This is a genomic window from Deltaproteobacteria bacterium HGW-Deltaproteobacteria-2, assembly GCA_002840505.1.
In the GTDB taxonomy this organism is placed as follows: Bacteria; Desulfobacterota; Syntrophia; order Syntrophales; family Smithellaceae; genus Smithella.
In genome coordinates, this window is the sequence record PHBC01000004.1 from 1 (window position 1) to 115,343 (window position 115,343).

The window sequence follows — 115,343 nt, forward strand, 5'->3', positions numbered from 1 at the left end:
ACCGAAGCGGACTTTCTCGTACGACTTGCATGTGTTAGGCACGCCGCCAGCGTTTGTTCTGAGCCAGGATCAAACTCTCCAGTTTTAATCCTAGAAGAAAGATTTCTCTTTCTTTTTTCTCGCGTTATATCTCAAATAAAATTTGTTTGGACCCACAAATTCATTTTCCCACTATTCAATTTCCAAAGAGCCATATTTAAAAAAGAGTCTGTACTTAAAATTTAAGCAGCTAGATTCTTTTGTCAATATCGATTTCAAAAAACTTTAATGTTCAACCCGTTATAATTGGAAGTATCCGATACCTAAGAATTATACTACCGGTGAACCTATTGAAAATTTCAATTTAATTTCAAAAAACTTCAATCGAACAGAAGCGGACTTTTACTCCCTCTTTACGAATGTGTCAAGAAAAAAATTAAATTATTTTTATATTATTACTGAATAAGTTTTTATCTTTATTTTTCAATCACTTATCGAGCAGCATTTTATCACGTAATTCCCCCCAAAAAGTTGATACCAACATTTATTAAAAGAAACAATTATTAATTTTTCTTTCATTGGCAATATCTTAAGCTTGGTTATGACATCATTTGTTCGGGAATGGTGGTCACTTTTTTATTTGCAAATACAAAGCATTATGCAATACTGGCAGCACCTGCATGACCATCACCATCCTAATTGTTAGGAGTACGAATATGAAAAAATCATATATTTTGTCTCTTGATCAGGGAACTACCAGCTCACGTGCTATCTTATATGACCGTAATGGAAATGTTGCGGGCAAAGCACAAAAAGAATTTACGCAAATCTATCCTAAAGCTGGATGGGTAGAGCATGATCCGATGGAAATATGGGGATCGCAAAGTGGAGTTATTAGCGAAATTCTAGCTACTACCGCCATTGCTCCGAATGAAATAGCCGCCATCGGCATAACAAATCAACGCGAAACAACGGTGGTTTGGGATAGACAAACGGGAAAGCCTGTTTACAATGCTATTGTCTGGCAGTGCCGCCGCACAGCAGGAATATGCGACGAATTAAAATCTAAGGGATTAGAAAATTATATAAGGGAAAACACAGGATTGGTCGTAGATGCTTATTTCTCGGGGACTAAAGTAAAATGGATACTCGACAATGTTGAAGGGGTCAGAAAAAAAGCACAAAACGGCGAGCTGCTTTTCGGCACTATCGATACGTGGCTGATCTGGAATCTGACAAAAGGGAAAGTTCACGTGACCGACTACAGCAATGCTTCCCGCACAATGCTTTATAATATCAAAGAACTGAAATGGGATAAAAAAATATTAAAAGAATTGGACATTCCGGTGTCAATGTTACCGGAAGTAAAGCCTTCCAGTGAGGTTTACGGTTATACGGATGCCCGGCTGTTTGGAGTGGAAATACCCATAGCCGGAGACGCTGGTGATCAGCAGGCGGCCCTTTTCGGACAGGCCTGCTATACTCCGGGCATGGTTAAAAATACATACGGCACAGGCTGCTTTATGCTGATGCTGACGGGTGAAAAGCTTGTTCATTCGAAAAACGGCCTTTTGACCACCATCGCCTGGGGAATAAACAACAAGGTTGAATACGCACTGGAAGGAAGCATTTTTGTTGCCGGCGCCGCCATCCAGTGGCTGCGCGACAGCATGAAACTCATCTATGATGCAAAAGACAGCGAGTATTTTGCGACAAGGGTTGAAGATTCACTCGGTGTTTACGTTGTTCCAGCATTTGTCGGCCTGGGCGCTCCTTACTGGGATATGTATGCGCGCGGCGCGATTCTGGGATTGACCCGGGGAACGACAAGAAATCATATTATCCGCGCGACACTGGAATCCATTGCCTATCAAACCAGGGATGTTCTGGAACTAATGCGCAATGAATGCGGATTGGATTTATGTGAACTGCGCGTGGACGGCGGCGCCTGTGCCAATGATTTTCTAATGCAGTTTCAGTCGGATATTTTGGGCGTTCCCGTGGAACGGCCAAAAGTTATTGAAACCACGGCAATGGGCGCGGCCTATCTGGCGGGTTTGGCGGTGGGCTTCTGGAAGGATCAATCCATGATTGCTCAAAGACGCAAGATAGATCGTCGATTTAATCCGGCAATGAGTGAAGATAAAAGACAGGCGCTCTATGATGGCTGGAAAAAAGCCGTCGAGCGTGCAAGGCACTGGGAAACGGAGGCATAACAAATGTTCAAAGTTCAATGTTCTACGTTCAATGTTTAAGGACAACGAAAAATAAATAAAAATGATTAAAACGGATGTGATAATAATCGGTGGTGGAGCGACTGGATGCGGGATCGCCAGAGATCTGGCATTGCGCGGCATTCCTCATTGTCTTGTGGAAAAGGGCGACTTTGCGGCGGGAGCCACAGGTGCCTGCCATGGTCTTCTTCACAGCGGAGGAAGATATGCGGTTACCGACCCGCAGGCTGCCCGCGAATGTTACGAAGAAAATATTATACTCGGGAAAATCGGTAAAAAATGCGTCGAACAAACAGGAGGACTTTTTGTTCGCCTGCCCGGCGATTCCAAACGTTTCCGGGAAGTATTTCTCAGAGGTTGTGAAAACGTCGGGATTCCCGCAGAATCTATCTCTTCAACCAAAGCTTTTGAACTAGTGCCCAACCTGAATCGGGAAATCGAAGAGGCTATTAAAGTACCAGATTGTTCTATTGATCCGTTCCGCCTTTGCCTGCTCAATATTCGAACTTCTCAGCTTCAGGGCGGTATTATTTTCACGCGACATAAGGTTACGGAAATTATCAAATCACACGGCCGTTGTATCGGCATCAAAGCTATCGATCAGACCACAGGAACTATCAAAGAAATTCACGGCAATATTATCGTAAACGCAACCGGTGCATGGGCTAACATGGTTGCGTCTCTTGCCGGCTGTGAAGTGCCGATGACTCTGGTCAAAGGATCTCTGGTCATCACGAATCATCGTCTGACCAATATGGTAATTAACAGATTAAGACAACCGGCAGACGGCGACATCGTAGTGCCCAATGAAGCTGTTTGTCTGGCCGGAACAACATCGCTTGCCGTGGAAGACCCGGACAAAATAGATACTGCATCCGATGAAGTGGACACCATAATCGGCGAAGCAGGAAAAATGATTCCTCATTTCAATAATACCCGTATTATCCGGGCGTTTTCCGGCGTACGGCCCCTGCTCAAATCCGGTAAAACAGACAGCCATGAGATTTCCCGCGGCTTTCAGATTATCAATCACGAAAACGGCTTATACAGCATTGTGGGAGGAAAGCTTTCGACTTTCAGACTGATGGCAGAAAAGATGGTTGATACCATCATGGTTTCTTTTAATCTCAAAAAACATTGCGAAACTGCAGAAATACCACTTGACGGGCAGGAGGAATTGAGCGGCTACCCTCTCTCCAAACGCCTCGCCGATATAAAAAATATAGTATGTGAATGTGAACTCGTTACCAGACAGGATGTAGAAAGAATAATCAAACAAACCTCAACGCGCAATGTAGGCGATATTCAGCATCGGACGCGCCTGGGCATGGGACCGTGTCAGGGAGGTTTTTGTACTTTCCGCGCGCTCGGCATAATGAATGATATGAGCGTTATATCACCCGAACAATCCATGGAAATACTGCGCAGTTTTCTCCAACGCCGTTATAGAGGAATCAGGCATGCTCTCTGGGGTGATCAACTCCGCGAAGAACAACTGGTGGAATATATATATCTGGGAATTCTGGCCATGGAGAAATCCGAATGAGCGTTATCGAATATGATGTTGTTATCATCGGAGCGGGTGTGGGTGGTCTTACCGCCGGAGCACTTCTTTCCGAACGCGGTTTCAAAGTTGCCCTGGTTACCACCGGAGAACCAACCGCCTGTCTTTCCACCGGCTGCGTTGATGTCTGTTCCCGCACCGACAATCCCCTGCCGGGCATCAAAGAACTACCACCCGAACATCCTTTTCACCTTGTTGACGAAAAGATTATCAGGGAGTCTTTGAATTATTTCCAAACAGCAATGAAGGATATGGGTTTGCCATACACGGGTTCTATCGAAAAAAACCGTTTTGTTGTTTCCGCTCTGGGCACTTATAAAACTTCCTGCCTTGTACCCTCAACAATGGAAGCGGCGCCCCAGAATAACACAGACAGTGTTCATATCGTAACTTTCAAAGGGCTGAAAGATTTTTATCCCGGATATATTGTATCAAGACGCAAGAATACCAATTTCTCAGTATTCGATGCCGGTGTTTACTCCATCATGGGTATCGCCTCCCGTTTCGAGGATAAAAATTTCTTTGAAAGATTTATCGTATGGATGGACAAGCTTCATATTGATGAAGACAAAATCGGTTTGCCGGCCGTTATCGGTCTGGAATCGGCAAGTGAAATTGTTAACGCTATAGCGACTCTCATGGCTAAGCCTGTCTTTGAAATCCCGACTATTCCTCCCTCTATGCCCGGAAGAAGACTTTTTAACGCTTTGAAAAAATATTTCCGTAAAAAAGGCGGCACTATTTACTGGGCATGGCCGGTAATTGGATCAGAAAAAACAGGGAATCTCATTGAAGCAGTGACTACATACTCTGAAGGAAGACCTAACAGCATTAATGCCAGAGCTTTTATTCTAAGCACAGGTTCTTTTGTCGGCGGCGGTTTAACTGCCATGCGTGATGGTATCGTGGAAAATGTGTTTAATCTGCCTGTACACATTTCCGGCCCGCGCGAAACCTGGTTCGATAACGATTATTTTTCTTTGAATCATGGTATAGGCAGAGCAGGCATCATTGTTGATTCATCTATGCGTCCGGTTGATTCTCCCTGGGAGAATATATTCCTTTGCGGTGGAATTCTCGCCAACACTCAAATACTGAAAAACGGCTGCGGTCATGGTCTGGCTCTGGCGACAGCCCATACAGCGGCAAAGTCCTGTGCGGAGTATTTGTCTCATGACCTATGAACATTGCATACGCTGCACAATTTGTGTGGAAAATTGTCCCGTCTTCAGGGTGAATCCTGATTTCCCGGGGCCGAAACAAGCCGGACCTGACGCTCAGCGTTTCCGGTCGGAAAAGGAAAAAGTCCAGGATGAATGGGTTTTCCTGTGCAGCCAATGCAAACGCTGTGAAATGGCCTGTCCGTGCGGTGTGGAACCGGCACAAATTATTCTCCGGGAGCAGCAGAGATACGGCAAGGAACATCCACAGACTGCGGCTTATTTGCTTTTTGCCAACAATTATTATTTAAGCACTCTCGGTTCTTTTACGGCTCCGATAGCAAACAAAGTTGCTTCTATGGAACTGGGCAAGAATTTTATGCGTAAAATAGGAATATCAACATACCTGCCCTTCCCCAAATTCAGTTTCCGGACAATGAGCAAAGAGAAAAAGATTTTGAGTAAAAACATAAAAAAAGTCGCCTTTTTTTACGGATGTTTTATAAATTTCTACCGTCCTGATATTGGGAAAAAAATTGTCCGCCTTCTTGCCGCCATGAATGTGGATGTTGTCCTGCCGCCGCAGTGGTGTTGCGGACTACCCGCGTTGGGGAATGGAAATCTGGCGCTGGCCAGATACTTCGCGCAAAAAAATGCCTCTTCATTATCCGACTACATAGATGCCGGCTATGATATTGTTTATACGTGCACTTCCTGCGGACTTTGCCTTCTTCATGATTACCCCGGTATTATGGAAATTCCGCAGGGTAAAAAAATAGCCGAAAGCAGCTATAATCTTCATGAATATGTTATCAAACTCATTGATGAAGGATACTCCAAACCTGAATTTGAAAAAGTAAAGCGTAAAGTAGCCTATCACATTCCCTGTCATCTCAGAGCACTAAGAATCGGTTATCCGGCCCAGAAACTTATGTCATTGATCCCAGGTTTGGAATGTGAAATTTTTGATGACACCTGCTGCGGACTTTCCGGCAGTTACGGCTTTAAAGAAAAAAACGAGTTCACGGCCATAAAGATTGGTAACAGGGCTGTCTCTATAATCAAAAATTCCGGAGCTGAAAATATTGTTGCGGATTGCGGTTCCTGCCGGATGCAACTAAGTGGGCTCTCCGGTATAACCGCCCTGGATCCAGCGGAGATACTTTGCGAATCTCTTGGTATTAAAGATCAGAAATAAACCTTACGGCAAAACAACGTTCAAAATCCATAAGCGCTATTCCAAATCTTTTTTCATCCGGTCGAATTCCTCTTTGTTAATCTCGCCCTTGGCATATCGTTTTTTAAGAATATTCAGAGGCGTTTCCTGCTCCGAACCAACAACATTCTTAGCTTTCAAAGTCTGAATTATAAAATAAATCGCTATACCTAGAACGATTAAAAATATTAACCACATAAACATACCTCCGTATCCGTAACCATAGTTCATCATATATCCGTTTCCCCATTCGCGCATTGGCCCATAAGGACAACAACCTGCGACCAGGATTGGTAAGAACGACAAAAGAATAAAGAAAAATAATTTTTTCATTATCTTTGACTCCTTTCTACTTTATCTAAATATTCATCTCTTTAATTTTGATTCTACTTCTCGCAACAGGAAAAAGTTATTTACCATAGTTTAAACATCTATTTCCTAAAAGCAAGACCTGTTCAAACGCAATATTCCCGTAACGCCTGAGTATAATTTTATACTTTCTTGTCTGCCGACAAGATTCCTTCCTAAAGCAAAATTGACGAATTTTAAAAAATATGCAAGATTGCATCAAATAAGACAAAGACTAAACCAACTTCTTTAAGAAGAAAGGAGAGCACAAGATATGCCGGATGCGGATGGAATCAAAGAAGCCAAAATGTTTCATTGCGATATGCCTCAGCAAACACAGGGATTTTTTCTCAAAGGATCGAACTCTCTGGATTGGGGAATGAAAAACAGACTGGCCAGGATATTTAATCCAGTCTCCGGCCGGACAGTTATGCTGGCAATAGATCATGGTTATTTCCAGGGACCAACGACCGGCCTGGAAAGGGTTGATATTAATATCCTTCCTTTAGCGCCTTATGCGGATACCCTCATGCTGACAAGGGGAATTCTCCGCAGTGTGATACCACCTTCCTCTTCTCAGGCTATCGTACTGCGGGTTTCCGGAGGTGCCAGCATTCTCAAGGAACTCTCTAATGAAGAAATCGCTGTTGATATCGAAGACTCCATCCGTTTAAATGTCTGCGCCATGGCTGTACAGGTGTTTATCGGCGGTGAATATGAAAGACAGTCTATCATCAACATGACCAAAATGGTTGATATCGGTAACCGTTATGGAATTCCCACTCTCGCGGTCACGGCTGTAGGAAAGGATATGGCCCGCGATGCGAAATATTTTCGTCTGGCTTGTAGAATTTGCGCGGAACTTGGCGCCCACTACATTAAGACATATTATATAGATGAAGGTTTCGAAACCGTAACAGCTTCCTGCCCTGTGCCGATTGTCATGGCCGGCGGCAAGAAGATACCGGAGTTGGAAGCCCTGACCATGGCCTATAATGCCGTTCAAAAAGGTGCCGCCGGTGTGGATATGGGACGTAATATTTTCCAGTCAGATGCGCCGATTGCCATGATTCAAGCCGTGCGTGCTATCGTTCACAACAACGAGACTCCTAAAAAGGCTTTTGAGCTTTTCAAGACTTTGAAAAGATCAAAAGGATGAAATATTAATCCGAACCCCGCAGCGCTTGAAGCTTGCGGGATAATTCGATCAACAAACTTCAGCGCACTTTGTTTCTGAAGTTTGGGTCTCATTAAAAATGAAAGTCGCTCTCTGGTATAATAATAAAGATATCCGTATCAAAAATGTGCCGACTCCAAAGCCGAAGCAAAAGGAGATGCTGGTCAAGGTTATTTCCTGCGGCATCTGCGGCAGCGATATTGTAGAATGGTATCGCCTTCCGCGAGCGCCGCTGGTGCAGGGACATGAAATAGGCGCTGAAGTTGTTGCTGTCGGTAAATCAGTAAAGAAATATCGACCGGGTGACCGTGTCTTTATCGCTCCCAAAGTGCCCTGCATGAAATGTTCTTATTGCCGGAATGGGCACTACCCTCAATGTTCAGAAGTTAAAGAACGCCTTCCCGGTGGCTTTGCCGAATATATTCTTGTTCCGGAGATTTTAATAGAAAACGGAACTTATCTGCTTCCTCAAGACATTTCCTTTGATCAAAGCACCTTTATCGAGCCTCTGGCCTGCGTGGTGAGAGCGCAAAGGCTGGCCGGCGTAAAAAAGGGGCAAACCGTTTTGGTCATCGGTTGCGGAATGTCCGGTTTGCTTAACGTTAAACTGGCCCGAACAAAAGGATGCAGGATAATCGCCGCCGACATCAACCAAACAAAACTGGAAATTGCCAAACAAATGGGAGCCGATATTACCATCAATGCGGCGGATGATATTTCAAAGCAATTAGTAAAAGAAAGCTGTAAAAAAGCCGACGTCGTCTTTTTATGCGCCTCAGCTGATTCGGCGGTGGAGCAGGCATGGAAATGCGTGGATAAGGGCGGAGTTGTCGTGTTCTTTGCTGTTCCCGGACCGGATAAAAAAGTGGTTGTTCCGGTTAATGATTTCTGGATGAAGGAAATTACAATTCTCACTTCTTATTATTGCGGGCCACCGGATATTGTCGAAGCAATGAAATTAATAGAATGGCGCCATATTGTCGTGGACGACATGATTACGCACCGGCTTCCTTTAGCAAAAATTGTCAAAGGTTTTCAATTGGTTACAGATGGCAGAAAATCGATTAAGGTGATCATTAAGCCTAATGATGGTTAATTCTTCTTTACATTAATAGATATTTTTGTTACTAATTTACAAGCGGTTTTTGCAGTTCAATATAAGATTTTGCGTTAATTCTGTTTTATCTCCTGTGAAAATTCATTTTACGTTTTGAGTACCGCATTTAAAAAATTTTGAGAGAATACCCTGCAACAAAAAACAGGGGTATACTATAAAATATTTTTTTGGAGGATATTATGAAAAAATTATTAATTACGCTACTATTGACCTTATCTTTAGCCCTGCCCTGTTATGCCATTACCAGCAATGGTGTCGATTTCCCTGACACTTTAAAAGCCGGTAAAACGAACATAATATTCAACGGCTCCGGCATTCGGACAAAGGCATTTTTAGATATGTACGTGGCAGCGCTGTATCTGACAAAAAAACAGAGCAACTATACCGCTATTTTGGAGGCCGATGAACCTATGGCCATAAGGATAAACATCGTTTCCCACCTCATCAGTTCCGGTACTTTTATCAGTGCAACCAGAGCCGGCTTTGAACGCACCACCAACGGAAACACGGCCCCCATAAAGACCAAAATCGATATGCTGTGCGACGCGTTTAAGGACAAGATAAAAAAAGGAAGTATCTTCGATTTGATCTATGTACCCGGTGAGGGAACTTATATCTATCGTGACGGCACACTGAAAACAACAATTGAAGGCCTTGAGTTCAAAAAATATCTTTTCGGAATATGGATCATCGATAAGCCCTCGCACGGATGCGAATCGCTCCGCCGAGGCATGCTGGGATTACAGTAAACACCTTGTAAATAAAATACGTGAGGGGGCAAGCCCCCTCACGTATTGCTAGATTATATTTCTAATGAGCAATAGCTTCTTTAAGCTTCTGTGCTACCATTTTTTCTGTAAATAATTTTTCAATGGCATCACCAAGAGCAATGCCTGCCTGTTCTCCCAGAACTTCTTCAGAAAATAGAGCATATTCCTTTGAATAATTGCTTTCCACTTTACCTTCATAAAATATTTTGCCCTTAGTCACATCGGCGAAAACAAAATTTAATTTTATATTGGCTTTGCAGGAGTTTGTAGGAAATCCTTTAAGGCAGGAAATCTCCAACTCCTCTATATTGCCACCGATAAGTATATTGGCGATTCCCTGCGGCATGTTTTGTTCCTTTAAATTCCATTGTTCAATTTTATCGGGAACTTTATATCCAGCCTTTCTTAAATATTCTTTTATGCCATTGGCTACAGCCTTTGTTGCTTTGACATTCTTGGGCAATAGCAATACTTTTGTTCCGTCTGACTCCGTCACACGTCCAATTACAAGCCGGTCGTCCATCTGACGCGTATCGGTAAATTCAGCAACGGAAATAATGGCGCTAGAGGTTTTGTCGGCCTTTAAATATGCAGGGATAGCAGCCTGCTCCGCATCGTAGTATATATTAACGCTGTAGAGACTGGGACCGACGCAGCCCGTAAAAATGAAAATAGAAACCAGAAATATCCATTTCCATAAATAGTATAATTTGTTTACTTTCATGATTTACTCCTTTTTTATGCCAGACACTCTTCAGAAAACTGTTTTACATTTTCATCTTCACCCATTGCGATTAACCTGTCGCCTTCGGCAATAATATAATTGGCCATAGGATTGAAAATCATCTTTCCGGAATCCTTTTTCACGGCAACAATTATCAGTCCATAACGCTTGCGTATTCCTGAATCTTCCAGTGATTTAGAAATAAACTGTGAGTTTTTACAGACAGAAACTTCTTCCATGCGCAATTCCAGACTTTGCTGGCGGGTGGTAATTTCAATGAAGTCCAGCATAGCCGGACGCAAAATAGCCATAGCCATCCTGACACCGCCCAGTGTGTAGGGCGACATAACCCTATCCGCCCCCGCTCTAAGAAGCCTGTGCTCTGATTCTTCTTCCTCGGAGCGGGATATAATATACACTTGTTGATTGAGTTCTTTTGCCGTCAAAATAACGTAAAGATTTTCCGCGTCCGAAGGTAAAACACAAACAACGCCTTTAGCTCGTTTGATCCCAGCTTTAATCAATATTTTATCCTGTGTCGCATCTCCTTTGAAGCAAATAAAACCCTCATCCTGAGCCTTTTGAATTACCTCCGGACTGTTATCAATGACCACACACGGCATTTTCCCCGCCATTAATTCACGGCAAATCAAAAAACCTATACGACCGCCGCCGCATATTATATAATGATTATGCATTTTGTCGATTATTTTTTCCACTTTTCCCCTCCCCAATAGATTGCGCAGACGCCCTTCAATAAAAGTCTCCGCCAAAAGGACCAATGTATAAAACATCATGCCCACGCCAAAAATAATTACGAAAACCGCAAATAATTTGCCTGCCGTTGTTTCCGGTGAGAAATCCCCATATCCCACCGTAGATAAAGTAGCAATTGTAGTATAAAATGAATCAACAAAACTCCATCCTTCGATAAAATGAAAACCGAAGGTGCCAATTATAAAAATGGTTAATAAAATTATGAGGGCGATTTTTATTTTACTGGTAAATATCAAAAGTTTGTTTTCTCCTTTATGCTTCTTTATAATTGATCCGGAAATTTTCAAACATATTATTTATAAAACAATTAACAGCCGAAGAAAAATTATGGATACTTATACAAGTAATGCATAATTAATTCAAGTATTCAATTCTTCTCAGCATTATTGCCTTGACACACAGGAATACCTTCACCTATACTTAAAAAAGTTTTTTAAATCTGTTGTATATTTTAATCTTTTCATAAAGTGTTGTATTTATCTTATGGGCATTGCTGAAGACATTGTAATTATCGTTATGGCCGCGTTAGTAGGTGGTTTGATTGCCCGGACGCTGAAACAGCCTTTGATTCTTGGTTACATCCTGGCCGGAATTGTCGTGGGACCTTATACCGGAGGCATCACGATTTCGGATATTAATAATATCGAAAAGCTGGCGGAAATCGGTATAGCTCTTTTGCTTTTCGCGCTGGGTCTTGAGTTTTCATTCAGAGAACTAAAACCAGTCAAAACGATCGCATTATTCGGCACACCTCTGCAAATAATTCTGACAATGCTTTACGGGTTTGGCATCGGTCAACTGTTTGGCTGGACATGGACGCCTTCCGTATGGTTCGGAGCCTTGATTTCTCTATCCAGTACAATGATTATTTTGAAAACTCTGGAGAATCAAGGTTTGATGGGCACGCTTTCCAGCCGCGTGATGATCGGTGTATTGATTATCCAGGATCTGGCCATTGTGCCGATGCTGATTATTCTGCCGCAGTTGAACAATATTCAATCCGGATTTTCTATTTTGCTAATTGCCGCCGTTAAAGCCGCTATATTTCTTCTGGCAATATTTTTTATCGGCACAAAAGTCATTCCACGCCTGATGAGATATATCGCGAATTGGAATTCGCGCGAACTTTTTCTGATTGCCACGGCTGCTATAGGTTTGGGTATCGGATATGGCACTTACATTTTCGGCCTTTCTTTCGCCTTTGGTGCATTCGTGGCCGGCATTATTCTTAGCGAATCAGATTATGGTTATCAGGCGCTAAGCGACATTATCCCATTGCGTGATGTTTTCAGTTTGTTGTTTTTCACATCCATCGGCATGCTGCTGGATATTGGATTTCTTTTTGCCCACTGGCAAATGATAGCACTTCTGGTGGTTCTTGTTATGCTGGGCAAAGCACTGATTTTTGTCGTGTTAAGCCGGGCGTTTGGTTATCGCAATGTCATTCCTCTGGCAATGGGATTAGGACTGTCGCAGGTTGGAGAATTTTCTTTTATTCTTGGCAGGGTCGGTGTCGGAACAAAATCGATTTCCGCCGAATTCTATTCTTTAGTGTTGGCAATGACAATTGTTACTATGCTGTTGACACCTTTTATATCGGGTCTGACAGCGCCGCTTTATGCTTTTGCCAGACGTTTTATAAAACCGCTTAAGCTTATGCCTTTACATTTTCCGAAAAGCGGTCTGAAAGATCATATCGTTATCGCAGGCGGAGGAAGGGTCGGCATGCACGTTGCCAATGTTCTGCACCACTCCGGTATACCTTTTGTCATTCTGGAACAGAATTCCCGGCGTAGTCAGGAAGTAAAAGCATGCAGATACCCGATTATTTTCGGAGACGCCACCAAGAGAACAATTCTGGAAGCCGCAGCCCTGCGCAAAGCGAAACTTTTGTTGATTACGACTCCTGTGGCGGTTGTTTCGCTGGGAATTGTCGCGCAAGCTCAAAAACTAAATCCTGATATCCATATTATCGCCCGTGCGGAAGGCGTGGAACAAATGAAAGCCCTTTATCAAAAAGGTGTGACGTATGTTGTTCAGCCGGAATTTGAAGCCAGTCTGGAAATCATCAATCAAACATTTCTTAATCTTGGTATCCCCACCGAGCAATTGAAAACATTTACGGAGGAAGCGCGCCGGGAGCTCAACAACCCTTTATGCATTTAAGTCTTTCGAAGTGAAAATTTATAATTTTTTCAGTAAGAGAAAACGAGACAATGTTTATTCAGCCGTTTTTTTCACCGGTGTATTTTCCCTCGGTGCGAAGCCGGTCAATTTCCCGTTTCTGCAATTCCGTATAGGCGATTTTCCCGACTCTGGTCTTCGGTAGTTCGTCGATAAACTCGACTTCTCTCGGACAACTCCATTTAATCAGGTCTTTGCGGCAGTGATTGATGAGTTCTTTGGCCATGTCCGGCCCGGCTTTGACGGTGAATTCTTTTTTCAGCACAACGAACGCCTTGACGCGCTCGACCTGCTCCTCGTCGGGTATGCCGACAACACAACAATCAGCTACTGCTTCATGCTTGTAGAGATGACCTTCGACCTGGGCAGGATAAACGTTCATTCCCGAAGATTTGATCATGCGTTTTTCGCGCAGTTTGAAATAAAAAAACCCGGCCTCGTCCATGGAAACGATATCCCCGGTGTGCAGCCATACCATGCCGTCAGAATGTGATTTGAGCACTGCTGCCGTCTCCTCGGGCTGGTCGAGGTATCCCAGCATGACCGCCGGGCCGTGCAGGCAGAGCTCGCCTTCCTCTCCGGCCGGGACTTCTTCAGTCGTTCCTTTTTTCACAACTTTGCCCAGCATATTCGGGAAGGGAATGCCGATGCTGCCTTCGCGATATTCTCCTATGGGCATGGCCATGATTGCTGTTACCGCCTCAGTCAGGCCGTATCCCTCAAGGAGCTTGACGCCCTTTCCACCCTGCCGTTCCACGATGCTTTCGAAGCGTTCCTTGACCACCCTGGGCAGTGTGTCGGCGCCGCTGAAACAAGCATAGAGGCAAGAGAGATCACTCTTGTTGAACTTTTCGTTTTTAATTAGAGCATCATACAGTGTCGGGACACCGATAAGGACGTTGGGTTTCTTTTTTATCATTTTCGCGGCCAGGTTGGCATCGAACATCGGCACCATGATGCACTTTCCTCCGTTGGACAGGGCGGTGTTCACGCACACCCCGAGGCCAAACCCATGAAAGATGGGCAGCATGGCGAGAATGTCGGAGTATTCCGGGTTCATCCCCACCCAGTTCGCGCACATGAGGCCTTCGGACACGAAGTTATAATTGGACAGCATAATGCCCTTGGGCGTTCCTGTGGTGCCACCGCTGTAGAGAATGACGGCCATATCTTCCGCGTTGACATTCGCCCTGAGAGCCGGAGGATGTTCGGTTTCCAGTACCCATTTTTTCCAGTCCACTATCATGGGGTCATTTGTTGGAATTGGGGGGTTCTTTCTTCCGGCTTTCAGCCAGTAAAGTTTCGACAAGTGCCACGGCAGATAGTCCTGCATTTTGCAGATCAGAAGCTTTTCCACGCCGGCCCGCCTGGCAGCGGGGGCGAAGGTATTGAGCCACATGTCCATGGTCAGGGCGAAGCGGCTTTTGCTCACCCGGCAGTAAAATTCGATCTCGCTTTCCGTCGAAAGGGGGTGGATCATGCTGGCGACCGCACCCAGTTTGTTCACCGCGTAAAAGCAGACGACTCCAGGAGGTGATGTGGGCATGGATATGGTCACCCGATCTCCTTTCTTCAATCCCAGGGCGGCAAGCGCGTTGGCGCATTGATCGATCTGTTTTTTAAAATTGAGGTAGGTGACTTTTTTCCCCATGAAATCGTAAGCCACCCGGTCGTAACAATCGGAGACGGCCAGGGCAACGGATTCATACATGCTGATTTTTGGGAAATTCAATTCATGGGGCACATTGCCGTAATATTTAAGCCATGGTTTTTTTTCATACATGCCGGTCTGCCTCCCTTGTTCGAAAAGCTTATTATTATTACTATAATAACGTATAATATTCTATTATAAATTTGAAATAACGAGAAAATCATTTTTGTTGATTGAAGTATAGGAAGCGTCGTATAATACAGGAATAAGATATTGACTACACCTTAGACACAAGGAGGTCCTATGACAGAAGCAACCCAACAAGCTTTATGCGGACTGAGGGATCTTTCCATGATCAAATGGTACATAATTCCACTTATGGCTATCGTCTTTTATATTTACACCCGGGAAATAAAAGAGGCGAAACAAACTAAAAACTGGGATGCTGTTCTGGCCGGTCTGACAATTTTCGGCGTGGATTTCTTTAACGAAACATGGAACGGCTGGGTTATGTATCTCACCCAGCGTTCGGCTGTCTGGACAACGCCCGGCGACACAGCCCTACGCACACTGGTGGGCTGGAATATCGAAATCATGTTCATGTTTTTAATTATTGGAATTATTTACTATCACACCTTATCCGAGAGCAAAAAAGAGAAAATTTTAGGCCTGCCTGAGAAATGGTTCTGGGCCATAAGTTACAGCGCTTTTTGTGTTTTTGTCGAGTGCCTGCTCAACATCGGCGGACATCTTGTGTGGGAATACCCCTTCTGGTATTTATCCTTTAAAGGCGTCTGGCTCATTTTCGTTTTCGGCTATTTCCACTTCTTCTGCTTTACTATTTTAGTTATTAGCCTGAAATCAATGAAAGCCAAATTAACAACAGTTGGAATAATATACGCCGTACCGATAATTATGAATACTCTTGCGTTCGGATTCTGGGGCTGGAATTACTAAATGCTTAGGCTTGAGTAATCGTCAAATATTTTATTATATTTTTCGTGAATCATTTTGCGGTCGAATTCCCAGAATTCGGCAAGCATTTTGGCTTGTTCATCTTTGTCAAAATATTCCTGACAGGGATAGAAGAAGTGCTTGTCTTCCTTCTCGATGTGTTTGGGATAAAAATTGCCTAACTGCCGCGCGAAATCTATTATGCGTGGTAATTCGTCTTTGTCGCCTTCTAAATATTTTACTTTGGCCGCAACCAGCGCTGCCGTCGTCTTTCTTCCCCAAACATGCTCGTCCAGCAGTTCCTGCATGATTTTTTTCAATTCCGGCGTAAGATCTTTCTTGGCCAGATCTCTGAAGAGAATTTCCTCTTCCTTACCATGATGAGTGCGGTCGGCGTAAGTGCGCACGAAGTCAACGGCTATATCTATGATGAGAGGATTAACTTTCTTGCTTTTTTCAATATTGTCAATATGAAGCATCATCGAAGAGAGCATTTTTTCAATCAATCTATGTTCCCACATTAACGGTCCGATAGGTTTCATAAACAATCCTCCTTATTAAAATGTAGTATTAATTTATAGCATGAATTTGATTAGTCAATGTTATTTTTATATTGTCTGTCATGACACTACTTATAATTGTTGCAACTCGGTTGCATCTTTGATAATAGTTCGCCATGGTTATAAATTCAAATCATAAAAATGCCCTGCTTACTTTGCAAAACGCCGGCCTTTCTAAAACTTCACAGCGTATTGCTGTTTTGAATATTTTACTCAAAGCAACAAAACCGCTTAATGTAAGCACTATTCGCCAGTCGCTGGAAAACAAAGCCAACATTGATAAAGTAACAATTTATCGCATTTTATCTCTTTTCAGACAACGTGGTATCATCCGGGAAATTGCTTCCGCAGGCGGCGCTAATTATTTTGAAATGGTCAATTTAGAAAAACCATTGCATCCCCATTTCAGCTGTCGCAACTGTGGAGAATTTACCTGCCTGGAGCCATTATCTTTTACACGGGCATCGGAGCTGATTTTATATAAAGATGATTACAGCATTGATCATATCGAAATTAATATATCCGGCCTTTGCAGCGATTGCCGTACGTCAGCAAAAACAAAAATATCATTGTATAAATAGGAAATATTATCATGTCTCTAAGAAAAATATCTCTTATCTTTCTCCTTTTGTTATCTTTACTTCTGTCCTCCTGCCAACCGGCAAAGGAATCAGACAGGGGAGATAAAAAACTAAAGGTAATTGCCACAATTTTTCCCATCTACGATTTTGCATGCAATATCGGAGGAGATAAAATCAAAGTAACCATGCTTCTGCCACCGGGAACAGACGCGCACCATTACGAATTAAAGCCCGAAGATATAAAAAAGGTCAGCAAAGCTGATATTTTCCTTTTCACCAACTTTGAAATGGAACAGTGGGCATATAAAATCATCAACGCCGCCGAAAAAAATACCAATATGCTGGCCGTAGAGACCGGAGCCGGAGCTGTCTTGCTGCCGTTCAATGAAGAGGATGGAGTTCGTGGAGAGCATGGAAATCATATTTCCAAATTTGATCCGCATCTCTGGCTGGACCTGGATAACGCACAGAAAATGGTTGATAACATTGCCGCCACATTTATTAAAAAGGATTCTCGCAATAGTGATTATTACTTAAGAAATGCTCGTGATTACAAGCTTAAGCTAACCGCTCTGGACCAACGATATCGTACAGAATTAAACGGTTGCAAAACAAAAATAATTTTGCACGCCGGTCACTGGGCGTTCGCTTATCTGGCTAAAAGGTATAATATAAAATATGTTGCTGCTTATAACATATCGGCGGATGCCGAACCTTCGCCGCAAAAGACGATTGCTTTGATCGAACAAGTAAAGAGTCAGAAAGTTCCTTATATTTATTATGAAGACATGATTAGTCCCCGTCTGGCCCGAATGATTGCCGCAGAAACAGGAGCCGGTTTACTGAAACTCAATAACGGGCATGACCTAAGTAAAGAGGATATTAAAAACGGTGCATCTTTTATTTCATTGATGGAAACAAATCTGACTAGTTTAAAAAAAGGAATGCGATGTCCATGAACGTCATCAACGTTGATAATTTGACCTTCTGCTACAACGGCCTGGAAGCTATCAGTAATATTTCCTTTACCGTAAAAAAAGGCGATTATCTGGGCATTGCCGGGCCCAACGGATCCGGCAAAAGTACGCTGATTAAAAATATTCTGGGCATCCTGAAGCCGCAAAAGGGGAATATTAATATTTTTGGTCAACCTTTAATTTTTTTCCACCAGTGGGATAGAATCGGTTATCTGCCTCAGCGAATAAGCTCCTTGAATAATCACTTCCCCAGTACTGTAGAAGAAATAGTTCAATTGGGCATGAAAAAAAGAAATACAATAGCTTTAAAGCGTACTCTGGGAATGATGGGAATCGCGCATCTTGCCGACCGTCTGATCGGTGAACTCTCTTATGGCGAACAGCAGCGCACAATTTTAGCGCGAGCTTTAATCAGTCAACCGGATTTACTCATTTTCGATGAACCAACAACAGCTCTTGATCCGGAAACAAGAGAAATTTTTTATTCATTGACCAGCGAAATGAACCGAACCTATGATACTACTATTATTCTTGTTACTCACGACACAGGTATTATTGGAAAGTACGCCCGTAATCTTCTTTATCTTGACAAAAAAGTAATCTTTTACGGAACATTTGAAGATTTTTGTACTTCACCTGATATGGCCGGATTTTTTGGATCGACCAGTCAGCATATGATCTGTCATCAGCACGATAAAGCGGAGAGCAACGTTTGATGGGCTTAGGCGATATACTTAATTATGAATTTGTTCAACGCGCCATTTTGGCGGGTATGCTGATCGCTGCCATTTCCTCCATACTGGGAGTTTTTCTTGTCTTACGTCGTTTCTCTCTGATTGGCGATGGACTTGCTCATATTACCTTTGGCAGTGTTGCAATTGTAATCCTGATCGGAGTCAGTCCTGCCTATATTACCTTGGCGGCCCTGCCCCTGGTGATGCTTTCATCGCTAGCTATTCTCAAACTGACTCATTCCCAGCGCATCCACGGAGACGCGGCCATCGGCATCGTCTCTTCACTCGGAATCGCTACAGGTATTATTCTGGCCGGATTATCCGGCGGTTACAATCTTGATTTATTCAGTTATCTTTTCGGCAATATTCTAACCGTAACACAAACAGAACTCTGGCTTTCATTTATTGTTTTTTTAATTACAGTAGCCACGGTAGTTATTTTTTATAATGATTTTTTGGCAATTACTTTTGACGAAGAGCTGGCCCAGACAATGGGCATCAAAACAAAAAGAATCAATGTGCTTCTCTTTCTATTGACGGCAGTCGCAGCAGTTTTAGCTATGAAAGTAGCAGGCATTATGCTCGTTTCAGCTATGCTGATTTTACCGCCTCTAACTGCTTTGCAGCTATCCATGAGCTTCAAAAAAACCATTATAGCCGCTGCTTGTTTTTCTATTTTATCAGTAATTTGCGGTATTATTCTCGCTTTTTTGTTGAATTTACCGGCGGGAGGAACTATAGTTATTTTTAACATCTGTTTTCTCTTGCTTATTTCCGGAGCTAAAATAATCTGGCATTTGCCCCGTTAGAAGGCTTCTGGCCATTTAGCGGGACGACTCCAAATAGAAGCAAGGCTTCTCACAAATGCAAGCAATGAGATTTTCTAACGGGGTAAAAAATAAATGGCTCTTTCTACTAATCTTTTTTACCGCTCCAACTTAATTTTTTTGCTGGCTCTGATTTGCGGTATAGCCCTGCCCCAGGGATTCCCCATCGGTAAAACACTGATCTTTCCCGCACTGATTATAATTTTATCCATTACCCTGCTGAGATTTCCCCGCGGTTTCTTCCGCCACCCCGGCCCGCTTTTATCCGCTTCCATTCAAGGCAATATTATGAATTATCTTGTTTTGGGAAATTTTATAATTTTGACCAGTATTTTTTTGATCCAAAAACAGGAGTTTTGGATAGGCATGATATTAATCGCCGCCATGCCGCCTTCGTTAGACATAATTCTTTTGGGCAATTTATCGCGCATTGAAAAGAATTCCGTCTTTACCAGCCTGGCCGGGGCTTATTTAGGCGCTCTGCTGATCATACCGTTAATAGGCTTGGGATTCCTAAAATATATAATTCCGAACTATTGGAACATAATTGTTATAGTACTGGGATTGATTTTACTGCCACTCATCCTATCCAGACTTGTTATTGATAAAGGATGGGATAAAATAATTGAACCATCCAAAGAAACAATTATAGATTACTGTTACTTTGTAGTATTTTACACTATAACGGCAAGTGGCAGAAATCTTCTTATGCGATGGTCTTCCGATCTTTTTGTTATCGCTTTCATTGCTCTTGTCAGCACTTTTATCTTCTCCTTTGCGATCAGGAAAATTGGACTTTATTTCCATAGTAATGAAAATAAGATTATCTCTTTTCTTCTTATGGGCACATTGAAAGACTGCGGATTAGCCGGTGGCATTGCCCTTATTTTATTTAGCCGTGAAGTTGCTCTTCCATCATTGATTTTCGCTGTCTTTACCTTTATTCATATCAACTGGCTTAAATATAAAATGAGTCATATTGATAAAGTTGCAAATATTAATTAAAAAAGATGCAATCTAAGTTTGACAAACTTAAAAATCGACCTATTATAAAAAGAACAATCTGACATTATAAAAACACAGAAAGGAGAATAACTATGGCCATATCATTACCGGAACTCCCCTATGGGAAAGATGCATTAGCGCCTTTTATCAGTGCCAATACCCTGGATTTTCATTATGGTAAGCATCACAAAGCTTATGTGGATAATCTAAACAAATTAATCGCCGGCACTGATCTTGAACAAAAATCGTTGGAAGAAATTATTAAGATTGCCGCTAAAGATCAGGCAAAAGCCGGCATCTTCAACAATGCTGCCCAGACATGGAACCATTCCTTTTACTGGCAATGTCTGAAGAAAGCAGGAGGAGGAGTTGCTACCGGAGCAATCGCGGCAAAGATTAACGCTGTATGGGGAAGTTACGATAAATTTGTTGAAGAGCTGAAAAATGCCGGCGCGACTCAGTTCGGCAGCGGCTGGGCATGGCTGGTTCTGGAGGGAGATCAGTTAAAAATAACAAAGACAGCAAATGCCGATACACCTCTTGCCCACGGTCAAAAAGCACTCCTGACAATTGATGTATGGGAACACGCCTATTACCTGGATTATCAAAACCGGAGGCCTGATTATCTTGCCGCTGTGATTCAAAATTTGATTAACTGGGACTTTGTCAATGCCAATTTAAGATAATATAATTTAAAAGTAACAATCAATAAAAAAAGGGGGCTTAGATCAAGCCTCCTTTTTATTTATAAAAACAGGGGGGTTATTTCTTTTTATCAACGCGCACTTTAAGTTCTTTGCCTACTTTAAAGAAGGGTAATTTTTTAGGTTCAACCTGTATCTTAGTGCCGGTTTTAGGATTTCTTCCCGTGTACGATCCGTATTTTTTTACCACAAAGCTGCCAAAACCTCTGATCTCGATACGCCCATTTTTTTTCAATTCATCGGTGAAACCTTTAAAAATAAGATTAACAACGTCAATTGCCTTTTTTTCCGTCAAGTTTAACTTACTGCTTAAAGTTTCAATAAGACCGGATTTATTCATAGACCCTCCTTAATACTATTTACAACAATGAATCGCTAATATGACAATATATGTTTATTTTCTCTATGTTAGACGTTATTATTTATTTTTTAGCGAATGTCAAGAAATTTTTACCTATTTTCGTTTGATACATTATCCAGCAGTTGGTCTATTTCTTTTTTGGTCAAATGCCGCCAGTCGCCTTCTTTTAAATTGCCTAAATTAAGACCTCCGATGGCTTCCCGCACCAAAAGAGCTACACGATGGCCGGCAGTTTCAAATCCTCTCCTGATGATCCTATTTTTCCCCTCTCTCAGAGTAAGTCGCAACCAACAGCTTCGATCATTAATTTTTTCTACTTTTAAATTTTCCGGCTTAAAAACACCATCGGGTAACTTAATCCCTTTACCCAATAGTTTTAACTCCTCTCTGGACAAGTGTCCTTGAATTTTTACTCTATATACCTTTGGTTTCTGAAAACGGGGATGCTGCACTTTTTGAGCAAAATCACCGTCATTAGTCAAAAGTAAAAGTCCTTTCGAATCATAATCAAGCCTTCCTACCGGATAAACCCTTTCCTGCATATCACTTAGTAAATCCACAACTGTCGGTCGGTTCTGAGGATCATGAAGGGTGGTAACAAATCCGGCCGGTTTATTCAAAGCAATATAATATTTAGTTTTTCCTAAAGAGATTGTTTTGCCGTCAATTCGAATAATATCTTTTTCGGCATCAGCCTTCTCTCCAAGTTTGGTGATCACAACATTATTAACGCTGACACGACCTTCAGTTATCAGCTTTTCAGCATGGCGTCGCGAGTCAATACCGGCAGTCGCAATAATTTTTTGTATACGTTCTTTCATAAATCAGGAATATCTTCGATATCGATTTCTATTTCTGCGATTTCCTGTTCCGCTATTTTCTGCTCTGTGACTTCATGATTTACAATTCCCTCTTCCAAAATTTCCTGCTCTGTGATTTCCTGACCTTCGATTCCCTGATCTTCAATGTCCTGCTGCTGGTTGAGTTCTTTTAATTCCCGCAAATTCGGCAAATCAAGGAGATCTTTCAGATTGAACACTTCCAGAAATCTTCTGGTTGTCCCGTAGATAATGGGCTTGCCGGGCACGTCCTTGCGTCCGACAATGCGCACAAGCTTTTTATCCAAAAGGCTCTTGAGCGGACCTCCTACATCTACTCCGCGAATGCTTTCGATTTCGGATTTAACAATGGGCTGTTTATAAGCGACGATTGCGAGCGTTTCCATCGCCTGCGGAGATAAGGAATGAGGTTTTGAGCTTTTCAACTTTTTAATCCACTGGCCAAGTTCAGGATTGGTTCGGAACTGAAAACCGCCGGCAACTTCCTGCAAAAAAATACCCCCATCCCGTTCATTATATTCCAATACAAGCTGATCAATTATTTCTTTAATTTCCTTTTTTTCCACTTCCGGAAAAACAACACGAATTTTTTCAGGCGCCAACGGCGTATCGGAAGCGAAAATCAGAGATTCAATTATTGCTTTAATTTTTTCCATTTATGACTCCACGGCCGGAAATATCCGGATAACCCCAAAAATTGAAGTTTGATAAGCTTTAATCATTCTCAACTTAATTAATTCCAGTATAGCCAAAAAAGTATAGATGATGCGCCGGCGATCTCTTTTCCCTTTGAGCAAATCTTCAAAAGTCGAGCTTTTTGTTACGGATAAATGATCCATTACTTCGTTGATTATATCAGTAAGAGACAGTTTTTCCAAATCAATTTCCAAAAGTTCCTTTCTATCCAGTTGCGAAACAACGCGATGAAAAGCCTCTATAAGCTCGAAAACGCTTACTTCGATGAGCTCTTCTTCCTCCGTGGTTGTCTTTTCAGCTTCTTCCGGCAGTAGCGCGGCCCGGGTAAACACGTCTCTCTCCAGGAGCGGTCTTTCTTTTAGATTTTCTGCTGCTTCCTTAAATGTCTTATGTTCAAGAAGCTGCCTGACCAGTTCGGCTCGGGGATCTTCCTCTTCTTCTTCCGGTTCATCAGGCGGAGGCAGGAGCATCCTGGATTTAATATGAATAAGCGTTGCAGCCATGACCAGATATTCTCCGGCCAGATCGAGATTAAGCTCTTTGATAATTTTCAGGTATTGGAGATATTGCTCGGTAACCAGCGCTATCGGGATATTATAGATATCGATTTCATTTTTCTTTATCAGATACAAAAGAAGGTCCAGCGGACCTTCAAAGATGTCCAGTTTAACAGCATAATTTGATATTTGTTCATTATCCATAATGTTGATGATATAAGTCAGTTTATAGATACGGCAACGCCGTCTTAATCATTTAATTAATCCGAGACTAAAATCTCTACATCCGGAAACGACTTTCAGTGGACAAAATTTTTCACCTTTAATCAATTATATATTAACCGCGGCACGCACTTCATTCATTGTCTGACGTGCTATTTTTATCGCTTTTTTGTTTCCTTCTTCTATGATCGCGTTAATTTCATCCATATGACTTATGTAGTAATCCATACGTTCATGAACGGGATTAAGTTTTTCGGCTATCTGCTTGGCCAGTATCTTTTTGCAGTCCGTGCAACCAATTCCAGCTTTCCGGCATTCAACATCAATCTCTTTGACTTTGTCCGGCAAAGAATACAATCCGTGAAAAGTGAAAACATTGCATATTTCAGGATTTCCGGGATCACTCTTCCTCATCCGCTGAGGATCGGTAAACATGGAGCTAATTTTATGCAGCAGCGTCTTTCCCCGGTCGCTGATGTAAATAGAATTATCGTAGGATTTGCTCATCTTTCTCCCGTCAATTCCCAGCAGTTTGGGCACGCTGGTTAAAAGCGGTTCCGGAACAGGAAATATTTCTTTATAGAGAAAATTAAAACGGCGGGCTATCTCGCGGGTAAGCTCAACATGGGGAAGCTGATCAATACCGACAGGCACACCATAGGCTTTATACATGATAATATCGGCGGCCTGCAGCACAGGATAACCCAGAAAACCGAAAGTGGATAAATCCTTGCTGGACAGTTCCGATTTCATTTCCTTGTAAGTTGGATTTCTTTCCAGCCAGGCCAGTGGAGTAATCATCGAAAGCAGCAAAAACAATTCGGCATGTTCCTTAACCGCTGATTGAACAAAAAGCGTGCTCTTTTGCGGATCCAGACCGGCACTGAGCCAGTCTATCACCATATTGACGATGTTATCCTTGATGCCTTCAGTGGAACTGTATTCACTGGTAATCGCATGCCAGTCAGCAACAAAATAAAAACAATCATATTTGCCGCTTTCCTGCAATTCAATCCAATTTTGCAAAGCTCCATGCAGATTGCCCAGATGCAGTTTGCCCGTCGGTCTCATTCCACTGAGAATTCTCTTTAATTCCAAAACAAAACTCCTTGTAAACTATTTTTTCATGGTAAATGCACTAAGGCCTCCGGATATTACGCTGAAAATGCGGAGGCCTTAGTTGTACTATAACTGAATAATTTATTATTTTACTTTACTGGCCAGATCCTTGCCTGCCTTAAATTTTACGACTTTCTTTGCGGGAATCTTGATAGCTTTTCCGGTCTGAGGATTCCTGCCCTCTCTCGCCTTCCTCTTCACTACCGAGAACGTACCAAATCCTACAAGAATAAGTTTACCGCTTTTCTTAAGCTCTTTGGCAACGGCTACTTCGTATGCCTCCAGTGCTTTTGCCGCTTTGTCTTTGGTGACACCTGCCGATTTTGCTATAACCCCGACTAATTCTGCCTTCGTCATTTTCTAAAATCCCCCTTTCATAAAATCAAATTCCTGTTTTTATTATGAACCGTTTTTGCGGCCATCTCCAAAGCTTTTAACATTCAACCCGGCGAAACACCTTTATCAATTTCATTAAAGAAGCACAAACTTCTTGAGCGTCCATCGAAAGTAAATTTGATACTTCTACTGCTTGCTTATTTGTTTGGATAGCTGTCTTTCTTCTTAAATTAGCGCAAGAACTAGCACAACTAAAATTAACAATCAAGGGAAAAATGATTTTTTCCTGTTAATATTTCAATCGTTGAAGGGCTTTCTTAATTGATTATGCTCATTATAGCAATAACTTTTTTAACTGGAAGATTTACTGTATACGGATCGAATGCACGCTTCTTTACAAAAAAGAACCTTTATGTTAAGACCCGTCGCAATGGATTCAGGTATGTTATGCAAAGCTCCAATATAGAAAAAGTAAAGACATGGTTTGTCCTGTCCCGTCCGCCTTTCCACACTGTCGGTATACTTCCTTTTGTACTGGGAACACTTCTGGCATACAAAATCAATGCTACATTCAATATGGAGATTTTCCTGCTCGGGGTTATAGCGGTTATCCTGATTATGCTGTCAACTTATCACTTGGGAGAATATTTTGATTATAAGGAAGATGAAATATCCCAGCGTTTATATAAAAGTAATTTTGCCGGTGGTTCAGGCGTCATTCCGGCTGGGACCATGCCCCGTTCTGTAGCTTTATGGACCGGTTTGATTTCTTTTCTCCTTGCTGGCGCCATTGGTGTTATTCTGCAATTTGTTTTAAAAACAGGCCCCTATACTTTGCTTTTAGGCTGCCTGGGCGCCTTCCCGGGCTTTTTTTATTCCACGAAACCGATCAGACTGGTGCAAAGAGGCTTTGGTGAAATATTCATCGGCTTCTGCTACGGCTGGCTTCCTGTCGCCTCGGCTTATTATATCCAGACAGGAGCAGTTCACCCCGTTATTCACTGGATGGCTATACCCATTGGCCTGACGATATTTAATGTAATTCTGCTTAATGAATTTCCGGACTACGAAGCGGATAAAGCTACGGACAAAAAAAATCTGCTTTATCGTATCGGGAAGAGAAACGGAAATTTTCTATATATCGCCTTTTCCTTACTGGCCTCAGCGGCAGTGCTTGCCTCACCATTCTTCGGCATTGCTTCTAAGATTGTCTATCTCTATCTGCCTGTATTAAGTATTTCTTTATTTATTGTTGTGATGATGCTACGCGGCAAGTATGAAGACAAGAAAATGATGGAGAAATTATGCGGCTTGAATATAGCAGTCAATCTGGGAACGTCTCTTGTTTACATTCTGACATATATTTAAAATTCAAATGAAGACTAAAAACAAAGTTAAAGCATTTTATAATCCACCCTCATTGTTGTTTAAACAACTGGGCAGTTCCATGCTCATGGGATATCTGAACCGCTGGCAGAATTTCCCCGGGTGGGTATTGAAATACGGTTTTCGATCCATACCTGTAGCCAACGGTTCCTGGGGTATGGGTTGTATCGGATATCCGGGACATCCTGTCTGGGAAGTAACCGGAGCATGCAACCTAAGATGCATTCATTGCCACGCCATTAGCGGTAATGCCGATCCCGATGAACTTACCACTGATGAAGGAAAAAGACTCATTGACATGATCGCCTCCGTCAGCGAATTCCGCACATTAATATATACAGGCGGCGAACCACTGGTGAGACCGGACATCTTTGAATTGCTCAGACACTCTCAAAAGGCGGGGCTTGCCAATATCGTCGCCACCAACGGAACATTAATCGATGAAGAAATGGCTTTTAAATTGAAAGATCACGGCGTCGTCTGCAATGCCATCAGTATTGACGCAGCAAATCCTGATATTCACGACATGGTCCGCAACAAACCGGGAGCATTTGACCTGGCGCTTCGCGCTATTGAAGCCACTAAAAAAGCAGGTATTCTTTTACAAATAAACACTACAGCAATGGAATACAATATACCTAATTTACCTGAGCTCATCGATTTCGTTGACAACTGCGGTGCCGGAATCATGCTGATGTATCAGCTCGTTGCTGTCGGTCGCGGAGAAAAGATTGAAAAGGCCACATTAAAGAAAGCTGCCAATCAATACCTGAGTGAACTGATCGCGCTCAAACAAAAAACAGCTCATACAATAATAGAACCGGTCGCCGGCCCTCAATACTGGCCTCATCTGCTGGAGAAAAACGGTATCCGCGATGGCCTCATGCTGAAACTTGCCGGCAAGGTTTTCCATGGCTGCGCGGCCGGGCGAGGCTTTGTTTACGTTAAAGCCAACGGCGATGTCTGGCCATGTCCATTTGTGGAAGTAAGCGCCGGCAATGTCAAAAAGATGGATTTCAAAGATATTTACTATGAATCAACTGTTTTTCGGAATTTACGTAACAGAGAAAAACTCTTAAAAGGCGTTTGCGGTGAATGCAACTATAAAACGGTATGCGGCGGCTGTCGTGGACGAGCGTTGGCCTATAGCGGAGATTATCTGGCAGAAGATCCTCGCTGCTTTATACATGAAACAACAAAACACCACCCGTAAAGTAAGTTCATCCTGGTAAGAGAGGTAATATGAATACGATAGAAATCAATAAGGATCAGTTCATAGAATTGCTGAAAAATCACAACGACAAACCTTTCGTTATGTTGAACCTCCTGAAGTTTAAAAAGATGGCGGCAGGAATTCATACGTTCGTTATATCAAAGAAGCATCAAGATTTGTGGAAGAAGAATAAATAAACAAGCATTTTGAAGTAATAAGGCATTTTGAAAAAAAATTATTTCTTCAATAATAAATACAATTCTCCATCTTCCTTGAGAGTGCCGGCTGTATTTTCTGCTTTCGTGCCAAATCCGCAGAAAATATCCACCCTACCCGGACCTTTTATTGCCGAACCTTTATCCTGACTGAGCACAAAACGCGAAAAGTTTACCCGTTCTTTAATATTGCCATCTGCATCGAAAACCGGTTTGCGCAAACTGATAAAGGCCAGTGCTCCTTCCGGAAAATAATCCGGATCGGTCGCTATTGTTCTGTCCGGGGTTACTGATTCTCCTAAAGAACCGACAGGGTCTTTTTCCAAAAAGCGAAAGAATGTATATCTTTCATTATGACTCAAAACATCATAAATTTCCTGCTCACTCTTACCTTTTAAGAATTCGTGGCGATAAGAAGCTTCAAAGCTTTGTATCCTGCCACCTTCCAGCATATATTTGGTTACACTGCGGAAAGGTCTGCCATTGGTCTGCGCAAAACCAACTGTCAAAATAGTACCATCTTCCAGTTTAATTTTACCGGAACCCTGTATGTGCAGAGAAAACAACTCCACCGGATCTGATACCCAGACAAGTTCCAGGTTTTTTTCCTGTAAAACCCTCTCAACGTCAATTTCGCGGCGGCTGTAATAGGGAACGAATTTACCGTTATTCATCCGGCCGATCTGGCTTTCTTTTTTAACTAAATCAGGCGGTACACGATAAAGCGGATACCTGTATTTCTCGGTGCGTTTAAGAGAACCTTCGAGCAAAGGCTCGTAATAACCGGTAAAAAGCACACCGTTGGTGGTGGAACCGGCAACACGATACACATTAAATTCTGCGACAATTATTTTGTTTAAATCGGCTTTATTGCCCGTCTTGCGCACAATTGCGTGAAATGTTTTAAGTGTTTCCTTTAATTGTTGCGCGCTGATCAACCTGTCTGCGACACGGTAAACTTTGTTGCGTCCGGCATTTTCATAATAATTAATACTGCGTTCAATCGCCAATTCCAGCGAATCCGTATCAAGATCATCGGCAAAATCAATGTCTTTGGCGGCAATGGGAATAAAAACATCGGAAGGCTTTACCGGATATTTCGGAACGCCGCGTAAACAACCGCTAAGCGACAAGACAAATATTAATAACAAAATGACATTGAGCCAGCGTTTCATACCATTTCGTTTTCGAAGGATAACGAGGCGGCAAGGAGGAGGCGACGAGGCGTATTGTACATACGTTGAGGAAGCCGAAAGATCCCGCATTCGCGGGACAGGCTCCGCCAACAAAGTTAGCCGAATAAAACGAGATGGTATCATAGTTCCACAATCATCGCCACTTCATCGCAGTAGTCGGGATATTTGGAACAGCGGAAACAATCCGCCCAGATCTTTTCCGGCAGCAAATTCTTGTCAATCTCCTTAAACCCTAATCTAATAAAAAAATCCCTTTTGTAAGTAAGTGTGAATACTTTAAAAAGACCCAAAGTAATGGCTTCGGAAATACATGCTTCCACGAGTTCTCGGCCAATACCTCTTTTGCGATAATTTTCATCTACATAGAGTGAACGTATTTCCGCAAGATTTTCCCATATGATATTCATTGCGCAAATACCGGTCACCTGTGATTTGTCTTCATCATAATAAACAAAAAAATCTCTCAAAGAATTATAAATATCCATTAGAGAACGGGGCAGCATTTCGCCTTTTCCGGACGACAAATTTATCAGGCGGTGAATAGTTTTCACATCATCAATGCGCGCTTTTCTCAGCATTTTTTATCTCCTAAATTAAAATCCAGATGCTTTAGATCCTTTTATCATTTCCCGGGCATGCTCCCGTGTTGTTTCGGTTACATTCACACCACCAAGCATGCGACTGATTTCTTCAACTTTCTGTTCACCATCAAGTTCTTTTATAAATGTTATCGTCCTACCCTTAGTAACCTTTTTGGAAACATGCAGATGATTATCTCCAAAACAGGCAATTTGGGGTAAATGTGTTATACAGATAACCTGATGATTGGCGGAGACAGCTTTCAATTTCCGGCCGACAATCTCAGCCACGGCTCCTCCGATTCCATTATCCACTTCGTCAAAAACAATTGATGCCACGGAACCGGTGCGCGACAAAACATTTTTCAAAGCCAGAATTATCCGCGATAATTCACCACCAGACGCAATACTGTTTAGTGGTTTTGACTCTTCGCCTTTATTCGCTGTGAGGTAAAATTCAATCTCGTCTCCTCCCGTTTGCTCGAATGATTCAACGTTTTTATCAGCGGCACATTTATTAAAATTAACATGGAAAGAAGCATAAGGCATATTCAATTCGTGTATTTCTTTATCCACCGCCTCCTGCAATTTATTCGCCGTCTGTTTTCTGATTCGGGAAAGTTCGAGCGCCTTTTGGCGTAGATTCTTTTTTATTATTTCTTCTTCCCTGTTTAGCTTTTCCAGCTCTTCCTCCACCGAAGAAACCTTGTTCAAATCTTCTTCTATTTCCTGCTTCCGGCGCAGAACATTTTCCAGAGAGCCGCCGTGTTTGCGTTTAAGCCGGTTCAGAACTTCAAGGCGCTCATCGATAAGTGCCAGCCGCTCTGAATCAAAAAAGAGAGCTTTACCGTAATCACGCAACGCCAGAGCTGTTTCCTGCAAAGTGATAAAGCTTTCATCAATATCCTTGTCGGCAAGCTGGAAACTGACGTCTATTTTCTTAATTTCTTTTATCTGACTCTGCACTTCCTTCAATTTAACAATGGCGGAATCCGTTTCTCCATAGAGCAAATCATAGGCATGATTAGCCCAACCGGACAATTTCTGAAAATTAGCGATAACTTTTTTTTCATCGGCCAGCGCTGCGTCTTCCGCCGGTTGGGGATTAATATCCTGAATCTCTTTTAGCTGAAATTTAAACAGATCAGTTTTTTCTTCCCGGCTTTTGCTCAAATCCTGTAATTTTTCTATCTGCGCCCTGATCTGCCGATACTGATTATAAATTTCTTCGTAGGCTGATCTGTCAGGCAGGCACCGGCCGAACTCATCCAGAATGTTAATATGATTTTCGGCGTTGAGAATTATCTGATGTTCACGCTGACCGCAAATATTAATCAACCATTCACTGACGGAAGCCAGATTACTCAGCGTCGCCATTTGTCCGTTGATGAACGCTTTGTTCTTACCTGTGTGCGAAATAATCCGACGAATGATCAACCCTTCTTCGTCAGGAAAACCCATGGTCGCAATTTTATCCCGCAATGGCTTATTGGTGGAGATATCAAAGACTGCTTCAACAGTAGCCGTGTCAGCCTGAGTTCTGATTATTTCCGTCGTCGCTCTGTCGCCCAGAAGAAGACTTACCGCACCGATAATTATTGATTTACCGGCGCCGGTTTCGCCGGAAATAATATTCAATCCCTTGCCAAAAGAAACTTGGAGTTCATCAATGATGGCAAAATTTTTAATGCTCAATTCATTAAGCATTCTTCTTTTTTCTAGCTCCCGGAGGTAAGTCACCCCAACCGAGCTTGGAACGCAGAATTTCACCGTAGCTGCGGTAGGGAGAAAGAACCAGCATTGTCGCATGCCTGGATCTTTTAACAGTTACGACATCGCCGGACACAATTTTGTAAGCTTCCTGTCCGTCCAATGTCAATATAGCACCTTTATCCTTGGACCAGAGAGTTATTTTCAGAATAGAATCTTCCGAAAAAATGATGGGACGATTAGTCAGAGTATGGGGGCAGATGGGATTAATAATAATCAAGTCTTTTCCGGGAAAAACAATGGGACCACCGGCGGAAAGCGAATAAGCAGTGGAACCGGTGGGAGTGGAAACAATCAGACCGTCTCCTTTATAAGTTGTCAGATACTTGCCGTTAACCTCCAGTTCCAGTTCATTCATACGGGAAAGACTGCCGCGATTAATTACTACATCGTTTAAAACACTGCCGACATCGGTAACGGTTTTACCGTGCCTGATGCTCACATCAAGCATCATCCTTTTTTCCGTTTCGAATTTCCCTCCGATAATCAACTCCAGAGCCGAGTGGGTTTCGTTTAAATTTACTTCGGTAAGGTAGCCGAAACTGCCCATATTTATTCCCAGAATAGGAACTTTATGTCCGGCCACATAACGAGCCGCGCGCAACATAGTGCCGTCTCCACCCAAAACAACAATAAGCTCCGATTTTTTTGCTAAATCAGTTCTATTCAGTCCTCCATTAAGAGCAACTTTTCTGGAAATTTCCATTTCCAGAAATACTTTCACGCCCTTTTCTTCCAGCCATTTTTTCAACGATTTAACGTGGTCGGCAATCTTTTCTTTTTCAAGGTTGGCGATAATGCCAATTTTTTTAATTTTCATTTACTTAGACCTCGGAATATGGAGCTCACTAACACAAAATAAAAACTCTGTCTATGGATAATATTTCACAAATATGTTCATAAAATATTTGATGTTTTAGGACAATTACGAACATAAATTCTTGACATATTAGGATTGAATAATATACGGTGCACCCCGTCGAGGTGTTAATTATGGGATTACTTAAAGGAAGTTTTACTTTCGCGCGTTTTCATGTAGAAGGCCAGTTGCCGCAGGCATTTTTAAATTTCGTCAACAGCCGTATTAAAGCCAACGCGTATAGGGACGCATCCAAATCAACCGAAGAAAAAAGGCTGGGCTGGGTTTCTCTTACCGACGTATTGGATACCGATTTCGAAAAAGCCAATTACGCGCTGGGCGATTACCTTATTTTCTCTTTGCGCATTGACCGTAAACTTATTTCACCCAAGCTGATGAAAATCAAACTGATGGAAGAAGAAAGGCGATTTCTTGCCCAAAATGGTAAAAACAGAATCAACAAAGCAATGGCCGCGGGAATTAAAGACAAAGTAAAGCTGGAACTTCTGACCAGACTCGACGCTATACCATCCTTTTACGATGTTTGCTGGGGTGTGGGGCAAAAAACAATTTATTTTTCTTCACTTGCCGAAAAGGTAGTTGACGATTTTGCTGATATGTTTAAAAAAACATTTGCGCTGAATCTTAGACCTTTCTCTCCGCAGGAAAATAATCTGATAACAAAAAATCCCGAATCGGCAGATACGGCTTCTTTGACCGGCCGGGAATTTCTGACTTGGCTCTGGTTCAAATCGGAAGAACGAAACGGCAGGATAAAAATTTCGGAAACAAAAGAAGTTGAACTTAATTTTTTAAAAAAAATAGTTTTAGAAGCAGGAGAAGGCGAATATTCACAGGGAGTCGTCTGCCATGGAATTCACGCTGAACACAAAGAAGGCAAGGAAGCAATACGCCAGGGGAAAAAAGTTAAAGAAGCGGGAATCAAACTAATTCATGATAAAAATGAATGGGAATTTATTCTTAAAGCGGACTCTTTCCATTTTCAATCTTTGAAACTACCCGTGACAGACCGGCAGGATAACGAGGAAGACCAGTCGGGAATACTTCTGGAGCGTATTTACCTTATTGAAGAAGCTGTCAAAACAATTGACAATCTCTACGATTCCTTTTTACAAATCCGTTATTCTCCGCAATGGGAAGGGAAAGAAAAAAAGCTGTTGGCTAAGTGGCTTGAACACCACTAATCCTGCTTCTAAATCAAAGATGATATCGAGACGGTAGTGAAACTCGAATTACAGGAATGAAATGAACTGTAATTCGTCAGTTGAACTATCCCGCTTCAGCGGGGCTAGGAGGGGGCAACGAGACGTATTGAACATACGTTGAGGAAACCAACGATCCCGATGAATCAGGACCAACAAAGATAGCGCTTTGATTTAGAAGTGGGACTTAAAGATGCAGATAGGGTCTCATAATATCTTCCAGTTTTTTTCTGATATTTTCAAATTCGGTTTTATCCATTTTTCGTGGTAATTCTATTTTAGGAAGAAATTTTACAGTAACGCAGGAAAAAGGTTTAGGAATCATAAATTTGTCCCAACTGCCCATGTACCAGGCACGATCGGCAATTACAACTGAAGGAATAATCACGGCTTTAGCGCCGTGGGCGATAGCAATTGCCCCGGGCTTGACTTCTCCCGCTGGACCACGCGGTCCATCAAGGAGATGCACCGCCAGACGATAATCCCTTAACCTGCGGATCATTCCTTTAAGAGCTGCAGCGGCACTTCGGGAAGAAGAACCCCATACCGTATAAAACCCCGCCCACCGGGCAATACCAGCGGCAATCTGCCCGTCCAGACTTTTGGAAGACATTAAAGCGGGTCGATATTTTCTATATCTTTTAGCGAAACGAATCCCCGCAAAAAACTGTTGATGCCACCCGCAGAGAAGAACTTTTCCTCCCTGCTCCAGATAATTGAACCATTCTTCTTCATTTTCTATTTTTATTCGCAGAGTCGCGCAATAAAGACGGATTATCCCGTAAATAATTATTCCGGCAGGTTTTGTTTTGGCTATCTTCCGCAATTCTTTAAACATCTATGTTTCTCCATTTTTTTACATTCTTAAAATAATCACGAATGGTTTTTTAGCGCAAGTAAGATTTTTTGACTTGATTATCAATAGATGATTGGTTTAGTGTAGTACCTCATAAATATTCATACAATCTGTCATTTCGAAGTGCCGCATGCGCGGGACTATACTCCGCGAGAACTCTTAATAAAAAATAAAAGAGATCTCCCCCTGGTCGATATGACAATGTTCTATTGAGAAACTAAACCTGATATTTTAAAGGCACGTCGTTTGCCGGGAAGAATATTTACGGGGAAATTTTATGACTCATTCTCTGTTAATTGAAGCCATGAAAAAAACTGATTTTTATTCCCACCGTCCGGCAGAGGTTAAGTTTATCGAAACGCATATTTCTTATGTTTTTATTGCCGGAGACCTCGTCTATAAAGTCAAAAAGCCGGTTAAATTTGATTTTCTCGATTTCACCACTCAGGAAAAAAGAAAATTTTACTGCGAAGAAGAGTTGAGATTGAATAAACGTCTTGCCTCCGGCACATATCTGGATGTCATAGCCATATCTCTGGACGCCAGGGGAAATATCACGCTCAACCAAGGAGTTGAAATTGTTGATTATGCCGTACGAATGAAAAAACTTCCCGCTGATAGAATGCTCAAGACACTGCTTTTCCAAGGGCTGGCCGATGAAAAAGATATGGATAATCTGGCTAAAAAAATTGCTGCCTTTCATCAAGAAGCTCAAACCGGCGGCCATATTGACGAAATGGGAAATATTGAAAACATTCGTCACAACAGTGAGGAAAATTTCGCAGAAACATTAAACTATATCAATGTAACAATTCCTGAATATCAGTACAAATTCATCAAAGATTATACGGAAAAATTTTTAGCCGAAAACAAAGCTCTTTTTGAAAAAAGAGTCACCGATCATAAAATCAGGGATTGCCACGGCGATTTGCATCTGGACCATATCTGTATTGCCAATGAAATAATCATTTTTGACTGCATCGAATTTAACGAACGTTTCCGGTGCGGCGACGTCGTGGAAGATGTGGCTTTTTTAACTATGGATATTGATTTCAACGGTTATTCCCACTACGCCGACGCTTTTATAGAATCCTATATCAGATATTCCGGCGATACCGATCTGTCCGTATTGTTAAATTTTTATCGCTGTTATTATGCCTACGTGCGCGGAAAAGTAACCAGTTTTCGTCTGGATCAGGAGGAACTTCAAGAAAATGAACGCGAACAGATTACAAAAACCGCGACACAATATTTTGATCTTGCTTATACTTACGCCGCCCGCCTGGATAAACCAGTAATGATTTTAACCGCGGGATTAATGGGTTCAGGAAAAAGCTACCAGGCAAGAAAACTGGCCGCCCGCCTGGGCGCGGAAATCATACGCACCGATATATTGCGCAAAGAATTATTCGACATGAAACCAACCGAACGGCGTTACGAAAATTTCGGAAAAGGAATTTATTCCGAAGACGTCTCCCGCTTTATTTATGACAAGACATACGAACTGGCCGAACAAAAAATTAAACAGGGCAAATCCGTAATCATTGACGCTTCTTTCAAGAAACGGGCTGAGCGACAAAAAGCTATAGAGATGGCCAAGAATCGCAGCACTCTCTTTTATATCCTGGAGTGCATCTGCCCTGATGAAATTACCAGAAAAAGACTGGAGAAGAGGATGCAGGAAAACGACAATGCTTCGGACGGCCGATGGGAATTGTTTCAGGAGCAAAAAAAAGATTTCGACGAAATTAACGAAATACCGGCGGATTGCTACTTTAAGATTGACACTTCCGCCAACCCGGAAATTGCCCGGCAGAAAATTATCAGAAAAATTAAGATGGAAAACTAATTTTCAGAGAGTCTCACTATTTTTTTGAAGCTTTCTTTTCTTCTTCTTTCTTTCTTCTTTCTTCTTTACGTTTTAGTTTCTCTATCTTCTTTAGTCTTAATTGTTCTTCTTCGGCAATTTTAGCCTTGGTTTCACTGATGAAATATTCTACCTTATAATCAAGGCCGACATTAGGATACTCACGTGCCAACTCTTCAAAACGCGAGAGGGCAGCCTGATATTTTTTCTGTCTCATATAAAATTTAGCTACGTAAAATTCATGCTCCGCCAGCTTTTGTTTGCATTCCCGAATGAGTTTTTCAGCCATAGCGGAAAATTTACTTTCCGGAAAACGCGCAACAAGTTTTTCCCATTCTTTTTTAGCTTGAATTGTTTCCGTCTGGTCGCGATCAATATCTCCTATCTGATTATAATGGCACATTCCCAACTGATAAAGCGCATAAGGTACATTTTCATTTACAGGATGAAGAGCGATAAAGTCGCCGTAAGCGTTTTCTGCTTCCGCATATTCTTTATCGCTGTACAAGGAATCAGCGATACCTATTTCCGCTAAAATCGCCAGATCGTGCAACGGATATTCTTCTTTGAGCCGCAGGAAATATTCCTGTGCTTTTTTATAATGACCGCCATTAAACTCGACGGAAGCTCGCGAGTACAGTCCTTCTGGAGTCGCCTTAGTCGGTTCATGTTTGCCGAAAATATTAACAAACGAGCAACCGCTGCAAAACAAAGTCAGCAATAAAATTAATAAAACTGTATTTGATCCCACTGTCTTTCGGAATATTTTAAAATTCATACATCTCAACCTTTTCGCGGCAAGTTCGCGATTTATAAACTTTTTTTAACAAAACTTTCCAGTCTTTCTTTAGGGACAAGACCGATGAGCGTGTCCAGGACTTTGCCGTCTTTAAAGAGAATAAGAGTTGGTATACTGCGAACGCCGTAATTAATTGCTGTTTTCTGATTTTCATCAACATTTAACTTCATGATTTTAACACTATCTTTTAATTGTTCAGCAAGTTCCTCAACAATAGGACCTATGGCTTTACAAGGCCCGCACCATGGTGCCCAAAAATCAATTAGTACCGGTTTGTCGCTTTTAAGAACTTCACCTTCAAAATTATCGTCGGTGGCAACACCTAAGAATTGACTGGTCATGAATTACGTCCTCCATAACTTTTTTATCGCTGGTTTATATGTCATAATAGAACTCAGAAAGTCAAATGCTATCTGATAGCATAAAAACAGCTGCGTCTTTGACTACTTTTAATTAATTTGCTATAAAAGCATAAGTAGCAAAGGAGATATTATGGGTCTTTTGGGAGTTATTTCCAACAAATTAGTCATAGAAAGAAGCGATTTATTAAGAAATAGCGTAACCAGATCGATGAGAAATGAATATGGCCGGGCATCAGTTCTACTCAAAGACAGAATGGCATGGATTATCAGACATGGCAACACCCCAAATGACTATGTTTTACCGCATTTGATTAATTATCGTGCTAATTTACAAGCGCTGAAAGATCTGGGCGTAACCGAAATAGTCAGTATTAATTCCACGGGTTCATTAAAAAAAGATTTATATCCGGGAATGATAGTTATTCCCGATGATTTTATTGCGTTGACACCTACCCCGACTATTCATAAAAACAGAGCCGTTCATATCACTCCGTCACTAAACGAAAATGTGCGGCAAAAGCTTATTAAAGCTGCAATAAGCAATAAAATTAAAGTTGTTAAGAAGGGAACTTACTGGCAAATGCAGGGTCCCCGGCTGGAAACAAAAGCGGAAATTAAAATGATAGCCAATTATGCCGATATAGTAGGTATGACTATGGCCAATGAAGCGGTAATCGCGCTGGAATTGGATTTACCTTACGCTGCCGCCTGCTCAATAGATAATTTCGGCAACGGACTTTTGAAGAAACCTTTAACTATGGAAGAAATCATTGCCGGTACCCGTAAAAATGCCGACCTGATGATTAAATTACTTCATGGTTATTTGAAACTATTTTAATAGAAAACAAATAATTTTTTAGAAACTGATATTCCATGTTGCATTTAAAGGATAACGAGGCGGCAAGGAGGAGGCTCCGCAGGCATATATTATAATACGTCGAGGAAACCGACGATGAAGCCAACAAAGTTAGCAGAAAAATGCGACTTGGTATCAGAAGGCGCCCAACTGACACGGCTTAACCTTTATTTCCAAAGCTTCGCAATCTGCACAAACTTTCATGCGTGGGATATTTAATTCTGAAGCAATTTTCCAGGCAGCTGCACAGGAAAGGTTTCCGTCTTTCAATGATGATGTAATCTTTTCTTTCACATCTTGCGTAACTTCTTTTGACGGTTGAACGATTTTTTTGGTCTCACCATAACCAAAGAGCCCGAGCTGACATTTGGTGATTTTAATATTAAGAATATCAATTGTCCGGCCAGTTTCTTCCAATGAACACCCTAGTTCACCGGCTATTTCTTCCGCTTTCTTGCATGAAATACTTTTATTCTTTGCCTGCTCTATTATTTCGTTCTTCAGGTCTTCGTCTACTTCAATACTCTGATCATGTTTTTTAAAATACTTTCCTTTATCTGTATGCGCCATAAATTCCCCCTTGCTCATAAATATATTATAAAAATGTCATCCCGAATCCCGATTTCTCGCGATGAGGAATCTTAACAAACCATAAATCAAGACTTCTTCCTCCAGTCGAAGTGACAAGGAAGGGTGTTTACATGGAAGATAGAGCTTCTATATTCAGAGTCTTGAAACCCTTCTGTTCCAGTATTTTTTCCGTCTTTTGCATCTGATCGACATCAACCACAAACACCGCTTTTTTCGAACTCTCCAGTAAAAAACCATAAGCGTTATTGATATTGATACCTTCCTGATAAAGCAGCTGCATCAAATTATCCAATCCACCGGGAACATCGGGAATCAAAACAGCCAGTATTTCACGCAAATGCACGGTCATTCCCGCTGCAGAAAGAGCCGCTTCGGCACGCTTGGGATCATCAACAATTAGATTGATAATGCCGAAGGTATCAGCTGTCGCTATCGTCGTCGCTCGAATGTTGATTTTTTCCTTGGCCAGAACACCGGTTATCTGAGCAAGCTTTCCGGACTTATTTTCCGCGAAAATAGAAAGCTGATAAGCAAACATTCTTTTCTCCTTTTTGTTTAATTACTCTCTGTCTGTGCTTCCACAAGGCTCCCGCCGTAATACTTTTCACGGAGCTTCGGCTTTTCGATTTTCCCGGTGGGATTGCGCGGCACCTTTTCAAAAATTATTTTATGCGGACGCTTGTAACGGGGCAGTGCGTTGCAGAACTCTGCAATTTCGGCCTCAGAAGATGAAGCACCCGGCTTTAACTCAACTATCGCGGCAACGATTTCGCCCAGACGGTGATCGGGAAGACCGATCACGGCGACATCTTTAATTGCGTTGTGTGTACGCAGAAAATCCTCGATCTGTACAGGATAAATGTTTTCGCCGCCTGTTATAATTACGTCTTTCTTGCGATCCACAAGATAGATAAACCCGTCTTCATCCAGACGCGCCATATCGCCGGTATAGAGCCAGCCGTTTTTGAGCACCTCGGCGGTGGCTTCCGGATTTTTGTAATAGCATTTCATAACGCCCGGGCCTTTTACACAAAGCTCGCCCACCTCGCCTTGCTTCACAGGACAACCATTTTCATCCGCTATCTGCAATTCCCAACTGTAACCGGCTTTTCCGATAGCGCCGACTTTATGGATGTTTTCTATGCCGAGATGGACGCAACCCGGCCCGATAGATTCCGAAAGACCGTAATTGGTATCATATTCGTGGTTGGGAAAATATTTTTTCCAGCGTTTAATCAGACTGGGCGGAACCGGCTGAGCGCCGATGTGCATCAGCCTCCACTGCTGCAATTTGTAATTCTCCAATTTTATATCGCCGCGTTCGATGGCATCCAGAATGTCCTGTGCCCACGGAACCAACAGCCAGACAATTGTTATCTGTTCTTCGGATATCACTTTGAATATCCATTCCGGTTTGACGCCACGCAGCAGAACCGCTTTGCTGCCGGAGAGAAGACTGCCGAACCAGTGCATTTTCGCTCCGGTATGATAGAGCGGTGGTATGCAAAGAAAATTGTCTTTGCGCGTCTGCTTGTGGTGAGCCATTTCCACTTCGCACGATATCATCAGGGCGCGGTGTGTGTGGAGAATCGCCTTGGGAAAACCGGTAGTGCCTGATGAAAAATATATGGCCGCATCGTCATCGTCGGAAAGCTTGATTTTCGGAGCCGTGGAGGAACAGCACGCGGTGAGTGCATAATAACTCTCTGCAAAAGCAGGTCGGCCTACTCCCAAAAATAGCTTTATTTTTATTTTCGGAATATTGTCTCGAATCGCTACGACTCTTTCCGTAAATTCCGGCCCGAAAATCAAAACGTCACAGTCGGCCAGATCGAGACAGTATTTGATTTCATCTTCCGTATAGCGGTAGTTGAGTGGCACAGCAAGAGCGCCGGTTTTCAGAATACCAAAATAGATCGGTAGCCACTCCAGGCAGTTCATCAGCAGAATACCGACCTTATGGCCTTTCGTCAGACCTCTTCCCAATAAAAAGTTGGCAAAGCGATTGGCTTTGTCGTCGAACTCGCGCCAGGTCATCTCCCGCCGGTAGCGATTTTCCGGATTGGTTTCTACAAGATCGTAATCCTTCCAGCTTGCGTTTATTTCTTTGATTTGAGGATTTATTTCAATAAGGCATATTTCTTCGCCGTACAGAGTGGCGTTGCTTGCAAGAATTTCTGTGATTGGCATTTTTTATTCCTTCTACTCTTTACTCCCTGCGCCATCATTATGCGCATCATATAAGTGACAAGTTCGACAAAAAATTGCTTTTTACGGGTAACAAGATACGGATTTCGGACTTTTATGTCAAGACTGTTTTAGCCGGAAGATATGAATCAATCTATTTATTTCCAACTATCAAGTCGTAGAAGTCCATTTTTCTACCGACTAGTGCCGAACCACTTTGAGAAAAATGTGTTTTATCTACAAAAATATATGTATTATCGATGTACGCTTTACACATGCCATTGGAACAAATACCATCATCAAGAAAAACAACTTTATTATTCTTTGAGATATTTTTCAGGAATTCGTGTATTTTTTTCGATGTTTCAGTTTTTTCATCAATTTTAAAACCGCAAGTATTTAAATCACCGCCAAAGAATTCCATCCGAACAAGGCATTCACCGATATTTTTGCCATTTTGAGGAATAGGAGAAAATATTACAGGTGTTATTCCCATATTCTTTAATTCGTCCAGTGTTTTAACAAAATACTCGGTGAATAATTTTTTATTTACATCATAAACCTTGTCTTTGATCAATAATTGATTTTTATTATTTCCCAAGTATCCTGATAAAGCAGCCGAAATGGCGGCATATTTAACCGTATTATTTGATTTAAGCCAGTCACGTACACTGTTATTGAAATCCACGCAATCCTTAGCCTCATTAACCGTATTTCTATAGGAGACTGGCGCGATATCAAAGAACGGTCCACACGAACTTTTGGTCATTTGGATAATTTTAGCTTGCGGATTGGATGCTAAAATACCTTGAACCAGATGCGAAGCGTAAGAATCACCCCACACTAATATTTCCGGTTCGTCATTTGTCCTGCAATTCTTCGATAATGTAAATTTTTCATCACAATCATGACTGAGCCCGTGATTGATGGTTATTTTTTTGGACAAGTCAGCTAATACTATCCCTCTGCCATTCGTTCTTTTATTAAATCCATTGTTAATCTCACCAGTAATGCCAATAGCGATAAAAACCACCGAACCGGCAACAGCAAATTTAAAGACTGTTTTTCTGCTGATGGCATTTTTATTTCTAAACGGTTTTTCAACAAAGCGCCAGCTGCAATAAGCAAGCACAAATGATAGAACCGTCAAAACAAGAAGCAGAACTGTGCCCGGTTCGGTTAAACTTCTATGACGCGCAAACACGAAAAGTGGATGATGCCATAAATAAGCGCTGTAACTTATCAATCCGAGGCCAACCAATATCCTTGTAGAAAGAAAACGGCCCGCAATAGTAGCGGATGTCGAAAATGCGATGATTAATGCCGTGCCGATAGTTGGAACAAGCGCATAAAGACCGGGAAAAGGAGTAGATTTATCAAACGCGAAGACGGAATAACAAATGAGAACTAACCCGAACAAGCCAAGCGCTTCGCTCGCAACTTTGTTCGATGATATAAACTCACCCTGCTCTTTCTTATACAAAAAGTAAAAAGCAATAAGTGCTCCTATGGCTAACTCCCAACCACGCGTGAGCAGAGAGTAGAAAGTTTCCCACGGTTTATGATAAGTGCCCCATTGCGCTGCAATTAAGCTGACAACGGCAATAGCCAGCAGCGATCCGAAGATCCATCGTTTGCGTAATTTCCATAGTGCAATTAAAAAAAGAGGGAATAATATATAATACTGTTCTTCAACGGATAAACTCCAGGCATGAAGCAATGGTTTCAATTCCGCTTGGGTTGCGAAATAACCGCTTTCTTTCATGAACAGTATGTTTGATGAAAAAGTTGAAATAGAGGTAAGACTTTTACAAAAGTCTTTAAAATGATTTGGCAGGAGCCACAACCAGGCAAATGGCAGGCAACAGAGCATCACTAAAAATAATGCCGGTAAAATGCGCCTCGCTCTTCTTTCGTAAAATTTAGCAATTGAAAACTTTCCTTCATTCATATCGGCAAGAATAATCGTCGTTATCAAATAACCACTGATAACGAAAAACACATCGACGCCGACAAAACCGCCTTCAAACACTTTAAACCCGGCATGAAAGAAAATTACTGCAAGAACCGCAATAGCTCTTAGACCATCAATTTCTCCACGATATCCCATTAGTCACCCATAAAATTTCCGCCAGACATATACTAAAATGGCGGCGCAATTTTTTATAACTGTACCACCATTTTATCAAGTTAAATGATTATTTTAATAACAATATTAAGGTTGACTTTAAGTAATTTCGTAGTAAAATTAATATGAAAGGAAGGAGATCAAGAGTCAACTACCAAATATCATATTAACTGACCACCAAATTTTCAATAAGGGGTAAAGAATATGATCCATTTCCAGAAAGACTTACATTTTGCCGCTCTTTTTCTTAGCACACTTCTATTTATCGTATTTACCATGAATGGCTGTCAGCCGCAGAAACAATCCGGACCCCCGGAAAAAATTACCATAGCTTATTCAACTGCCGGCAACGCAATTCTCATTAACGTTGCCTTCGCGAAGGATTACCTTCGGGAAGAAGGTCTGGATGCAACGCCGCAGCCTCATGCCTTCGGGAAACCGGCTCTCCTGTCTGTGATTGATGGCAAGGCGGATATCGCTACAGTGGGAGATACACCAATAGTGTTCGCCGTCATGGGCGGCAAGAAAATCACTACCCTGGCAGTAATCCAGACTTCCAACAGAAATGAAACCATCGTGGCCAGAAGGGACAAAGGAATTGCCAAACCTTCCGACCTAAAAGGGAAAAAAATCGGCCTTACACTGGAAACAACGGGGCATTTCTTTGCGGATGCTTTTCTGCAACTCCACAATATCGGCAGAAAGCAGGTCAAAATTGTTGACCTGAAGCCCGACGAAATGGCCCATGCTCTCGACACTGGAAAGGTGGATGCCGTCTCCACATGGAATCCTACCGTGATGCAACTGAAGAATAAATTGGGAAGCAATGGGATAATGTTTTTCGGTGAATCACTCTACACCGAGAACTTCTGCGTTGTGGCCGGACAGGAGTATGTAAAGAATAATCCCACGGCGATAAAAAAAGTTCTGCGGGCACTGATTAAGGCCGAAGCATTTGTGCATGAGCATCCCGAAGAATCGCGCCGACTCGTAGTCGAATCTCTCAAGGTTGATAAAGTAATTCTTGATGAAATATGGGACATTTTCACATTCAGGGTCGCGCTGGATCAGGCATTGCTGGTGGACTTTGAAGACCAGACGCGATGGGCAATAAAAAATAGATTAGCAGCATGCCGCGATATGCCCAACTATCTTGATTTCATTTATATCGATGGGCTTTTGGCAGTCAAGCCGGATGCGGTGAGGATCATTCGTTGATGGTCGCGTAAAAAGTCCAACATTCGTCATACCGGCGAACGCCGGTATCCAGAACATTTAATATTTACTGGATTCTGTGTCGCGCTCCGCTTGCACGGAATGACAATAGGAAAAAAACATGCAGATCAAAAAAAGACTGAGTATCAATAACTGGATTTCCCTGATTGTTGCTGTGCTTATAGCAATTTCCCTGTCCTGGTCGTTCTGGAATATTTACAGAGCCGACCGGAATGAGAAGCTCGTTGATGAAATGATAAAAACGGCCTTTGAACGCATCGCCTTGCGGGACGATTATCTTCTTAATCGGGAAGAACGGGCGGGCATCCAGTGGCACTTAAAGTCCGAAGCTCTCCGGAAATTACTGGAAACAGCGTCTGAAAGTTTTTCGAGCGCGGAAGACAAACTCCTGTTACAGGAAGCGCAAAAAAACTTTGATGCAACCTTTTCTTCATTCTCCTCGATAATCGAGAGAAGTAAGCGGGAGGCACGCCGTGCGAATAGCAGACTTATTTTTGATGAAGCGGGAACGCGGCAGATCGGCCAGGTATTTCTCAAGGCCTACGCCTTGATGGATATTATCAATAGACTGCATGAATCAACCGTGAGGGAAAAGACCAAAGCACAAAACTGGGCTCTTTTGCTGATCATCATTTTGTTTGCGGGCAGCGGCATAGCGATTATCGTCAATTCAACTTCGCTCAACAGAATGGTGGCAAAACGCCTGACAGCGCTTGATCAAGGGATCGAAATCATCGGTAATGGCAATCTGAATTATCAAATACCTGTAACAGGCAATGATGAACTGGCTGATTTGGCCAAGGCCGTGAATGAAACGGTGGCTAAATTAAAGCAATCTTATACCTCCGTGGAAAATCTCCAAAGAGAAATCTCCGAGCGCAAAAAGTTGGAGGAGGATTTAAAAAAGCTTTACCTGCATCAGCAGACGCTCCTTGATGCTATTCCAGACATTATTATGGAAGTAGATAAAAATAAAATTTATACATGGGCTAATCAGCCCGGCATCAAATTTTTCGGAAAGGATGTGCTCGGCAAGGCCGCTGATTTTTATTTTGTCCGGGAACAAGGAACGTTCGATAAGGTCCAACCCCTTTTCAACGGCAGTAATGATCTTATTTATTTAGAAAGCTGGCAGAAACGTAAAGACGGACAAGAGAGACTGCTGGCCTGGTGGTGCCGGGTTCTCAAAGATACGCAGGGGAATGTATCAGGAGCACTTTCTTCCGCCCGCGACATCACTGAAATCAGGCAGGCAGAGGAGGAAATAAAAAAACTAAATGAAGAACTTGAACAGCGTGTCGCCCAACGCACCGCCGAATTATCAACCAAGACCGCTGATCTGGAACGGATAAATAAAGTATTCGTAGATCGGGAGTTGAGGATGCGGGAGCTGAAGAAACGGATAGCGGAGTTGGAGAAGCATAAAGGGTGAAAAGTGAATAGTGAAGAGAACGAAGTGAATGGTGAGGGGAACCCTTTTTCAACTCTTCTCATTTCGCGCTTCACACTTCACGAGTAATGAAGGTTAAACCATGATCAACTCAACGATAACAAGTAATACTCATGAACTCAAACAGATACCTGTGTGGAAGAATGCATCTTTCTGGCATATTACTGCCCTCATGGCGGCCTTTTCAGTATTTTACTACATGGATGTCATCATAGATTCTGAAGGCTGGGTGAATCTGCGTTATGATATTTTTTATACGGTTCATGATTTGCATCGGGCTTTTTTTCTTATACCAGTCATGTATGCGGCTTATGCATTCCGTATAAAGGGCATTGCAGTAACCAGCTTACTTTCATTACTCATCTTTCTTCCCCGCGCCCTTTTCGTGTCGCCTTATCCTAATCCCTTACTTCGAGCCTTAATCTTCATCATCAGTATGATTATCATGGGTGTGTTTCTGTCTTTACTCCTAAATAATATATCCGCACGCAAGAAGCTGGAGGAAGACTTATCGCAAGCTCAAAATGATTTGCTTAGCAAGCAGGCGGAAGACAAGCTCGCGTTGAACTCTCAACGCATGCAGGCGCTGCTTAAACTGAACCGAATGACGGAGGCGACGCTGAAGGAGATTACGGATTTCGCCCTGGAGGAAGCCGTAAGTTTGACCCAAAGCAAAATCGGTTATCTGGCGTTTGTCAATGAAGATGAGAGCGTTCTCACTATGCACTCATGGTCAAAATCTGCCATGGCGGAATGTGCCATTGACGAGAAACCGATCACATATCCTGTTGTCTCAACCGGGCTCTGGGGTGAAGCGGTAAGGCAGCGTAAACCTATCGTCACCAACAATTACGCTGCCGCCAACCCGTTGAAAAAAGGCTATCCGCAAGGCCATGTAATTTTGAAACGGCATATGAACATTCCCATATTCGTCGGCACCCGGATAGTCATTGTAGCGGGTGTAGGCAACAAAGATGAAGATTACGATCATGGCGACATCGAGCAGTTGACCCTGCTGATGGAAGGCATGTGGAGGATAATCGAGCGCCAACGGATAGAGCATGACCTTCACAAAAGCGAAGAGAGATACCGGCGCATCACAGACAATATGAGCGACTTCGTAAGCGAAATAGATCCTCAAGGGATTTTCAGATATAACAGCCCTTCCATACGCAGAATCCTGGGGTACGATCCGGAAGAACTTATCGGCAGTTGTGCCTTTGACCTCGTTCATCCCGAAGACCGCGAATACGTCATAGCAAGATACATGGAAGGAATTAATACTTTATCGGACAGAGATGTAGAGCAACGTTATCGATGTAAAGATGGTAATTATATCTGGCTGCGTTCATCAGGCCACCCCTTATACGAATCTACCGGAGAGCATATCGGAATGATCGTCAACAGTAATGATATCACGGAGCGCAAGCTGGCTGAAGAAAAAATACATCAGCTGAATGTAGAACTGGAACAAAAAGTAGCCGAACGGACAAGGGCATTGCATGATAGCCAACTGGCTCTTCTGAATCTGGTGGATGACCTGAATCAAAGCGCAAAAAACACTGCTTTAGCCACCCGGAAACTGGAGGAAACCAATAATGAGCTTAAGGCGTTTAGCTATTCTGTTTCCCACGATTTACGCGCACCGCTCAGGAGCATTGACGGATTCAGTCTGGCGCTCATGGAAGACTATCAGGAAACGCTTGATGATACTGGTAAGAATTACCTCAATAAGATCCGTGCGGCAACACAGCATATGGGATTGCTCATCGAAGACATGCTGAAATTATCCAGGATATCTCATGCCGAATTCCAACATGAATCAATTGATTTGAGTAATTTAGTTCAGTCAATTGCACAGACAATTCAGCATAACAATCCTGATAAAGACATAAAAATGATTATCCAGAAAGACATCATTATCAAGGGTGATCGCAACTCTATGGAGATCGCCCTGACAAACCTGATCGAAAATGCATGGAAGTTCACCGGCAAACAAAAACAACCTTTAATTGAATTCGGTATGACTCTCACGGAAGATAAGAAAGTCTTTTTCATTCGAGACAACGGTGTGGGCTTTAATATGGCTTATACGAATAAGCTGTTTGGGGCTTTCCAGCGCTTGCATTCAACAGATGAATTTCCCGGCACGGGAATTGGATTGGCAACAGTAAAAAGAATTATCACCCGCCACGGAGGTCAAATCTGGGCGGAAGGAGAAGTAGGCAAAGGAGCAACTTTTTTCTTCACAATACCAGAGTGAAGAATAGTGAAGAGTGAAACGTAAAAGGTGAAAAGAAAGAACCGGTGAAACTTGAAATACTAAATACTTTTCACCATTCACTTTTCACTCTTCGTTTTACAAGGAGTTTACGATGGAAGAAAAAATTATTCTACTGGTAGAGGATAATCCCGATGATGTCGAATTGACTATACGGGCATTCAATAAAAATCATATCTCCAACAAGATGATCGTCGCCAATAACGGTGTGGAAGCCCTGGATTATCTGTTTGGAAATGGAATGTATGCAGAACGGGAGATAAAGGATTTGCCCATTCTTATTATTCTGGATTTAAACCTCCCCAAAATTAACGGATTGGAAGTACTCAAGGCCATCCGCCAAAACGAGCTCACCAAACTATTGCCGGTAGTCATTCTCACTTCTTCCAATCAGGAGGATGAAGTGATCGCTTGTTACAAACTGGGCGCCAATAGTTATCTTCCCAAACCGGTTGACTTTATAGAATTCATGGAAACTGTTAAATTGCTAGGCCTTTACTGGCTTTTAAGGAATGAACCGCCTCCTTTGGCAAAATATGCTGACGTGAAGGATTCTTAAAAGTGAAATCGAGAACATCTCACGCGCCCCAACTGATCAAAACTTATTCCTTCCTTCTCCAGTAAAGCCCGCTTCATTTCAGATCCACTCTGAAAACCTCCAAGGTGAAAATTGGAAAGGATTGTCCGGTGACAAGGCACGATCAAAGGGAAAGGATTGCCAGCCAAAACGTTGCCCACCGCCCGTGCTCCACCAAGTGCACCTGCATGCGCAGCGACGAGTCCGTAAGTACTGACAGAACCGCGCGGAATTGCGTGTTGCGCGCGAAGAACTGACTGCTGAAATTTTGAACACTGAGATAAATCGACGAGATTCAGAGAAAACTTGATGTTCTCTCCTTCAAGATAAGCCTTAATGGAAGAAGCTATCGTGTCAATTTCAGTGCAAGAGGATATTCTGGAATCAGAAAAACGCATTGCCACCCGATTTTCAGCCGCAAACTCCGGTCTGGAAAGTAGAATATGGAAAATCCGTGGGATTTTTCTTGATACATGCCAGATGACACAAACAGTTCCGAACGGGGTTGGTTTTATAATCTTTTTATTCATTTGGCAAACGATTACGTTCATAGATTTGGCCTCACTGTGTTGCGCCAGATGTTGGGTTGGAATGCTGGCTAACGATCGTCTTATCCTTCTGCCGTTTTTTAGGAATTAAATAAAAAATGCCAATTAGCAGAACAATTGTCAACTGCTGATACGCACCTTTGAAAAAAGCCCACGTAAGCATCATTAAAAACGGCAAAGCAAGAGTCATCAAATGAATGCGAACTATTTCGTTGGATTTGAAAGGAAGTACTATTCTTTGCCACGCGTTTTTTTGCATAAAATCCTCCGCGTTGGTGATAAGCACTATCAGTATCATCGGCCAGTATATCTGTGCAAGATAAGTTACCGGTGTGAAAAAATCAGAATTGATAAAACCGTTCCTGCCGAAAAGATTTAAAGGCTGCATTTCGGCAAATACTGAAAGAAAAAGTCCGTAAAAAGAGAATATCCAACAGTAAATATAAAGCGCGACAAAGCCAATAAGCAAAGTCACCGGAATAATTCCCAGAGTAAACATCTCTGGAGAAATATTTTTAATGAAGGGAACTTTTTCGTCATAATAATTCTTGTTCGCTCTGGAGTTCAGCATGATTTGAAAGACCGCTGTAATGACGCATGTCCACGAATAAAAAAAACCAGCCAGCCAAACACACCAGCAAAATTCCTGCACCGCCCATTTCTGAACAATGGCTAAATAAGAAGTCAGACCAAAGGCAATTAGACTAACTGCAAAATTAAGAAATGATTTCATGGTTGACTATTATCTTTATAAAAGCATTGTCATTCCCGTCCCGCATGCGCGGGATTTTACTCCGTCGGAAATCCAGTAATAACTAGGAGTTAAAATTAAGATGTCGGAGATTGTGCTTCATTATTTAAAGTTGAATGTGTATTAAATGATGGTTTCCAGTATTTCCACTACGCTCTTCACACATTGTTTGCATACTTTATTAAGATAATCGTTTTCTTTGAATATCTTCTGCCCTTCTTCCGTTGTCAACTCGCAACCATTTAACAATTGACGGCAAATATAGGTGCCGTGCCTTTGGGAAAACTGATTCATAAGTTCTCTTATCTTTATATAAGCATTATCGGTTACTTTCCGGTCTTCGTTTTCTCCCCGGCCGTATTTGGCGCTTATGACCATTATCCCCCCGCTCACCGCGCCGCAGACTTCCTCTTTTCTTCCCATGCCCGCACCGAACCCGCAGGCAATCTTGAGGGCTTTATCCTTATCTAAATTGAGATCGTCACAAAAAGAAAAAAGAACTGCCTGCGCGCAGTTATAACCGCCAACAAATTTGGCAATCGCTTGTTCACTTCTATCCATGACTACTCCACATTCGTTATTAAGCATATTACGTTTTATTTCAGCGGTTCCGTTAGGTGTCCGCTGAAATGTTCCGTTATTCATTCTCTTTGCCCAATAACCAAAGCTTGGCTTCCTCAACACTTGAAAATATTCCACCATTTACCAAACCGCGATTTTTTATGACAACAGTTTCAACGAATTCGATTCCCTTGGCGGTTTCCTTCACCTGATTTACCCATGCAATACGATGCTTTAATGTCAGTCCCACCAACTCTAATATCTTGATGTGATTGAAAGCATCCATTGTGGACAATTCATCAGTGGTATAGTTCTCCCCAAGAATATTGAAGCAGTTATATTGATCGCACATCGCCTTTACACGCCGCCACAAATCAAGGGAGATATCATAATTGTTCTTACCGTAGTGCCGCACATGAATGTAATTGTCTTTGTATTCAATGATTATCTCATCGCGCATCTTACGTCCTCCTTCTTTATTCCGACAGCGAGCTATCCGTCTTAATTGAAACCATTTTTACGTTATTCAACAATAAATTTCAATACTTCTTTTGCATCTTGAAATTAAGACAAATGCGAGTATATTTAGCATAAAGACTAAGGAGGGCAGACATTATGGCTAGAGTCGAGCTAAATGTTCAGGCGCCGGATTTTATGCTGGACAATTTCAATGGTAAGAGCGTCTCTCTTTCCGGCTTTAAAAACAAAAAAAATGTCATGGTGGTTTTCAACCGCGGATTCTTTTGACCTTTCTGCCGCGCGCACATGGCGCAGTTGCGCCAGGATTATGATAAATTTGTGAAGCTGGATACGGAAATTCTCGTTGCCGGACCGGAAAATGCCGAGGCTTTTAAAAATTATTGGGAAAAAGAAAAACTACCTTTTATCGGTTTGCCCGATCCCGAACACAAAGTTTTGAAATTGTACGGTCAGGAGGTTAAGATATTCAAATTGGGCAGAATGCCCGCGCAGGTGATGATTGATAAATCCGGCAAGGTTCGGTTTGTTCATTACGGCCATTCGATGTCGGACATTCCAGCTAATGAAGAAATTATTAATCTGATTGAAACACAATTGTTAAAATGAAAGTTCTGGATACAGGCCTGTGCCGGTATGACGATGGTGACTGGATTTACACTTGAAACGTTTCGGACTATTCGGTGCACAATCCTTGCAATTTCCACCTCCATCACTGCGTGACACCTCCGCCAGCGGAGGACAGTCTTTTCTATTCATTCATCGCGTTTACTTTTGCTTTGGCTTCGTCGCTTAAGAAATTCCACAGGCCTATTTTTTGGAGTGTCTCTACTTTAGGAATGCCCGTCTCGCTCCAGCCGCGCTGCGTATAATAGACACCGATTAATTTCTTGAGTTCTTTTTTGCGATGGTTCATCAGGATTTCGCGCTTTTCGGCAGTTGGCATTTTCTGAATTTCATCAAGAGGCTTGTTCAAGATGGATTTGAGTTGCCCGTCGTTGTAATCTTTTTCATTCTCGTAAAGAACATCCTCCGTGGGGCCAATTGCCCTGTCGGGAATCCAGTCATGTTCGCCTGTTGTTTTCTCAAAAGCCATCATATTCATTATACGCTGCAAATTAATATCGCGGTCGGTCTGCTCAAATATCTGCTCCCAAGTCATATTAGTGCCCAGCATGCCGTTATAGAAATCGGCGTAGATTTCTTGCGAGGCGGGATTGATGTAGATATCGGTATCCTTGCGATTACTGGAGTCGGGATTGAAGACATCCACCCACGGCAGTTTGCACAAACCCAGATTGTCGTTGCCCAAACGTACACGCGGATAAGTAATTAAAGCATTCGCCTTTGCTTCAAAAGTGGGAAACGCTCCCAGCAAATCAACCTTGATGAGCCAGGCAGCGGCATGATGCGCACCGATATCGCTCGCCGCTGCATAAGAGCCCTGCATGGACAGCGACCGGTGCGTTCTGTAAAGTGAAAAAGGCAGGCCTTTGACCTGCATGGCAAATTGTTCCAGTTCTTTGCGGGGATTTGGTTTGCCGGTTCGGGCGGAATATCTTTCGCCAATCCAACTGATGAGTTCCAACATGCCTAAGCCCGCAATACTCGTCAGCGCTGTCTTGCGGTACGCTGTATCATGGATAAACTGCAGTGCGGCCTGTTCATCGCCCCATTTCAATTCAAAGCCATCCGTATCTTCTTTAGTCAGATAACCGCGCTGGTAGCATTCCATGACAAAAGCCATGATCACTGCGGTAGTGATTGTATCGATACCGTAATTATCGCAGTGCCAGTTGGCCTCCATGATGAATTCGGGATTCCACATGCCCAGGTTGGAGCCGAAACCGGCCGCAGTTTCGTATTCGGGGCCGTCAACCCAAACTTTTTTGCCTTTGTGCTCACCGGAAGCCAGAGTTACCCAGCCACCCTTGGTGCATCTCAGATTACAACCGGGGAAACAGCCGTCCATACCCCGGTGATCAAAAAGATGTTCGGCATAATTTTTCCCGCAGATTTGTCCCGCCCGCGGATCTGAACCATACTGGTAATTATTAACAGGCAGAGATTGATAATCGTCCTTATTCATAAAAGCAATGAGTCCGGCCGATCCCTTGCGGTACATCTTAAGCGATTGCGGATCGACCTCTTTAACAATCTTGTGCAGCTTGGAACCGGATTGCTTAACCTTTTCCCAATCCGCCGCGCCGTAAGGATTTTCTCCATGCGGATAACCGGAGAGCACTACAATCGACCTGATATTTTTATTAATCATTACCGTGCCCAGTCCGGTGCGCCCTGCCTGTTTTGTTCTGAACAAGCCCTTGGTTCCGTCCACAGGTTTTACCGCATCATAGTAATGGCTATTGATGCAGCCGTACGATGTATTGGCGGCGCCAAGACCTGTCGTCAGAAAAACCATGTCTTTCTTCTCATAACCTTCCTGAAAAAATTTCTCCACAATTGCTTTTTCCAGATCGAAGACCTGATCAATCGCCGGAGTTTCGGTTATGTATATTTCGCTTTTAAAATCATCGATGACAATCATGGCATTTTTTGCGCTGATGCCCGTAATCTCGAGGGCATCAAAACCGGCGTATTTTAGATAAGCGCCGAAATGGCCGCCGAAATTGGAAACACCCGGAATATGGGTGAGCGGAGACAACGAAATTGCCATGCATTTACTTGTTCCCGGAAACTGCGGAATACCACCCAGCGGCCCCGGAGAAAAAATCAGCGGATTTGCCGCATCGTCGGCCTTTGTTTTCGCATTAATTATTTTATGCAGAAGATAAAGCCCCAATCCCCTGCCGCCAATGAAAAAATCGCGAACGTGTTCATCAAGCGACCGCGGTTCGATTTTGCCGGTTCCCAAATCTATGGTCAGGACTTGGTTGGCATAACCGTGGGAAAGCGACTTTTTTGTATATTTCATTTTTAAACCCCTGAAAAATAATTGTCGCACATTAGAGTAATATTAATAAAAAATCAAGGTTGACTTTAAATAATTCATGGGTAAAGTTAAAACAAAAGTAAATAAAATCATGTTTTTTATAGAATATCGTATTTATTAACTTTAAGGATTAAACAGCAGCTTTAGCAGTTCTTATTTCGCTCTTCACCGAAGGAAAGGATTTTGACTGTGGCAGGAAATGTGGAATCTAAAATAAACCATCATCCATCACTCCGTGTGTTAATTGTGGAGGATTCGGAAAACGACTTGTTACTGATGATCCGTGAGCTGAAAAAAGGCGGATTCAATCCGGTTTATGAACGGGTGGAAACCTCCGTCACAATGAGAAAAGCACTCAAAGAGAAGCAATGGGACATTATTCTTTGTGATTATAAACTGCCGCAATTCAGTGCGCCTTCAGCCATTGCCTTATTACAAGAACTAAACATCGACATTCCAATTCTTATAATATCAGGCAAGATCGGAGAAGACACTGCCGCGGAATGCATGCTCCTAGGCGCTCAGGATTATATCATGAAGAACAATATGTCCCGTCTCTGTCCAGCCATAGCCAGAGAATTAGACGAAGCCTATTCAAGACGCAAACGAATGCAGATGGAACAAGCGCTGCTCCATAGTCAGGAGAAATACCAAAACATCCTGGAAAATATCGAAGACGGTTATTACGAAGTTGATCTTGCCGGCAATTTTACCTTTTTCAACGGTTCATTATGCCGAATCATGGGGTATTCCAGTGAAGAAATGATGGGCATGAATAACCGGCAATATACGGATAAAGAAGGAGCAAAAAAACTTTTTGAGACTTTTAATCAAGTTTATAAAACAGGGGAACCCACCAAAGAGTTCGATTGGCAGATTATCAGAAAAGACGGCACCAAAAGACACATTGAAGCATCTGTTTCGTTACTTAAAGATTTTTCAGGCAAGCCAACAGGATTTAGAGGAATTGTACGCGATATTACCGAACGTAAGCTGGCGGATCAGTCACTGCGGGAGAGTGAAAAATATTTCAAGGAGATTACAGAAAACTCTTCAGACATAATTGTCATCACTGATAAAAACGGAAACATAAAATATTGCAGTCGTTCTATCGAGCGTTTTTCCGGATACAAACCTGAGGAACTAATCGGTAAAAGCGGGTTCATATTTATTCATCCGGATGAAGTTGAGCGTGCCATCCAGGATTTTAGTGAGGCTATTCAGATAAAAGATTCCCCGATCCCCCCCAATGCCTTCCGCATAGTGCATAAGGATGGCTCGGTGCGTTATTTTGAAGGAATGGGGAAAAATCTTTTAGACAATCCATCAGTTGCAGGTATCGTCATGAATATCCATGATGTAACCGACCGTAAGCAGGCTGAAGAGGCACTGCGAAAAAGTGAAACAAAATATCGACACCTTGTAGAAGATGCGCACGAGGGAATCTTCCAATCAACCGTGGAAGGTCGCCATATTACCGTAAACCAGGCCTTTGCGAATATACTTGGATATGAATCACCGGAAGACGTCGTAAAAAATATTAACGACATTGCTCATCAAGTCTACGTAAACCCGGAAGACCGCGCAAAAATACTTCAGGCTATTGACAAAGAAGGTTCGGTAAAAGGTTATGAGGCGGAGTTCTACCGAAAAGACGGCAGCAAAACATGGGTATCTATCAACATGCACGCTATACGGGACGATCAGGGACATCTACTTTACTATCAGGGTATTGATCAAGACGTTACAGATAGAAAAAAGATGGAAAAGGAACGTCATGAAAATATCGAACGCCTGCGTAGATCTCTGGGTGCTACTATTAACGCTATGGCTGTAACCGTGGAAACACGGGATCCATACACGGCAGGTCATCAACGGAGAGTAGCTGATCTGGCGAGAGCCATTGCATCGGAAATGAAACTTACCAGCGAACAAATCGATGGCATTCGTATGGCCAGTATGATTCATGACATCGGCAAGATATCTATTCCTTCCGAAATTCTTGCCAAACCGACAAAATTGACCGAGCTGGAATTTAGTTTAATTAAAACACATTCTCAATCAGGTTATAATATTCTGAAAGATATTGATTTCCTCTGGCCTGTCGCCCAAATTATCCTGCAACATCACGAACGCATAAATGGATCGGGTTATCCAAACGGGTTAATGGGAAAGCAAATTCTTCTGGAATCTCAGATTTTAGCCGTAGCCGATGTAGTGGAAGCTATCTCTTCACACAGGCCTTACCGCCCTGCCTTTGGCATTAACATAGCGTTGAATGAAATTACTAAAAACAGAGGAATTCTTTATAACCCGGATATAGTAGATGCTTGTCTGCGGCTTTTCGGCGAGAAATTCTTCAAATTCGCCGTTTGATAATGTTCTGTTAAGTACTGCTTTAAAGCAATTCAGTGGTTAATATTTCTTGACATACAAGATTGAAATTCCTATGCTTCAAACGCCGACAAGCAACGTCTTATCAAATAAATATATTAAATGTCATCAAGGGAGAAATGAATGACGAACGATTTAACCGTTTACGCAAAATATATATTCCTGGATATTGTTAAATACTCAACTCGTTCTGTAGAGGGCCAAACAGCCGTTATTAAAGCTTTGAATAAGATAGTCGAACAGGTTGCTAATGAATACAAGATAGATGCCGATCATGCGATTTATATTCCCACCGGTGACGGTATGTGTATCGGACTTATAAATGTGACCAATCCATATGATATTCATATCCGTATCTCCCTGGATATTTTGAAATTGATCAAAGAATATAATAAAAAAGAAAAAGACCCAATGCGTAAGTTTGACATCAGAATCGGAATAAATGAAAATGACGATAATTTAGTTATCGATATAAATGGCAAAAGAAATTTTGCCGGCAGCGGCATCAATATCGCCCAAAGAATAATGAATTGCGGCGATGCGAACATGATCCTCGTTTCTTCATCTGTCAAAGACCGGCTATCGGCAAGAGATGCCTATTTAAATAAATTTAAGGGTTATAAAGTTACTATTAAACATGGTGAAAAAATAACCGTATACCAATTTATTGATAGCATTCGTTACCTTTCTGTTGACACTCCCTCAGCTATTTTGAAAGAAGAAAAAAGAAGAAAAAACAAGATGTACACAAAACCTCTTGGCCTTCTATTTGGTTACATCTCGGATAAGTTATCGGATAAGTTAAAAAATAAAGACACAAAAACTAATTGATTTGATGCCAATAGATCATTATCCGCTCGACAGCGGATAACGTGTTTTAGAAATCTACCTGCACTACCTTTTTTATTTACCCCCCGTTAATATTTTATTTTGTTCATATTATGAAAAATATTTCATTTTATGAGCAATATTTCATTGACATAGAAGACCTGTTTTATTATTCTCCCTTCACAAATAATAAATGCTTTATCCAAACAATCCAAGCTGAAGAGAGGAGACCAACCATGACAATTTCCAATGGACCACTTCACGGAATTCGAATACTGGATTTGACACAGGCCCATGCCGGACCATTTGGCACCATGCTTCTGGGAGACTTGGGAGCTGAAATCATCCGGATCGAACCGCCAACGGGCGACATGACACGGATGGGCGAAACCAGGATGAATATACTTTTATACTATCCTATGGCACTGGGACGAAACAAGAAAAGCATTGTGCTGGATATGAGTTCAGAAGTTGGAAAGCAGGCGTTTTACGATCTGGTCAAAGTTTCCGACGTGGTAGTCTCCAATTACCGTCCCGGTGTTTCAGAGCGTTTAGGAATAGACTACGAAACGCTTAAGAAAATCAATCCCAAGATCATTCGCAGCAACATCAGCGGATATGGTGAAACAGGACCCTCAGCGTTACTACCTTCTTACGACATAATCGCCTGCGGACAAAGCGGAGTTTTGAGTCTTTCAGGTGAACCTGGAAGGTCTCCGGTGATTCCCGGCGGTATCGCTCTTGCAGACATGCTCGGCGGCACCATGGCGGCTTTCAATATTCTGGCCGCCCTTGTCAAAAGAAACAAGGATGGCATTGGAATGCCGGTGCAAACCAATCTGTTGGATTGTCTGCTCACCTTTCAGCAGGTGATGTTCCAGATGTACTTTTCCTTAAACAAAGTGCCCGGTCTTCAGGGAAACCGGCATCCGATCATGACTCCCTACGGAATCTATCCGACAAAAGACGGACACATTACTTTCGGGCCTTCGGATTCGGACAAGATTATCAGTCTCACCGGTCTGGAATGGATGCTGGAGGATGAACGGTTTAAAAACACGATGTCCCGCATCATGAACCGCGGTGAATTCGAAAAATACTTCGAAGAGGCCCTGCTCCAGAAGACCACTCAGGAATGGCTTGCCCTGCTCCGGGACGCAAACGATATTGCTTGTGGCGCTGTTGTAGATTATCCCCAGGTTCTCGAGGACCCTCAGGTCAAGCATAACCAGATGATTTTGGAAATGGAGCTCAACGGTGAAAAATATAAAACTATTGCTTCGATGTTTAAGATGCCCGGAATTCTCGAAGGAACACCGGACCCTCCAGCCGATCTGGGACAACATACTGAAACTGTTTTAAAGAATCTTTTAGGTTACTCCGAAAGTCAGGTGGAAGCAATTCAAAAGCAAAATGAGGCGGCTGTGCCGGAATTGAAAAAACGCCTGAAGAAGCTCTGATTGCGAGTAATGAAAAGATCAAGATGGTCTCGGGTACAAATTTAAATATACGACCAGTGAAGCCTTTATTGATTTTGCCCGGTATCTGAAGACGGCAGGGCATTCTTGATGGAGTAAAAACATGATAGCAACACCTGTATATCTTGATTGCAATGCCACATCTCCACTTGACCCTGAAGTGCGTGAAATGTTTTTTAGATTTCTTACCGAAGAACATGGGAATGAAGGCAGTAGTACCCATGTATTCGGGACTCAATCCAAACAGGCGGTAAGAAAGGCTAGAGAGCAAATTGCAGCGGTTGTATCTGCAAAGCATGATGATGTTATTTTTACAAGTGGCGCCACCGAGAGCAATAACCTCGCTATCCTTGGGTTACGTTCCTTTGGTCAAGAACAGGGTAAGCGGCATATTATAACAACACAAATCGAGCATAAAGCAGTCTTAGAACCATGCCGGGCTTTAGAGAATGATGGCTTCGAGATCACGTATCTGCCTGTCGCCAGGAGTGGAGCCGTCGATCTGGATGCGATCTGTGCAGCCCTGCGATCAGATACTCTTTTGATATCGGTCATGCATGTTAATAACGAGACCGGAATACGTCAGCCGCTCGACGAAATTGCAGAAGTTCTCAATGGTCACGACGCATTTTTTCATACTGATGCAGCGCAAGGCTTTGGCAAAGATCTAGAGCCGCTGCATAATCCCAGGATCGATCTCATCAGTATCAGCGGCCACAAGATATATGCTCCTATGGGAATTGGAGCACTGATCACTCGCCGACGTAAGTATAACCGTCCACCGACAAATCCCTTGTTATATCCACAAATCACTCCCCTGGTCTATGGCGGAGGGCAGGAACGCGGTCTAAGATCAGGAACTTTACCCGTGGCTTTAATCGTGGCGCTTGGTGCAGCCGCTGAGATAGCGGTGCGCGATCATGAAAAACGCCTTCAAGCATGTAAAGAATTCAGGAGAAAGGCACTCGAGGCATTAGCCCCACTTGATGTTACGCTGACAGGCCAACAATCATTGGTAATGGACCATGTACTAAATATATCTTTTCCAGGCCTGGATGCTGATGTTCTGCTTGTCGCCTTGAAAGATCTTATTGCCATCTCCGACGGATCAGCTTGTACCTCCAGCCGTCATGGTCATGCGCCCCGCTCCACCTCGCACGTCCTTAAAGCCATGGGCATGAATGATGATGAAGCAAATGCTTGTATCCGACTCAGCTGCTGCCACTTGACGCCAGAGGTTGACTGGTCAGCCGTAGTAAACAGGATACGTGCTCTACAATAAACCTATTACTTCATCTATGAAAATTAGATTTACTGCGCAATCGAATCCTGTCTTTTATACACACCTTTGGCAATATTTTGTTTGTAGGCATCACTGAATTAAGTTTCTCCCTTGATATATTTCCATAAATATTATAGCGTTTACCGTGTATTTTTTTTATGGAATTGAAGGAGTTTTAATTTACTAATGACGGAAGTTGCAAGCTCAAATCCCTCTGATTTTATCCGCGATATCATCGACAACGATTTAAAAACCAACAAAAATGATGGAAAAATTGCTACCCGTTTCCCGCCGGAACCCAACGGTTATATCCATATTGGACACGCCAAGTCCGTATGCCTCAATTTCGGTCTTGCCCGGCAGTATCAGGGCACCTGCAATCTCAGGTTGGATGACACTGATCCCGCCGGAGAATCCATGGAATTCGTCGAATCGATCATCCGTGATATCCGCTGGCTGGGATTCGACTGGGATGATCGTCTTTTTTATTCCTCCGATTATTTCGAAAAGCTTTATCAGTTTGCCGTTGAACTCATCAAATCCGGCAATGCTTATGTCTGCAGCCTGAGCCCCGACGAAATCAGAGAACATCGCGGAACTTTCACCGAACCGGGAAAAGATAGCCCTTACCGCAACCGCTCCGTGGAAGAAAATCTTGATTTTTTTCAAAGAATGCGGGCGGGTGAATTCGCCGACGGAGCCCACGTACTGCGCGCCAAAATCGACATGGCCTCGCCGAATATTGTCATGCGCGATCCCGTAATCTTCCGCATCAAACGCGAGCCCCATTACCGCACTGGAACAGAATGGGTCATCTACCCCATGTACGACTTCGCGCACTGTCTTTCCGACGCTTTGGAAGGTATTACTCACTCTATATGTACGCTGGAATTTGAAAACAACCGACCTCTCTACGACTGGATAGTGGAGCGACTCATCACCGGAAACCGTCCGCAGCAAATTGAATTTGCACGCCTTAGTTTGAGCTATACGGTTCTGAGCAAACGCAGGCTGATTGAACTGGTGGAAAAGAACTATGTAAAAGGATGGGATGATCCGCGCATGCCCACCGTTTCAGGAATGCGCCGCCGGGGCTACACACCGGAGGCTATCCGGAATTTTTGCGCTCAGATCGGCGTAGCCAAAAACGATAACCTGATTGATGTGGCCCTGCTGGAGCATTGTGTCCGTGAAGACCTCAACGAGCACGCACCCAGAGTGATGTGTGTTTTACGCCCCCTTCGCGTCGTCATCGACAACTATCCCGAAAATCAAGTGGAGCAAATAGAGTGCGCCAACCATCCGCAAATACCAGAAATGAGTACGCGAAAGATTTCCTTTTCAAAAATAATTTATGTAGAGCGCGACGACTTCATGGAAAATCCGCCGAAAAAATATCATCGGCTGGGTCCGGGACGTAAAGTCCGCCTCCGAAATGCATACGTTATAAAATTCGAGAGCATGGTGAAAGACGATAAAACCGGCGAAATTATGGAACTGCACTGCAGTTATGATCCGGCAACTCTCAACGGTCCGCCGGCTGACGGACACAAAGTACCAGGCGTTATCCACTGGGTATCGGCCGAACATTGTGTTCCCGCCGAGGTACGCTTGTACGACCGTTTGTTCAATATTGAAAATCCGGGAAGCGAAGAAGACTTCATCGAATATCTGAATTCAAATTCTTTAGAAACTCTGATGACCTGCTATGCTGAGCAGAACCTGAAAAGCGCCGCACCAGGAAGTCAGTTTCAATTCGAAAGACTGGGGTATTTTTGCATGGACACGAAGGATTCAAAAAAAGGAAAACCTGTTTTCAACAGAATTGTACCGCTTAGGGATTCGTGGGCTAAGATTGCCGGAGGTGGAAAAAAATAAAATGGCTGGGGAATAAGGATTCGAACCTTAATAAACGGAGTCAGAGTCCGTTGTCCTACCATTGAACGATTCCCCAGCAGAAAATGTTAAGAAACACCGCCTGTACGGCTCTTTTTTAGGAACCAGTTTTCAGGCGGCGTGAATATAATGCTAATGATTTCTTATGTCAACAAATTTTCTTCACAAGTATCTGTTAAGGAGATTGTACTATGAAATCAATATACAAGATAATATGTGTTACATGGCTTGGTCTTTGGGCAGCACTTGCAACAGTTATCCTTTGTATTTTCATTATACCCGCAGGAATGCTAAGCCGTACCGGTAATCTGGCTTTCTCTCTGTCAAAGCTCTGGGCATACACAATGCTTGCCGTTTCCTTCGTTCGCACAGGAATAAAAAACAAGGATAAGATCCAAAAAGGAACTTCATACATCATTATTTCCAATCACCAGTCGCATTATGATATCATTACATTGGTTACTAGGTTGGATATTCAATTCCGTTGGATCATTAAAAAGGAAATTCTCAAAATCCCTATTTTCGGATACGGATTGAATGCTTCGCGAAACATCTTCATTGAACGCACCAATACTACCAGCGCAATTGATAGCATCAACAAAGGATTTGATCGTTTACCCAATGGTGTGAGCGTGATGGTGTTTGCCGAAGGAACCAGGTCGCCCGATGGTCAAATTCACGAATTCAAAAAGGGCGGATTCGTAGCAGCCGTCCAGCGGAAGATTCCCATCCTGCCGGTTACAGTCAATGGAAGCAGGCGCGTCATGCGTAAGGGAAGTTTTATCTTGAAGCCGGGAAAAATCCAGGTCGTCGTAGGTGACCCTATAGATACCAGCAGTTACACCTCCGAAACAATCCCGGAACTTATAAACAAAACACGTCAGGTGATCATAGCGAATTTTAATCCCGAATACACGGGTAAATAAAACAGGCTCTTGTTTGTAATAAGGCGTTGTGCCTGATATTATTTTTTAAAGGAGGTAAAACAATGCTGTTATCCAAGAATTTTTATCGACTGATGTTTTTCTTCGGTGCACTCTGGAATTTTTCTTTTGCCCTTCCGGGACTTCTTTTCCCCGAATTCAGCATTAAACTCACTTTCGGAACAGAAATGGATCAATCCCTGTTGCTGGGGAACTACTATGCCCACAGTATGTATTTATTTTGGTGGGGTATAGTACTTATTTACGGTATCGGATATTATCTGGTATCACGTGATGTAAATAAAAACAGAGGAATCGTATGGATGGGAGTAATCGGGAAACTCTGCTTCTTCTTTTTCCTGACCTATTCCTATCTAACCGGAAAGTCAACTATTCTGTCTTTTCTTGGCGGCATGGGTGATTTTATTTTCACTATATTATTTTTGAATTTCCTGTGGCAAACACGAAACGAAGCGATTTAGTTTAGTGATCACCCTTCGTCAAGGATAATAGAACTGAATTTAAAAGCACAAATCAGATTGTTGTTATAAAGTACTTTGATGCATAAAATTCTGGCGTATTTTTTTATCTTATTATCTGCAAACAGGCAAGAAAGGTAGTCATAGTGGCATATTTTGTAATAATGGGCAACGCTACCGAATATTGCGATGTGATGTGCAATGAAATCATCGGTAGAGAAAATGTCTTGTTCATAAATAAAGCGAACAATTTTAAATCGGACCTCTTCAAATCACTTGATCTCCTGATGCAAAAAATAAGTACAAAAACAAATCTCCCCCTTTTCTCATCCGTCCGTTTTAAAAATTATTTTTGTGGCGTTCTCTTACCCGAGAGAAAAGATATTTGTCTCATAATCTTCGATTCTAATGCTCATGCCAGAGATAAAATGTTCTTAAAACACATCAAAAAAAAATATAATGCGAAGCTCGTTTTATACGTGATGAATCCGACTTCCGCGATAGAATTAAATCCGGAATTATGCAGTAATTATTACGATTCGGTATTTACCGTATTTGCCCATGATGCTGATTACTATGGATGGCACGCATGCAACCACATCTATGCAAAAATACCGGAGGAAGAACTGGCAGGCTGTAATAGCGGCTATGACGCCGATGTTTTTTTTATCGGCAGGGCAAAAAATAGATTGCAAAAAATACTCCGTGTGTATGAGTATCTGGCTGGCCATGATATAAAATGCGATTTTCATATAGTTGAAGTCAATGAAAAAGAAAATCGCCATGCCGTTGATATCAATTACAATAAGTGGTTGCCTTACAAAGAAATGCTTCGACGCATGCGCCGAAGCAGGTGTGTATTGGAAATATTGCAAAAGCCCGGTGAAGGCCCGACACTCAGAACAACCGAAGCGATCGTATACAACAAAAAAATAATTACAAATGATTTGGGAGCGGTATCCAATCCTTTTTATGATGACAGATTTGTGCACATATTCGACGATCCGGGAAATATTAATCTGAGTTTCATCAAAGAGAACATTGAACCGCACTATAATTATCGGGGAGAATATTCCGCAAATAACTTTTTAAAGCGTGTTGATGAAATTCTTTTCAAAGATCATCTGCTTCCCGGGCAAAGCTCGATTTGAGGGCGCATGGACGATTCCGAAAAAATAAAGAAACTTATCGAAGACTATGAAAAGGCACAGTGTGTTATCGATTACTTAAATCTTCAACACAATGAAGTCAAACTATCCGACGAGTATATGCTTGGCAGGAAGATAAGGACTTCCTGGTGGTTACGTTTTATCGGTACCGCATATGATATCGGCAGATCAATAAAATCAAAAATCCCTTACGAATCGCGTTCGTCGGGAAATACTCCCGCTCTTAAATACAACATTAAGCACAAGGATACGCTAGCTCTTTATGATTACAAAATTGCAATCTACACATGCATAATCGGCAAATATGACAACCTTCAGGAGCCTTTGTTCAAATCGGACAATGTGGATTATATTATTGTCACCGATGGTCATTTTCCTTCAACCGGCACGTGGAAAGGTATAGATATACGCACAATCGATGGAATACCGCCACTCGATGCTACCCGTATCACGCGATACATAAAATTGCACCCTCACCTCTTTCTGAATGACTACGATTATTCGATGTACATCGATGCAAACATACAAACTGTCGGAGATATGCGGTATCTTATTCATCTTTTGAATCAATATGGCTTCATCTCCAATTTGCACCGTCACAGAGATTGCCTATATGAAGAAATAGAAGCGTGCATACGCCTTAAAAAGGATGATCCGCAAATAATGCGAAAACAAATTGACTCATATCGAAGCGCGGCAATGCCCGAAAATTATGGTTTGATCGAGGCCAATCTACTTGTTAGAGATCATCATAACCCGGCATGCATAGAAATAATGGAAAAATGGTGGCAGGAAATTGCAAAACACAGTTGCCGTGATCAACTCAGCCTGCCTTTTGTACTTTGGAAGATGGGAATCTCAGTTCCGGAAATCGGACAAATCAGTAACAATGTGTACAAAATGCCGCTAATGCGGATTCATCCGCACTTGAAAGGATAATACTTTTGTTATAATATCCACAAAAACATTCTTTGCTTTTGTGCCGGCAAAATATAGATTTATAAATTTAAAGATATTTGAAATATCTAATTATAGAAAGCAATTTAAAGGAGGCAATAATGGCAAAAACAAAAGCGACTGCAAAATCAGCAAAACCTAAAATTTCAGAAATGGATCGCAAGTTGGCAGCATTCTGTCTTGTTTGTCCGGTATGCAGTCATGCCCGTAAAAAACAGCAAGGTCTGGCGTTTACGTTTGTCCAAAAAATTGAAGGCAACCTGTGTCCTTTTTGCAGGGCTTATGAACGCGTTTACGGTAAAAAAGCTCACCAGCCGATTCGTAAATAAGATAAATTAAATGCTTGCAGCTATTAATTAATTTACCGAAGCCTGAGGACAAAAGTACAGCTATGGATAGCAATACTTCTTCTATAAACTGGAGTACTATCGCGCGGCACCACCCATCAGCATTTCTTCTTGCAGCACAACTTTTAAGTTTGGCCCTTTATGTGGCACTGGGAGATGTTCCCAGCGGCCCATTTTTTCTCGGCGCTTTCGGAATGCTGATCCTTCTTTTGGTTGTTTGGGTTGTCATTCACAGCCCGGCAATCAACTGGATTGCCTGGATTATCGCGGGAATGGTGATTTTACTATCAATTTTGTCATGGCTTACGTCCAACCCGTCTATGTTTATATGGGCAACGTTCCTGGAGGCCGCATTATATTTTTATGGAGCTGGCGGTTTAATAACCTATATGATGGGTGATGAACACGTTACTACCGACGATTTGTTTGCTGCCGGCGCTACATTTACTCTGATTGCCTGGGGATTTGCCTATCTTTATCTGGTATGCCAGGCATGGAGTCCGCAAGCCTTCGCTTATGGAACACATCCTAAAGAACCCCTGAATTTTATCGAACTGCTTTTTTTGAGTTTTTCCAATCTTTCGGCTACAGGTTTAAGCGATATCGTTCCGATTTCTTCGCCATCGCGTGTTCTGGTAATGCTGGAGCAGTTTGCCGGTGTCGCCTACATAGCCGTGGTGGTCTCGCGGTTAATCGGACTGACAATCACCCGTCGTCAGGATAAATGAACATTATAACTAAAATGTTCGAATTAAGGAGAAAACGGAAATGAGCATTTCTAAGTGGTTGGATAAAAAGGAAGCCGAGGGCATTGATGTTTCGCATATCAAATTGCCGGAAGATTTGGCTAATGATGAAACTCCGGCGGAAACAATTTATTTTAAAGAGATAAGGTCCTGCTCTATTCTTTGCCCCGGCACCCATCCCTTTGCGACTATTGAGCGTTACGGTCACTGGTTTTACTGCCGGGGACGTGACAAAGAAAATGGTCCGCATACCACAAAACCGCAATGGTGGTTCTTCACGAAAGATTCCGACCTGGCGTTTAAAACGGCCAAATCACATTTAGAAAAATGATTACCTTATTTCAAAATCAAATGCCTGCGTAGCAACGACCAGGAGAACACAAAAGAATGCTGGATTATGTTTACAATGAATCTTTCGATTGGGAACGGATGTTTCTACCTGCAGGAATAAACGAATTCGACAACCGGAAAGCTGGCATCGCAGCCTGTCTCGCTCGCGACAGCTACTATAATGATTCAAGGCATACGGAAACATTACAGGCACTTGGCTTTGATGATGCCCAGCTTTTTCATGACAACCATCTGCAAACACTTATCGGGTGCCGGAATATTAAGACTCTTGATGAAAACATGTCACTAATTACGATTGTTTTTCGCGGTTCGGATGAGATTCAGGATTGGCTGCATAATCTCGACTTTCGCACGAACCACTTTCTTAATACAGTATTTTTCCCTCACCTCCGCAGACTCAAGGTTCATCATGGTATTCTGAAAAATGTTTATGATTTCGAAAAAAAGGCTGAGCAGGTCATCTTCAAGAATAATTTGGTAAAAGGTAACCTTATTCAAATACTAAAAGATGAATATAAAAGAAAACGTTGTTTCTTCTGGATTATCGGTCATAGTCTCGGCGGAGCTATGGCAACTTTATTTGCCGCCCGATTGTATGATTATTACGGAATTTCCCCCGGAAGAATTCTTACCCATACATTTGGAGCTCCGCCTATCGGCAATATGTATTTTGCCGCACGTTACGGTCATAAAGGCGCTCTTCGAATTAAACCAACAAAAAAGAAGAACATCCTTGCATTGTTTCGTTTTGTCAATGCCGATGATCCCATACCCGCTCCCAGGTTTATAGATGAAGTCAGTGCAAAAGCGGAAGGCGGATCGATTACACAACCTCCTTATCAATTATTGGGATTAAAGCACGTTGGACAGGAAGTGCGATTTTCGCCGCGCCTTCTTCCCGATTTCTACGAAAAATATCAAACCTTCACCAAAAGACGTTATAACAGCTCGAGCTTTATGAAGGTTCATTTTATGGAAGCATATATGACGGGAATTGATGTGCACCAGCGATTAACGGCAAAGGATAAGTAAAGGGAAACATAAAATGCGCGATATTAAAATATTTGTATCACACCGCATCGAATTTGACAGCCGGACTGTCGACAATCCGCTATTCTTCCCTATGCGCTGCGGCGCCGTAGACGATAAACGCGCCGGATATAAAATGCCGGGCGATGACACGGGTGAAAATATTTCCGATCACCGCGTGAGTTTCGGAGAATTCACCGTGCAATATTGGGCATGGAAAAACATCAACGCGGACTATTACGGCATCTGCCATTATCGCCGATATTTATCCTTTTCTCCCCGCCGGTATTACAACATAGAAAATGCAGAACTGATTGATCCTTTATTAAACAGCCAGGCGATTAAACGTTATCGCCTCATGGATTCGAAACGAATGCGCGATTTAATTGAGGCCAATGACGCCATTGTCAATAATGCCCAGGATATCCGGTTTTGGAGATCAGCTGAAACAGTGTACGATCTTTGGGTAAGCTGGCACAACATGGAAAAAGCATCTATTGATCTTCTGCTCCCTTTAATCAAAGAACTGCGTCCGGAATATCTGCAATCGGCGCAGGAGTATTTTTCAGACGCTTATCATCGCGGGCATAACTGCTTTATTTTTCGCCGTGAATTATTCTTTCAGTACTGCGAATTTGTATTCGACATTTTATTTGCGTTGGAAAAGAAACTGGATAACAGCGGATACAAAGAGACTTTTCCGCGCACACCCGGCTTTTTAGCTGAGATTATGTATGGAATCTTTGTCCATCATCTGCATAGACAGGAAAAGTACCGTATCAAAGAACTGCCTCTCGTTTTTTTTGAAGAAACGCGAAAAACACATAACAACCTGTCACAGGCAGTTAAACGATACATACGATTAACACAGAATTATTTGCGACTTCGAAGTTACGACATCCTGCCGCTCGAATCCAAACGCCGAGCGACACTGAGATGGCTTTATCACTCAATAAAAGATCCTCTATCGGCCCTGTTCATTGTATCTCTTGTTACGCTGTTTATAAGCGCCGGCTGCCAGACTATCCCACAGGCACAAAAGGCGGAGGAACCAACTCCGGCACAGGTAATAATCAAATACTCAGAACCGGATGGTGCGGTGGGAATAGCCCGCTACTACAAGAAACGATACAATGGCAGAAAAACAACTTCCGGCGAAATCTACAGTTCGAAAAAGCTGACAGCAGCGCACCCCACCCTTCCTATGGGCACACTGGTGGAAGTGGAAAATCTCTCCAACAACAAATCCGTAATTGTCAAGATCAACGATCGTTGTCGCGAGCATGAAGAAGTATTTATTGATTTATCACGCCAGGCGGCACGCCAACTCGGCATGATTAAACAAGGCAGAGCCAACGTCCGGATTACTATCATTAACGAAACTAATCAGTCAGATGAAGAGACGTCTGACACGCAGGACTAGCAGATTAAGTTTTCCTGTTTCCAGAAAGTTAAAATAAGTTTTACAGAAATTTCAAACCGCTACTGAGATTCTTTTCTCTTTTTCAACTCCAGCGCGGCCTTGAGTCCTTTTTGTCTGATTACTTTCAATTTGAGCCTCGTCTCCGTCAACTTAAAGAACCGCTTGCCGTATTTGTTTAAAAGTTTCTGATTAATTTCAAAACCAAGTCCGGGTTTGGTAAACGGCGCGAGCATCGCGTTTTTATCCGGGATGATTGGATTAATAATCCCTTCTCTTTGTTCCGGCACCCAGGAAGGTTCTTCCAAAGGATATTCCAGCGGCAACTTATTGCCTCTATCAGCAAGCACCATGTTCCAGTTGATATAAAACCCAAGTCCGTTGGTCCATGTGTGCGGAGAATATTCTCTGTTGTACGCGTGACATGCATCTATAACTTTTCTCACCTGGGCGATTCCCCCAGCAAATGTTGCATCAGGCTGATAAATGTGGAAGCAGTCTTTTTCCAGCATGATTTTGATTTCATCCCAGCCGTAGTTGAGTTCGGCACCACTAATCTTCACCTTGGAAATTTTCTTCAAGGCGGCATTACCGTCGTAATCTCTGGAATCGAGTGGCTCTTCCAGCCAGTTGATGTTGTTGGCATAACAGGCCTGAGCAAACTCCGTCGCGCGCTGCAAATCCCACGCGGGGATTTTATCCACAATGGTTACCAGCCATCCCTGATTGGCATCCACGCCTAAAACAAGACTATCCCCCACGCCTTTTCTTATCACCTCGATGTGCCGGATATCATCCTTCAGCGCCTTGTTTTTCACCCGTAGTTTTGCTGTTTTGAATCCACTCTCTTTCATGGCGAGGAGTTCTTCAACTCTTTTTTCCGGTTCGTGCATCTCACCGGTTGAGCAGTAAACTTCGATAGGCCTTGCCTCACCACCCAGGAGTTCATACACCGGCTTGCCCTTGCTCTTGCCGATAATGTCCCAGCATGCGGGTTCTATCCAAAAATTTCTCCAGCCGAGAATGCCGGCCTGCTTTAATAAACTTTGAGCAGATTCGATATCCGTCGGATCCGCACCCAGTAAATATCCGCCAATAAGGTCTCCCAGCCCTTCCCTTTCATATCCCAAAGCGGTACCTGCTGAATATCCTTCAATGCCGTCATCGGTAACAAGTCTTATCAGGGTAAATCCATTGTGCGTTTGAGGATAACCGGGTATCCAGGTGGGCCAGAAAGTTTGCTTTAACGGAACCTGCACATGATAAAGCTCAATCAAAGATATTTTCATAAAAAACCTCCTTGAGGCAGTTATGAAAAATTTACACCCTCCCACAGACTTTGTCAAACTTGTTCGGTATCAGAAAATAGATATTCAAATTCGGGGCTGTTATTTTTTTTGTTTGGATGTAAAATACTGCGCACCAATGTGGTTTTATCCGACAGGGAAATACAAACGTTTGGATTACTTTTTTTTGAAAAAATGTATTTCATGTCATTTCGAGGAGCAACGCGACGAGAAATCTTTTTTTTATTTTTTTACCTTAAAAGATTTCTCCCTTTGGTCGAAATGACAAATTAATAATTATTCAAAGATCTGTGTTTTGAACAAAACAAAGGAGGTATTGCAATGAATCTTAACAATCCCGAAGCAACACAGCAGGCATTGAACATTTTAAGAAGCGGCGCTACTTTCCAGTGGTATGTAATCCCGCTGCTTGTGATTGTCTTATACATCTATGCCAACGAGTATGAAAAGGGCAGCTACCGCACAATTGCCGGTGGGCTCGCTCTTTACATGGTCCACTGGTTTGTGGAAATCGTCAACGCCTTAATCCAGCATTTTTCCGGTCATGCTCTCTGGACTGTACCTGCCGGGACAGCGTTTGAAATAATGGTGGGCGTTGGCATCGAAATAAGTCTGATGTTCTCCATTGCCGGATTGGTTGTATGCAAACTGATGCCGAAAGACCCTTCCCTGAAAATTATGGGCATCAACAACCGCTTAGCCTTTACAATTGCCAATGCCGCTTTTGCCTCTATTCTCGAAATATTCCTGGTGCGGACGCCGACATTTGTCTGGGTTTACGGATGGTGGGGCGCTTTCCCGGTTTTTGTAACGGTTTACATTCCGTTCTTCGCTGCCGCCTGTTACGTGCATGATTGGCAACCACGGGCACAAAAGCTTTTCATTGGATCGCTTTTCGCCATCAACGCCATTGCGCTTATCGTATTCGCGGGAATTCTAAAATGGATTTAATGGCATCAGATCATCAGAAAGTAGGAGGGAACATGAAAACTTTACGTCTGAAAACCTCTCCACTGCCGGTATATTTAGTCATATTACTTTTTGCTGTCTCATGCCTGGCTCTCACTTCTTGCAGCAAAGACAGCTCCGCCAGTATAGACCCGCAGGCCGAATATAACGCAGCAGTCCAGGACGCGCAGACAATGACATCCGCAAAAATCTCAAAAAATCTAACCGCTATTGTTCCTGAAAATACGAATCTCATCTGGGAAAATGACGTGCCGGGCACGCGGGTGCTTGTCGCTACCTGGATCGGCAGCCAAGCGGCCTGTCAAAACTATATGGACCCGAATTCACTGGGCTGCAAAGAGGGACAAGAGTGTCAAAACTACAGTTATAATTCCTGGGTTTCTGTTGTTCCGGAACTGAAGCATCTCCTGGGTCATTATCCAACTCTTCTTCGGGTTGCCCAGGCTCTCGGTTTGCCTCCACCTTCTGCGACACAGACACTGGAAAACACGTGCATTCTCGAACTGTATGTATCCCCTACCGACCTTTTCCGGCCATCGGCAGACCCGGAAGTATCCGATCATGAGGCGGAGTTAGCATTTCCCACTGATGGATTCCGAAAATTTGACGATACGCTTCTCATTTATTCGGAAATGCCCTGCGACCCAAACTACTGTGACAATTGCACAGGGTCCGGAAAGTGCGGGATGACCTCATACCGGAAATGGTATAACAACCGCAGGACATATGTCTATTCGCAGACGTCCGTGAATAGCCCTTATCCCTGGACGGCGCTCGGCTACACTTACGATTGGGGAAATCCCATTCCTCCACATTTCGGTTTGAGTGAATTTGTAATCAATAGCGGAACAACGGGGATTGATGTTTTTATTAAATCATGCAAATGGACAGGAGAATATTTCAGCAACTGAAAAATAGCGCTTGATCACTTTTAAGGAGTTATAGATGAAGAATTACGGTATCAGTCTGAAGCGGCAAGGGCACATAGCCATCATTACTTTTGAACGGCCGGCAAAACAAAATGCCCTTGACCAGCACATGTTCGACAGTCTGGATAAAGTTGTAGCCGAACTCAAGGGCACCCTGCCGCGGGTTATCGTCCTCACCGGTGCCGGCGACAAAGCTTTCTGCGCAGGATTTGACGTGAATCCGGAAAATCCTTTACTTAAGCCATTATCCGTCGCAATGGAGAAACACGACAAAGGCCCGGCGTATGACCTCATCCACCGCATCAGAACAAGTACCGACAATCTTGTCATGTTACCCGTCCCAATAATTGCCGCCATTAACGGACTGGCTTACGGCGGTGGAGCCGAGATTGCTTCCCGCTGTGACCTGCGGGTTATGGATCCCGGGGCCGTGATTTGTTTCTCCGAGGTGCGGCTGGGCCTCATGCCGGACCACGGCGGAGTCGTGGGGCTCACCCACCTTGTGGGTGCTTCCCGGGCTACCGATCTTATCCTCACTGCCCGAAAGGTGGGTGCAGAAGAGGCCTTCCAACTCGGTTTGATCAACCGCATCAGTGCACCAGGCAAGGCTCTTGAGGAAGCATTGTCCCTTGCTCTTTCCATCACGCAAAACGGCCCCCGAGCTGTGCGCCATGCCCTATACGTTATCAGAAAAACCGGCGATCTGACAACCCAGGAGGCCCTGGAGCTGGAGACGGAAGCAGCCGCCACACTCATTGCAAGTGGTGAAAGCATCCACGGAATTTCCGCCTTTCTCACGCGGCAGAAGCCAGAATTCCCGGAACCAGGAGAATCCTGAGATGAATTTGAGCTATCCCCCAAAATTTAAGGCAGCATGCTCATGGTGCAAGATGCACATAGAAATTTTAAGTTAATGGAGGCAGTCATGTCCGAATCACAATTTTATCATATTTCCCAGAAAGGAAAACTCACCAGCGTCGCAACTGTTGATGACGCTCTGGCTGTGGCAAAGAGCGGCGGCTTTATATGGCTGAATTACTGCCAGCCGAAAAAAGACGAACTCTCGATTCTTATCGGTCTTTTGGATCTCCATCATCTTGCTATTGAGGATTGTTTAAACGAAGACCAGATTCCCAAGATGGAAGACTTTCCCCGGAATACTTTTATTATCTTCAACACCTTTGAATATTCAAACAAAAAACTTTCGATCGGCGAAATCGATCTGTTTATCGGCGAAAACTTTCTGGTAACAGTCAGCCAGCGCGATTCCGACAACCGCCGGATTTTGGATGGCATTGAGCACATCATGGAGACAGACATGGAGAGCGCCCGGCACGGACCGGCTTTCCTGATGCACGTCATCTTGGACCACATTGTGGACCAAAAGTTTCTGGCAATTGAGGCTCTGGAAGATGAACTGGACATCCAGGAAGAAACCATGCTGGCCAGTGTTTCCAATTTCAACCCCGCCGAGATGATCCGATTGCGTCGCGACCTGCTGAATCTCCGCAAAAGTCTCTTCCATGAACGGGAGATCCTCGTTAAGATCTGCCGCAAAGATTGTCCCTTCATACCGGAAAAAGCCATCTATCACTATCGGGACATCTACGACCATCTTACAAAATTCTTCGAGTTAACTGAATCTTATCGTGAAATAGTCACCAGTCTGATGGACATGTATCTGTCAATGCTCAACAACCAGATGACGAAAGCCGCCAACCAGACAAACAAGGCAGTCCGGAGGCTGACATTCATAACCACTATCTTTATGCCGCTCACACTTATTGCCGGAATCGGCGGGATGTCCGAGTGGTCTATGATGACCGGGCCTCAGAACTGGAAAATTGCCTATCCGGCTTTCCTGCTCGCCATCGGGATAATCGGTTTTGTCAACTACGGCCTGCTCAAGTGGTTGGAAAGGAAAAAAAGATGAAGGAACGGACGTTCGCTGGAATAAACAGCAATAAAACCTTAACATCGTAACGTCCCGCTTTATATGAAGAAGCTTCATATATTTTCACCATATTGTTTGTACAAAACGTTATCCATGCAAATAAAGGTTGACTATTATGCGCTATTACTGTAGTGTCCAGTTAACTTCGGATACTTATAAATAAGATGCGAAGATAAGAGTTGGATTTAGACATTTTGAAGCACATAGGCTAGCTACCAGGTACTTTGGAATCTTGGTGGCTTTTTTATTTCGGTCATCGTGCTGATTCGACTTTTAAAAATTTATGAAAGGAGGATTAGAACTATGGCAGAAGGTAAAGTAAAATGGTTTAACGAAAAGAAAGGCTTCGGGTTCATCGAAAAGGACAGCGGTGGTGATGTATTTGTTCATTTCAACGCTATTCAAGCCAGCGGCTTTAAGACGTTAAATGAAGGCCAGCGTGTCAGTTTCGACATTACTGAGGGCCCGAAAGGTCCGTCAGCAGAAAACGTGCAAGCACTGTAATCAAATCATGTTAACAGAAAAGGCACTCCATGAACTCAGTTTCCCGGAGTGCCTTTCTATTTTCAACCTGTTCAGTAACTTCTGAAAGAAAGGCAAACAGGCATTAAAAAATGGGAAACCCCATGTACAACTTTGGAAAAAACGCGAAAGAAAAAGCAAAACAGCAGAAACAAATGGATAAGGCCGAAAAGCGCCGGATAGCTAAGCAGAGTAAGGCTAATATAAAGTCGGGCACACCGGACAAAAACTCAGCTACAGCCGAATCGAACCGGGTGGCAGATATCGCCGAAGGCATTGCATAATCGAACTGCCATTAAAAAATAACTTTGATGAGTTTATTTAATATTAAGGAGGCATCATGAGCCAGCACAGAAAAGAACGGACAAAGGAATTGGACCGCAAAAGAAGAAGACGGAAACAGACCCTGAAGCTCCGGGCAAAAGAGACGAAGCCTTTACACAAGAAGAAATAGACAAACGGCGGGTAACCATAAAATAGGAATTTAAATATGAAGGATGAGAACGGTCAAGCATTTCCCAATAACGACTATCGGATAAGTAACTGGTGCGACACAAACCGTGACATCATCGAGGCTTTAATGAACTCAAAGGAATTACTCATAAAAACAAGAGAACTTATATATCAAGAAGGCAATGAGGGTGAGTCAAAATGTGGGAAGTCTTAAGTACTGTTGGTAACGATATTAGAAGTGACAGACAACAAGTCCTTGGAGGATGGATTGTCCGGACATTTAAAACAAATGAGTATGGTAAAGTGGTGGATCAAGCTTTTGTGAGTGATCCAAATCACAAATGGAAAGTGTATAAGGAACCATCTAAAACAAAGGCAAAAAAACCTTAAAGAGACTCGCTGATAATGAGACTCAAGCTTCAGAAACAAAGTGTACTGAAGCTTGCTGGACGAATTATACCAGGAGGGAAGCGACGTGGTAAAACGAATCCCGACGAGTCGGGATGAAGTTTGTCGCTGCCACATATTAGTGATACCTCTGTCATTCCCATTTTCATTTGTCATTGCGATTCAAACATCCAGCCATCTAATCTTTCAAAACTCTAATCCTCTTTTCCTGCATTTTATTGAGATTGCTTTTATCCGGTTTCGACTGTATTTAATATCCCCTATCGACAACACATCGAGGTGTTATGAAGTTTGAAAAATATCATATCTCAGAAGACATAAAAAAGAATCTGGCAATACTTGGTTTTAAGAGACCGACGGATATCCAGTTCAAATCCATCCCGTCCATCATGAAGGGAGAAGACGTTCTGGCCATCGCCCAGACGGGAACAGGAAAAACGGCGGCTTTCGCCATTCCTCTAATCGATAAAATCCACCGGGAAAAAAGCAGCAAACGCGATACAGGCATCAAAGGCCTGGTCATGGTGCCGACCAGAGAACTTGCCACGCAGATCGGCGAGGTCTTTACCAGCATCGCGAAACATACCAACGTGAAAATCTTTGCCCTGATTGGCGGCGTCGAACAGAATGCACAGCTTAAGAAACTGCAGGAAGGCATTGATATTCTGATTACCACCCCGGGACGAATGTTTGATCTTATCCATCAGGGCTACATCAGCCTTGCGCGTGTCGATACGCTGGTCTTGGACGAAGCCGACCATATGCTGGATCTGGGTTTCATCAAAGACATTCAGTATGTCAAAAAAATGCTCATCCGAAAGCATCAGACGCTTTTTTTCTCGGCAACTATCAATCCGGAAATTAAAAAACTGGCCTTCTCTCAGGTGAAAAGCACGGCTATACGCATTCAAATATCCCCTGATGATCCGGTCTCTGCGAATGTTTCGCACGCCGTCATTTTTGTAGAGATGGATGATAAGCGTTTTTTTCTGGAGAGCTTCATCAGGGAAAATCCCGACAGCAAAATCATCATCTTTGTCCGAACCCGTGTCCGCGCAGAAAGAGTGACCAAAGCCATGGAGCGCGTTGCGATTCCCTCGATCACAATCCACGGCGAGAAAGATCAGGGTGAAAGATCCGAAGCAATGAAGAAGTTCAAAGACGGTAATTGCCGAATACTCATTGCCACAGACGTCAGCGCGCGCGGCATCGACATTCCGGACGTAAATTATGTAATCAACTATGATTTACCGGAAAAGGCCGAGAACTATGTCCACCGGGTGGGCAGAACCGGACGTGGAGTTAACAAGGGCCTGGCGATTTCTTTTTGCAGTGAAGATGAAAAAGAGCGTTTGAATGAGATCCAGCAGTTTTTGAACAAAGAGATTGAAGTGATCAAGCTCGGCAAAAAAGATTACGCACGGACCATGGACATTGCAAAAAAGAATACCGACAAAAATGTGCAGGCACTGATCGCAGACAATGAGGCCTGGCTAGTGACTAAGAAAAAGAAAAACACCAAAAAAAAGTAAGAATGTAAAGAAATGATTCCTTTCTTTACATTCACCCTTTAGTGAAACTCGCTGAGAGCAAGCGGAGTGCAACACCACACACATCTTTCTTTTTTAACCACTTAATTACTTAATACTTAAAACTTCTTTTCATCTTTCACCTTTCACCTTTATTTTTAACTTGCAACTGATTGTTTTTTCTTGCATGGTTTTTAATCACGGGTATGAAACCCTCCGCTGCGCGGGATTGTTCAACTTACCAATTCCGCTGCGCTGCGCTTTCGTAATTGGAGTTTCAACAATAAATTTATGATGCGGTACTTTTGAAATGAATATTTTTAACCAATCCGCCATCGCCGCGAAGAAAAGCCCTTTTATCTACAGGGATCAGGCAACTTTGGAAATGCGCAGCGGTGGCGGCTGTATTTCCATCTTCGGGCTGCCCTTTCTTCTGGTAGGCATCTTCATCATGCAGATACCTCTGGGGATCATCCCCGTGCAGAGATCGGGAACACTGCCTGCCATTTTCGTCGTCCTCATTGGTTGCGTGTTTGCCGCGGTAGGCGCCTGTCTCGTTTTCGGACGCAGCGGTATAATCCTGGATCGGGGCAGAGGAAGCATTATCCAATGGTACGGTTTGCTTGTGCCCATGAAGCGTACGGAGTATCTGCTGGAATCGGTAGGTCAGGTGGAAATTAACTTCGCCAGCGGTGACAGCAAATCCGCCGCGACATGGCCGGTGACTATCGCCAGCGAGAGTATTGCCAAGCCAATCTCCGTCTCGCAGCCTACCAGTTTCATCGAGGCAAGACAAGTGGCCGAAGAGCTTGCCCGTTTCCTGCGAAAACCGCTTGTGGATTATTCCACCGGCGAGAAAGTTACCCACGACCCGGAACATCTGGACGAATCATACAGGGACCGGGTGCGCAGGACAGGCGAGGCGGTAAGCTCCCTGCCGCCGGAACCTCCCAACATACGCTCGCAGGTGGAACGCACGGGAGAAGGATTGATCATTAACATTCCCGCATTGGCCAATAGCAGATTTCAATACATTCCCGTTTACTTTTCTCTTATTTTCGCCGGAGGCGTGGCCTGGTTTTTTCTACGGCCGATTCTTATGTTTACCATGCCCGAGTTCATCCGCAATATTTTCCTGGGCTTCTTCGGTCTTTTCTTTATAGCAGTTCCCGTTATATCGGCGCTCCGGACAGTGTATCGCCGGAAAAAAGAGTTCGAGCGGATTACCGTCACGAAGACCTTTCTCCGTCTTGAAGCGCTGAAACAGGGAAAGAGCATCACCATGGAAATTCCAACTGCCGAACTGGAGGACCTTGTGGCGCCCACAACACGAGGCGCAATGAACACCATCGAGGTTTCCGGAATGAAGAAAGTCTCCTTGGGCGACACAGGAACTCCCCGGATGCCGGACGGGCGTCCCGTTCCCCGCTTTCTTGTGTCACTAATGAAAATGGTTGGCTCCAGGGGCATCACAGCTCGCAGCGATAAAACCTTTATCGGATTCGCCACAGGTCTGGACGAGGCGGAAGTTACCTGGCTCTTCGCGCTTATCAGGAAAACGATAGCGGAATAATAATGACACTCTCTAAGAACGAGCGTAGCAGAGTGGAACACCATACACATCTTTCTTCTTAACTACTTAACACTTAAATCTTAAATCTTTATTTTTTAACCTAGAACTTTAAACATTGAACGTAGAACTATTTTTTACTCATTCATTTTATCCAGCTTCTTCAACATCGGGTCGTCATGTCGGAATATATTGGTGGTTTCCGTTTCGTCATCATAAATAAGAACGGCCAATCCTTTTTCCAGTTTTTGTTTTATTTGCCTGACTTTTGTTTCCATAGAAGCCTCAATCGCACCATAATCAGTTCCGTTTCGGGAAATGAATTCTTTGATGACACCGTCTAAGGCATCGGCGCTGAGTTTCTCAACCGGAATGATATGGATCGGCATTTTAATTCACCCTTTGCGATAATTTAGAATTTGTATAATAGTTCGCTGTAATTGCCAATCTGAATTTAGTGAGACTCTCTGATAGTGAGCCAAGCTGAAAACGAATCCCGACGACTCGGGATGAAGTTTAAGGCGTAAGGCGAACTATACCAGGCGCGTAGCGCCGTGGTAAAACGAGTCCCGACGAGTCGGGACGAAGTTTGAAACGTTAGTCGAATCCCGACGTCGTCGGGACGGAGTGGGACACATGGCATCCTCGAACCGCAGGGAAAAATCCTGCCCCCTGCCTTTTTTTGTTAAAATAGTGTCACCGGAATTTACTCTATTTTAAAAGCGGTTTCAGATTGACATAAAAAACCACTCATTTTATAATTCGGCCATCAAAAAATAGTGCCTTATCAATAGCCGGGCATTTACAAACCGGGTTCATCATTTGCCTGAGGGAGGTAAATATTATGTTGCATCTCACAACAAAGAGAACCGTCAGGGCCGTTGTCATCTTCTTAATTATTACTTTTATTTTTGCAGGATCCGTCTCTGCCTATAACATCACAAAGATCGGAGATAAGGGGCTATACCCCCAGCCGGATGGAGACCGCCACAACAGTTACTCCTGGTGCATGGGTATACTTCACCATTCCGACGGTGATTACCTCTACGTCGGAAGCAACCGGGATATAGCTTATCTCGTCATGGCCGGACTCTTTCGAACCATTAAGAACACCACCGATTTTGCGACTATCAATGGATATATCGAAAACTTTTTTGGCGGTGATATCGGTACTTATGCCACGGCAGCCGAAGTGGATCTGCATCCAAAAATTTTCCGTCTCAAATTGAACACCACGGACGCTACCTGGGAACTTATTTACACGGCACCCAACGTGTCGGGACAAATCCCGCTCGAATTAGGCTATCGGGGCATGCAGGTTTTTACGGACTCAGCCGGAGAAACGGCACTTTATGTGGTGACCGAAGCCGGAGCTACCAAGATTTCCCGGGTACTAAAGATCTCCGCTGATTCAGATCCTCAAAATATTGTTCCAAAGGAAGTCTTCCGAGTCACGGGAACAACGAGCCTGCGGCCCATAGCCGTCCATAATAGTAAGCTCTACATCGGCGCAAATAACGACATCTACGAGGCGTCGAACCCTGAAGCGATGAGCGATTGGACAAAGATTGCCGCCGATAGCGACTTTGGCGGTCTCATCGCCTTGGGCAAAAAGGCCATGCTCTGGCAGTTCGCCAGTTTCAATGACTATCTCTATGTAACATTGGCGGAAGATGTTGATCCGGCACAACCCCAGACTGCTGATAACGGCGGTGCCTGGCTCTTCAAAGGTAAATATGATTCTGATTTGTCACAGTGGGTTTGGACGCCTATTGTCGCCAACCAGAGCCTGTTTCCCGCCGCGCCTTACCCCAAAGGGCTCGGTAATCGCTTCAATTCCACCTTCTCGCTTACCTCCTTCAAAGATAATCTCTATGTGGGTACACTCATGACCTTTCCATCCCTTCTTGCTACGGGGAATGCACAATTGATTTTACAGAACCGGATACCTCCCCAGATATATCGCTTCAGCAAAACTGATGTCGGCGCCATGATAATCGGCGATACGGTAGGCGCTACCAAAAGCACTATCTTCCCATCACGCATCGGCAACTACTGGGCGGGCTTTTTCCAGCCCAACATTTTCCAGACGCTATCCTTCGACTCCACCATTCGAGAGACAAACTTCTCTTTGAATCAGTACTTGTGGTGGATGGCTGAATACAATGGAAAGCTTTACGCATCAACTTTCGATCTGCGGGTTTTTCTCAAGTACCTGACTCGCGCCAACGTGGAGGAGATCGGATTAATCGCCCCGGGGGACGATTCCGCCTGGCAGACAATCCAGACGTTGCTCGACGCTGTCGATTTTTATAATGATAACCCGGCGGGATGCGACATATACTACACATCGGACGGCACCAACTGGAGCCCTCTTACCCGTGATGGCTTTGGTGACCAGTTCAATTACGGCGCGCGGATTCTCCTGCCCTCGACAATCGCGGCGCACCCCCTTTATGTTGGAATGGCCAATCCCTTTTACGGAGCACAGGTTTATACAGTCGAAGACACGAGCAGCAGCGCTGCAGCCTCCTCCGACAGCGGCTCAAGCGGCTGCTTCATCGCTACAGCGGCCTTCGGTTCTTCTCTGGATCCCCATGTCAATATTCTTCGTATCTTTCGTGATCGTTTTCTTCTGACGAATGCCCCCGGCAAAGCCTTTGTCCGCTTCTACTACAGTCATTCTCCCGCGGCGGCCCGCTTCCTGGAAAGACATGAGTTTTTGAAACCTTTTGTCCGTCTAAGCCTTCTGCCCATCATCGGAATTTGTTATCTCGTCATCAACGGTTTTGGCGCGCCGGTGTTTACCTTCTTCGCCTTAATCCCGATTACCGCTCTCATTATATTCCGGAACAGGCGCCGGAATCGTTCTGTTGCTCAAGAGGGACTGCAACACTAATGCTGAATAATTATTTTTCCGTATCTCGAATAAAGAAATAAAGCGTTAAGAATAAGATAATGGATGGTTTGTTTGAAAAAGATTGATGAACGTCTGCTGGAAATTTGCAGTTACGATGGGTCTGGTTATAAACCGTTGATTGATTATGATAAATGGCGGGTGGCCATATTACGCTATTGTGACGAACTGCTGCCCGAACGCATCCTCACAATGCAACGACACGACGAAACGGATGAGGTTTTTGTTCTTCTGGAAGGCCGCTGTATTCTTTTTTTAGGAGAAGGCAATAATACGATCGACTCGATTACCGCCGTTGATATGGTGCCGCGCAAACTTTACAACGTCAAACGTGGCGCATGGCACAGCCACACCTTAAGTAATGATGCCTCCGTACTGATTGTGGAAAATTGTGATACTACGGTTCAGAATTCGCCGAAGAAGCTATTGAATAATGACCAGCGCCGACAAATTGTAGATATAACTCACGAATTATGGCAAGATTAATCTCCTCCTCAAACATAGAACCTTGAACGCGGAACATTGAACATATATTCATTATCTGGTCTGACCTGACGGGCATGATCCCTCACTATATGCAATGAATGATCAAAGGATGAACAATAAAGAAAGGGCATCCAATCATATTTTTATTGGATGCCCTTTACAGTCTAAAATTGAGATTTTCTATTCTGTGGTGAAATCAATGGTCACCGAACTACCTGTCGAAATTGCGTCTGCGGTTAAGATTGCGCCCGTATAGGTTGCTACCACATTATATGTACCAGCAGGCAGGTTGACAGTATAAGATCCTGTTTCTGCATAATTCACGCTCTTTACCGTAATCTGCTGGGTCGCATCACTGGGCGAAGGCTGCCGGAATTCGACGGTTGCCGCCTCACCTGAGGTTTCTGTCGGAATGGTTAATTCTACAGTAATTACAGCCATTGTTGCTGCATCCAGAATGAAGTCCTCTGTGTATTCCGTATCGTATTCTACGGTAATCTGTCTGCTCGAAGTAATGAAGCCATCAGCAACGACTACGATATTATACGTTCCGGGTGGCAGGTACATTAAATAGTCACCGTTTACGTCTGTAATAGCAGAAGCCTCGGTGATTACCTTTTCCACTTCCGTGGCAGCGGAAGCGTTGTATATCTGAGCACTCACAGTAACGCCAGCCAAAGCTGCAGATCCGTCTGTTACGTTTCCAGTCAAGGTGGCATTATTCAAGGTATCGATTATCTTTACTGTGGGTTTGAGAAGCCATTTTGTGCTGTTGCCCGCTTTTACCACTGAACGTCCGGCATCAAAGTCAAGGACAAGACCAACTGTACGACCGGATACAATATCAAAGGTATGCACGAGTTTTATCCCTGTCTGAAATCCACTGGGAACTTTCAGTTGTATCGCTTCATCTGCTGATGTGATGAGGTAGTTCGCATAGGGATGAGAGTCCCCGAGTATGTTTGTATTGGAATCGGGAGTGTCAGCCAGAATGAGGCGCATCTGTGTGTATGACCCTGTTGCCAGGTCAGCCACACCAAGAGATGCCGTCTTGCCATTGATCAGGTCTAGAAGATTATAAGTAGCATTTGGCGTTAGAACGGTCTGCCATGTTCCCTCTGCTTCATCAGCTTTATGGACCTGAATTTCTGCAATAGTCACATAAACCGCTTTGTATTCGGAAGCCGGGGCATCCGACAGTGACACAGACAAACTGCCGCTATCCGCGCTTGAGCCGCTACCTGATGATCCACAAGACATCAAAGTGAGGGCAAGAAGACCAATCACCATCATTGATAGATATTTCCATGATTTCATAAAAAAACCTCCTGGTTAGGTTAACCGTGTAATTACTTTCACGGTGTTGGTCTGTTGTGAATTATTTGCTCATCTGACTGTCTACAAATTTCATTTAAATTTCACCTACAATTCAGCAACGTCAGCAGGGACAAATCGGTCAAGGTTAAAGAAAAGTCAAAGGATAAGCACTTCTTTGTGTACTGTATACAAGGTAAAAGAAGAATTGTCTGTGACGGTCGTCACAATTAATGCAATTTATTTGAAGAAAAGTTCTTGAGGAGGATTTTTTCAGGATCTCGACACTGGGTTGCGCTAACTTACTGGAAAACTATAACTTTTCTCCTAATCGTAAAGCTTTTCTTCATCGAGGATTGTCATTTTCTTTCGGTCGATCACAATGTAGTGTTTCTTCTGGAGTGTCGAGATGATGCGCGAAACTGTTTCCCGGCTCGTTCCAGCCATTTCGGCGATCATTTGATGCGTGGGCCGTTTGGGAATTATCATAAAACGGCCCTCGTGGTAGCCCTGTTCCCTGGCCATCCGTAAAATCACCTCAGCGACGCGGCCATATGCGCTCATATGCGAAAGCGTATTGATCTGTCGGTTTGACTTGCGGAGCCTTTTCGACATCTCGATAAGCATTTGAATAGTGATCTTCGGGAACCGATGCAGAATATCGAGAAAAGGTTTCCTATAGAGCATGAACACTTTGCAGTCCTCAGCCGCAATGACCGATGCGCTACGCGGTTCTCCGTCGAGAATTGCAATTTCGCCAAAAAAATCAGAACGCTTGAGCGTGGCAAAAATCGTTTGCTTGCCTTCGGAGGTGGTCACAGACACATGCGCCGTGCCGGAGACAATGATAAAGAATGTCTGCCCCTCGTCATCGTCTCTTTGCACAATAACTTCGCCTTTGTGGAACTCCCGCAGGATCATAAGCGAACAGACAGCCAGCATCTCCGTGTCGGTGAGCCCCTGAAACAAAGGAACTTTCCTGGCGAATTCCATAATTTTTTGCTTGTCCATAATCATCGTGCGATCGCTCGCTATTTGATATTTTTAAGTTGATCGAACCTGGTCAGCACATGCTTATCTAATTCACCGTTATTTCCGTTTGACCTGATGACGTGCTTGTAAATACTCTGAGAATGATAGGATCTTGTTTTTACGGGTGTTGTCATAGTATAGGAACTTTGGACCGGCATGTCAAGAATCTCTTGGCCGGAAAGGGATTGTGTCATTTACCATTTACCTTTTATTTTATATGCTTCTTGCTTAACTACTTTATTACTTGAAACTTAAAACTTCTTTTCACCATCCACTGGTTTTTAACATTGAACGCAGAACTTAGAACAGTTTTTTCACTCTTCACTTTTTAGTGACACTCGCTAAGGGCAAGCGAAGTGTGGCGAAGCGTTAGTGGAATCCCGACGTTGTCGGGACGGCGTGGGGCACCATTCACTATTCACCTTTCACCTAACGCATTTAATTCTTGCATTACTTCTCAAAGTTATAATATCGTGAGACCCAATGTGCAAAGTACATAGGGATATCCACTATGCTAAGCTAAGCTGGGACTATTCAATTTTAGAAAGGTTATTACTTGTTCCCGAAAACAATTAAATCATGGCTGGTCGTACTACTGGTGATCATCAGCCTCGGCTACTTAACGCACAATAAGTTAGAGCAGAAACGCCTTGCCCGCTATGGAACGGTAGCGGAGCAACCTGTACAGGAAAGTACTGATGCACCGGCGATTCAACTGATGGGCTATGAAATTGAGCCTATAGCGCGCTATGAGATTCGCGCCAAGGTGCTGTCTATCGAACGTTACCGGACGGGACATGATGCAGACCTTTCGCCGGTGGATTTTGCGCTGGGCTGGGGACCGATGTCTGATAACGCTATCACCAAACAACTCAATATAACTCAAGGCAATCGTTGGTATCAATATAGTTGGAGCGATACTCCGCCAATCGATCCGGCCATTATCGTCCGCACCTCAGCCAATACACATCTTGTGCCGGCTGATGACAATATCAAAGCGCGCCTGCTTAAGGTGCGTCGCGGAGAAATCATCAACCTCAAGGGCTATCTAATCAATGTCAAGAACCCCGACGGCCGGGTATGGCGCTCATCGCTGACACGGGAGGACAGCGGCACAGGAGCGTGCGAATTGATGTGGGTGGCGGAGGTAGCGATTGATTAATGCGCTCTGACATCAAGAGATTCAATTAATTCCACAAAAAGATAATATTCCCCTCCAGAAATCGGAGTCAAATCTTTAATCTTGACATTTGGTCGACGTAAGTTAGATAAATAATTATAGAGCAGTTTTTTCCCAATCATGTTCACTTTATCTATTGCCGCCGGTTATTGAAATTGTTGCCAATAGAATCAATTTGCTTTTCGTGGGATTATGCAACGGAGAGAAAACAGCCGGCAATGTCTTGATCAGAATCGCCCGAAATGTTATGCCTTCCTCCATGGGAAAAACCATCATACAAATTTATGAAGTTCAAAACCCAAAGGAGGCTGAAGCCTTAGTAGATTTGGGAGTGGATCATATCGGGAGTGTGCTCACTGATTCGGCTCAGCTCAAAAATGCTACTATACGTAAAACAGTCCGAATATTAGGGACAGCGCCCTATTTTCCCATTAAGCAAGTTTCTTTTTGCAGGATTATGCAACGGCAAGAAGACAGCAGGCAATATCTTGCTCAGAGTCGCCCGAAATGATATGCCTTCCCCCATGGAAAAAACCATCATACAAATTTATGAAGTTCAAAACCCAAAAGAGGCTGAAGCCTTAGTAGATTTGGGAGTGGATCATATCGGGAGTGTGCTCACTGATTCGGCTCAGCTCAAAAATGCGGCAATCCATAAAACGGTCCAGGCGATACAGCAGGCGAGGGCTAAAAGCGGCCTGATCCCGCTATTTAAAGATCCTGTAATAATTTTTCAGGCACTTGATTATTATCAGCCGGACTTTGTTCATTTCTGTGAAATGCTTTCTCCCTTTCCGGAGGATCAGTCCAAAGTTGCGCGCGAATGTGACGCGCTGCTTTCTTTGCAATTGGATGTTAAGAACCGCTTCCCGCACATCGAGATTATGCGCTCACTTTCCGTGCCCCAGCCCGGTGTTGCTCAGACAAACGAGATTCAAATAAATATCCTGCGTTTTGCCGAACTATTCGCACCGGTTTCGAATTATTTTCTCATCGATACGCTTATCGGCAGTCCGGAGGATCAATCGCAGCAGCCTGTCGCGGGCTACGTCGGGATTACCGGTGAAATTTGTGATTGGAATATTGCCGAAACAATCATTAAAGCCAGTCCGATACCGGTTATTCTGGCTGGTGGTATTTCCGACGAAAATGTTTTTGAAGCCATTATAACCTTGAAACCGGCAGGCGTGGACAGCTGCACTAAAACCAACGCTGTGGACAAGCAGGGTCGGCCTGTCCGCTTTAAAAAAGATATGAAAAAAGTCCGACAGCTTGTCGAGGAAGCCCGGCGGGCCGATGAGTTTATGCAAAGGAAAAACAATGCTCACATCAATGTCGATTCAAAAAGAATATAAGGCCGGCGTGAAGTAATATGAAGATCGCCATTATCGGGGCCGGACCGGGCGGACTTTACGCGGCGCTGGCAGCGGCAAGAGAACATATCCAAGTTGACCTTTTTGAAAAAAGAAAAGTCGGCGAAGGCATTGTCTGCGGCGAATGTATTTTTGATTCGCTGGGGATTATGGCCAGGCCGGGCCGGGGATTTCTGCACCCCGTTGATGAGATTGTTATGAAGTGCCGCAGGGATTATACCTTTCCTTTAAGCAGGCTTCGAATATTGTGGATGCTCGACCGCCGGATCTGGCAGCAGGAACTGGCGAACCTGGCTAGAAGCCGAGGCGTTGTCATCCATGAAAACGCAAAGATTACACAGGCGCGTCTGCGGCAGATGCAAAAGGAGTATGACTGGATTGCCGACGCCAGCGGCGCTCCGTCGGTGACGTCCGGGCTCTATCAATTTTCGGATGAATATTTCAAAGATTATCTTCTGGCGTATCAGGTTGTGTTGGCGGGAGATTTCAGCGCTCTGGTACCGCGCATTAAGGTCGCCTTTTTTTCGAACCTGCCCTCTGAACTCCAACCCGCCTATTACTGGATTTTCCCCAAAGATGCCGGACGGGCCAATGTCGGCGTGGTCTGCACGGTGCGCGGAACCTTGAACCGGAACAGACTGGATTTAAAAAAACTGCTCGCGGATGTTCTCTTAGCGGAAGGTTTGGCTGCCGCGTCCGTGCTGGAAAAAGGCGGCGGCATTGGCACAAGCAGGCTGCTGCCGCGTCTTGTTTACGATAATATTATTCTGGTGGGTGACGCCGCAGGCCTGACCTCCCCTTTGCACGGCGGCGGAATTGACATGGCCTGCTTAAGCGGGGTTCTGGCTGTCCAGGCCGTCATCGGCGGCAGCAAGGGAATTTCATCCTATGAGAAAAAACTGAAACGGTATATGCGCGAGAAACTCGCGTTGGAGAAAGTCGCTGTTCGAAAAATGCGGACATTAAGTTTTGATCAATTCGATGACCTTTTGCGTGGCGTCACCTCGAAAAACAAGGTCGCCCGGCTCAAGACCGCCCTGTGCCATCCGGACCTACTTTATGCCACGATCAAGTGGTTTGGCAAGAAAAAGGATGTCCCGGACTGGCCGGTTTAAATTTGGAAATAAGGTTACGATAATGCGTTCGAATAAATCACGCGATGAAAACAGCCACTGCCCCCGCTGTTACCAGCGTCGGGAAATCTGCATCTGCCCAATCCTGCCCACGGTAACAACGCGAACAGAATTTTTGATCCTGCGGCATATTGGGGAAACCGAGCGCCCCAGCAACACCGGACGGTTAGTAACGCTGGCGATGCCGAACTCACGAATTATCCCCTGTGGAGGCGGAGCCCGCATCGGGCTTTCGCCCATTGATGATGAATTTCTGCGGGCTCCCGGAGCCTGGCTTTTATGGCCCGATGGAACCGGCACACAGTCTAATGTATCAGATCTGAAACCGCCAGCTCGCGTAGTGGTTATCGACGCAACATGGAGCCAGGCGCGGCGATTGTATCGCAGTATGCCTGTTCTGCGGACCCTGCCCCGGTTGATTCTTCCTGCGCCAATTCGATGCAGAGACCGGTTGCGGGAGCAGCATCGTTCAGACGGCATGTCAACGATTGAGGCAGTAGCTGCCGCAGTCGCTAAGCTCGAAGGGGTCGAAACAGCCAGGCCTCTGGAAAAACTTTACGATGAACTGGTGAGACGAACAACCTCCTTACGATGGGGGAGGATAAGCGTGAACGGTGAAGGGTGAAGGCTGAAATGTGAAGGAAATACTGGATACCGGCCTACGCCGGTATGACAAAGGTGGTGGGGATGACAGCCGGTTTAGAGTGTTCCCTTAATTATCTTATATTGCATGGATCAGCTGTTCTTTGACTGCAAATTCAAGAAATTGATAAATATTCTTTCGGGATTTTATATTTTCCTTTTCGCAGACCTGCCAAAGTGTTTCGATACCTGTAAAGGAGCGAAGCAACCTGCTTAAAGTGTGATCTATTGTCATTGTTTTAACAGCGCCGCCGCAATTATAAACAACCAGGTATGTTTTCTTTCTGTGATAATGATCAAGAAATTCTTCAAATGTAAGCTCGCCGACTGTCATGAGTTCATCGAAATCATATTTTAAGGAAAGAGAAATAGTTCCGGGTGATAAACCAAATACGGTTTCATCATTAAATTTGCCCTTCCCTGCCGCAACCAGCGGCCCTGCATAAAGCGAACTGTTCAGCGCACCGTGAATTTTTATTATATCCTCCATTACGGGGAAGAGATTTTTTTTGTTATGCCTGATGAACTGCTCTTTTACAAAAGAGGTTTGCATAACAGTAATCTCGTCTTTGGTGAGTTTCAGCGGTTGTTCGCATGATGATAAATGCACTGCGAAATCTGAAAGAAATCCAACCGGATCAATGCCGATGGTCTCCAGTGCCATAAACATCCAGCCCGTAGCGCCTCCGCGGTTGTAAAATATTTCACAGGCATTTTTCAGAGATTCGGCCCGGACCATTTCTTCTTGAGAAAAACCCGGCGAGGAGATCAGTGTGTAAGGTGCATCTTTCAGACAGTTTAGCGAAAAGGATTCCGCCTGATCATAAAGTGCAGTCCCCGGTATAACAGCCAGTGGAAAAATATCGAGATGGTTCGGCTGTAGACTCAGAGCATAATTCAGGCTCTCTTTGAATCCATCGGGCGTATCGCCCGGGAGTCCGTAGATCAGGTCCAGCCCGAAGATAGTGCCGGCCTGGTTCAGCAGAGATATCTTTTTAGCGAATTTAACGGTGTTGATTGTTCTGTTTACATTGGCGAGTACTTCGGGATGAATGCTCTGAAGCCCAACCTGGAGGCTGCAGTGAAGCCCGGCAAACAGTCCGGCGAGTTCACTGTCGATAAACTCTGTTCTTATTTCAAAAGTATAATGAATCAGCGGAGCCGTTTTAAGAATCATGCGCAGAATTTTTTTGGCACGCTTAAGGTCACAATTAAAAGTCGGGTCCAGCACAAAGATCTGGTTTACTTTTTTTTCTTCGAAGAGCTCAAGTTCTTTCCGGATGCGATCTAAAGAGATTTGCCGTACACCTGCCACACCCCGTGATTCGAAACAGAAACCGCATTTAAAAGGACAGCCGCGGGAGAGTTCCCACCACAGGCGGGAATAACGACAGGGATCCATTGCTCCGGAAAGATATGGCGAAGGCAGGACGTTAAGATCCATGACTGGCTGCTGGTCTTTTTCCGGATTAATCTTTGCACCTTTCAAGAAGACCCCGGGGATGTTTTTAAGTGTCTCACCATTGAGCAGTTGGTTCATGACTTCCGTAAGGACGATCTCACCTTCACCCTTTATGACAAAGTCAAAAGGTGCGCTGTCTAGCAGGATTAAAGGAAGTGCTGTTGCCTCCGCGCCGCCGGCGAAGAGTTTTATATCCGGGAATTTCTCTTTGATGAGTCGGCAGGTTTCACATACAATGTGCCTGTTCCACAAGTATGTGGAGAAACCGATCATATCCGGAATGTTTCTGCTGCATAGGTCCTCTGCTATAAAATCCGCAGAGTTATCGACAGTGTAATCATGAAATGATACATCAAGCCTCTTGCTTATGGAGTCAACTGAATCGAGCTGCGCTTTAAGGGATGCGGCAGCCAGAGGGACATCCTGAGGTGAGTCCTCAATGTGTATTGATACAAGTTTAAGTGTTACTTTTTTCAAAAATCAGCCTCCGGCAAATATTTCATCCGATCTATTTTCTATTACAACCGGTGGCTAAGGAATAATCCCAAGGCAACCAGCACCGGCGTACTGATATTGAGAATCACATTTTTAACCATGAACGGAATGAGGCTGGGGATATCATCGGCATTGCGAATGACGCCAAACATTACAGGCACGGCCAAAATCAATGTTAACAGCCCGATCAAGGCTCCCGGGGGAAGCACCCGCAAAAGACATCCGGCAATGATCGCTACATAAGTCAAACCCAGAAAAACAGTATATATTATGGCGCTGGACTTGCGCCCGATCTTTATTGGAAAATGGCTCCGGCCAAATTGCCTGTCCGCCTCAACATCAGGAAATTGATTGAGAAGCAACAGATCGTTAACCAGAAAAAACGGCACCAGGGAAGCCACCGCCGCAGTCCAGGAATAATGTCCGGTCAACATGAAATCGGTACCCATCACCATCAACGGCCCGAATCCAATGCCGGGAGCAATCAGACACAGAATCGGACTGCGCGTAATGAGCGGAGTATAGGCATAGATTATCATAATCCCGAGGATGCCGACGGGTAGTAGCCAAGGCCCGCGTTCCATCAGGAAGTAGATTCCGATACAGACCGTTAAAATCAGACTAACCAGACCGGTAATCAGGGCCAGATGGGCTTTTTCAGGGTTTTCAGGCAAACTCTTGGTCCCGCCGGAAAAGGGTGTGGCTTGGGTGATAAGATCGAGGCCACTCTTGAAGTCATGGTATTCGTTGAGGGCGTTCACGCTGATATGCGCCAAGAGAGAGCCTATTAATATAAGGACAATAAATACAGGGTTAAGAGAGGCTCCCGACCAAAAGGCGATGGCGACCCCCAGCAGCACGCAGGCCGGGGTTAAAATTAGAAAGTTTGGCCGCATGGGGCCAAACAAAGCATTATTCATAAAACCTCCATTGAATGGATATGTTATTTCGCGGCGGGAGTATATGGATAATGATCTGCCGTGTCAATTGAATATTAAGCCAATATTAATAGCTTTTCAGGGGATAATTCAGCCATCAAGTTTCAATGCACTTCGCTTCTAAAACTTGGGCCTCATTAAATATTTTATTTACGACATCAATATAATTATCCCTGTGATGTGTTTTCCATATTCTCTTTTTTATTTTTTTTCCGTTTTCAAAAAAGTCTCCCATATAAGTCCAAATTTCTTTCATTTTATTGGTTATATGCGAGGGACCGGATAAAATTTTCAAATATTCATCGAATAAATTATCATGGAAAGCCCTCATGATTTTGATTTTTTCATCATAAGGCTTTTCCGTATTGAATTTAATTTTTTCCGCGAGGAATGGGTTTGCGATAAGACCCCTGCCGATCATCCACCGCTCTATTGATCCAAACCGTTTCTCAAGCATCTCCAGTTTCTCCAAAGAATCTATATCTCCGTTATAGACAACCCTGTGTTTCGAGAGATTAAGACACTGCTCGAAAATATCAAAATCAACGTTACCTTCATACATTTGCAAAGCAGTCCTTGGATGTATGATCAGTTCATCGAGCGGATATTGATTGAAAATGGGAATAAGCTGCAACACCTCGTCAGGATATTTCAACCCTATCCTGAGCTTGATCGATAATTTCGGTTTTATTGCAGGCATGGTTTTTTCAAGAAAAGATGCGATCCTGTCCGGATAACAAAGCATACCCGCCCCCCTACCCTTTTTCACAACCATGGGAAACGGACAGCCGATGTTCCAGTTTACAGTTCCGTACCCGATGTCGTATAACGCATTGGCGAGTAAGATGAAGTCATCCGGTTGAGAACTCATTATCTGCGGTATCGTCGGAATACCCGTATTTTGCCCGGGATAAAATTCGCGCAGAAGGTTATTCATCGATTTCATTTTCTTCGATGCGGAGATGAAAGGTGCAATCGCGATATCAACTCCCTTAAAATATACAGGAAACAGGTTGCGATAGATCCTGTCGGTTATCCCCTGGACCGGTGCAAGGTATATCATGGGTAATCTCTAAATCCTTTTTGGCGGGCAAAAATTTATTTAACATTTTCTGATTGCAGAAGGTTTGTCAAGAATTAAAGTTGATAGTATATTCCGTGGACACCCTACTGGTTTTTTCTTGGGGAAAGAATTCAGGAAATACAACAAACCACTAAACAGATTTATTTTTTCGGAATCCGATAAGGTATCAGCATTGGTACCTGCGAGCTGTATTCACGGTACTGGCTTCCGAATTCGCAATGAAGATCCCGATCCTCCAGATATGTGCCGATAATCATCCAGATACTCCACATGATATTGAATATTAACCTGTCAAGGGTGAGCACAGGATAAGCCCAAATTAGAATTATCAGAAATAGATACAGGGGATGGCGAACCCAGCGATATGGCCCCTTCGCCACTATCTGTTGCGGTTTATCCTGTTTATTACTTATATAACGCATCAAGGGCTTGACGCCAAGCGCATCAAAGGAACCGAGAGATAATACCCCCCATAATAATGCAGCCAGGCAGAGGCAAAATAAAGCGCAAATCAGCAAGAAAATAATGCCATCGGCGCGAGCTACGAGAATGGAAGATTTCTGCCAGAAAACTAATACCAGTATCAAGGTAATAATTGATGTCAATCCATAGAAGGCATTATGATATCTGTCCGGCATAAATTTTCCAAGCCATTGTTTGAATCCTCGGCGAACGACTATACTGTGTTGTAGAAAATATATGATCGATAAAAAAGCGTCTATCAGTAGTGCATCCCTTGCGCTAAGTCCCAGATCAATTATGGTATAGGAGCCCATAATAATGAAGAGCCCAAACATGATTGCTACTACGGGACCGAGTATACATAGAATCCAGATTAGTATCACAGTTTTTGCATGGTTCTTGATGAGATCGGGATTTAAGGTTTTAATCAAAAGACCTATCATATTATGATCCTTATTAAATAATATCCAAAAACATTTATGTTAAGTGTTTCTCAATTAAGATCAAAGAAGCAAATTTACTTTTTGGGCAATGTTCTCCGAAAGCTGCTGGCATTGATGGATACCTCTTTTCTCTTTAAACTTTTGAAGACCGCAAGGTTTATCCACATCTAAACTGGAAATAGCCGAACAATCACAGCTTCCATATGTTTCTTCAACCATCTTATAAAGCGCCTGGCATTTATCAAAGGTTTTTGCCGCCTTGAATACCTTTTCGTTACTCCATACCTTATCGTTCTTCAACAGCCCTTGATAAAATATTTTTACGGTATCTTTGTAATCTCTTTCATGGGGATTAACACCATCTTTTAACCCAATAGCCAATACACCACCAACTACAGCACCACACAAGGTACCGCTGAAACCGATCCCACCGATGAAGCAGTCGATGGAGTCATTGAGAACGGAAGTATCCAATCCATTTAACTCCTCAATTTTCTGTAAAGTTGACTTGCAACAATGAAACTGGCTGGATTGAAAATGTTGATAGATATCTCGAATTGCCTCTTTTCTAACAGAATCAACACCAAAATGCTCAAGTTCATTCCTGCCAAACAGGTCTTCAAGAATTCCGGATCCTTTATACAACATCTCAAAGCATTTCATTGATCGGCCCGTTAGAATGGCTTTACGAAAATTTTTTGCCAGATGCTTCCCGCCGTGAACATCTCCGCAATTGCATGTTCCCAAGGTGTTTTTCGTTCTATTATAAAATTCATTGCTGTAAAAAGCGATCTTCCATTGTTCTTCAGAATTAGCAAATAACGGATAAAGTTTCTTTCCCAAAAGCATGGCACCCCCGTTGACCATACCACAAACATCTCCCATGGTGCTTACTCCGGCACCAAATCCGGTGGCGGCTTTAAGAAAAGAAACATCTACCGTCAATTGATGTTTATCGGCTAATGATATCAGCATTGAATGTGCACAGCTAAAATATTTGATAAAATTCTTTACCGATAATCTCTTGATCTCTACTGAATTTACCATGATTATCTCTTTAATCTAGCCTAATGAAAATTGGGAAAAAACAGCTTGTAAGACTAGGGAGACTAAATTTATCTTTCACCTTCCGTCTTACAGCTCAACGATCAATCGTATTTGCTTAACGGAAAGTCCACAGTTGCAATTCAATAATTTTTGTAAAAAGCATAACCTTGACGTTTTCGCGATCTCAATACAATTGTCCCGTACTGCTTGTCTTGCTTATTTCCGTCTTCTCGGGAATAAAGATTAGTTGTATTTTTTGATTACTTCTTTTCTTTCGTTTTCAGGCAGAGATTTGAGATATGATTTCCATCCCGGACACCAGCTAAGATGCCATTTCCAGATTTTGCTGATTATGGAATTCGGCTTTTTATCATAACGTGATTTCATGCTGCAATTCGCACATTTACTTTCCATGATAAATCCTCCTTAGATAATCTTGCATCAACCCGAATAATGTTAATTTAAAAGTCGCCACTGCCGGCAGACAATTACTGCGAGATAATAACACTTCTTCTGATTTTAGCCATCTCTATTTTTGCTATTTTAATGATGACCCCACTCTATTTCTCAGGGCTGCTGTAATAAACCAAATACCTGCGAAAATTAACATAAGCGGCCAAAACATTGTAATTAATTCAGATGGCAATAAATTCGCTTCTTTCCCAAACCAAAAAAGTCCAATGACGATAAAGAATATTCCACAAAAGATGCGGCTGCTTCTTCCTCCACACATCCCATAGCAGTGAGTTCTTTTACTTATTATCGCGCTTAAATTATGATTTTCCGACATGGATCTACCCCTCCCTTATTATTAAATCACTTACGTTTTAATTAATTATTTACTCTGTCTTTTGATTTTTCATCTTGTCCTTTACAACATTGTTCAATTTTAGCCCGGCATGCCTCAAAATCAAATTTGCCATCTTTTATGCCGCAGAACTTTTTCATCATTTGTTCACAGCTTTTGAAATCAATTTTTTTTGTTTTTTCTTCTGCTGATCCGGCATTACAACATTTGCCCATAAAAGACTCACAGAATTCAAGCCCCTTGCTTTTATTCACTTCTTCTTTTGCAGACATAAAATACCCCCTTGTTTTTATATTTCTATATTTCGATATATGTCTAAATATAATATTTTTTATTCTTTTGTCAAGAGTATTTTTACAGAAACATAAAAATACTCCATATCTCTTTATGGTTTAACTACTTATGATTTATTCAAATTAAGCCGGAGGGGATATTTTCGATTTGTGGCAACAATCTTTTCTTTTATTTTTTTTGTCGCCCGTAAGATATTCAACCATCATCCCGATGGTTTCATCTACAGGCATTCAAAGAATTGTCTGGCCTCTTCTTTCGCACTTGATGAGTCCGGCATTACGAAGTTCTTTGATATGATGAGAAATGGTGGAAAGGGAAATATTAATATTGCTGGCAACGTTACATACGGAAGGCTGATTATCGTTACTGAGCATTGCCTTCGCCCGGCAAAGTCTGATATTTTCAAAAACTGCAAGACGAGTTTCATTGGATAAAGCCTTAAACGCGGCCGACATACGCCCCATATTTTTGTCGCTTTTTTGTTTTCTTGATTTTTCCGCCATAGATTTGACCTATTTGTTTTATTTAGATGTTTATACATCTATAGAAATATAATATAATTATTAGTTATTTTTGTCAATCGTTTTATAATTGAAGCTCCCTGCAGCAAGCCGCGGAGAGCTTCAATTATAGTTACCGGAATATCAGGAGGGCTGATTCTTATTTTTTCTTTTTGGTTTTTGTCTGCGATTTTTTGGCAGTGGAGGAAAAGTTTACCATGCGCCAGACATTCTCATCTACATACTTTTTATATTCTTCGCAGCTCTTCTTATAGGTGGCAGTTAAGTCTTCCATGGTCTTTTTCAGATCCGGAGGCATCCAGTTTGCCTGATTTAAGTAAGAATTGAACATATTCTCGGCCTGGTCATGGAACTTGGCCATCGTATTGCTGTCGAAGAATGTCTCGACCTTGGCGTATCCTTCATCTATGGCTTTTTTGAAATCGTCAATACCCTTCTTGCATGCATCTTTCCATTGATTCATGACCTTTTTTCCTTCATCACTTATTCCGGGAGTCTGGTCAACAAAAGTCTTCATCAGCTTCTCGGCCTGGCCCTGAATCGTAACCATCATAGAAAAGCAGTTTTCAAATGACTGTTTATGGAAATCAATCGCTTGTTTTACCATTTCCTTATTATCCATAATTAGCTCCTTTTGTTTGCAGTATAATTATTAAAAAAGTTTTTTAATGCTACTACCAAAAAAACAATTGTCAAGATGAAATGTGCGATCATTGGCCATACTCTTTCATCAATAATTTTTATATGAGAATTAAGGTGAAGATCGCTTGATCGATAAGAAGGCCTTCTTTTAATCTGCAATCAATAAGTTTGAATATTTTCCTCTTTAAAAAATAATAAATAGTGATATTATAATACACGATGCGTCGGGGGAAACTAATTTTAACATTAATTTTTACACACAAAAGAAGGAGAATCATATGTTGAAGTTGCTGGGGATTCTGCTTAATTTGGGAGTTTTGGCATATCTGGGACATCAGGCGGCAGCATGTCTGGGCATGGAACAAATAGTAGATGTTAATACCTGGCAAAATCCTTGGATTCTTTCATTTATAGGTGTTGTCGCTTTGTTCATTGTTCTGAGAAATTAGCGATTAATTCCATCGCTTAAGGGGGCGTTGCATCTTTGGGGTGCGCTCTTTGTGGCGCAATCAGTTTTTAATTTCCTATTGTAATGATTTCTTTAAAAATAATTGACTTGCAAACAGAACTTCCCTATATTCCACCCAGCTATATCCATGAGGAGAATTCTGATCTTTCATGAAAACATTTATTCTCACAAGGCACGATGTTGAAAAAATACTTACACCCCCTGTAGCGAATGAAACGGTGGAAAAGGCTTTTAAGGCATACAGCCTCGGATGCGTGGAGATGCCCGCAAAAAGCTATTTGTATTTCCCGAAGGGTGATTTGCGATCCATGCCGGCTTATATCTCCGGTGAAGGCTTTGACATCGCCGGTGTTAAATGTGTCAATGTACACCCTCAAAATGCGGCAGGCAATTTGCCGGCCGTCATGGCTGTTATCATTTTGAATGATCCGCAGACAGGATTTCCGCTGGCTGTGATGGACGGCACCTACCTGACCTGCCTGCGAACCGGCGCTGCCGGGGCAATAGCGGCAAAATATCTCAGCCGGGAAGATTCGGAAGTTGCTGGATTTGTCGGTTGCGGCGCTCAGGCGCGGGCTCAGTTGTCGTGTCTATTGGAGATTCGCAATATCCGGAAGATCAAAATATGGCAATTTCCAAAGGACAAGGATTGTGTTCAGGAATTTAAAAGGTGGGCGCAAACTACATATGGAATGGAAACTAAAGTTTCTTCCCACATGGATGACGTTACAATGAATTCCGATATTGTCATTACCACAACGCCATCCCGCGCTCCTCTGGTGAATTATGTTTCTCCGGGGACGCACATCAATGCTATCGGGGCAGACGCACCGGGTAAACAGGAAATCAATCCGAAGATATTAAAACAAGCAAAAGTAGTGGTTGATGACTGGGCACAGGCATCCCACAGTGGTGAGATTAATGTGCCGATAAGCATGAAGCAGTTAACAAAAAATGATGTGTATGCGTTATTAGGAGACATCGTGGCCGGAAAGAAGAGAGGAAGAACCTCAGCCAAAGAGATTACGCTTTTCGATGCAACCGGATTGGCCATTCAGGACATTTCCTGCGGTTATATCGTTTATAAAGCGTTAAAAAACAAACGGGGTATTAAAAGCATCAAATTGTTTTAGTCGGCAATAGCAGATTCTGTGTAATCGTCTCATCCATTTGCACTGGATTTCAATGCAAAGGACACCCCCGGGAACACACCTTTTAAAATGACGTTTCTTTCTTCCAATAACGAACAAATTGTCAAACTATTTAAATATACTAGCTTTTAATCCTTAAACAATAAAGCCCACGCTCGCAGATGAAAATCTAAACCTTACATTGTTGTTATTATTTCCTTTGACACAAAATCTTTATTCATATAATTTTACGTAATGAAACAAAAAGAAAAAAGAAGCAAAGCCCCATCGCCGGATACTTCCCCAAAGCACAAAAGAGCGGAAAAAACGCTACATCAAAGTGAAGAAAGATATCGAACTATTCTGGAAAACATGCAGGAAGGCTATTTTGAAGTTGACCTTAACGGTAACTTCACCTTTTGCAACGATTCGTTGTGCCGGATTCATAAGCGCTCAAGAGATGAAATGATGGGAATGAATAACCGGCAGTATATGGATAAAGAAAACGCGAAAAAAGTTCTTGAAGCATTTAATAAGGTTTACAAAACAGGTGAACCAATGCTGGAAATTGATTGGCAGATTATAAGAAAAGACGGGGTTACGCGATATATTGAAGCATCTGTATCATTACTGAAAAATTTATCAGGCAAACCGATAGGATTTAGAGGAATTACTCACGATATCACCGAACGCAAGCTGGCAGAGAATGCTCTGCGGGAAAGCGAAGCAAATTATAAACAGCTTTTTGATAACTCACCTGCTGCAATATATCAAGTTGATTATAAAAGCGGAAAATTCTTAAAAGCGAATGATGCTTTCTGCAAATATGTTGGCTGCAGCCAGGAAGAAATAACTTCACTAAGTCCATACGACATTTTGACTGAAGATAGCAAAAAACTGTTTTTAGAGCGTATTGGAAAAATAGCTCAGGGTATAAAAGTTCCGGAGATAGTAGAATTTGAAGCAATTGATAGAAAAGGTAAACTCTGGTGTTTTCAACTGCACGTTAAAAATATTTACGACGCAGAAGGCCATGTGGTCGCTGCCGATGTTGTTGCGCATGACATCACCGAACGCAAAACAGCGGAGGAATTGCTCAGGCAAAGCGAAGAAAAATATCGACTTCTGGCAGATCACATGAAAGACCAGGTGTGGCTCATGGATCTTAACCTGAAAATAACATATATAAGCCCATCTGTGGAAAAGTTACTTGGATATAACTTGGAGGAGCTTAAACAACTTTCGTTAGATAAACTCCTTACGGCAACATCTTTACCTCAAGCCATAGAGTTATTTTCAGTGGAGCTGTCCAAGGCGCTTCCAACTTCTAAACCCTCATTCTTAAAGCATTTGGTGGAATTTGAATTCCGCTGTAAAAATGGCAAAACCTTATGGGGAGAATGCTCATTTAGTTTCATCCGGGATAAAAACGGGAAACCCGTATCCATCCTGGGTGAAGGCAGGGATATAACCGAGCGCAAGCTGGCGGAAGATAAACTTCAACAAACTCTCAAAAGTCTAGAGAAAGCGGTTGGCGTAACTATTGAGGTTTTAGTGACCGCATTGGAGGCCAGAGATCCCTATACGGCAGGGCACCAGTGCCGGGTTACAAATCTGGCCTGTGCCATTGCTGCTGAGATGGGCTTGGATCAGGGGAGCATTGAAGGACTCCGCATGGCAGGTTCCATACATGATATTGGTAAGTTATCCATACCTGCAGAGATATTGACAAAGCCGACTAAACTTACAGATATTGAATTTTCTCTGATTAAGGTACACTCTCAAACCGGATACGATATGTTGAAAGATTTGGAGTCTCCATGGTCTTTGGCGCAAATTGTTCAACAGCATCATGAGCGAGTAGATGGTTCCGGCTATCCAAAAAATCTAAAATTGGATGAGATTCTGATGGAGGCACGGATCTTGGCTGTCGCCGATGTGGTGGAGGCTATGGCTTCCCACCGTCCGTATCGTGCGGCTCTGGGTATTGAAAAAGCCCTCGAAGAGATTGAGAGAAATAAGGGTATTCTTTATGATACTGCCGTTGTAGATGCCTGTCTGAAATTATTCCAGGAAAAGGACTATAAACTTACATAATAAGGGAACACTCTTTCAGTTGATAAGCCTCAATTCTGACGATATTTATATCAGAGATACCACCTTTCAATCCGTTATCAATGAAAATGAGTATTTCCCCTATTTTAAAATAAATTAATTGTGTTATTATGATATTCAAATTATTGGGAAAGACAAAGTTTGGATATTAATTGTCGGGAGGAAGGATAATGAAAAATATTAGTTCAGTTATTTCTTTATCGTTTCTGGTTCTCTTTCTACTTGTAAATCCAGTTAATGTTTATTCGGAGTCGGTGGAATCGCCACAGAATATAGAATCATCGATTTTAATACCTGCAAAACCGGACAGTAAAGTGTGGGAGTATTATTGGAAAAATCTTTATTACAATAAAAAAAACATGACTAAATCATCTAATATTATATCAGTTTGGAGTTACCAGGTTGTATCCGATGCTGGCAAGAAAGAAATGATTGATAATGTAAAAGAATTTTATAATTTTGAGACATCCATAAAATACCAAAACTATGACCACAATTTATATTTGGATGAAATTGATTGTAAGAAGAAGCTGACAAGACTTAAAGAAATCGTGCATTATGATAATAAAGGAAATGTTTTAAATAGCCATAAATTTAACAATAATAAAGACTGGAAAAGTATTCCACATGAAACTATATTGGAAGTGTTATACAATAAAGTTTGTGTAAAACCGAACAAATCATCGAAGAAAAAGTAATTTAAGTTTTCATTTTCTTATTTATCAGGATTGGTTCTTGTCTCCTTTATATGCAGAATATCAGAGCAAAGATATACTAATTTATTAAAAGGTAAATTATTCAGCCGATCGCTTCGCTCCTGCTGATTTTTTTGTTACACCTTTCAACCAGTAACCATCAATTAAGACAGCCACCCACTACTTAAACTAAGGTAAAAGAAACACTTTTTCTGTAAGTGTAATTGACGAATTCTGAGAGTTATGCAACATTACACGTTAACTATCAAGGAAATCTGAACGCTAACTTAACATGTGGTCCTAGCATTGAGGGTGGTTCACATTTCAGGACAATAAAATACAGAGGTATTTTACATTGGGTAAAAAGAGTATATTTAATGGTATAAAAAATAATATAGGGAAGATTATCTTCAATATCAACAAAGAGAGACTATTATGTGAAGGGTTGAGACTCACATACTTTGTTGGGAGCCATTACAGCATTGATGATTTTGGCGGTTATGAAACAAGGCATGTCTCTACCATTAGATTGTTAACAATGGCATTAACTATTGCAAAGGAAAATATAAAAAATAGTTTTTCTGTTGTCATTAATACTGCTGATTATGCTCAAGACAATACTCCTCATTTTACATATGCAAAATCCGAAGATCAGACTAATGTCATCCTAATACCTGATTTTATTATGGACAGTTGGCCTGTCTGCGGAATTGATGATTATACGGCAACTGTAAATGCCATGGTGGAAAAATCAAAAGAAAAGGTTGTATATGATAAACTGTTTTGGATTGGAAATATAACAACACATAAATCAAGAGTAACTTTGTGTGAATTAGCACAAACAGATAATCGTATTGAAACAATTGCTATGGATTGGCAGCGTAATGAATTTAAAGTTCTCAAAAAACAACCGTCAACAATTTTTATTTCTTTACTGGAACATTGCAGATATAAATATTTAATAGATATACAAGGTTGTGGCTATTCTGCCAGAACCAAAATACTATTGTTTTCCGGTAGGCCTTTATTTTTAGTTGACCGGCAATGGCATGAATATTTTTATAAAGATATAAAGCCTTACACGCATTATATTCCGGTTAAAGAGGATTTGTCTGATTTAATTGAAAAATTAGATTGGGCTGACAATCATCAGGAAGAAGCACTTAAAATTGCAAATAATGCTCAAGACTATGCAATTAATAATTTGACTCGTGGAAAAGCGGTCGAATATTTAGCAAATGTTTTAGTAGAATATTCAAAGAATTACCCTTATATTTTAAGAGATTAGCGCCGATTAAGGGATTCTTTTTTTACCCTCTTTCAATCAATAATCATCAATTATTTTAAATCTTACAATTGTTTTTTCGTAATTGAAAGAAACACTTTTTCTGTAAGTGTAATTGACGAATTCTGAGAGTTATGCAACATTACAAACGTTAACTATCGAGGAAATATTAAATTTAACTTAACATAAGGACACTATGCAGATCATTATCATCAGACACGGTGAAACGCTTTGGAATAAAGAGGGACGGGTTCAAGGAATAAGTGATGTTGAGTTAAGCTCTGTAGGACTTGAACAGGCCCGGCTTCTGGCCTTATCCCTAAAAGATCATCCCATCAGCGTGATCCATACCAGCCCACTGAAAAGGGCGCTGAAAACAGCGGAGATTATCAACGAATTCCATCAAAAGGAAATTCATATTCATGATGACCTGATGGAAATAGACCCGGGAGACTTTGAAGGTGTTTACTATAAGAACCTTGTAGTCAGCGAAAATGATTTTTTGAACAAATGGGCTGCTAATCCGGCTTCTGTCAAAATGCCCAACGGAGAATCATTGACTCAACTTCAGGAGCGTGCTTGGCGCGCCATGGAAATAATCATTAACAAAGATGAAAACGCATTGGTAGTTGCCCACAACTTCACCATTGCGGCTATTGTCTGCCGGATAAGAAGCATCAGCCTCAACGAATTCCAAAGTTCCCTGGTAGGCAATGCTTCCAAGACGATCGTCAACTTTCAAAAAGATGGTATTTTCATCGAAACGTTTAATGACCGCAGCCATCTGCAGGAAGATATAAAATCATTGGGATGATTTAGTGCCGGGAGTCAATTAAGCAATATATTATCAAAACGAAAAAGGGAGGGAGTCATGTCAAAAACCAAAATTATCGGTGTAGTTTGTCTGTTGTGCATGCTGGTTACTGCACTTGCGTTAGGCGAGGCGACTCCCTATGAAAGCGCAATTACTGAAGCCCGCAGCGGAATCTGGAAAGCCATAAACACCGGCAAATGCGGAAGTGCCACAGCTGCCATAATGGTTGATGGCAAAACCGTTTATGCCGAAGGCTTCGGTATGGTAAATAGAGAGAAAAGCATCCCTGTCAATAAATCTACTCTATTTAATATAGGCTCTATCAGCAAGGTGTATGTAGCTGCTGCCATAATGCTGCTCGTTGATGATGGCAAGGTTTCGTTGGATACGCCGGTCATGAATTATCTTCCCGAATTCAAGATGGCTGACGATAGATATAAAAAGATTACTGTAAGAATGTTATTAAACCACGTATCGGGCATACCGGGAACCGAGGGTTCGAATTCATTCGGGTTTAAATATGATGACAACGTAAAGCAGGAAACAATTAACACTTTAGCCCGCGCACATCTTAAGCATGACCCGGGAGCAATGCAAGTATATTGCAATGACGGATTTACATTGGCGGAAATGATCGTGGAACGGGTAAGCAAGAAGAAATACATCAATTTTCTTAATGAAAGGATATTTAAGCGGCTGGGCCTGAAAAATACCGGTATGAGCGTGGCTGAAATCAAAGGTCAGCCTGTAGCTTTGTATTATGACGCTACAACGGGAAAAAATCATCCGCTGGAAGCGCTATCAGTTTTAGGCGCCGGTGGATTATCATCAACTGCCGAAGAGCTGTGTCGTTTTGTAGACGCCTTTTCCAGGGAAAATAAACTCTTAAAAAAAGCATCTCTCGCTGAGATGAAAAAGGCTCAGCCTTCAGCATTTGCGGGCAAGCTAAGGAATCCCTCGCTTTCGTTTGGGCTGGGATGGGATATGACAGGCTTTCCGCAGTATGATGCGGCCGGAATTCAGGTATTAGGAAAAAGCGGCGGCACTGGTAATTACTCTTCGATGGTTTTCACCGTTCCGGACAAAAGAATATCTGTAGCTGTCATTGCTTCCGGAATTGAAAGTGGTGCGATGAAAATAGCGCTGGATATGTTGGATGCCGTACTGGTTGATAAAAAGTTCATTGCTAAAAAAGAGAAATCCCTTTTGATACCGCCGGAACCACAGAATTTACCGCAAGATTATGCTTCATTCAGCGGTTATTATGCCAGCAACGCTAAATTCGGCCAGGTCGTGTTTGATGCGGATAAAAACACTGTTACTTTATTTAGTTTTAAGGAACAGGAGAAAACACCGGCAATCACACTCGTCTATAATGATGGCTATTATCGCGATCCCGAAGGTGGCAGTTACTATTTTACCAGCATAGGCAAAGAAAGCTACCTGGTGAATAGTCTATCCATAGCCAACGATATGATCCTGATGCAAAAAATAAATCCAATAGAAAAACCGCAAAGTCTCAAAATCAATATGGATGGCAAGGTTTGGCTTAGACGTAACGTTTCTCCCTTTGAGTCGGTTATGTCTGCTGATTCGCATTTTGCGAAATCATTATTGTACAAAGACCTGCCGGGATATGTGGTTTTTCAGGGTATCAAAAGGATAGAGTCTCCTGAATTCGCGGGCATGCCCTTTGACTCTGTCCGTGACCAGACAGAACTTACCCTTTTGGAAAAGGATGGCGACACATGGGCGTGGGTTTCGGATATGTTATATAGTCCCGCCCAGAGTGCTGTTGCTTTAAAAACAGGAGAAAATTCTGTAAAAATTGGAAGCGCTGGATATAACGAGTGGCTGGTAGCAAATGAAAACATGATTTTAAGTTTTACAAAACCCCAACGGGGAAGAATAATCATATTCTCTTCTGAGGATACCACAACCTATGATAGCGCAATAGATACAGGCAACGCATTTGCCGCCAAGGGCAGTTATATTGAGTCTGCTGGTTTTGTAAACGACGTTTTTACAATCAAAGCCAAGCCGGCAACGGCCCAGGGGAAAAATTAAAAGATTTTAATTATTGCCAGCACTGATGTGTGTGAAGCTTGCATGGGGGCCAAGCTTTATTCTTGACAGTTTTGACCATCTCGGTTACTTTAAAGTGCCAGCAAGAATAAACAAAGGAGAACAAGCATGCGAAAAACAAAAATGATGAGATATGCACTCATGGTTTTCTTGCTTTTACCCTTGATCACGTTCGCGCAGTCACAAGAAATAAAAAAATATAAAATTATTAAAGGAGACACCCTTTGGGATATTTCTGAAAGAGATTTGAACGATCCCTTCATGTGGCCGGCAATTTGGAAACTAAATAAATGGATAGCGAATCCTCACTGGATCTATCCCGGCCAGATAATCAAGATTCCTCTCTATCTTCTTCAAAAAGAAAAGAGCGAAGAGGATGGTGCTGCGGAATCTGCAACTGCATCTGCAGGAGAGACGTTTTCATATCAAGGGCAACCATCTCCAGAAGAAGAGGTAAAAAAAGAAACTCCAATAAAATATCCCCTCGTCAATAGGAATACTCTCATGATAGGCGGCTACATTGCTGACTTAATTCCCGGAGTCGGAGAGGTTGACGACCTATCTTCGCACCAAATAATCACTGGTAGCGAAGATATCGTCTATCTTACTACTGACCATCCAGCCAAAGTAGGGGACAAGTTTTATGTGATAAGAGCCTCCGGACGTATAAAGCATCCTATTACCGGAAGAAAGATTGGTTATGTTATTACGATCAAAGGGATAGTTGAAGTCGTGAAAATTACAAACTGTGATACAACGGCAAAGATCACGAAATCCTTTAGCGAAATTCAGGCAGGTGACCGCCTTGTTTCATATTACGATATAGAATCTCCGATGACTGAAGGAAAATTTCGCACTCCGTATATCAATGGTATGATTATCGCCACCAGCAATAACATAGCACTTCAGTCTATGTTAGACATCGTTTATATCGACAAGGGATGCGAAGATGGAATCGAGGCAGGAGATATGTTCAGGACAATCGAAGTGGATACTCACGCAGTACCGAACGGCGTGATACAGGTAATAAGCTGCAGGGAACATACAGCGACGGCGATAATAAAATTCAGCATTACACCAATTTCAGCCGGCAATATCTTCACCGGATTGAAGAAGAAATAAACTTTTAGTAGAGTGATCATTAATTAGTGCCAGTAACCTGCTTTTCTTGGGATAAGAAAAGCGCACATATTTATTTTTGATCAATTTCACTGTGCGGCCCTATTCCCGGTTTGTAATCCATCTCGCCAGCAGGATAAGGTTTTAAAAGAGACAACAAATCAGATATTTTAGAGACGTCGCTTTGCAGCCATATGTTCTCCTGTTCACCGGATACAATAACAGGCATGCGATCGTGAATAGGCGCAATCAGTTCGTTGGCGGCAGTGGTAATGATTACACAGGTATTAATTTCCTTCTTGTCCGGTGATATCCATGTTTCGTAAAGGCCGGCAAACCCGAAAGGCCGGGCTGACTTCAAATAAAAATACAGGGGCATTTTACTTTTGCCTTCTCTCTTCCACTCGTAAAATCCATCGGCAACGATCAGACACCGTCTTTTTTTTAAAGCATCTTTAAAACTGGGTTTTTTATCCACTGTTTCAGCACGGGCATTAATCAGTTTTTCGGCAATCGAAGGATCTCTTGACCATGATGGAATCAGCCCCCACCTGTAACACACTAATTGATTTATTCCGTTATGACAAATTACAACAGGCACTGATTGGCTCGGCACTATATTCCAACTCGGCTGGTGTTCACACGATATATTCTGAATATTAAATCTTTTTTGTATATTCTTTAAATCGGTTATCAATACGAATCTGCCGCACATAGCATCATCCTCTTAAACTTTATCTAATTGTTTTAATTATAGCAGATTTCCCGATTACGCACCGAATAATTATAGAATTTATAGAAATCATCCAGACAGACAAAAGAATTTTCACTCAACATTTGACTGAATTCGAGAACTATGTAAAAGTAAAAAGCCGTAATGACAAGAATAATTGTTACGCTGCCGGAAACAGGACAGCTTGTGAAACAAATAAGCATCCTGATTTTCTCAAAATAGCAGGAGGTGAATCAGCAAATAATGCAAACCTTATGGGAAGCAAAAAAAGAAAAAATGCACACGCGAAGTATCGATGTGACATCATATGCCTATGATGAGCACAGAATCATTATAGAAGGTTCTCTCAAAGATGATCGTTTTCAGGAAACATATTCGTTTACCGGTGATAAGTTCCACACCGGAGTAATTCACCATATGATCATAAAGCTTCTGGTGAACTGTACGAATCTGATGATCGAAGATGTTGATGTTGAAATGCCATCTATCCCACGGGAAGCATGCCGAGAAACAATCGATTGTCTGGCTCCCATAAAAGGGCTGACAATTACCAAAGGTTTCACGGCAAAAATCAAAAAAATAGCCGGGGGCCAAAAGGGCTGTACTCACCTTTTAGAACTGCTCCAGACAATGGCTCCCGCAGCCATTCAGGCATTTGCCACACATCGATCAATGAAACGTACAGTGTATGATCCCGAACGCACAAAATTGATTCTTGCCTTTCTTCTCAATACATGCCGGATCTGGCGCGAAGACGGTCCCCTGGTTGAAACGTTTAAAAAGAATCTCAATATTAAATAAAAATAGAAAAGAAATCTTATCCTGGCTGGTAACCAACTTTTAAAATACTTTTTTCATAAAATAAAGGTAGCATAACCATATGGAAACCATACTGGGGATAACGGTTGGAATCGGTTTGAGCGCGGCATGCGGCTTTCGTGTTTTTGTTCCGTTGCTGATTATGAATCTCGCGGCATTGAGCGGACAAATCCAGTTCCCCGCCAATTTTGCCTGGATTGGCAGTACTTATGCGACGGTTGCCTTCGGTACGGCAACTATTTTTGAAGTCCTCGGTTATTATGTTCCCGGAATAGATCATGTTCTGGATATAATCGCTACACCGGCTGCCGTAGTTGCAGGAACAATAACAACAGCATCAATGGCTGTTGATCTGTCTCCTTTTCTAAAATGGACTCTGGCACTAATTGCCGGCGGTGGAATAGCCGGACTGGTACAGGGAATGACTGTCGCGCTACGAGCGAAATCTGCAGTGGCCACGGCAGGAATGGGCAACCCTTTGATATCAACTCTGGAACTCATCGGAGCCGTTATTTTAGCCCTGCTGGCAATTATTGTTCCTATCATCGGCCTGATACTGATTGTAATATTTTTTGTTTTTGTTTTCAGGAAAATGGGCAGGTTGATATTTTGCAAAAAACAATCCGGTACGAATTAACTCTGCCAAGCTTTGTGCTTATCAAAATAATCATACTGTGTTAGATGAGTGGCATGTCAATCTGGAATCAGAAAAATAAAATACTTGTAACCTGTCCGAAAGGTGTATCGCCTTATTTAAAAGAAGAGATTGAGGCATTGGATTTTCCTGTTCTGGCCGAGTGGGACACTGTAATTCAAACCCAGGGCACTCTGCAGGACACAATGATTCTTAATATGTACCTGCGCACCGCACAGCGGGTACTTTATCAATTGGATAAGCTGATAGTTAATACACCGGAAATCCTTTATAAAAAAATCAATTCCATCCCATGGGAAAATCTTCTTCATGATTCCGGCAGAAAGGCCTATCTTTGCGTGACCTCCATTGCCGATAATCCACTAATTACCGATTCCCGTTTTGTCAATGTCAAGGTCAAGGATGCCATTGTCGATCGAATACGCGATAAATGCGGTAACCGGCCCGATTCCGGTCCGGATAAGGACAGGGCCGTTGTTCATGTTTACTGGAAAAACAATCAGGCTGATGTTTATCTGGATACCTCGGGAGAACGGCTGACACTGCGCGGCTATCGCAAGATTCCTCTTCAGGCGCCCATGCAGGAAACGCTGGCGGCAGCAGTGATTTTGGCCACCGGCTGGAGGGGTGAAAGAAATTTTATCAACCCCATGTGCGGCAGTGGAACTCTAGCCATTGAGGCCGCGTTTATCGCCTTAAACCGGGCACCAGGCTTATTACGCAACAATTATGGATTTATGTTTATTAAAGAATTTCCCGAAGATTACTGGCAGGAATTGCGCAAGAAAGCCAAAACCAACGCCCGGAAAATATTGCCGGCAAAAATCATTGCCACGGATATTGATAAAGCAGCAATAACTGCCGCCAGACAAAACGCGCAAACAGCCGGCGTTGATCACTTGATCGAATTTAATGTTTGTCCTTATGAAAGAACTTCTATACCAGCGGGCGGCGGAATAATAATTTTAAATCCCCCGTACGGCGAGCGCATGGATGCCACCATTACAAAACCGCATTCAACAGATTTGCGCGGCAAAAGAGAAGCGGCTATAAATGGCCGTAAAATTATCATTCGCAAATCAGTAGACAGATATGACAACGTCGGCCACGTCAATGCCCGGTATCTCCAAATACTGGAGGCAACTTATAAAGGTATTGGCGATTTTTTTAAAAAGATCGGTGATGGTTATCGCGGCTATATTTTTACCGGTAATTTAGAAATGATCAAGAAGGTTGGTCTGAGAACAAAACAACGCGTTATCCTATATAATGGTGAAATCGAATGCCGACTTCTCGAATACGAGCTCTACACGGGCAGTCAGAAATCATCTACCTCCGATAAATATTTAGATAGGTAAGAATAGGTAGACCTGGCAATCGACAAAATCCACAGCTGGCAAAGTGCTGGTAAGATAAGCCGGTCCGCATTGATTAAAAAATATAGGAGGCAAGTATGGATGAGATATTTGCAAAAAAAGTACGGACGGCAGCAGTAGCCGGATGGTGGACTGTATTAATCGCCTATTGCATTCTGCTGATTCAATGGCTTGCCTATTTGCTTATTATACCCAGACAACCTGCAGAAATGCTTTGTTTATGGGGCGAAGGCATCACCTGGCAGGAAATCCGTACTATCTGGTTATGGGCGATGGTGGCATATAAGCTCGTCGTTGCCATGATGGTCTTTGTTGCCATCTGGCTGACACTTTGGGCAAGGCAATTGTCAAAAAAATAGAATTGATACCATTTCTAAATCAAAGCGCTATTTTGTTGGTCCCGATTCATCGGGATTGTCGGCTTCCTCAAAGTATTAATAATACGCCTCGTCTCTTCCGCCAAGCTGACTTAATATCATCTTTAATTTAGGATTGGTATGATAGTTTTAGCTTGTATTTGTTTCTTCCTGTAATATTCAAAATAGATTCTCAATCGTGTCTACAAGCTTTTGATTTGATCTTTAAAGTTAAATAAAAAATTATACGCTCCACCAGGTCAGTGAGTATATCGGAAGCGCCTCCTTACATCATATTCATCATGATGAGTAAGATGATGGAGATGGCCCACAGATAAAAGGTTATGATAGACTTCCGCACGGCATCACCAGCGCAGGCGTATTTTTCATGTACCACGTTGGCGATGTCGTTGATGCGGTAAGTTAAATCTTCAACGATGTCCTCATAACTCATTCCCTCAAACTGCGCCTTGTATTCATGAGCCTTCTCGCATACATTATCCCCCCTGAGCTTGATGATGTCAGCAAAGTAGATCAGTCCCGGCCTGCGAGGCGGTTCATTTGCTTGCGGTTTAATCCTTGGGGACAACACCATGGCTGACTTGGTAGCCGAGCGGATGAAGGCAATGAAGAAGGCAACAACCAGCAAGACGGACAGGATCCAGACAACCAGCTTCATCGGTTGTACCGGAAACGAAATGATGAGTTTGGATAGATTGGGTCCGTAGGAAATGGCCCAAAAGCTATGGATGGCTAGGATGATACCTGCCTTAGTATCGGCATTGGCCGTAAGCCCGGCCATTCGGTCGTAGACCTTGGTCAGAAACTCAACCTTTTCTTTAATCGGAATCGGCGTTTGATTTATTTTTTTAACCTTATCCATGAAGAGGTCCTCCTAAGTAAGGGCTAACAATTCCAAACAGTTTCTTTTTCAAAAAGGCTTCTGCCTCGCACTCTTCAACAAAGTGGTACATTATCTAAGTCTTACTATTGCATCCTTTGTGCGGGTGAGCCAGTGGCTTTGAGGACAAACTTCCATTTCCTGATAGAGAGTTTCAGCTTTTCTCAAGTTCTCAAGAGCCTCTTCCTTTCGGTCTGCCTTGGCAAGGAACTCACCAAGATGAAGATATCCGACAGCACTCCATCCTTTTATTTTGCAGTCTTCTAAAATTGAAATACCATACCTGATCTGGCGCTGCGCTTCTTCAATAATGGTTGGGGCCTTTTCCCCCACCATACATCCAAGAAGTACCCGTGTCATACCCTCACAGGGTTTTGAATTACATTCCTGTGAAATTTTTAAAGCCTCATCAGCACACTCTTTGGCGCGCCTCAGATCACCTGAAGTCCAGAAAGTCATGCCCAGGAACCAATAACTCCACGATAACAAAAAGGGCATGCCATTCTCTTTTGCAAGAGAGAGACTTTTCTCTCCAGCATCTATCGCTTTCTCATAATCTCCAAGAAGATAATAACCACCCCCGAGCATAAACCACGCAGTCTCGGCGGCAACAGAAATTTCTGCCTCCTCAAGGATTTTAATCGCTTGTTGCGCATGAATGATTGTATCATCCTCGTATCCTGCAAGTTGCGCTACGATGGAGTGATACATGTGCGCAAACCCCATCTCCATTTTATCATCGACTTCACCGGCGTTTCGTAATCCTTTCTCCAAAACATCTGTCGCTTCCTTGAACCTTCCCATATATCCTAAAGAACCACCGTAATTCGAACAGATATGCGAGTATGCGCTATATCCCATTCCAAAAAAGTCCTTTTCCAGATGGTTTTCCTCAAGGAGATGAATGGCTTTACTTCCGATGTCCACAACTTTCGCAACATCACCTGAAGTCCAGTATGCAAAGCAAACCTGCCCTGCGCTTTGTGCCATAAGTCCAAAGTTCTTGATCTTCTCCGCTGAATTGAAACACTTCTCGGCATATTCCAGGCCGAGGGATGGATTGCCGGCAAATGTATGATAGTAACTCAAACTACCATAAATCTGTAAAAGACCTTCATCATCCCCTAACTCCTGAGCAACCTTTTCCGCATTTTGAATGATTGCAAGGCTGCCCTCAGGGTAACTCAACATTGTCAACCGCATCATCATCTGGATGAATGTCGCCAACTTTTCTTTTTTATTCTCCACGCCCTCTGGCTGGGCATCCAGCATACGGATCGCTTCCTTGTAGAAGCGGATGGCCTCGTTGTTGGCGTAGTTCTTTGCCGCCTTGTCCCCGGAAAGTTTCAGGTACTCATAGGCTTTCTGAAAGTTATCGCTCTGAGAGTAGTGGTAGGCCAGTGTCTCATAGAACTCGGGAAGGTGATCATGAAGAAGTTCCTCCATGACCAAACCGATCTTTTCGTGAATTAGTCTGCGTTCTTTTAGGAGAAGACCATTGTAGACTACCTCCTGGGTCAGGGCATGCTTGAAGATGTACTCCAGTTCCGGCTGGAGGGATATGGTTTTAATAAGATCGAGCCTCTCCAGGTTAATAAGACTTTTGTCTATGTATTCCTTCAGGTCACTGATCCTTTTCAGTATCTCATAGAGAAAAGCTCTGCCGATGACGGAGGCTTCCTGGAGAATCCGCTTGGTCTCCCTCTCCAGTCTGTCCAGTCTTGCCGAGATGACCCCCTGCACGGTGGAGGGAATATCTTTTTCGGTAAGTGTTCTGGTGAGTTTCCAGGAATCTTTGTCTTTGATAAGTGTGTCTGCTTCAATCAGCGAGTTGATGACCTCCTCCAGGTAGAAGGGATTCCCTTCCGCCTTGTCCCGGACAAACATCTGCAACTGTTTGGGGATTGTTTTGGTCTTCAGGAGAGACTCCACCATGCTCTGGGCATCAGTAGGAGATAACTGCAGGAGTCTGATCTCATGATAGGACTTCATACTGCCCGCCTGATGGCTGGTAAACAGGCTGAAGCTGGGACGATAGATACAGAGAAAAATAACGGGATACTTGAGATCCATCAGGATATTCCTCAGCAGCTCCACCGATGAGGGATCAGCCCAGTGGAGATCTTCAATACATATAATCGTAGGAGAGTGTTTGCAGAGGTTGGCTAGGATCAACTTGATCGCCTCGTGGAATTTTATTTTCCACTGCTCTGGAGAAACCTGATCCATTTCCTGGTAGGAAAGGGAATAAAGATTGCCGATGTAGGGGATCAGGTCTTTTCTTTCTCCCAAAGTCGTCTGTGCTCCCCTTTCCATTTTTTGTCTCGTCTGATCAGGGGGCTCTCCTTCCTTGATCTGCCAGGCTCTGGAGAGAAGATCAATAAGAGGAAAATAAGGGATATTCTGAGAATAGCCGTAGGAATGGCCCTCTCTCCACTGGATAGCATTAAGATCCAGTGATTTCCTGAACTCTTCAATAAGTCGGCTTTTGCCGGTGCCAGCCTCTCCGATGATGGAGAATATAGAGGGTTTGCCCTGCTTGAGATTTTCAACTGCTTCTTTGAGCCGGTCCATCTCCACTCGACGGCCAATCAGTTCTGCTCTCAATCCGGATAAACGATGGGTCTTGGATAGAGCTTCCTTGGGTGATGAGACTTTGTAGATTTGGATAGGCTCTTCCTTGCCTTTTACTTTGGTGGAATCAAGCTTCTCGAAGTTAAAATATCCTTCCGCTTGATGATAAGTTTCAATTCCCACAATGATCTCATCGGTTTTAGCCAGGCCTGAAATACGGGACGCCACGTTTATAGTATCTCCCAATACTCCGTGGGTTCCTTTCTCAAAATCTATATCCTTCGCCACCACCAGGCCCGTATTGATTCCCGTGTGCATATAGAGGGGCCTGCCGATTTTTTTCGAAAGAGTTGGACTGATTTCTTTCACCAGGTTGTGAATCTCCCGTGCTGCCCGTATAGCCCTTACAGGATCATCCTCGTGAGTTTTGGGGACGCCGAAGATGGCCATGACAGCATCACCCACGAACTTTTCAATGAAACCTTCATACTTCACCACTACCTGGGAAATCTTCCCGAAGATCGTGTCCATGATCTCCTTTACTTCTTCGGGATCAAGTTTCTCATTCATGGCCGTGTAACCGGAGAGATCACTGAACATGACTGTGACGTGCTTGCGCTCACCGTGCGTGCTGAGACGGGGCGAGAGGTCGCTGTCTTTTGTCCTACCAGAAATTGGTGTCTTCTCTACCATGCTTGCTTCAGGCTGAATGCCCTTGGCTTTTAATCCATCTATTATACGGGCGATGGAAAGAGAAAGTCCTTCAGGTTC

The 115,343-nt window shown here is 43.0% G+C and carries 111 protein-coding genes, 1 tRNA gene, 1 rRNA gene and 2 pseudogenes (1 of these 115 running past the window's edge); 67 read left to right on the forward strand and 48 right to left on the reverse strand.

Going from position 1 to position 115,343, the window contains the following annotated elements; all coding sequences use genetic code 11:
• A 16S ribosomal RNA gene (locus tag CVU62_10055) occupies positions 1-85 on the reverse strand; the annotation flags it as partial.
• Positions 86-695: 610 nt separating this feature from the next.
• Between CVU62_10055 and glpK the strand changes: the two genes are divergently transcribed.
• From glpK to CVU62_10075, 4 genes are all read left to right on the forward strand, one after another.
• Entirely contained in the window at positions 696-2,195 is a 1,500-nt protein-coding gene (glpK, locus tag CVU62_10060) for a glycerol kinase (protein PKN37327.1), read from the forward strand.
• Between the two features lie 61 nt (positions 2,196-2,256).
• A complete protein-coding gene (locus CVU62_10065; GenBank protein ID PKN37328.1) occupies positions 2,257-3,759 on the forward strand; it encodes an anaerobic glycerol-3-phosphate dehydrogenase subunit A in 1,503 nt (500 codons plus the stop codon).
• Complete coding sequence (glpB, locus tag CVU62_10070; protein PKN37329.1) at positions 3,756-4,961, forward strand: anaerobic glycerol-3-phosphate dehydrogenase subunit B; 1,206 nt, start codon at positions 3,756-3,758, stop codon at positions 4,959-4,961. The genes CVU62_10065 and glpB overlap by 4 nt, the downstream gene beginning before the upstream one ends.
• Positions 4,891-6,135: an anaerobic glycerol-3-phosphate dehydrogenase subunit C gene (locus CVU62_10075; protein ID PKN37439.1), complete on the forward strand. Its 1,245-nt coding sequence runs from the start codon at positions 4,891-4,893 to the stop codon at positions 6,133-6,135. The genes glpB and CVU62_10075 overlap by 71 nt, the downstream gene beginning before the upstream one ends.
• 36 nt (positions 6,136-6,171) lie before the next feature.
• Here the strand turns inward: CVU62_10075 and CVU62_10080 are convergent, their stop codons facing one another.
• The gene (locus tag CVU62_10080) at positions 6,172-6,384 is read right to left on the reverse strand and encodes an electron transporter RnfE (GenBank protein PKN37440.1); all 213 of its coding nucleotides are present in this window, start codon (positions 6,382-6,384) and stop codon (positions 6,172-6,174) included.
• Between the two features lie 391 nt (positions 6,385-6,775).
• Here CVU62_10080 and CVU62_10085 point away from each other — a divergent pair, with 391 nt between their 5' ends.
• The 3 genes from CVU62_10085 to CVU62_10095 all read left to right on the forward strand — a co-directional run bounded on the left by CVU62_10085 (position 6,776) and on the right by CVU62_10095 (position 9,544).
• The gene (locus tag CVU62_10085; GenBank protein PKN37330.1) at positions 6,776-7,660 is read left to right on the forward strand and encodes a 3-hydroxy-5-phosphonooxypentane-2,4-dione thiolase; all 885 of its coding nucleotides are present in this window, start codon (positions 6,776-6,778) and stop codon (positions 7,658-7,660) included.
• A 97-nt stretch (positions 7,661-7,757) separates the two neighbouring features.
• Complete coding sequence (locus tag CVU62_10090) at positions 7,758-8,774, forward strand: alcohol dehydrogenase (protein ID PKN37331.1); 1,017 nt, start codon at positions 7,758-7,760, stop codon at positions 8,772-8,774.
• Between the two features lie 200 nt (positions 8,775-8,974).
• Complete coding sequence (locus tag CVU62_10095; GenBank protein ID PKN37332.1) at positions 8,975-9,544, forward strand: chalcone isomerase; 570 nt, start codon at positions 8,975-8,977, stop codon at positions 9,542-9,544.
• A gap of 61 nt (positions 9,545-9,605) precedes the next feature.
• On the opposite strand, the gene CVU62_10100 is transcribed toward CVU62_10095, so the two are convergent.
• Both CVU62_10100 and CVU62_10105 read right to left on the reverse strand, forming a co-directional pair.
• A complete protein-coding gene (locus CVU62_10100; protein ID PKN37333.1) occupies positions 9,606-10,289 on the reverse strand; it encodes a hypothetical protein in 684 nt (227 codons plus the stop codon).
• Positions 10,290-10,303: 14 nt separating this feature from the next.
• The gene (locus CVU62_10105; protein ID PKN37334.1) at positions 10,304-11,353 is read right to left on the reverse strand and encodes a potassium channel protein; all 1,050 of its coding nucleotides are present in this window, start codon (positions 11,351-11,353) and stop codon (positions 10,304-10,306) included.
• A gap of 196 nt (positions 11,354-11,549) precedes the next feature.
• Here CVU62_10105 and CVU62_10110 point away from each other — a divergent pair, with 196 nt between their 5' ends.
• Positions 11,550-13,232, forward strand: coding sequence for a portal protein (locus CVU62_10110; protein PKN37335.1), 1,683 nt, complete (start codon positions 11,550-11,552; stop codon positions 13,230-13,232).
• A gap of 58 nt (positions 13,233-13,290) precedes the next feature.
• Here the strand turns inward: CVU62_10110 and CVU62_10115 are convergent, their stop codons facing one another.
• Entirely contained in the window at positions 13,291-15,033 is a 1,743-nt protein-coding gene (locus CVU62_10115) for a hypothetical protein (protein PKN37336.1), read from the reverse strand.
• Positions 15,034-15,204: 171 nt separating this feature from the next.
• On the opposite strand from CVU62_10115, the gene CVU62_10120 reads away from it, so the two are divergent.
• Complete coding sequence (locus CVU62_10120) at positions 15,205-15,858, forward strand: hypothetical protein (GenBank protein PKN37337.1); 654 nt, start codon at positions 15,205-15,207, stop codon at positions 15,856-15,858.
• On the opposite strand, the gene CVU62_10125 is transcribed toward CVU62_10120, so the two are convergent.
• Positions 15,855-16,397: a cation-binding protein gene (locus CVU62_10125; GenBank protein PKN37338.1), complete on the reverse strand. Its 543-nt coding sequence runs from the start codon at positions 16,395-16,397 to the stop codon at positions 15,855-15,857. The two genes, CVU62_10120 and CVU62_10125, sit on opposite strands and share 4 nt — an antisense overlap.
• A gap of 134 nt (positions 16,398-16,531) precedes the next feature.
• On the opposite strand from CVU62_10125, the gene CVU62_10130 reads away from it, so the two are divergent.
• The 6 genes from CVU62_10130 to CVU62_10155 all read left to right on the forward strand — a co-directional run bounded on the left by CVU62_10130 (position 16,532) and on the right by CVU62_10155 (position 21,225).
• Positions 16,532-16,996 carry a hypothetical protein gene (locus tag CVU62_10130; protein PKN37339.1) on the forward strand — a complete coding sequence of 155 codons (465 nt, stop codon included), beginning with the start codon at positions 16,532-16,534 and terminating at the stop codon, positions 16,994-16,996.
• 11 nt (positions 16,997-17,007) lie between these two features.
• Positions 17,008-17,955, forward strand: a complete 948-nt coding sequence (locus CVU62_10135; GenBank protein PKN37340.1) for a zinc-binding protein — start codon at positions 17,008-17,010, stop codon at positions 17,953-17,955.
• On the forward strand, positions 17,946-18,689 hold the full coding sequence (locus tag CVU62_10140) for an ABC transporter ATP-binding protein (protein PKN37341.1): 744 nt from the start codon (positions 17,946-17,948) through the stop codon (positions 18,687-18,689). The genes CVU62_10135 and CVU62_10140 overlap by 10 nt, the downstream gene beginning before the upstream one ends.
• Complete coding sequence (locus CVU62_10145; protein ID PKN37342.1) at positions 18,689-19,516, forward strand: ABC transporter; 828 nt, start codon at positions 18,689-18,691, stop codon at positions 19,514-19,516. The genes CVU62_10140 and CVU62_10145 overlap by 1 nt, the downstream gene beginning before the upstream one ends.
• 93 nt (positions 19,517-19,609) lie before the next feature.
• Positions 19,610-20,539 carry a hypothetical protein gene (locus CVU62_10150; GenBank protein PKN37343.1) on the forward strand — a complete coding sequence of 310 codons (930 nt, stop codon included), beginning with the start codon at positions 19,610-19,612 and terminating at the stop codon, positions 20,537-20,539.
• Between the two features lie 92 nt (positions 20,540-20,631).
• On the forward strand, positions 20,632-21,225 hold the full coding sequence (locus CVU62_10155) for a superoxide dismutase [Fe] (protein ID PKN37344.1): 594 nt from the start codon (positions 20,632-20,634) through the stop codon (positions 21,223-21,225).
• 76 nt (positions 21,226-21,301) lie between these two features.
• Here CVU62_10155 and CVU62_10160 read toward each other — a convergent pair whose 3' ends face one another.
• From CVU62_10160 to CVU62_10185, 6 genes are all read right to left on the reverse strand, one after another.
• Positions 21,302-21,583 carry an integration host factor subunit beta gene (locus CVU62_10160; GenBank protein PKN37345.1) on the reverse strand — a complete coding sequence of 94 codons (282 nt, stop codon included), beginning with the start codon at positions 21,581-21,583 and terminating at the stop codon, positions 21,302-21,304.
• A gap of 110 nt (positions 21,584-21,693) precedes the next feature.
• A complete protein-coding gene (locus CVU62_10165) occupies positions 21,694-22,425 on the reverse strand; it encodes a pseudouridine synthase (GenBank protein ID PKN37346.1) in 732 nt (243 codons plus the stop codon).
• Positions 22,422-23,099 (reverse strand): SMC-Scp complex subunit ScpB, encoded by a 678-nt coding sequence (gene scpB, locus CVU62_10170; GenBank protein ID PKN37347.1) that lies wholly within the window; start codon positions 23,097-23,099, stop codon positions 22,422-22,424. The genes CVU62_10165 and scpB overlap by 4 nt, the downstream gene beginning before the upstream one ends.
• Positions 23,100-23,840, reverse strand: a complete 741-nt coding sequence (locus CVU62_10175) for a segregation/condensation protein A (protein PKN37348.1) — start codon at positions 23,838-23,840, stop codon at positions 23,100-23,102. It abuts the gene before it with no gap.
• Positions 23,841-23,966: 126 nt separating this feature from the next.
• Positions 23,967-24,956, reverse strand: a complete 990-nt coding sequence (trpS, locus tag CVU62_10180) for a tryptophan--tRNA ligase (GenBank protein ID PKN37349.1) — start codon at positions 24,954-24,956, stop codon at positions 23,967-23,969.
• A gap of 105 nt (positions 24,957-25,061) precedes the next feature.
• Positions 25,062-25,334 (reverse strand): DNA-binding protein, encoded by a 273-nt coding sequence (locus CVU62_10185; GenBank protein ID PKN37350.1) that lies wholly within the window; start codon positions 25,332-25,334, stop codon positions 25,062-25,064.
• 306 nt (positions 25,335-25,640) lie between these two features.
• Here CVU62_10185 and CVU62_10190 point away from each other — a divergent pair, with 306 nt between their 5' ends.
• Together CVU62_10190 and CVU62_10195 are read left to right on the forward strand one after the other, a co-directional pair.
• A complete protein-coding gene (locus CVU62_10190) occupies positions 25,641-26,681 on the forward strand; it encodes a hypothetical protein (GenBank protein ID PKN37351.1) in 1,041 nt (346 codons plus the stop codon).
• A 7-nt stretch (positions 26,682-26,688) separates the two neighbouring features.
• The gene (locus tag CVU62_10195) at positions 26,689-27,912 is read left to right on the forward strand and encodes a radical SAM protein (protein ID PKN37352.1); all 1,224 of its coding nucleotides are present in this window, start codon (positions 26,689-26,691) and stop codon (positions 27,910-27,912) included.
• Positions 27,913-28,147: 235 nt separating this feature from the next.
• On the opposite strand, the gene CVU62_10200 is transcribed toward CVU62_10195, so the two are convergent.
• From CVU62_10200 to CVU62_10215, 4 genes are read right to left on the reverse strand one after another with little or no spacing between them, the layout of a single operon-like run.
• Positions 28,148-29,446, reverse strand: coding sequence for a hypothetical protein (locus tag CVU62_10200; GenBank protein ID PKN37353.1), 1,299 nt, complete (start codon positions 29,444-29,446; stop codon positions 28,148-28,150).
• Positions 29,443-29,901 (reverse strand): GNAT family N-acetyltransferase, encoded by a 459-nt coding sequence (locus tag CVU62_10205; protein PKN37354.1) that lies wholly within the window; start codon positions 29,899-29,901, stop codon positions 29,443-29,445. The genes CVU62_10200 and CVU62_10205 overlap by 4 nt, the downstream gene beginning before the upstream one ends.
• 15 nt (positions 29,902-29,916) lie before the next feature.
• Positions 29,917-31,710: a DNA repair protein RecN gene (gene recN, locus CVU62_10210; protein PKN37355.1), complete on the reverse strand. Its 1,794-nt coding sequence runs from the start codon at positions 31,708-31,710 to the stop codon at positions 29,917-29,919.
• Positions 31,601-32,491: an NAD(+) kinase gene (locus tag CVU62_10215; GenBank protein ID PKN37356.1), complete on the reverse strand. Its 891-nt coding sequence runs from the start codon at positions 32,489-32,491 to the stop codon at positions 31,601-31,603. The genes recN and CVU62_10215 overlap by 110 nt, the downstream gene beginning before the upstream one ends.
• Before the next feature lie 173 nt (positions 32,492-32,664).
• Between CVU62_10215 and CVU62_10220 the strand changes: the two genes are divergently transcribed.
• On the forward strand, positions 32,665-33,735 hold the full coding sequence (locus CVU62_10220) for a hypothetical protein (GenBank protein PKN37357.1): 1,071 nt from the start codon (positions 32,665-32,667) through the stop codon (positions 33,733-33,735).
• Between the two features lie 205 nt (positions 33,736-33,940).
• Here the strand turns inward: CVU62_10220 and CVU62_10225 are convergent, their stop codons facing one another.
• Positions 33,941-34,591 (reverse strand): hypothetical protein, encoded by a 651-nt coding sequence (locus CVU62_10225; GenBank protein ID PKN37358.1) that lies wholly within the window; start codon positions 34,589-34,591, stop codon positions 33,941-33,943.
• A gap of 295 nt (positions 34,592-34,886) precedes the next feature.
• On the opposite strand from CVU62_10225, the gene CVU62_10230 reads away from it, so the two are divergent.
• Positions 34,887-36,458: an aminoglycoside phosphotransferase gene (locus CVU62_10230; protein ID PKN37359.1), complete on the forward strand. Its 1,572-nt coding sequence runs from the start codon at positions 34,887-34,889 to the stop codon at positions 36,456-36,458.
• 16 nt (positions 36,459-36,474) lie between these two features.
• On the opposite strand, the gene CVU62_10235 is transcribed toward CVU62_10230, so the two are convergent.
• The gene (locus tag CVU62_10235) at positions 36,475-37,254 is read right to left on the reverse strand and encodes an outer membrane protein assembly factor BamD (GenBank protein ID PKN37360.1); all 780 of its coding nucleotides are present in this window, start codon (positions 37,252-37,254) and stop codon (positions 36,475-36,477) included.
• Between the two features lie 32 nt (positions 37,255-37,286).
• Positions 37,287-37,616 (reverse strand): thioredoxin, encoded by a 330-nt coding sequence (trxA, locus tag CVU62_10240; GenBank protein PKN37361.1) that lies wholly within the window; start codon positions 37,614-37,616, stop codon positions 37,287-37,289.
• A gap of 151 nt (positions 37,617-37,767) precedes the next feature.
• Here trxA and CVU62_10245 point away from each other — a divergent pair, with 151 nt between their 5' ends.
• Positions 37,768-38,475: a hypothetical protein gene (locus CVU62_10245; GenBank protein ID PKN37362.1), complete on the forward strand. Its 708-nt coding sequence runs from the start codon at positions 37,768-37,770 to the stop codon at positions 38,473-38,475.
• 153 nt (positions 38,476-38,628) lie between these two features.
• On the opposite strand, the gene CVU62_10250 is transcribed toward CVU62_10245, so the two are convergent.
• The 4 genes from CVU62_10250 to CVU62_10265 all read right to left on the reverse strand — a co-directional run bounded on the left by CVU62_10250 (position 38,629) and on the right by CVU62_10265 (position 43,381).
• Entirely contained in the window at positions 38,629-39,063 is a 435-nt protein-coding gene (locus CVU62_10250; GenBank protein PKN37363.1) for a hypothetical protein, read from the reverse strand.
• Between the two features lie 127 nt (positions 39,064-39,190).
• Positions 39,191-39,622, reverse strand: a complete 432-nt coding sequence (locus CVU62_10255; GenBank protein PKN37364.1) for a hypothetical protein — start codon at positions 39,620-39,622, stop codon at positions 39,191-39,193.
• A gap of 17 nt (positions 39,623-39,639) precedes the next feature.
• Positions 39,640-41,274 carry an AMP-dependent synthetase gene (locus CVU62_10260; protein PKN37365.1) on the reverse strand — a complete coding sequence of 545 codons (1,635 nt, stop codon included), beginning with the start codon at positions 41,272-41,274 and terminating at the stop codon, positions 39,640-39,642.
• Positions 41,275-41,425: 151 nt separating this feature from the next.
• Positions 41,426-43,381 carry an acyltransferase gene (locus tag CVU62_10265; protein ID PKN37366.1) on the reverse strand — a complete coding sequence of 652 codons (1,956 nt, stop codon included), beginning with the start codon at positions 43,379-43,381 and terminating at the stop codon, positions 41,426-41,428.
• A 222-nt stretch (positions 43,382-43,603) separates the two neighbouring features.
• Between CVU62_10265 and CVU62_10270 the strand changes: the two genes are divergently transcribed.
• The 4 genes from CVU62_10270 to CVU62_10285 all read left to right on the forward strand — a co-directional run bounded on the left by CVU62_10270 (position 43,604) and on the right by CVU62_10285 (position 48,925).
• The gene (locus tag CVU62_10270; protein ID PKN37367.1) at positions 43,604-44,617 is read left to right on the forward strand and encodes an ABC transporter substrate-binding protein; all 1,014 of its coding nucleotides are present in this window, start codon (positions 43,604-43,606) and stop codon (positions 44,615-44,617) included.
• Positions 44,618-44,735: 118 nt separating this feature from the next.
• Positions 44,736-46,067 (forward strand): hypothetical protein, encoded by a 1,332-nt coding sequence (locus CVU62_10275; protein ID PKN37368.1) that lies wholly within the window; start codon positions 44,736-44,738, stop codon positions 46,065-46,067.
• 100 nt (positions 46,068-46,167) lie between these two features.
• Positions 46,168-48,348 carry a hypothetical protein gene (locus tag CVU62_10280; GenBank protein PKN37369.1) on the forward strand — a complete coding sequence of 727 codons (2,181 nt, stop codon included), beginning with the start codon at positions 46,168-46,170 and terminating at the stop codon, positions 48,346-48,348.
• A 112-nt stretch (positions 48,349-48,460) separates the two neighbouring features.
• Positions 48,461-48,925, forward strand: coding sequence for a two-component system response regulator (locus tag CVU62_10285; protein ID PKN37370.1), 465 nt, complete (start codon positions 48,461-48,463; stop codon positions 48,923-48,925).
• On the opposite strand, the gene CVU62_10290 is transcribed toward CVU62_10285, so the two are convergent.
• The 4 genes from CVU62_10290 to CVU62_10305 form a co-directional block, all read right to left on the reverse strand.
• Positions 48,922-49,494, reverse strand: coding sequence for a hypothetical protein (locus tag CVU62_10290; GenBank protein PKN37371.1), 573 nt, complete (start codon positions 49,492-49,494; stop codon positions 48,922-48,924). The genes CVU62_10285 and CVU62_10290 overlap by 4 nt on opposite strands.
• Before the next feature lie 10 nt (positions 49,495-49,504).
• On the reverse strand, positions 49,505-50,224 hold the full coding sequence (locus tag CVU62_10295) for a hypothetical protein (protein ID PKN37372.1): 720 nt from the start codon (positions 50,222-50,224) through the stop codon (positions 49,505-49,507).
• Between the two features lie 141 nt (positions 50,225-50,365).
• Complete coding sequence (locus tag CVU62_10300) at positions 50,366-50,944, reverse strand: hypothetical protein (GenBank protein ID PKN37373.1); 579 nt, start codon at positions 50,942-50,944, stop codon at positions 50,366-50,368.
• Positions 50,880-51,263 carry a hypothetical protein gene (locus CVU62_10305; GenBank protein PKN37374.1) on the reverse strand — a complete coding sequence of 128 codons (384 nt, stop codon included), beginning with the start codon at positions 51,261-51,263 and terminating at the stop codon, positions 50,880-50,882. Before CVU62_10305 ends, CVU62_10300 begins: the two co-directional genes overlap by 65 nt.
• A gap of 155 nt (positions 51,264-51,418) precedes the next feature.
• Between CVU62_10305 and CVU62_10310 the strand changes: the two genes are divergently transcribed.
• Complete coding sequence (locus CVU62_10310) at positions 51,419-51,889, forward strand: alkyl hydroperoxide reductase (protein PKN37375.1); 471 nt, start codon at positions 51,419-51,421, stop codon at positions 51,887-51,889.
• 142 nt (positions 51,890-52,031) lie between these two features.
• Here CVU62_10310 and CVU62_10315 read toward each other — a convergent pair whose 3' ends face one another.
• Positions 52,032-54,215 carry a hypothetical protein gene (locus tag CVU62_10315; GenBank protein ID PKN37376.1) on the reverse strand — a complete coding sequence of 728 codons (2,184 nt, stop codon included), beginning with the start codon at positions 54,213-54,215 and terminating at the stop codon, positions 52,032-52,034.
• 201 nt (positions 54,216-54,416) lie between these two features.
• Between CVU62_10315 and CVU62_10320 the strand changes: the two genes are divergently transcribed.
• The 5 genes from CVU62_10320 (at position 54,417) to CVU62_10340 (ending at position 62,093) form a co-directional block, all read left to right on the forward strand.
• A complete protein-coding gene (locus CVU62_10320; protein PKN37377.1) occupies positions 54,417-56,609 on the forward strand; it encodes a hypothetical protein in 2,193 nt (730 codons plus the stop codon).
• Positions 56,610-56,750: 141 nt separating this feature from the next.
• Entirely contained in the window at positions 56,751-57,458 is a 708-nt protein-coding gene (locus tag CVU62_10325; GenBank protein PKN37378.1) for a hypothetical protein, read from the forward strand.
• A gap of 110 nt (positions 57,459-57,568) precedes the next feature.
• Positions 57,569-58,915 (forward strand): CoA transferase, encoded by a 1,347-nt coding sequence (locus tag CVU62_10330; protein ID PKN37379.1) that lies wholly within the window; start codon positions 57,569-57,571, stop codon positions 58,913-58,915.
• 121 nt (positions 58,916-59,036) lie between these two features.
• A complete protein-coding gene (locus tag CVU62_10335) occupies positions 59,037-60,215 on the forward strand; it encodes a cysteine desulfurase DndA (protein ID PKN37380.1) in 1,179 nt (392 codons plus the stop codon).
• A gap of 186 nt (positions 60,216-60,401) precedes the next feature.
• On the forward strand, positions 60,402-62,093 hold the full coding sequence (locus CVU62_10340) for a glutamine--tRNA ligase (GenBank protein PKN37381.1): 1,692 nt from the start codon (positions 60,402-60,404) through the stop codon (positions 62,091-62,093).
• Between the two features lie 2 nt (positions 62,094-62,095).
• On the opposite strand, the gene CVU62_10345 is transcribed toward CVU62_10340, so the two are convergent.
• A tRNA-Gln gene (locus tag CVU62_10345) sits at positions 62,096-62,169 on the reverse strand.
• A gap of 133 nt (positions 62,170-62,302) precedes the next feature.
• Between CVU62_10345 and CVU62_10350 the strand changes: the two genes are divergently transcribed.
• The 9 genes from CVU62_10350 (at position 62,303) to CVU62_10390 (ending at position 69,535) form a co-directional block, all read left to right on the forward strand.
• Entirely contained in the window at positions 62,303-63,037 is a 735-nt protein-coding gene (locus tag CVU62_10350) for a 1-acyl-sn-glycerol-3-phosphate acyltransferase (protein ID PKN37382.1), read from the forward strand.
• Between the two features lie 62 nt (positions 63,038-63,099).
• Positions 63,100-63,516, forward strand: a complete 417-nt coding sequence (locus tag CVU62_10355; GenBank protein ID PKN37383.1) for a hypothetical protein — start codon at positions 63,100-63,102, stop codon at positions 63,514-63,516.
• 143 nt (positions 63,517-63,659) lie between these two features.
• Positions 63,660-64,664, forward strand: a complete 1,005-nt coding sequence (locus CVU62_10360; GenBank protein PKN37384.1) for a hypothetical protein — start codon at positions 63,660-63,662, stop codon at positions 64,662-64,664.
• A 6-nt stretch (positions 64,665-64,670) separates the two neighbouring features.
• Entirely contained in the window at positions 64,671-65,621 is a 951-nt protein-coding gene (locus CVU62_10365) for a hypothetical protein (GenBank protein ID PKN37385.1), read from the forward strand.
• A 119-nt stretch (positions 65,622-65,740) separates the two neighbouring features.
• Complete coding sequence (locus tag CVU62_10370; GenBank protein PKN37386.1) at positions 65,741-65,968, forward strand: hypothetical protein; 228 nt, start codon at positions 65,741-65,743, stop codon at positions 65,966-65,968.
• A gap of 62 nt (positions 65,969-66,030) precedes the next feature.
• A complete protein-coding gene (locus CVU62_10375) occupies positions 66,031-66,714 on the forward strand; it encodes an Ion channel (GenBank protein ID PKN37387.1) in 684 nt (227 codons plus the stop codon).
• Positions 66,715-66,754: 40 nt separating this feature from the next.
• Positions 66,755-67,063 (forward strand): hypothetical protein, encoded by a 309-nt coding sequence (locus CVU62_10380; GenBank protein ID PKN37388.1) that lies wholly within the window; start codon positions 66,755-66,757, stop codon positions 67,061-67,063.
• Positions 67,064-67,119: 56 nt separating this feature from the next.
• Positions 67,120-68,115, forward strand: coding sequence for a hypothetical protein (locus CVU62_10385; protein ID PKN37389.1), 996 nt, complete (start codon positions 67,120-67,122; stop codon positions 68,113-68,115).
• A 13-nt stretch (positions 68,116-68,128) separates the two neighbouring features.
• Positions 68,129-69,535: a hypothetical protein gene (locus CVU62_10390; protein ID PKN37390.1), complete on the forward strand. Its 1,407-nt coding sequence runs from the start codon at positions 68,129-68,131 to the stop codon at positions 69,533-69,535.
• A gap of 59 nt (positions 69,536-69,594) precedes the next feature.
• Here the strand turns inward: CVU62_10390 and CVU62_10395 are convergent, their stop codons facing one another.
• Positions 69,595-70,821 (reverse strand): mandelate racemase/muconate lactonizing enzyme family protein, encoded by a 1,227-nt coding sequence (locus tag CVU62_10395; protein PKN37391.1) that lies wholly within the window; start codon positions 70,819-70,821, stop codon positions 69,595-69,597.
• Positions 70,822-70,843: 22 nt separating this feature from the next.
• Between CVU62_10395 and CVU62_10400 the strand changes: the two genes are divergently transcribed.
• From CVU62_10400 to CVU62_10445, 10 genes are all read left to right on the forward strand, one after another.
• On the forward strand, positions 70,844-71,104 hold the full coding sequence (locus CVU62_10400; protein ID PKN37392.1) for a hypothetical protein: 261 nt from the start codon (positions 70,844-70,846) through the stop codon (positions 71,102-71,104).
• A 56-nt stretch (positions 71,105-71,160) separates the two neighbouring features.
• Positions 71,161-71,790, forward strand: coding sequence for a hypothetical protein (locus CVU62_10405; protein ID PKN37393.1), 630 nt, complete (start codon positions 71,161-71,163; stop codon positions 71,788-71,790).
• Between the two features lie 32 nt (positions 71,791-71,822).
• On the forward strand, positions 71,823-72,719 hold the full coding sequence (locus tag CVU62_10410) for a hypothetical protein (protein PKN37394.1): 897 nt from the start codon (positions 71,823-71,825) through the stop codon (positions 72,717-72,719).
• 34 nt (positions 72,720-72,753) lie between these two features.
• Complete coding sequence (locus tag CVU62_10415) at positions 72,754-73,575, forward strand: hypothetical protein (GenBank protein PKN37395.1); 822 nt, start codon at positions 72,754-72,756, stop codon at positions 73,573-73,575.
• Positions 73,576-73,662: 87 nt separating this feature from the next.
• A complete protein-coding gene (locus CVU62_10420) occupies positions 73,663-74,670 on the forward strand; it encodes an Mg2+/Co2+ transporter (protein ID PKN37396.1) in 1,008 nt (335 codons plus the stop codon).
• A 324-nt stretch (positions 74,671-74,994) separates the two neighbouring features.
• Positions 74,995-75,195, forward strand: coding sequence for a cold-shock protein (locus CVU62_10425; protein PKN37397.1), 201 nt, complete (start codon positions 74,995-74,997; stop codon positions 75,193-75,195).
• A 122-nt stretch (positions 75,196-75,317) separates the two neighbouring features.
• Positions 75,318-75,497 carry a hypothetical protein gene (locus tag CVU62_10430; GenBank protein ID PKN37398.1) on the forward strand — a complete coding sequence of 60 codons (180 nt, stop codon included), beginning with the start codon at positions 75,318-75,320 and terminating at the stop codon, positions 75,495-75,497.
• 367 nt (positions 75,498-75,864) lie between these two features.
• Positions 75,865-76,056, forward strand: a complete 192-nt coding sequence (locus tag CVU62_10435; protein ID PKN37399.1) for a hypothetical protein — start codon at positions 75,865-75,867, stop codon at positions 76,054-76,056.
• A 302-nt stretch (positions 76,057-76,358) separates the two neighbouring features.
• Positions 76,359-77,606: a hypothetical protein gene (locus CVU62_10440; protein PKN37400.1), complete on the forward strand. Its 1,248-nt coding sequence runs from the start codon at positions 76,359-76,361 to the stop codon at positions 77,604-77,606.
• A 307-nt stretch (positions 77,607-77,913) separates the two neighbouring features.
• Complete coding sequence (locus CVU62_10445) at positions 77,914-79,176, forward strand: hypothetical protein (GenBank protein PKN37401.1); 1,263 nt, start codon at positions 77,914-77,916, stop codon at positions 79,174-79,176.
• Positions 79,177-79,310: 134 nt separating this feature from the next.
• Here CVU62_10445 and CVU62_10450 read toward each other — a convergent pair whose 3' ends face one another.
• Positions 79,311-79,562: a cytoplasmic protein gene (locus CVU62_10450; GenBank protein ID PKN37402.1), complete on the reverse strand. Its 252-nt coding sequence runs from the start codon at positions 79,560-79,562 to the stop codon at positions 79,311-79,313.
• Between the two features lie 455 nt (positions 79,563-80,017).
• Here CVU62_10450 and CVU62_10455 point away from each other — a divergent pair, with 455 nt between their 5' ends.
• Both CVU62_10455 and CVU62_10460 read left to right on the forward strand, forming a co-directional pair.
• Positions 80,018-82,072, forward strand: coding sequence for a hypothetical protein (locus tag CVU62_10455; GenBank protein ID PKN37403.1), 2,055 nt, complete (start codon positions 80,018-80,020; stop codon positions 82,070-82,072).
• Positions 82,073-82,135: 63 nt separating this feature from the next.
• Positions 82,136-82,576: a hypothetical protein gene (locus tag CVU62_10460; GenBank protein ID PKN37404.1), complete on the forward strand. Its 441-nt coding sequence runs from the start codon at positions 82,136-82,138 to the stop codon at positions 82,574-82,576.
• Positions 82,577-82,756: 180 nt separating this feature from the next.
• Here CVU62_10460 and CVU62_10465 read toward each other — a convergent pair whose 3' ends face one another.
• The 3 genes from CVU62_10465 to CVU62_10475 form a co-directional block, all read right to left on the reverse strand.
• Complete coding sequence (locus CVU62_10465; protein PKN37405.1) at positions 82,757-83,893, reverse strand: hypothetical protein; 1,137 nt, start codon at positions 83,891-83,893, stop codon at positions 82,757-82,759.
• Positions 83,894-84,217: 324 nt separating this feature from the next.
• Positions 84,218-84,907: a Crp/Fnr family transcriptional regulator gene (locus CVU62_10470; protein PKN37406.1), complete on the reverse strand. Its 690-nt coding sequence runs from the start codon at positions 84,905-84,907 to the stop codon at positions 84,218-84,220.
• Positions 84,908-84,921: 14 nt separating this feature from the next.
• Complete coding sequence (locus CVU62_10475; GenBank protein PKN37407.1) at positions 84,922-85,116, reverse strand: hypothetical protein; 195 nt, start codon at positions 85,114-85,116, stop codon at positions 84,922-84,924.
• A gap of 362 nt (positions 85,117-85,478) precedes the next feature.
• Here CVU62_10475 and CVU62_10480 point away from each other — a divergent pair, with 362 nt between their 5' ends.
• The 5 genes from CVU62_10480 (at position 85,479) to CVU62_10500 (ending at position 89,233) form a co-directional block, all read left to right on the forward strand.
• Entirely contained in the window at positions 85,479-86,084 is a 606-nt protein-coding gene (locus tag CVU62_10480) for a hypothetical protein (GenBank protein PKN37408.1), read from the forward strand.
• Between the two features lie 154 nt (positions 86,085-86,238).
• On the forward strand, positions 86,239-86,613 hold the full coding sequence (locus CVU62_10485; protein PKN37409.1) for a hypothetical protein: 375 nt from the start codon (positions 86,239-86,241) through the stop codon (positions 86,611-86,613).
• Position 86,614: 1 nt separating this feature from the next.
• On the forward strand, positions 86,615-87,457 hold the full coding sequence (locus tag CVU62_10490) for a hypothetical protein (GenBank protein ID PKN37410.1): 843 nt from the start codon (positions 86,615-86,617) through the stop codon (positions 87,455-87,457).
• Between the two features lie 17 nt (positions 87,458-87,474).
• The gene (locus CVU62_10495; GenBank protein ID PKN37411.1) at positions 87,475-88,590 is read left to right on the forward strand and encodes an NAD(P)/FAD-dependent oxidoreductase; all 1,116 of its coding nucleotides are present in this window, start codon (positions 87,475-87,477) and stop codon (positions 88,588-88,590) included.
• A 22-nt stretch (positions 88,591-88,612) separates the two neighbouring features.
• The gene (locus CVU62_10500; GenBank protein ID PKN37441.1) at positions 88,613-89,233 is read left to right on the forward strand and encodes a hypothetical protein; all 621 of its coding nucleotides are present in this window, start codon (positions 88,613-88,615) and stop codon (positions 89,231-89,233) included.
• 96 nt (positions 89,234-89,329) lie between these two features.
• Here the strand turns inward: CVU62_10500 and CVU62_10505 are convergent, their stop codons facing one another.
• The 10 genes and pseudogenes from CVU62_10505 to CVU62_10550 all read right to left on the reverse strand — a co-directional run bounded on the left by CVU62_10505 (position 89,330) and on the right by CVU62_10550 (position 97,724).
• Positions 89,330-91,189, reverse strand: a complete 1,860-nt coding sequence (locus tag CVU62_10505) for a B12-binding domain-containing radical SAM protein (GenBank protein PKN37412.1) — start codon at positions 91,187-91,189, stop codon at positions 89,330-89,332.
• 41 nt (positions 91,190-91,230) lie between these two features.
• On the reverse strand, positions 91,231-92,127 hold the full coding sequence (locus tag CVU62_10510) for a prenyltransferase (protein ID PKN37413.1): 897 nt from the start codon (positions 92,125-92,127) through the stop codon (positions 91,231-91,233).
• 115 nt (positions 92,128-92,242) lie between these two features.
• A complete protein-coding gene (locus tag CVU62_10515) occupies positions 92,243-93,208 on the reverse strand; it encodes a tRNA dihydrouridine synthase DusB (protein PKN37414.1) in 966 nt (321 codons plus the stop codon).
• A 161-nt stretch (positions 93,209-93,369) separates the two neighbouring features.
• Positions 93,370-94,134, reverse strand: a complete 765-nt coding sequence (locus CVU62_10520) for a hypothetical protein (GenBank protein PKN37415.1) — start codon at positions 94,132-94,134, stop codon at positions 93,370-93,372.
• 60 nt (positions 94,135-94,194) lie between these two features.
• A complete protein-coding gene (locus CVU62_10525) occupies positions 94,195-95,181 on the reverse strand; it encodes a hypothetical protein (protein PKN37416.1) in 987 nt (328 codons plus the stop codon).
• Positions 95,182-95,719: 538 nt separating this feature from the next.
• Entirely contained in the window at positions 95,720-95,971 is a 252-nt protein-coding gene (locus tag CVU62_10530; protein ID PKN37417.1) for a hypothetical protein, read from the reverse strand.
• A gap of 41 nt (positions 95,972-96,012) precedes the next feature.
• On the reverse strand, positions 96,013-96,261 hold the full coding sequence (locus CVU62_10535) for a hypothetical protein (GenBank protein PKN37418.1): 249 nt from the start codon (positions 96,259-96,261) through the stop codon (positions 96,013-96,015).
• 252 nt (positions 96,262-96,513) lie between these two features.
• Complete coding sequence (locus tag CVU62_10540; GenBank protein PKN37419.1) at positions 96,514-96,786, reverse strand: transcriptional regulator; 273 nt, start codon at positions 96,784-96,786, stop codon at positions 96,514-96,516.
• Between the two features lie 391 nt (positions 96,787-97,177).
• A pseudogene (locus CVU62_10545) lies at positions 97,178-97,429 on the reverse strand (hypothetical protein).
• A gap of 115 nt (positions 97,430-97,544) precedes the next feature.
• Positions 97,545-97,724, reverse strand: a complete 180-nt coding sequence (locus tag CVU62_10550; GenBank protein ID PKN37420.1) for a hypothetical protein — start codon at positions 97,722-97,724, stop codon at positions 97,545-97,547.
• Positions 97,725-98,064: 340 nt separating this feature from the next.
• Between CVU62_10550 and CVU62_10555 the strand changes: the two genes are divergently transcribed.
• The 7 genes from CVU62_10555 (at position 98,065) to CVU62_10585 (ending at position 107,161) form a co-directional block, all read left to right on the forward strand.
• Positions 98,065-99,048 (forward strand): ornithine cyclodeaminase family protein, encoded by a 984-nt coding sequence (locus tag CVU62_10555; protein PKN37421.1) that lies wholly within the window; start codon positions 98,065-98,067, stop codon positions 99,046-99,048.
• Positions 99,049-99,300: 252 nt separating this feature from the next.
• The gene (locus CVU62_10560; protein ID PKN37422.1) at positions 99,301-101,142 is read left to right on the forward strand and encodes a hypothetical protein; all 1,842 of its coding nucleotides are present in this window, start codon (positions 99,301-99,303) and stop codon (positions 101,140-101,142) included.
• Positions 101,143-101,330: 188 nt separating this feature from the next.
• Positions 101,331-101,858, forward strand: a complete 528-nt coding sequence (locus tag CVU62_10565) for a hypothetical protein (protein PKN37423.1) — start codon at positions 101,331-101,333, stop codon at positions 101,856-101,858.
• Between the two features lie 352 nt (positions 101,859-102,210).
• Positions 102,211-103,143, forward strand: a complete 933-nt coding sequence (locus CVU62_10570) for a hypothetical protein (protein ID PKN37424.1) — start codon at positions 102,211-102,213, stop codon at positions 103,141-103,143.
• Between the two features lie 193 nt (positions 103,144-103,336).
• Positions 103,337-103,954 (forward strand): hypothetical protein, encoded by a 618-nt coding sequence (locus CVU62_10575; protein PKN37425.1) that lies wholly within the window; start codon positions 103,337-103,339, stop codon positions 103,952-103,954.
• Positions 103,955-104,011: 57 nt separating this feature from the next.
• Positions 104,012-106,021, forward strand: a complete 2,010-nt coding sequence (locus CVU62_10580) for a serine hydrolase (protein ID PKN37426.1) — start codon at positions 104,012-104,014, stop codon at positions 106,019-106,021.
• A 126-nt stretch (positions 106,022-106,147) separates the two neighbouring features.
• Positions 106,148-107,161: a hypothetical protein gene (locus CVU62_10585; GenBank protein PKN37427.1), complete on the forward strand. Its 1,014-nt coding sequence runs from the start codon at positions 106,148-106,150 to the stop codon at positions 107,159-107,161.
• A gap of 70 nt (positions 107,162-107,231) precedes the next feature.
• On the opposite strand, the gene CVU62_10590 is transcribed toward CVU62_10585, so the two are convergent.
• The gene (locus CVU62_10590; GenBank protein PKN37428.1) at positions 107,232-107,873 is read right to left on the reverse strand and encodes a hypothetical protein; all 642 of its coding nucleotides are present in this window, start codon (positions 107,871-107,873) and stop codon (positions 107,232-107,234) included.
• A gap of 32 nt (positions 107,874-107,905) precedes the next feature.
• A complete protein-coding gene (locus tag CVU62_10595; protein ID PKN37429.1) occupies positions 107,906-108,094 on the reverse strand; it encodes a hypothetical protein in 189 nt (62 codons plus the stop codon).
• Positions 108,095-108,134: 40 nt separating this feature from the next.
• On the opposite strand from CVU62_10595, the gene CVU62_10600 reads away from it, so the two are divergent.
• The 4 genes and pseudogenes from CVU62_10600 (at position 108,135) to CVU62_10615 (ending at position 111,100) form a co-directional block, all read left to right on the forward strand.
• Positions 108,135-108,692 carry a hypothetical protein gene (locus CVU62_10600; GenBank protein ID PKN37430.1) on the forward strand — a complete coding sequence of 186 codons (558 nt, stop codon included), beginning with the start codon at positions 108,135-108,137 and terminating at the stop codon, positions 108,690-108,692.
• A 79-nt stretch (positions 108,693-108,771) separates the two neighbouring features.
• Positions 108,772-109,347 (forward strand): DUF4126 domain-containing protein, encoded by a 576-nt coding sequence (locus CVU62_10605; GenBank protein PKN37431.1) that lies wholly within the window; start codon positions 108,772-108,774, stop codon positions 109,345-109,347.
• Between the two features lie 44 nt (positions 109,348-109,391).
• Positions 109,392-110,357 (forward strand): annotated as a pseudogene (locus CVU62_10610) (RNA methyltransferase).
• Positions 110,358-110,818: 461 nt separating this feature from the next.
• Positions 110,819-111,100, forward strand: coding sequence for a hypothetical protein (locus CVU62_10615; GenBank protein ID PKN37432.1), 282 nt, complete (start codon positions 110,819-110,821; stop codon positions 111,098-111,100).
• Between the two features lie 283 nt (positions 111,101-111,383).
• Here CVU62_10615 and CVU62_10620 read toward each other — a convergent pair whose 3' ends face one another.
• On the reverse strand, positions 111,384-111,980 hold the full coding sequence (locus tag CVU62_10620) for a hypothetical protein (GenBank protein PKN37433.1): 597 nt from the start codon (positions 111,978-111,980) through the stop codon (positions 111,384-111,386).
• 90 nt (positions 111,981-112,070) lie between these two features.
• Positions 112,071-115,343: the 3' portion of a hypothetical protein gene (locus CVU62_10625; GenBank protein ID PKN37434.1), read on the reverse strand. Its footprint extends 348 nt past the window's final position; 3,273 of the gene's 3,621 nt are visible here — the last part of the coding sequence; the start codon falls outside the window, past its right edge; its stop codon occupies positions 112,071-112,073.

Coding starts and splice junctions, on each gene's coding strand:
- glpK (PKN37327.1), top strand. CDS start 696: ATGAAAAAATCATATATTTTGTCTCTTGATCAGGGAACTACCAGCTCA.
- CVU62_10065 (PKN37328.1), top strand. CDS start 2,257: ATGATTAAAACGGATGTGATAATAATCGGTGGTGGAGCGACTGGATGC.
- glpB (PKN37329.1), top strand. CDS start 3,756: ATGAGCGTTATCGAATATGATGTTGTTATCATCGGAGCGGGTGTGGGT.
- CVU62_10075 (PKN37439.1), top strand. CDS start 4,891: ATGGTCTGGCTCTGGCGACAGCCCATACAGCGGCAAAGTCCTGTGCGG.
- CVU62_10080 (PKN37440.1), bottom strand. CDS start 6,384: ATGAACTATGGTTACGGATACGGAGGTATGTTTATGTGGTTAATATTT.
- CVU62_10085 (PKN37330.1), top strand. CDS start 6,776: ATGCCGGATGCGGATGGAATCAAAGAAGCCAAAATGTTTCATTGCGAT.
- CVU62_10090 (PKN37331.1), top strand. CDS start 7,758: ATGAAAGTCGCTCTCTGGTATAATAATAAAGATATCCGTATCAAAAAT.
- CVU62_10095 (PKN37332.1), top strand. CDS start 8,975: ATGAAAAAATTATTAATTACGCTACTATTGACCTTATCTTTAGCCCTG.
- CVU62_10100 (PKN37333.1), bottom strand. CDS start 10,289: ATGAAAGTAAACAAATTATACTATTTATGGAAATGGATATTTCTGGTT.
- CVU62_10110 (PKN37335.1), top strand. CDS start 11,550: ATGGGCATTGCTGAAGACATTGTAATTATCGTTATGGCCGCGTTAGTA.
- CVU62_10115 (PKN37336.1), bottom strand. CDS start 15,033: ATGTATGAAAAAAAACCATGGCTTAAATATTACGGCAATGTGCCCCAT.
- CVU62_10120 (PKN37337.1), top strand. CDS start 15,205: ATGACAGAAGCAACCCAACAAGCTTTATGCGGACTGAGGGATCTTTCC.
- CVU62_10125 (PKN37338.1), bottom strand. CDS start 16,397: ATGAAACCTATCGGACCGTTAATGTGGGAACATAGATTGATTGAAAAA.
- CVU62_10130 (PKN37339.1), top strand. CDS start 16,532: ATGGTTATAAATTCAAATCATAAAAATGCCCTGCTTACTTTGCAAAAC.
- CVU62_10135 (PKN37340.1), top strand. CDS start 17,008: ATGTCTCTAAGAAAAATATCTCTTATCTTTCTCCTTTTGTTATCTTTA.
- CVU62_10140 (PKN37341.1), top strand. CDS start 17,946: ATGTCCATGAACGTCATCAACGTTGATAATTTGACCTTCTGCTACAAC.
- CVU62_10145 (PKN37342.1), top strand. CDS start 18,689: ATGGGCTTAGGCGATATACTTAATTATGAATTTGTTCAACGCGCCATT.
- CVU62_10150 (PKN37343.1), top strand. CDS start 19,610: ATGGCTCTTTCTACTAATCTTTTTTACCGCTCCAACTTAATTTTTTTG.
- CVU62_10155 (PKN37344.1), top strand. CDS start 20,632: ATGGCCATATCATTACCGGAACTCCCCTATGGGAAAGATGCATTAGCG.
- CVU62_10160 (PKN37345.1), bottom strand. CDS start 21,583: ATGAATAAATCCGGTCTTATTGAAACTTTAAGCAGTAAGTTAAACTTG.
- CVU62_10165 (PKN37346.1), bottom strand. CDS start 22,425: ATGAAAGAACGTATACAAAAAATTATTGCGACTGCCGGTATTGACTCG.
- scpB (PKN37347.1), bottom strand. CDS start 23,099: ATGGAAAAAATTAAAGCAATAATTGAATCTCTGATTTTCGCTTCCGAT.
- CVU62_10175 (PKN37348.1), bottom strand. CDS start 23,840: ATGGATAATGAACAAATATCAAATTATGCTGTTAAACTGGACATCTTT.
- CVU62_10185 (PKN37350.1), bottom strand. CDS start 25,334: ATGACGAAGGCAGAATTAGTCGGGGTTATAGCAAAATCGGCAGGTGTC.
- CVU62_10190 (PKN37351.1), top strand. CDS start 25,641: ATGCTCATTATAGCAATAACTTTTTTAACTGGAAGATTTACTGTATAC.
- CVU62_10195 (PKN37352.1), top strand. CDS start 26,689: ATGAAGACTAAAAACAAAGTTAAAGCATTTTATAATCCACCCTCATTG.
- CVU62_10200 (PKN37353.1), bottom strand. CDS start 29,446: ATGATACCATCTCGTTTTATTCGGCTAACTTTGTTGGCGGAGCCTGTC.
- CVU62_10205 (PKN37354.1), bottom strand. CDS start 29,901: ATGCTGAGAAAAGCGCGCATTGATGATGTGAAAACTATTCACCGCCTG.
- recN (PKN37355.1), bottom strand. CDS start 31,710: ATGCGACAATGCTGGTTCTTTCTCCCTACCGCAGCTACGGTGAAATTC.
- CVU62_10215 (PKN37356.1), bottom strand. CDS start 32,491: ATGAAAATTAAAAAAATTGGCATTATCGCCAACCTTGAAAAAGAAAAG.
- CVU62_10220 (PKN37357.1), top strand. CDS start 32,665: ATGGGATTACTTAAAGGAAGTTTTACTTTCGCGCGTTTTCATGTAGAA.
- CVU62_10225 (PKN37358.1), bottom strand. CDS start 34,591: ATGTTTAAAGAATTGCGGAAGATAGCCAAAACAAAACCTGCCGGAATA.
- CVU62_10230 (PKN37359.1), top strand. CDS start 34,887: ATGACTCATTCTCTGTTAATTGAAGCCATGAAAAAAACTGATTTTTAT.
- CVU62_10235 (PKN37360.1), bottom strand. CDS start 37,254: ATGAATTTTAAAATATTCCGAAAGACAGTGGGATCAAATACAGTTTTA.
- trxA (PKN37361.1), bottom strand. CDS start 37,616: ATGACCAGTCAATTCTTAGGTGTTGCCACCGACGATAATTTTGAAGGT.
- CVU62_10245 (PKN37362.1), top strand. CDS start 37,768: ATGGGTCTTTTGGGAGTTATTTCCAACAAATTAGTCATAGAAAGAAGC.
- CVU62_10250 (PKN37363.1), bottom strand. CDS start 39,063: ATGGCGCATACAGATAAAGGAAAGTATTTTAAAAAACATGATCAGAGT.
- CVU62_10255 (PKN37364.1), bottom strand. CDS start 39,622: ATGTTTGCTTATCAGCTTTCTATTTTCGCGGAAAATAAGTCCGGAAAG.
- CVU62_10260 (PKN37365.1), bottom strand. CDS start 41,274: ATGCCAATCACAGAAATTCTTGCAAGCAACGCCACTCTGTACGGCGAA.
- CVU62_10265 (PKN37366.1), bottom strand. CDS start 43,381: ATGGGATATCGTGGAGAAATTGATGGTCTAAGAGCTATTGCGGTTCTT.
- CVU62_10270 (PKN37367.1), top strand. CDS start 43,604: ATGATCCATTTCCAGAAAGACTTACATTTTGCCGCTCTTTTTCTTAGC.
- CVU62_10275 (PKN37368.1), top strand. CDS start 44,736: ATGCAGATCAAAAAAAGACTGAGTATCAATAACTGGATTTCCCTGATT.
- CVU62_10280 (PKN37369.1), top strand. CDS start 46,168: ATGATCAACTCAACGATAACAAGTAATACTCATGAACTCAAACAGATA.
- CVU62_10285 (PKN37370.1), top strand. CDS start 48,461: ATGGAAGAAAAAATTATTCTACTGGTAGAGGATAATCCCGATGATGTC.
- CVU62_10290 (PKN37371.1), bottom strand. CDS start 49,494: ATGAACGTAATCGTTTGCCAAATGAATAAAAAGATTATAAAACCAACC.
- CVU62_10295 (PKN37372.1), bottom strand. CDS start 50,224: ATGAAATCATTTCTTAATTTTGCAGTTAGTCTAATTGCCTTTGGTCTG.
- CVU62_10300 (PKN37373.1), bottom strand. CDS start 50,944: ATGGTGGAATATTTTCAAGTGTTGAGGAAGCCAAGCTTTGGTTATTGG.
- CVU62_10305 (PKN37374.1), bottom strand. CDS start 51,263: ATGCGCGATGAGATAATCATTGAATACAAAGACAATTACATTCATGTG.
- CVU62_10315 (PKN37376.1), bottom strand. CDS start 54,215: ATGAAATATACAAAAAAGTCGCTTTCCCACGGTTATGCCAACCAAGTC.
- CVU62_10325 (PKN37378.1), top strand. CDS start 56,751: ATGACGAACGATTTAACCGTTTACGCAAAATATATATTCCTGGATATT.
- CVU62_10330 (PKN37379.1), top strand. CDS start 57,569: ATGAAAAATATTTCATTTTATGAGCAATATTTCATTGACATAGAAGAC.
- CVU62_10335 (PKN37380.1), top strand. CDS start 59,037: ATGATAGCAACACCTGTATATCTTGATTGCAATGCCACATCTCCACTT.
- CVU62_10340 (PKN37381.1), top strand. CDS start 60,402: ATGACGGAAGTTGCAAGCTCAAATCCCTCTGATTTTATCCGCGATATC.
- CVU62_10350 (PKN37382.1), top strand. CDS start 62,303: ATGAAATCAATATACAAGATAATATGTGTTACATGGCTTGGTCTTTGG.
- CVU62_10355 (PKN37383.1), top strand. CDS start 63,100: ATGCTGTTATCCAAGAATTTTTATCGACTGATGTTTTTCTTCGGTGCA.
- CVU62_10365 (PKN37385.1), top strand. CDS start 64,671: ATGGACGATTCCGAAAAAATAAAGAAACTTATCGAAGACTATGAAAAG.
- CVU62_10370 (PKN37386.1), top strand. CDS start 65,741: ATGGCAAAAACAAAAGCGACTGCAAAATCAGCAAAACCTAAAATTTCA.
- CVU62_10375 (PKN37387.1), top strand. CDS start 66,031: ATGGATAGCAATACTTCTTCTATAAACTGGAGTACTATCGCGCGGCAC.
- CVU62_10380 (PKN37388.1), top strand. CDS start 66,755: ATGAGCATTTCTAAGTGGTTGGATAAAAAGGAAGCCGAGGGCATTGAT.
- CVU62_10385 (PKN37389.1), top strand. CDS start 67,120: ATGCTGGATTATGTTTACAATGAATCTTTCGATTGGGAACGGATGTTT.
- CVU62_10390 (PKN37390.1), top strand. CDS start 68,129: ATGCGCGATATTAAAATATTTGTATCACACCGCATCGAATTTGACAGC.
- CVU62_10395 (PKN37391.1), bottom strand. CDS start 70,821: ATGAAAATATCTTTGATTGAGCTTTATCATGTGCAGGTTCCGTTAAAG.
- CVU62_10400 (PKN37392.1), top strand. CDS start 70,844: ATGAAAAATTTACACCCTCCCACAGACTTTGTCAAACTTGTTCGGTAT.
- CVU62_10405 (PKN37393.1), top strand. CDS start 71,161: ATGAATCTTAACAATCCCGAAGCAACACAGCAGGCATTGAACATTTTA.
- CVU62_10410 (PKN37394.1), top strand. CDS start 71,823: ATGAAAACTTTACGTCTGAAAACCTCTCCACTGCCGGTATATTTAGTC.
- CVU62_10415 (PKN37395.1), top strand. CDS start 72,754: ATGAAGAATTACGGTATCAGTCTGAAGCGGCAAGGGCACATAGCCATC.
- CVU62_10420 (PKN37396.1), top strand. CDS start 73,663: ATGTCCGAATCACAATTTTATCATATTTCCCAGAAAGGAAAACTCACC.
- CVU62_10425 (PKN37397.1), top strand. CDS start 74,995: ATGGCAGAAGGTAAAGTAAAATGGTTTAACGAAAAGAAAGGCTTCGGG.
- CVU62_10430 (PKN37398.1), top strand. CDS start 75,318: ATGTACAACTTTGGAAAAAACGCGAAAGAAAAAGCAAAACAGCAGAAA.
- CVU62_10435 (PKN37399.1), top strand. CDS start 75,865: ATGTGGGAAGTCTTAAGTACTGTTGGTAACGATATTAGAAGTGACAGA.
- CVU62_10440 (PKN37400.1), top strand. CDS start 76,359: ATGAAGTTTGAAAAATATCATATCTCAGAAGACATAAAAAAGAATCTG.
- CVU62_10445 (PKN37401.1), top strand. CDS start 77,914: ATGAATATTTTTAACCAATCCGCCATCGCCGCGAAGAAAAGCCCTTTT.
- CVU62_10450 (PKN37402.1), bottom strand. CDS start 79,562: ATGCCGATCCATATCATTCCGGTTGAGAAACTCAGCGCCGATGCCTTA.
- CVU62_10455 (PKN37403.1), top strand. CDS start 80,018: ATGTTGCATCTCACAACAAAGAGAACCGTCAGGGCCGTTGTCATCTTC.
- CVU62_10460 (PKN37404.1), top strand. CDS start 82,136: ATGGTTTGTTTGAAAAAGATTGATGAACGTCTGCTGGAAATTTGCAGT.
- CVU62_10465 (PKN37405.1), bottom strand. CDS start 83,893: ATGAAATCATGGAAATATCTATCAATGATGGTGATTGGTCTTCTTGCC.
- CVU62_10470 (PKN37406.1), bottom strand. CDS start 84,907: ATGATTATGGACAAGCAAAAAATTATGGAATTCGCCAGGAAAGTTCCT.
- CVU62_10475 (PKN37407.1), bottom strand. CDS start 85,116: ATGACACAATCCCTTTCCGGCCAAGAGATTCTTGACATGCCGGTCCAA.
- CVU62_10490 (PKN37410.1), top strand. CDS start 86,615: ATGCCTTCCCCCATGGAAAAAACCATCATACAAATTTATGAAGTTCAA.
- CVU62_10495 (PKN37411.1), top strand. CDS start 87,475: ATGAAGATCGCCATTATCGGGGCCGGACCGGGCGGACTTTACGCGGCG.
- CVU62_10500 (PKN37441.1), top strand. CDS start 88,613: ATGCGTTCGAATAAATCACGCGATGAAAACAGCCACTGCCCCCGCTGT.
- CVU62_10510 (PKN37413.1), bottom strand. CDS start 92,127: ATGAATAATGCTTTGTTTGGCCCCATGCGGCCAAACTTTCTAATTTTA.
- CVU62_10515 (PKN37414.1), bottom strand. CDS start 93,208: ATGATATACCTTGCACCGGTCCAGGGGATAACCGACAGGATCTATCGC.
- CVU62_10520 (PKN37415.1), bottom strand. CDS start 94,134: ATGATAGGTCTTTTGATTAAAACCTTAAATCCCGATCTCATCAAGAAC.
- CVU62_10525 (PKN37416.1), bottom strand. CDS start 95,181: ATGGTAAATTCAGTAGAGATCAAGAGATTATCGGTAAAGAATTTTATC.
- CVU62_10530 (PKN37417.1), bottom strand. CDS start 95,971: ATGTCGGAAAATCATAATTTAAGCGCGATAATAAGTAAAAGAACTCAC.
- CVU62_10535 (PKN37418.1), bottom strand. CDS start 96,261: ATGTCTGCAAAAGAAGAAGTGAATAAAAGCAAGGGGCTTGAATTCTGT.
- CVU62_10540 (PKN37419.1), bottom strand. CDS start 96,786: ATGGCGGAAAAATCAAGAAAACAAAAAAGCGACAAAAATATGGGGCGT.
- CVU62_10550 (PKN37420.1), bottom strand. CDS start 97,724: ATGATTCTCCTTCTTTTGTGTGTAAAAATTAATGTTAAAATTAGTTTC.
- CVU62_10555 (PKN37421.1), top strand. CDS start 98,065: ATGAAAACATTTATTCTCACAAGGCACGATGTTGAAAAAATACTTACA.
- CVU62_10560 (PKN37422.1), top strand. CDS start 99,301: ATGAAACAAAAAGAAAAAAGAAGCAAAGCCCCATCGCCGGATACTTCC.
- CVU62_10565 (PKN37423.1), top strand. CDS start 101,331: ATGAAAAATATTAGTTCAGTTATTTCTTTATCGTTTCTGGTTCTCTTT.
- CVU62_10575 (PKN37425.1), top strand. CDS start 103,337: ATGCAGATCATTATCATCAGACACGGTGAAACGCTTTGGAATAAAGAG.
- CVU62_10580 (PKN37426.1), top strand. CDS start 104,012: ATGTCAAAAACCAAAATTATCGGTGTAGTTTGTCTGTTGTGCATGCTG.
- CVU62_10585 (PKN37427.1), top strand. CDS start 106,148: ATGCGAAAAACAAAAATGATGAGATATGCACTCATGGTTTTCTTGCTT.
- CVU62_10590 (PKN37428.1), bottom strand. CDS start 107,873: ATGTGCGGCAGATTCGTATTGATAACCGATTTAAAGAATATACAAAAA.
- CVU62_10595 (PKN37429.1), bottom strand. CDS start 108,094: ATGCTTATTTGTTTCACAAGCTGTCCTGTTTCCGGCAGCGTAACAATT.
- CVU62_10600 (PKN37430.1), top strand. CDS start 108,135: ATGCAAACCTTATGGGAAGCAAAAAAAGAAAAAATGCACACGCGAAGT.
- CVU62_10605 (PKN37431.1), top strand. CDS start 108,772: ATGGAAACCATACTGGGGATAACGGTTGGAATCGGTTTGAGCGCGGCA.
- CVU62_10615 (PKN37432.1), top strand. CDS start 110,819: ATGGATGAGATATTTGCAAAAAAAGTACGGACGGCAGCAGTAGCCGGA.
- CVU62_10620 (PKN37433.1), bottom strand. CDS start 111,980: ATGGATAAGGTTAAAAAAATAAATCAAACGCCGATTCCGATTAAAGAA.